This window comes from Micromonospora sp. NPDC050187 (assembly GCF_044459745.1).
GTDB lineage: Bacteria > Actinomycetota > Actinomycetes > Mycobacteriales > Micromonosporaceae > Micromonospora.
Genome location: NZ_JBITJH010000002.1, coordinates 458,706 through 573,672, shown reverse-complemented (window position 1 = coordinate 573,672; position 114,967 = coordinate 458,706). Strand labels below are relative to the sequence as shown.

Below are 114,967 nucleotides of genomic sequence, written 5' to 3'. Positions count from 1 at the left end.
GCTGTTGACCTGTGGCGTGCTCCTGCTCGCCACGCCCGCCCAGCGGGCGTTCTACGCGATCGTGTCGATCATCCTCGCCCTGGCCTCCTGGCTGACCTCGAACCTCGGCGGTTTCCTGATCGGCATGCTGCTCGCCCTGGTCGGCGGCTGTCTCGCGTTGGCCTGGACACCGCGACGTCAGCCCCCGGCCGGGGCGTCGTCCGACGCGGAGCACGCCGGCTGAGCCCGGTCCGTCCCCGTTCGGAACCCGATGGTCCGGCCCACCGGCAGACCGTGTGCCGACAGGCGCCGGGCGGCGCGGCGCAGCCGGTCGGACAGGTCGGGCGTGGCCGGGTCGAAGAGCAGTCCGGCCACGTTGCCGGTGTGCGCGACCTGGACGCCGACCGCGCCGGTCTGTGCCGCGACCCGTTCCAGGAGACCCAGCTCCGGCTTGGGCAGCAGGGACTGGTTGCGGCGGGCGCTCTCGCTGCTGACCCGGCCCAGTAGTCCGACGTCGGCGGTGGCGACCGCCTGTCGTACCGCGACCCGCAGTTCCTCGTACGCCGGCACCTCTGCGGCGGACGGCGCGGGCAGGGTGAGGGTGTCCACCGGGCGGCCCGCGCCGGTGGTGCAGGAGAGGACGACGGCGGCGGGCAGCGGGCGGCCGAAGTCCTCCAGCACCCGGGCTTCCCGGGAGGCGAACAGGGTTGCGCTGTCGCCCAGCATCAGCGGATCGGACGCCCGCTCGGCCCGGACGGCGATGCGGGCCACCGTCTCCGCCGGCAGCCGGACACCGAAGCTGGCCGCGACCGCGCGGACCGCGGCGATGACGTCGCTGGTGGACGAGCCCATCCCGATCCCGACCGGAACCTGCCCGTGCAGGCTGAGCCCCCCACCGCAGGGGCGTTCCCCGGTCCGGCGCGCGCACTCGGTCACCGTCAGCACGGCGGCGCGCCGGGCCTTGCCCCGGTCGGCGGGACGAACCGTCAGGTGGTCGGCGGAGCTTCCCGGCCGGCGGACGAAGGTGGCGGTGGTGCCCGTACCGGGAACGGGGAGGGTGACCAGACCCCGGCACGGGTGTCCGTCGGCGTCGAGGAAGACGCCCTGGAGGATCTCGCCGTGGTGGCACGGGGCGTGCCCGACCCCGACCGGCCCCCGGCGGTCGACGCCCTGGTGCGGAAGGCCGGCCGGCGGGGGCGCGGGCACGCGGGCGACAGCGGGGGCGTCCCGGACGACCTGGTCGACCGTGGGCGGGGTGGGGATCACGACGTCGAGTCTGACCCCTGCCGGGAAACCGCCGAACGGGCCGCCGCCCCGAGTGCGTCGGCCGCTCCGTATGACCGCTCTGACCAGGGCAAAGTCCGACTTGCCGCAATAGGCCGTTTGGCTGGTTACTTGTCGCACTGGTGCGGGTAGCGTGCGGTTCGTGGCGAAGAAACCATCAGCTCCCCCTATGGTGTTGGTTGACGCGGTCCGCGCGGTCGGCACCGCCCTGAGTGGCACGTCGCGCCGCCTCGTGCCGCCTCCCGCGAGCCTGCTCGACGCCGCGTCCGGCTTCTGGCGTACGCACGCGCTCGGTGCGGTGGCCCGGCTGGGCGTCGCCGACCAGCTCACCGACGGTCCCCGGGACGTGGCGGCGCTCGCCGCCGCCACCGACGCCGACGAGGACAGCCTGTTCCGGGTGCTGCGGGCGCTGGCCGCCGACGGCATCTTCCGTCGGACCGGGCCCCGCACCTTCGCGCTGAACGCGCTCGCCGAACCGCTGCGCAGCGACCATCCGCGCTCGGTCCGGCACACGTTGATCCAGATCAGCTCCGGCTGGAACCAGCGGATCTGGTCCGACCTGACCGCCACGGTCACCGAGGGAAGCCCGGCGTTCCCCCGGCAGTACGGCGGGTTCCTCTGGGACTACTTCGCCGAGCACCCCGACGAGGGGGAGCACTTCCATCGCTCGATGCGCGAGCTGAGCCGGCTCGACATGCCGCAGATCCTGGCCGCGCACGACTTCGGGCGGTACGAACGCATCGCCGACGTCGGCGGCGGCTCGGGGCAGTTGCTGGCCGGGATCCTGGACGCGCATCCGCACCTGCACGGGGTGCTCTACGACCTGCCGGCCGCCACCGCGGACGCGCCGGCGGTGCTCGGCGCGGCCGGGCTCACCGGCCGGGTGGAGGTGGTCAACGGCAGCTTCTACGACCACGTGCCGCCCGGGTGCGACGCCTACCTGATGCGCAACATCATGCACGGGCTCACCGACGAGCAGGCCCGCCCCGTCCTCGACCGGCTGCGGCCGGCGTTCACCCCGCGCACCCGGCTGCTGGTGCTGGACTGCCTGGTGCCCGAGGGGTCCGGTGGCAACCACCCCGGTTTCCTCGACCTGCAGATGATGGTCGGCAGCGGGGGCCGGGAGCGTAGCGCGTCGGAGATGGCGGCGCTGTTCGCCGCCAACGGGTTCCACCTGGTCGACGTGCGGCGCACTCCCGGGCCGACCGCGATCTTCGTCGGCCGCCTCGCCTGATCCCGCCGCCGGCGGAGCCGCGTCCGTGACGGGCTCGTGTCGGACCCGCCGGCTACCCTCGACACGTGGTGACGGAGACCGATGTCAGGCTGCCCGACGGCCGCACGTTGCACGTCTACGACACCGGCGGCCGTGGTCCCGCCGTCTTCTGGCACCACGGCACACCGAACATCGGCTCGCCGCCCGAGCCGTTGCGTCCCGCCGCCGCCCGCCTCGGCCTGCGTTGGGTCTCCTGCGACCGCCCCGGATACGGCGGCTCCACCCGTGCCCCCGGCCGGACCCTGACCTCCGTCGCGGTCGACGTCGGGCATGCCGCCGACGCACTCGGTCTCGACCGGTTCGCGGTCGTCGGTCACTCCGGCGGTGGGAGCTTCGCGCTGGCCTGCGCGGCGGTGCTGCCCGACCGGGTCCTCGGCGCGGTCGCGGTGGCCGCCCTGGCACCCTTCGCCGCCGAGGGGCTCGACTGGTTCGCCGGCATGTCCCCGGCCGGCACGGCCGCGCTGCGTGCCGCCCTGGCCGGGCGTGCGGCCAGAGAGGCGCACGAGGCGACGACGGCCGGCGACGATCCCGGGTTCGTCCCGGCGGACTGGGCTGCCCTGCGGGGCACATGGTCCTGGTTCGATCGGGTGGTGGGCCCCGCCCTGGCCGGTGACCCGGGGGGACCGGTCGACGACGACCTCGGTTACGTCGCCCCGTGGGGCGTGGATCCGGGACGCGTCACCGTTCCGGTTCTGATGGTGCACGGCGGCCGGGACCGGGTGGTGCCCGCTGCGCACGGCGAATGGCTGGCCCGCCGGTGCCCGTCGGCGGAACTGCGACGCCATCCCGACGACGGGCACATCTCGGTCCTGCACCACGCCGATGCCGCGCTGACCTGGTTGCGCAACCGCATCCCCTGAGTGGTGCGCCCGGATCAGCAGGGCGGCCGGTCGAGCAGCTCGCGGACCCGGGCGGCCAGGGACACCGACGCGTCGATCTCCAGCTTCCGGTTCGACACGCTCTCCACGTTGAACCCGAACGGCAGTCCGAGCCGCCGACAGAAGGTGATCAGCTCGCGGGCGGTGGCCAAGCACTGCTCGTACGACTCGGCGAGCGGGTCGTCGGCGTGCCGCAGCGCGTTCTCCAGCCAGCGCGGGACGCGCACACCGAGCCACTTCAGGAACGCGAGGGTCTTCAGCGAGCCGCAGACCGAGAGGGTGAACACCACCGGCTGTGGGGCGAGCCCCCGTTCCCGGCAGGCGTAGTGGTAGTCCGACACCATGCTCTTGGACGCGTCGACGTCGTAGATCACCTGGGAGACGAAGAACCCGCACCCCCGTTCCTGCTTGGCCAGCATCCGCAGGTGCTCGTCCGACCCCCGGGTGTGTCGTTCGGGGATGGCGACGCCGCCGACGGTCAGGTCGGGGCGGGTCTCCCGGCGCAGGGCGTGGGCCCGGGGCAGGGTGGTGTGCACCTGCTTGCTGCCCGAGGAGGCGCCCACGAAGACGCCGGCCATCCGGTCGGTGTCCGCCGTGCGCAGCCAGTCGCGCAACTGCGGCTCCGGGTACTTGCCGACGCAGCGGTAGACGATCGCCGGGCGACGCCAACCAACCAGATGCCTGGCGTGGAAGACCGCCGGATCCATCGTCGGCAGGTACGGGAAGGGGCGTTCGTCCGGGTTGCGGTCGCTCTCGTCGTCGATGTCGTAGAGCACCAGCGCGTCGACGTCGAGCGGGTCGAGCCGGGCCAGGGTCAGCCGGGCGATCTCGTCGGCCTGCTCGGCGGTGGCGCTGGCCCGGGGAGGGGTGATCCCGAACAGCAGCAGACCGCGCGTCGCCCCACCGAGCACGTGCCGCAGTGATGGCGCGGCGGCGGACCCACTGGCCGGGGCGGCCGGACCGTCCACAGGGGAGGGGGAGGGGAGGGCCGACATGCGTACCAGGCTAGCCAGGCCCGGGGCCCGGGGTGACCGCCCCCGGGCACCGGTCCGCGTACCGGGACGCCCAGGGTGGCGCACGGCCCGGTGCCACGCGGTCCGGTCGGGCCGCCCGACGTCCCCGCAGGCGGGCCGCCTGCGGTCGGGGTCCGGTCGGTGGGGCCCGGCGGTGTCGGTCACAATGCCGGGATGGATCAACGGGACCTGGTGCGGGTGAGCAAGCGGGTGTCCCTGGCGTTGCGGCACCGGCCCGACCGGTTCGGCCTGACCCCCGACGGGGGCGGGTGGGTGCCGGTCGGCGACGTCCTCACCGGGCTGGCAATCGACCGGGCGACGCTGGAGGCCGTGGTCGCCGACAACGACAAACAACGGTTCGCCGTCGAAAGGGGCGCCGACGGCGTGGAGCGGATCCGGGCCAGTCAGGGGCACTCGATCCCGGTCGACCTGGACCTGACCCCGGCGGTCCCGCCGGACCTGCTCTACCACGGCACGAGCCAGGGAGCGCTGGACTCCATCATGGCCACCGGGCTGCACCGGGGTGACCGGCACCACGTGCACCTCTCGGCGGACGTGCCGACCGCCCGCCGGGTCGGTGCCCGGCGGGGTGGCGCGGTCGTGGTCCTCACCGTGGACGCCGCCGCGATGACCGGCGACGGGCACCTCTTCTACCGCAGCGCCAACGGGGTGTGGCTGGTCGACGCCGTCCCGCCCGCCTACCTGACCGGGCCGTGACCGCACGTGGCGGTCACGGCCCGGCGGGCGGGTGCCCAAAGGGCTCAGGCGGCCTCGACGGGGGCCGGTGACAGCAGCAGCGTGTCCAGCGGTTGCCGGACCCGGGGTGCCTCCTCCCGGGCGGCCAGCGGGGCGGGCAGCCGGGTCGCCGCGTCCGGACGGCCGACGGCGAGCACCACCACCGGCTGGAGGTCCCCGTCGAGGCCGAAGGCCGTCCGGGCGGCGGCGGCGTCGAAACCGCCCATCTGATGGGTGGCCAGACCGTGCGCCTGGGCCTGGACGACCAGGTGGGCGACGGCCTGGCCGGTGTCGTAGAGCGCGAACTGCCGGTGCCGTCCGGTGTCGTCGACCGTCCGGGCGGCCACCAGCAGCAACGCGCTGGCCGCGTCGGCCCACACCTGGTTGCCGGGGTTGAGCGTCCCGTGCAGCCGGGCGAAGGCGTCCTCGCCCCGGCGGGTGACCAGGAAGCGCCAGGGTTGACTGTTGTTGGCCGACGGCGCCCACCGGGCCGCCTCCAGCAGCGGACGCAGCACCGTGTCGTCGAGATGGTGCGCGGGGTCGAAGCTGCGGGGGCTCCAGCGCTCGGCGAGCAGTGGGTGCAGCGGTGTGTGGGTGTCGGCGGCCTTGGCGTGCGTCATGGTTGCGTTTCCTCGCGGGGATGGAGCCTCGTCCGGGTCAGGCCGCGATGGTGGCGTGCATCTCCCAGACCAGGATCTCGGCGGGTTCGGTGGCGGTGACCCGGTGTCCGCCGCCGGCCGTGAAGCGTACGGCGTCACCGGTGCCGAGCCGGCCGGAGCCTTCCAGTTCCACCGCGCCCCGGGCCACGAACAGGTGCAGGAAGGGCGCGTCGGGCAGCGGCACGCTGCCGCCGGGCTCCAGCCGGGCCGCGTACAGGGCGGCGTACCGGTTGCGGATCCGGATGGCGGCCTCCCCGTCGTGCCGCTCCATCCCCGAAGCCACCGGGACGAGGCCGCCGCCGAGCAGTTCACCGTCGATCTCGAGCTGCTCGTAACCCGGGGTCAGACCGTTCTCGTCGGGCACCACCCACATCTGGACGAAGTGCACCGGCTCGGTGTGCCGCTCGCCCTGGAGGCGCCAGGAGTCGTTCTTCTCCGAGTGCAGGATGCCGCGCCCGGCGGTCATCCGCTGGGCCAGCCCCGGGTAGATCACCCCGGAGTGGCCGGTGGAGTCCTGGTGGACCAGAGAGCCCCGCAGCACCCAGGTGACGATCTCCATGTCCCGGTGCGGGTGGGTGTCGAAGCCGGTGCCCGGCGTGACGATGTCGTCGTTGTTGACCAGGAGCAGCCCGTGGTGGGTGTTCGCCGGGTCGCGGTGGTGGCCGAACGAGAACGAGTGCTTCGAGTCGAGCCAGCCGGTTTCGGTGACGAACCGCTCCTCGGCCCGGCGGATGTCGACGCGGGGGGTCAGCAGGGTGCTCACGGGAGGTCCTCTCCACTGGGAGTCGGTTGGTGGGGAAGCGGCGGCGCGCCGCCGGTGCGGCACGCCCCACGGCTCAGGACTGCTTGATCGCGGAGACCTCGAACTCGAGGACGATCTTCTCGCTGACCAGGACACCGCCGGTCTCCAGGGCGGCGTTCCAGGTCACCCCGTAGTCACGCCGGTTGATGCTCACCGAGCCCTCGAAGCCGACCCGCAGGTTGCCGAACGGGTCGGTGGCCGCGCCCTCGTAGGTGAAGGGGATGGTCACCGGGTGGGTGACGCCCCGGACGGTGAGGTCGCCGGTCAGGTCGAAGGTGTCCGGGCCGGTCTGCCGGAACGTGGTGGAGACGAAGGTGATCTCCGGGTGGGTCTCCATGGCGAGGAAGTCGTTGCTGCGCAGGTGCTCGTCGCGCTGTGCGTTGCGGGTGTCGATGCTGGTCGCCTGGATGGTGACGGTCACCGCGGTCGCGCTCGGGTCGTCGCCGTCGAAGACCACCCGGCCCTCGAAGTCGTTGAACGCGCCCCGGACCTTGGTCACCATCGCGTGGCGGGCGACGAAGCCGATCCGGCTGTGGCTCGGGTCGATCGCGTAGACGCCGGTGAGCTGGGCGAGTGCGGCGGTCGGAGTGGTCATGGCGTCCTCCTGAAGAGCTTGATGATGTGTCATTTACGTCTGCCTAAACCTACATGACCCGTCATCCATTCCCTTCATGATGTGTCATCGATCACTGGTAGGGTGGACTCATGACCCGATGGCTCGACGACGACGAACAACGCGCCTGGCGGGCCTACCTGCAGATGCAGAACCGACTCACCGCCCGCCTGGGACGGCAGTTGCAGCAGGACTCCGGCCTCTCCCTCGCCGACTACGAGGTCCTCGTGGCGCTCACCGACGCGGCCGAGGGGCGGCTGCGTCCGTTCGCGCTGCAGAGGCAGTTGGAGTGGGAGCAGAGCCGCCTGTCCCACCACCTCAGCCGGATGCAGCGCCGGGGTCTGGTGGACCGGGAGGGCTGCCCCGGCGACCGGCGGGGGGCGTTCGTGGTGCTCACCCCCGCCGGGCGGGAGGCCATCGAGGCCGCCGCCCCCGGTCACGTCGCGGCGGTCCGGGAGTTCTTCCTCGACCAGGTCGGCCAGGACGAGGTAGCCACCCTGGAGCGTCTCGCCACCCGGGTGCTGCGCCGGCTGGACGCCGACGAGCAGGGCTGACCCCTCGCGGAACGGCCCGGGTGGCCGGCGGTGGCGGGAGCCGAGCCGGTCGGACCGCCCTGGGGCCCTAGCCGGTGATCCGGTGGGTGAGCGCGGTGTGCCGGCGGCCGGTGCCCGCCGTCCGCACGGCGATCGCCAGGGCCCGGCGGGAGCCGGCCAGCACGACCAGCTTCCGGGCCCGGGTGACGGCGGTGTAGAGCAGGTTGCGCTGCAACATCATGTACGACCCCATGGTCACCGGCACCACCACCGCCGGGTACTCGCTGCCCTGTGACCGGTGCACGGTGATCGCGTACGCGTGCTGCAACTCGTCCAGCTCGTGGAAGTCGTACCCGACGTCCTCGTCCTCGTCGGTGCGGACGGTCAGCGTCTGCTCGTCCATGTCGATCGCGGTGACCATCCCGACCGTGCCGTTGAAGACGCCGGCCGCCCCCTTCTCGTAGTTGTTGCGGATCTGGATGACCTTGTCACCGACCCGGAACACCCGCGATCCGTGCCGACGCTCCGGCGCGCCCTCCCGGTGCGGCGCGAGCGCCTGTTGCAGCAGGGCGTTCAGGTTGCCCGCGCCGGCCGGACCCCGGTGCATCGGGGTGAGCACCTGGATGTCGCGGGAGTGCAGCCCGAACCGACGGGGGATACGTCGGGCCACGATCTCCACCACCTGCTCGGCGGTGACCTCCGGCTCGTCGCTGGGGAAGAGGAAGAAGTCCGGGTACCCGTCGAACGCCGGGGGCTGGCCCGCGTTGATCCGGTGCGCGTTGACCACCACGCCGGACTCCTGCGCCTGGCGGAAGATCCGGGTCAGCCGGACCCGGGGGACGGATTCCGCCGCCAGGACGTCCCGCAGCACCTCGCCCGCGCCGACCGAGGGCAACTGGTCGACGTCGCCCACCAGCAGCAGGTGCGCCCCCGGCGGCACCGCCTTGACCAGCTTGTTGGCCAGGATCAGGTCGAGCATCGACGCCTCGTCGACCACCACCAGGTCGGCGTCGAGCGGGTTGTCCCGGTCGTGGGCGGCGTCCCCGCCCGGCCGGAGCTGGAGCAGCCGGTGGACCGTGGTGGCCGCCTGCCCGGTCAGCTCGGTCAGTCGCTTCGCGGCCCGTCCGGTCGGCGCGGCCAGGACGATCTTCGCCTGCTTCGCGGTGGCCAGTTCGATCACCGACCGGACGGTGAAGGACTTGCCGCAGCCCGGACCGCCGGTGAGCACGGCGACCTTCGAGGTGAGCGCCAGCCGCACCGCCTGCTCCTGCTCCGGAGCCAGCTCCGCGCCGGTCCGCGCCCGCAGCCAGGCCAGCGCGCGGCCCCAGTCCACGCCCGCGAAGGCCGGCATCCGGTCGGCCGGCTCGCGCAGCAGCCGGAGCAGGCTCGCCGCGAGCGCCGACTCGGCCCGGTGGAACGGGACCAGGTACACCGCCGGGATGGTGCCGCCGTCGCTGCTCGGGTTCGGCACCGCCTCCCGGACCACGCCCTCCTCGGCCGCGAGCGCGGTCAGGGCCTCGCCGACCAGGGGCGCGGGCACCCCCAGGATCGCGGCGGCGTCGGCGAGCAGGTTCGGCTCCGGGAGGTAGCAGTGACCGTTGTCGGCGGCCTCGGAGAGGGTGTACCGGATGCCGGCCTGCACCCGCTGCGGGCTGTCGTGCGGGATGCCGACCGCCTGGGCGATGCTGTCGGCGGTCCTGAAGCCGATGCCCCACACGTCGGCGGCCAGCCGGTACGGCTCGTTGCGCACCACCGAGATCGCGTTGTCGGCGTACTCCTTGTAGATCCGCACGGCGTGCGAGGTGGAGACGCCGACGCCCTGGAGGAAGACCATCACCTCCTTGATGGCCTTCTGCTCCTGCCAGGCGGTGCCGATCGCCGCGGTGCGCTTGCGGCCGAGGCCGTGCACCTCGATCAGCCGGCCCGGTTCGTTCTCGATGACGTCCAGGGTCTGCGCGCCGAACGCGGCGACGATCCGGGCGGCCATCTTCGGCCCGATCCCCTTGATCAGCCCCGAGCCGAGGTAGCGCTCGATGCCCTGCACGGTGGCGGGCAGCACGCTGGTGCAGCTGTGTACCTCGAACTGGCGGCCGTACTTCGGGTGCGATCCCCAGCGGCCGACCATCCGCAGCCGCTCCCCGGGCTGCACGCCGGGCAGGGCTCCGATCACGGTGAGCAGGTCGGTGCCGGAGCGGTCGGTGGCGACCCGGGCGATCGTGTAGCCGGTCTCCTCGTTGACGTAGGTGATCCGCTCGAGCACCGCCTCCAACGTCGCGCCGCGCACGGGTGCGGTGGCCGGGGCGGGCGGTACGGCGGTCATCGCAGAAGATGATGGCAGACCCGTCCGACACCCCGGTGGTGGGAGCGTGTGTTCCGGGCCGGCGCGTCCGCCGGCCCGGTGCGGTCCGTCGACGGCCGGGTCAGCCGCCCGGGCAGCGCGTGTCGCCGCCGCTGTGCTCCTGACAGCCACCCGGCCCGGAGGGAACCGGCGGCGGTGGGACCAGGTCCCGGGCAGCAGCCGTCCCGAGCGGCAGCCCGAACACGCCGAGGACGAGCGCCAGGGACAGGTAGACCGCGCCGGTGCGCACCAGTCGCCCGGCGAACGCGACCACAGCGATCACGACCGGGCCACCGGCGGCGGTCAGGTAGAGCGACAGCAGCACCCAGCTGCCCCGTCGGCTGCTCTCCGCCGGGCCGGCGCCGCCGTTGCCGTGCTGGTCGGCCCAACCCTGGATGCCGATGGCGAAGGTCCAGCCCAGCAGCACCAGTGCCGCGAGCAGCCAGAGCATGGTCAGCAGTGCCACGGCACCGGCCCGGCGGTGGGGCGGGGGCGACGGTTCCATACCGGCCAGTACACCCGATGCGATCCGGCGGCGCGTGAGTACGAAAGCTCAGCGCCGCCGGCCGTCAGCGGCGGCTGAGCAGGGAGGTGACCCGCATCCGCTCGCTGTGGATCCACACGTCGGAGTACTCGATGGCGCGGCCGTCGTACAGGTAGGTGATCTGTTCGAGATAGAGCAGGGGAAATCCCTCCGGCACGCCGAGCGCGTCGGCGACGCGGCCGGTGGCGGCGGTGGCGCTGAACGTCCGCCGGCCGGTGGTGATCTTCAGGCCGTGGTCGTTCTCCAGCAGGCCGAACAGCGAACGGTCGGCCAGGTCCGCCCGGTCCAGACCGGGGGCGAGGTCGGTCCGGACGTAGTTGACCAGCCAGGCGACCGGACCGGTGGTGGTGGAGCGGAGCCGTTCCAGATGCAGCACCGACTGGCCGGGATCCAGGTCGAGCAGGGTGGCCAGCGGCGGCGGAGCGGTGATCACCCGTTGGGAGAGCACCTCGGTGGTGTACGAGACGCCCTGCCGGGCGAAGTCCTCGGAGAGGGTGTTCAGCTTCTGCGCGATGGACGGCTCGATGGCGGTGGACGTGACGAAGGTGCCCCGCCCGCGTACCTGCACCAGCAGGCCGTCCCGGATCAGGGTGGCGAGGGCCCGGCGGAGCGTGCCCCGGGAGATGCCCAGGTCGGCGGCGAGTTCCGGCTCGCTGCGGAGCCGGTAGTGCGGCGGCCAGTCGCCCGACACGATCCGGGTCCGGATCTGTTCCGACACCTGCGCGTGCAGCGGAGCCGGTGCGTCGCGGTCCAGTCGCTCGGTGGTCCCGTCGGGGAGTTCTCGGTCGGACATGGCACCTTCCACGGGGGTCGTCGCCCCCCGACCGCTGCCGGGCACCGGCCGGGCTCGGGTCGAGGGGCGACAGACGGTCAGTAGCTCGTCGTGTGCTCGTTCACGTCGTCCGTGACGATAGCCACCCCGGCGCTGGTGCCGAGCAGCACCGCCCCGGCCCGGAGCAGGGAGACGGCCTGCTCGAAGGACTTGATGCTGCCCGACGCCTTGACCTGCACGCCTTCCGGCGCGCGGGCCACCAGGTAGGCGACGCTGTCCGGGTTGGCCACCTCGACGGAGCCACTGCTGGCGTTCTTCAGGAACGCCGCACCGGCCTCGATGGACAGTGCCACGGCGGCCTCCCGTTCGGCAGGGGTGAGCAGCGGCAGTTCGAGCATCACCTTGACCGGTACGCCGGAGGCCTCGACCACGCCGGCGATGTCGTCGCGGAACGCGTCGTACCGGCCGCTCTTGAGCCAGCCGATCTGCACGCCGATGTCTATCTGGGTGGCACCGGCCCGGACCAGGCTCTCCGCCTCGGCGGCCTTGCCGGCGCTGGTGGTCACGCCGACGGTGGGGAAATCCAGGGCCGAGGCGACCCCGACGCCGGTGCCGCGCAGCACCTCGGCCACCTCGGCGACCCAGGAACCGGGAACCATGGCGGCGTCGAAACCGAACCGGACGGTCTCCTCGGCGTGAGCGACGATCCGGTCGCGGGTGATGCCGACGTCGATCAGCGTGTGCTGGATGTAGGGCGCCAACGTCGCGGGGGTCAGGTCGACGTCGGTCAGGAAGGCAGTGCTCACGTTTCTCTCCAAATCGGGGTACGTCGTGGTGCGGCGACGCCGCTACATCCGGTCCCGGTAGTAGTCGGGCACGATCACGCCGGGCTCGTCGAACCAGCGCGGCACGTCCACGCCGCAGACCAGCCCGACGTTGCCCCACGGGTTGAACGCGCCGGTCCGGACGATCGCCTTGGCCTGGTGGGCCAGCTCGCCGAGCATCTCGGCGTGCGGGCGGGTGGTCAGCGGTACGCCCGGGAAGCGCTGCCCCAACCACTGCGCCAGCGGCGTGTTGTGCGTGGTCACGTCCTCGGCGACCACCACGCCCTCGACGACGATCTCGTCGGCGACGAGCCCCAGCACGGTGGTCAGGTCGGGCAGGTCCTCCGCGACGGCCAGGTCGATCCGGTGGGCCGTACGCGGAACGGGGAAGCCGGCGTCGACGACGAGCAGCAGGTCGGTGTGGCCGAGGGTGGCGAGCACCCCGGACAGCTCGGCGTGGAGTAGACCTCGGCGTTTCATGCGTTCTCCTTCATCGTGTGTGCGCCGGTGGCCAGCGCCATCACGGTCTCCTCGGTGGCCTCGGCCGCGTCGAGCACACCGACCAGCCGGCCGGCGGCCATCACGGCGATCCGGTCGCTGACGGTGAGCAGCTCGGGCAGGTCCGACGAGGAGACGACGATGGACACACCGGCGTCGGTGAGGCTGCGGAACAGTCGGTAGATCTCCGCCTTGGCGCCGACGTCGACGCCGCGGGTGGGTTCGTCGAGCAGCATCAGCCGGGGCTCGATCGACAGCCAGCGGGCCAGCAGGGCCTTCTGCTGGTTGCCGCCGGAGAGCTGGGTGATGCCCTGGGCGGTGGTGGCGGTCTTCACCCGCAGCTCGCGGGCGCGGTCCTCGGCGTCGCGCCGCAGGGCCCGTCGCCGCAGCACCCCGAACCGCTGCCGCCGGCCCAGGGTGAGCACGGTGACGTTGTCGGCGACGCTCATCGTCGGCAGGATGCCCTGCTGCCGGCGTTCCCCCGGCAGGTAGGCGACCCGGGAGCGGATGGCGTCGCGCGGCGACCGGGCGGTGAACCGCTCCCCGTCGAGCGCCAGGTCGCCGCCGTGGACCGGGTCGGCACCGAAGACGCCCCGCAGCAGCTCGATCCGGCCGCTGTCGGGCAGTCCGGCCACGCCGACCACCTCGCCGGGGGCGACGTCGAGATCGACGTCGGTGAACCCGGTGCCGGAGACGCCGCGCAGCCGCAGCCGGGGGGTGGCCGTCGCGGCCGGCGGGGGAGTGTCGTGCCGGGCGAACTCGGCGGCGAGTTCCCGCCCGACCATCGCCGCGACCACCTGGTCCGGGGTGACCTGCGCGGTGGGCCAGTGCCCGACGTGCCGGCCGTCGCGCAGTACGTGGATGTGCTGGGACAGGGCGAAGACCTCGGGCATCCGGTGCGAGACGTAGAGGAGCGTGACGCCGTCGGCCTGCAACGAGCGGATCACCCCGAACAGTCGCTCGGACTCCGCCGGGGAGAGGATCGAGGTCGGCTCGTCGAGGATGACCACCCGGGCCCGGCGGGCCAGCGAGCGGGCGATGACCACCAGCTGCTGGGACGCCGCGTCGAGGTGGCGTACCGCGCGTCGCGGGTCGACCCGCAGGCCGAGCCGGTCCAGCAGCTGCGCGGCCTGCTCCTCCATCCGGCGGCGGTGCGGGAAGGGCCGGGAGCCGGGTTCCGCGCCGAGCAGGATGTTCTCGGCGACGCTGCGGTCCTGGGCGAGGGAGAGTTCCTGCGGCACCAGCGCGACCTGGTGCCGGCTGAGCAGGGTGGCCGGGTGGAAGCGGCGGACCTCCTCGCCGGCCACCCGTACGGTGCCGGTGGTGGGCGTGTCCAGCCCGGCCAGGATCTTCATCAGCGTCGACTTGCCGGCGCCGTTCTCCCCCATGACGGCGGTGAGACTGCCGGCGGGGACGCTCAGGGTCACGTCCTGCAACGCGCGGACGGCACCGAAGTGCTTCGACAGGCCGGACACCTCGACGGCGGCCGTGGCGGGGGCGAGGATCGTGGCCGGGCTGGTCATCGGCTCAGCCCTCCACCGGCACGGTGGCCACGTTGTCGCGGGTGACCACGAGCGCACCCGTGTCCACGTCCTTGATCTCGGTGCCGTTCTTCAGGTAGCCGGCGAGCAGCTTGACCGCCTGGTAGCCCTGCTCGGCCGGGCCCTGGCTGATGGTCAGGTCGACCACGCCGCCCTTGAGGTAGTCGACGGTCTGCGGCTGCACGTCGAAGCCCACCGAGTGGATCTTTCCGGCCTTGCCGGACTGCTGGAGCCACTTGGCCCCGGCGGTGAAGCTGCAGCAGTCGAGGGAGACCAGGGCGATCGCGTCGCGCTGCGCGGCCATCGTCGACTCGATCTTGTTGTACGCCGCGCTCGGCTCGTTGCCGGTGTTCACCGGGCCGACGACCTGGAGGCCGGAGTCCTTCAGCCCGGCCTGGAAGCCGGTGAAGCGGTCGTTGGACCAGCCGGCGCCGGAGTCGACCGACACCACGACGACCTTGCCCTTCTTGCCGTCCAGCACCCCGAGCAGTTCCTTGGCCAGCGACTCGCCGGAGGCGACGAGGTCCTGACCGACGAAGCCCATCTGCTTGGACTCCGGGTTGTTGGTGTTGAACGAGATGATCGGGATGCCCGCGTCGTACGCCTGGGCGATGACCGGCTTGAGCGCGTCGTTGCTGGCCGAGGAGACCGCCAGGCCGTGGATCTGCTTCTGGTTGATCAGCGTCTGCAACTCGGCCACCTGGTCGGCGGCGTTGCCGCCGGTCGGGCCGATCATCTGTGCCTCGACCCCGAGTTCCTTCGCACCGCGCTCCATGCCCTGCCGGATCGGGACGGCGAAGGCCAGCGACGGGTCGTGGTAACTGAGCCGGATCTTGAGCGGTTCGCCCTTCTCGACGGCGTCCTTGATGTAGTCGGCGAGCTGGAACCCGCCGTCGCCGCCGCCGGAGGCGGTGCTGGCCGGGGTGACCGCGCCGCAGGCGCTGCCGGCCAGCAGCGCGAGGCCGAGGGTGGCGGCGACCGCGAGCCGGCGCCGGAAGGTGAGCTTCATCGGGTTGCTCCTTGCGTGTGGGGGATGGGGGCGTGGTGGTGCGGGGCGGTCAGCGTCGCCCGGAGCGTCGGCGTAGCCAGGTGTCGGCGGCCACGGCGAGGATGATCACCGCGCCGGTCGCCACGGTCTGCCAGAACGAGGAGATGCCGCGCAGGTTCAGGATGTTCTGGAGGACGCCGATGAAGGCGACGCCGATGACGGTGCCGAGCATGGTGCCGGAGCCGCCGAAGAGCGCCGCGCCACCGATGATCACGGCGGAGATGGCGGTCAGCTCCATCCCGGTGCCCGTGACACCCTGCACATAGGACAGGAAGGAGAGGCCGAGCACGCCGGCCAGGCCGGCGAGCGTGCCGGAGAGGGTGAACGCGGCGACCTTGACCCGGCCGGTGTTGATCCCGCACAGGCGGGCGGCCTCGGCGCTGCCGCCGACGGCGTAGGTGTTGAAGCCGTAACGCGACCGGGACAGCACGACCATGCCGAGGGCGGCGACGAGCGTGAAGATGACCAACTGCATCGGCAGGAGGCCGAACAGCTTGCCCTGGCCGAGCAGGTTGAACTCGGCCACGTTGGGCTCGCTGGCCGACAGGGAGATCGGCGAGCCACCGCTGAGCAGCAGCGTGACTCCCCGGTAGACGCTCAGCGTGCCGAGGGTGACGATGAACGAGGGGATGCCGAAGCCCACCGTCATCAGGCCGTTGAGCAGGCCGGCGACCGCACCGGCGGCGATCCCGCCGAGGGCGGCGAGCGGCCAGGCGACGTCCGAGGTCATCAGCAGCCCGCAGACGACCGCGCCGAGGCCGTAGATCGAGCCGACCGAGAGGTCGATCTCGGCGTTGATGATGACGAAGGTGACGCCGACGGCCATGATGCCGATCTGGGCGATCTGCTGGCCGACGGTGAGGAAGTTGTCGGTGCCGACGAAGCCCGGAGCGATCAGCGTGCCCAGGCTGAAGAGCACGACGAGGGCGAGGAAGGTGCTGGCCTCGCGGGCGTGCAGGAAACGCTGGAACGGGGAGCGGGCGCGGGGGGCGGCGGTCTTCTGTACCGGCGGTGCCGCCGGGGCGGTGGTCATCTGGGCCATCGGTGTCATCTCCTCAGCAGGGCCGCGACGTCGTCCGGGTGGGGCAGGGCGGGGATCACCTCGGCGATGCCGACGGTGTGGGCGCCGGCCGCGGCGGCGAAGCGGACCGCGTCGGTGAGGGCATCGCCCCGGGCGAGGGCCACGGCGAGCGCGCCGGTGAAGGCGTCGCCGGCCCCGGTGGTGTCGACCACGCGCGGCACGGTGACCGGGTCGACCCGGATCCGCTGCCCGTCGTGGTCGACCAGGGCACCCTCGGCGCCGAGGGTGAGCACGACCGTGCCGGTGTGGCGGGCGCGGATCAGGTCGACCAGTTCGTCGCCGGTGGCCGGGTCCTCCGGGCCGAGGCCGGTGAGCACCCGGGCCTCGCTGGCGTTCGGCGTCACGACGTCGATCCAGCGCCACGCCTCGTCCGGCAGCCGGACGGCCGGCGCGGGGTTGAGCAGCGTCCGGACGCCGCGCTCGTGGGCGGCGCGCAGCGCCGCGACGGCGACCGGGAGGGGGATCTCCAGGGAGACCACCACCAGGTCGGCGGCGGCGATGCGGTCGGCGAAGCCGTCGACGTCGGCCGGCGTCAGGTCGTCCAGCGCGCCGGGGGCGATGACGATCCGGTTCTCGCCCTGCTCGTCGACGAGGATGACACCGACCATGGTGGCGGCTCCGGTCGTCCGGACCCCGGTGGCGTCGATCCCCTCCTCGGCCCAGAGCTGTCGGGCGGCGGTGCCGAACTGGTCTGCGCCGACGGCGGTCAGCAGGCTGACCTCGGCGCCGAGCCGGGCGGCGGCCACCGCCTGGTTCGAGCCCTTGCCGCCGTGTCCGGAGGCGAAACGACCCCCGGAGAGGGTTTCTCCGGCGACCGGCAACCGGGGCACCCGCATGGTGAGCCCGGCGCCGTAGCTGCCGATCACTGCAATCTTCATCCTGGCCTCATGTTCATGGACAACCATGTACAACTCAGGGGACCATAGGGAGCCTGTCTCGGCGGTGTCAATAGCGGTGGGGGTGGTCGCCGGAAACATTCCGGAAACCGTGTGGTCACCACCCCGTCACCCTGCGTGCCGGCGGGCGGTGGCACCGAGGTGGCCTCGGGCAGCCGGTGCCGCCGGACGCCGCAGGCGGGGATCGACGCAGGTCAGACGTGGGTGCTGGCGGGGAATCGACCCGGATCAGGCGTGGGTGCCGGGCGGGAATCGACGCGGTTCAGGCAGATCGTGTGTTCGGTAAACACAGTGGCCGGTCGGCGCGGGGGAGCCGGAGACGTTCGGTGGCAACGGCTCCCACCAACCGTCGACGCACTGTGGACGCCGGTGCCCGCCCGGCGATCCGGACGCGGTCACCGGCACCGGTGGTCGGAGTCGGGACGCGGACCCGGTCAGGCCACCCGGGCGGTCGCGCCGGCAGGGGCGGACGGTACGGCGTCCGGGTGCAGGATCGCGGCGATCGCCTCGACGCCGTCCACCAGCCGGGGTCCGGGGCGCACCACGAGGGCGTCGGCGTCGACGGCCCACACCGCCGCGCCGGGGAAGCGGGAGGCGACCTGCTCGGCCTGCCGGGTCGCGCCGGCCAGGCCGAAGCCGCACGGGGCGACCAGCACGACCTCCGGTGCGGCGTCGGCCAGCGTCGCCCAGGTCGTCGGTGCCGACCGGGCGCCCGGGTGGGCGGCAACCGGCGTACCGCCGGCGGCCGAGACCAGGTCGGGAATCCAGTGCCCGGCCGCGAACGGCGGGTCCACCCACTCCACCACCACGACCCGGGGGTGGTGCCGCCCGGCGACCGCCGCCGCCACCGCCGCGAGTCGGCCGCGCAGCGCGGCCACCAGGGCTTCCGCCCGTTCGGGTACGCCCGCCCGTCGTCCCACCGCGAGGATCGTGCCGAGCACCTCGTCCAGGGTGTACGGGTCCAGCGACAGCACGTCGGCGCGGCAGCCCAGATGGTCCAGCGCCTCGGTGAGCTGCCCCGCCGGGAGTGCGCAGACCCGGCACAGGTCCTGGGTGAGGAGGAGGTCCGGGTTCAGCCCGGCCAGCGCGTCGGCGTGCAGGGTGTACAGGTCGGCCCCGGCCGCCCGCTGCGACCGGACATACGCGTCGATCTCGCCCGGGCTCATCCCCCGGGTGTCCCGGCCGCCCACCACCACGAGCTTGCCGGCCCGGTCGGCCGGGGGCACGTCGCACTCGAAGGTCACGCCGACCAGGTCGTCGCCGAGGCCGAGGGCATAGACGATGTCCGTGGCCGAGGGGAGCAGGGAAACCAGGCGCATGACCGCCATCATGCCGGGTGCAGCGCCGCCGCCTCCAGACCCGTCATGTCCGCCGCTGGTGCGTCTGAGCCGGTAAGGTGCGCGTTCCCGCTGGTCAGACGGATTGTGAAGCCGTCCGGGCCCCGATGCATCGCCACGTGGTCGCAGGACTGGTGGGTGATCCAGAGACCGAGGCCGCCGTTCGCGCCGTCACCGGCGGGCAGCAGCCCGGCGAACGGGTCCTTCGGACCCTCACCGCAGTCGTGGACGCTGACCACGATGCGGTCCGGCCCGCTCCAGAGCCGCAGCGTCACCGGCTCCCGTCCGTGGCGCAGCGCGTTGGTCACCGTCTCGCTCACCGCCACGACCAGGTTCTCGACCTCGTCGGGCGACAGGTGGCCGGGGTCGGCGGCGCACACCGCCGCGCGGGCCCGCGCCGGGGTCGGGTCGACCAGTTCCACCAGCGGCGGGGCGTACTGGATCGGATCGGGCAACATCGGTCGGGGCTCGGTGAGGTAGACCAGTGGATCGGTGTACGTCTCGCTGGTCAGGCGCTGGCCGTCGGGCAGCGCGACCCGGGGGTGGGTCCGCAGCACGTCGGCCAGGACCGGCGGGGGCGTGACCCGGCGGTCGTAGACGCACATGCTCCACAGTGGGAACTCGTCGTAGGCGTGGTTGATCGCCGACTCGTAGCGGGCCCACCAGTCCCAGGTGGAGCCGAGGGCAGCGGTGGGCACCTCACCGACGATCCGGATCTGCCCGGCCCCGGCGGCGACGTGGTCGGCCAGCATCTGCCGGTACGAGCGGATCGCCGCCGCCGGTCGGGCGTAGACGTCCCCGCCGTCGAGGAATCGCACTCCCGAGTCCGCCGGCAACGCCGACCGGACCAACTCCGAGTGGCGCTCGTCCAGGGAGACCAGGGTCGGCTCGCCCGCCTCGATTCCGCCGATCAGGAAGGGCAGCACCACGGCGAGCAGACCCTCGTCGGAGTCGTAACAGGCGGCCTCGTGGAAGTAGCCGACGTGGCCGGCGGCGACGCCCGTCCTCACCGGGCCACCTCCACGTCGAGTCCGGCGAGATCGAGCAACTCGGCGACCCGGGCGGCGGCGGACCGGGAGGCACGCAGGACCGCCACCGCGCCGCGCGCGCGGGCGTGGTCCCGCAGGTGGATCAGGTTGCGGTGGTCGATGAAGCGCAGGTCGGCCGCCTCCAACACCAACCTGCCGTCGGCCGGTCGCGGGTCGGCACGGTCCAGCGCGGCCCGGAACAGCTCGTGGTTCGAGGCGTCCAGTTCGCCGACGAGCGCCGCCTGACCGTCGCCCGGCGTGTCGGCGTACAGCCGGAAGAGGACGTCGTCGACGTTGGTGCCCGGGTGCAGGCAGGCCAGTTCCGCGACGGCCTCGTCGCCCAGGAGCCGCCGGTCGTAGGCGCACATGGCCGACATCGGCCGGACGCGCATGTACCGGTCGATGAGGTGTTCGTACCGGGCGAAGGCGTCCCGTTGCGCGGGGGTGCGTACCAGCGCGGTGGCGTCGGCGGCCACCCGCAGTCCGGTGTGACCGGCGGCCAGGGCGTCCGCTGTCGCGGTGGCGTAGGCGCGTACCTGGTCGGCGGGGACGACGATGTGGTCGTGGTGGTAGGCCGAGTCCAACGGGACGATCCGGGCGGCTCCCCGGCGCAGGGCGTCCCGGATCAGGGGCTCCTCCCGAAGCCGGTCGGCGACCGGGTCCGGCTCCGCCGTGACGTACCAGATCCGCTCTCCGAGGGCGAGGCCCTCCAGGAGGAAGGCCCGGACCTGGTCGTGCAGGGCAACTCGGTCGTCGTACCGCCAGCACACGTGGCGGTACGCCGCCTGCCGCGGTCCGCCGCTCACCCCGGACACCCCATGGTGACAGTCTAGGCCGGTCGGGTGCTGGGTCATCCCGCCGGGCGGATGCCGCCGGAAGCATCTCGGCCGGACCGGGAGCGGGCCCGTCCGGACCGCCGATTGACCCCGCTAATCGACGGATGTCATTGTCTGGGCACATTCCCACCCAGGAGGCTCCATGAGAGGCAGAACGCTGACCGCGGCCGTGGCGCTCGCCGTCGCGACCGCGCTGACGGTGCCGCCCACCACGCCGTCGGCCTCCGCGTCCGCGCCGACGCGGACGGTCGCCCCGGCTCCCCTCGCCGCCCCGGACATCGCGGTGGCCAACGTCCAGGCCCACCTGACCCAGTTCCAGACCATCGCACAGCAGAACGGCGGCCACCGCCGGGCCGGGTCCGCCGGCTACACCGCCTCGGTCGCCTACGTCAAGGGCAAGCTCCAGGCGGCCGGCTACACGGTCACCGAGCAGGTCTGCACGAGCTGTGTGTACCGGTCGAACAACCTCGTCGCCGAGTGGCCGGCCGGCCCCACCGACCAGGTGGTCATGTTCGGCGCCCACCTCGACGGCGTGTCGGCCGGCCCCGGCATCAACGACAACGCCTCCGGCTCGGCGGTCCTGCTGGAGAACGCGCTGGTCCTGGCCCAGCAGCGACCGACCATGACCAAGCGGGTCCGGTTCGCCTGGTGGACCGACGAGGAGCAGGGCCTCAACGGCTCCGAGTTCTACGTCAACTCGCTCAGCGCCACCCAGCGCGGGTACATCAAGGGCTACTACAACTTCGACATGGTCGGCTCCACCAACGCCGGCTACTTCATCAACCGGATCACCTCCACCACGGCCGCGCCGCTGAAGGCGTACTGGGACTCGCTCGGGCTCCAGCCGGAGGAGAACCGCGAGGGGCAGGGCCGCTCCGACGACTACCCGTTCCAGCAGGCCGGCATCCCCACCTCCGGTTACGCCGCCGGCGCGAGCGCCCGCAAGACCAGCGCCCAGGCCGCCAAGTGGGGTGGCACGTCCGGCGCGTCGTACGACCCCTGCTACCACCGGTCCTGCGACACCACCAGCAACGTCAGCGCGACGGTGCTGAACCGCAACGCCGACGGGATCGCGTACGCCGTCTGGCAGCTCGCGGTGGGCGGCGGCACGCCCGGTCCCTGCACCGGTGGGGAGACGGTCGGCAACGGCTCGTTCGAGAGCGGCACCACGCCGTGGACCGGCTCCACCGGCGTGATCACCAACGCGACCCAGCAGCCGGCGCGAACCGGCGCGTACAAGGCGTGGCTCAACGGGGACGGCACCACCCGGACCGAGACGTTGTCCCAGTCGGTCACCCTGCCGGCCGGTTGTACGAGCTACGCCCTCACCTTCCACCTGCACGTCGACACCGCCGAGAGCACCGGCACCCGGGTCTACGACCGGCTCACCGTGCAGGTCGGCGGGACCACCCTGGCCACGTACTCCAACCTGAACGCCGCCGCCGGGTACGTCGCCCGCACCTTCGACCTCGCCGCGTACGCCGGGCAGACGGTGACGCTCACCTTCACCGGCACCGAGGACGCCAACCTCCAGACCAGCTTTGTCGTCGACGACGTGACCTTGCTGGCCAGCTGAGCGATGGTCTCCCGCCGTCATGACGGGAGACCACCCTCCCCGGTCACGGGCGGTGGTGCGGTCAGCGCTGCGCGGTCGCCGACGGTGGGGCGCTGCCGCCCTGCGGGACCTCCGCGGTCATCAACCGGACGATCTCCGCGCGGTCGGCCGCCGAGGGCAGCCCCCACTCCGGCCGGTAGCCGTGCACCTCGGCAAGTGGGGTGGAGGCGGTCCGGCCGTCGAGCATCTCCACCGCGTCGGTGGCGACCAGTCCCGGATGCTCGACCCCGCACGCCTCGGCCACCTTCGTCAGGTCGCGGCGCAGCGTCCGGACGTAGTTCGCCGCCCGGACCGACTTGAGCGCGGGATCCAGGCCCCGCGCCAACCACCGGTTCTGGGTGGCGACGCCGGTCGGGCAGGTGTCGGTGTGGCACTTCTGAGCCTGGATGCAGCCGATCGACAGCATCGCCTCCCGACCGACGTTGACCATGTCGCAGCCGAGCGCGAAGGCCACGATCGCGTTGTCGGGCAGTCCCAGCTTCCCCGCCCCGGCGAAGACGACCTGCTCGTGCAGGCCGCGCTCGGCGAACGTCCGGTAGACCCGGGCGAAGCCCTGCTGGAACGGGAGCGAGACCGAATCGGTGAAGATCAGAGGAGCGGCCCCGGTCCCGGCCTCACCACCGTCGATGGTGACGAAGTCGACGCCCCGTCCGGTGTCCCGCATCAGGTCGGCCAACTCCTCCCAGAACCCGAGGTCGCCGACGGCGGACTTGATCCCCACCGGCAGGCCGGTCTCGGCGGCGAGCAGCTCGACCCAGTCGAGCAGGCTGTCGCAGTCGGAGAACTCGGCGTGCCGGGACGGGCTGACACAGTCCCGGCCCTCGGGGATCCCCCGGGTCTCGGCGATCTCCGCCGACACCTTCGCACCCGGCAACAGTCCGCCGAGGCTCGGCTTCGCGCCCTGGCTGAGCTTGATCTCCAGCGCCCGTACCGGTGCGCCCGCCACCACGTCCCGGAGGCGGCCCAGGCTGAACCGCCCGTGCTCGTCACGGCAACCGAAGTAGGCGGTGCCGAGCTGGAAGACCAACTCCCCGCCTTGGCGGTGGTACGGCGACAGGCCCCCCTCGCCGGTGTTCTGGAGGCAGCCCGCGAGCGCCGCGCCCCGGTTCAGCGCCTCGACGGCGTTGCCGGAGAGCGAACCGAAGCTCATCCCGGAGATGTTCACCACCGAGTCGGGCCGGAACGCCTTCGGTCGCCCCCGGGCCGCGCCGAGCACCTTCGCGCACGGCAGCCACACGTCGTGTCCGGCCGCCGGGGACGACGGGGGCACGGCCCGGCCGAAGGTCCGGTGCTTGATGATCGGATATCCGGGGGTGTACTCGATGTCGTTGTCGGTGCCGAAACCGAAGTAGTTGTTCTGCTTCTTCGCCGACGCGTACACCCAGCGCCGCTGGTCGCGGGTGAAGGGCCGTTCCTCGTTGTTGCCCGCCACGATGTACTGGCGCAGTTCCGGCCCGATCGATTCGAGCAGGTACCGGGCGCGGCCCAGCACCGGGAAGTTGCGCAGCAGGGCGTGGTGGCGTTGGAGGAGGTCGTGTGCGGCGAGGGCCGCCACTGCTGCTGCGGCGGCGGGTACGACTCGACGTGCCCAGGTCATGCCGGTCAGTCTTTCCGCGATCGGTCGCGCTCAAACTGCGCGCGGATTCCCCATGGCCGTTCCGGCGTCGGAGGCAGTCATCGCGTTAAATGTCGTACCCCCGTTGCAGCATGTCCCCATGGCTGTTCCCGCTCTGGCACATGGCCACGACCGGCCCCGCTCACTGCCGCTGCGCGAGGTCCGTACCCGGCTGACCCAGCTGGTCGCGATGGCCGAACTGACCGACACGGTCACCCTGGTCACCCGGGACGGTGACCCCCGACCCATCGCCGCGATCGTGCCGGCGTCCGCCGCTCGGAGCGCAGCCCAGACCCGGGCCGACGCCGACCGGGTCGCCGCGGTCACCGCCGGCTGGGCCCGTCGCCTCGACGAGACGCATCGGCAGAGTGCCCGTCGGCACGCCGCCGAGTTGCGGGCCGTCACCGATGCGCTCGCCGAGGCCTGGGCCGAACTCGACCGTCGGGCCGCCCCGGGCGGCGACCCGGCGCTCGCCCGGCTGCGCGCCGCGCACGCCGATCTCCTGCGCGACTGACCGACGCGGAGGTCGTCGCGGAGCCGGTGGTGGCGGACGGCCCCGCCCGCGCCGCGGTCGTCAACACGCCGTGTCCCGTCGTGCGGTCCGGGCAGCGAGGTGGTGAGCGAGCCAGGTGGGCAGCCGTGACGCGCGCCGGCCCGTGTTGGGCAGCCGTGACGCGCGCCGGCCCGTGTTGGGCAGCCGTGACGCGCGCCGGCCCGTGTTGGTCGGTCGGAGCGTGCCGGTGGGTCCGGTCGCGTGTTTCGTCCGGTCCGCCCGTTTGGTCCGGTGGCCCGGTGGTCCGGTCGCCGGGTGGGTCCGGTGTGGCCGGGCGGGGGTGGGGTCGTCCCGATGCCTGTGGAGCTGCCCCGTCTGCGCTACCGCTCGGCGGCGGGGCGCGTGGACGTGTGGCGCGTGAGCGGATGGGCGCGTGGGCGGGGCAGCTCCACAGGGCCCCGCCAGCGAGATCGGCCCGCCGGGCAGATCGGTTCACCGGCGTCCCCGACGTGCATTGGGGTGAATCGCCGGGCGACCATGGGTGAAGTATTCATATCGGACTTAATGATCGACCAATCGATTGACGTTCTTGCGCGGGGATCTATTGCTCGGTAAGTTGTCTCGTCGTTGGTGCCCGGGGTTCCGTGCCGCGTTTTTCTCCGGTTCGCGGATGCCCCGGTCATCGACTTGGTCGGGACGTGTCCCCTGTCACAGAAAGTGGGATCTGTGAAGAGGAAACACTCGGTCCCTGTGCTGCCCGGCGACGCCCACCACAGCCGGGCGCGGCCGTGCCCGGATCTCCTGACCGGCAACGAATGCGGACGTCCGGCCGGGCCGTCCGTGCCGGGACCCGTGACGGGTCGGGGGGCAATTCCGCCCTATTGATCCGTGGCCGCTTCTCCGGTCGGTGATCGCGCCTCCGCCGATTCGTTGTCAGCCGCCAGTCCGGCCCGCCGAAAGTGACCCGGTCAGCCACGGCGGCCGGTACGGCGTGTCGTGCGACGCCCCGGTCGGGGGTGCCGGTCCCGCCGTCCGACTGTCCCTGTCGATTGCTGAGGTGACGTTCGTGCGCGACGTGGAATGCTGGTTGTCCGCCGGGGCCGATCCGGTCGACTTCCCCTATCCGACGGTTACCGCCGAATATCTGCGGGTCGGTAAACACTTCGTCGACCGGGACGTCCTGCTCTGCCTCGACCGCGCCCGCGGGGCGCTACCTCCCGATCCGCGCCCCGGCGCGACCCGGTTACGCCGCTTCCTCGACTGCGCACTCGACAAGTGGGACGGCCGGTACGACTACCACACCTACCTGGCCCTCCCCGTGCTGTCGATGGCGATCGAGGGGACCGGCGAGATCACCCCGGACCGGGCCCGGCGTCACCGCGACCGGCGGTACCTGCACCTGTTGGCGGACCTGCTCCGCTTCGAACTGGACGTCGAGGCGGGCCGCACCGACCTGCTGCCCGGGCAACGCCCTGACCGGGACCGGCTGACCAAACGGTTGCGGCTGACGGTCCGTGCCGCCCAGCCCGCCCTGACCCGGCTCAGCCCGCTCACCACCATCACCGCGGACGACCCACTGGCCGCCGCCGCCGAGTTCTGCGCCGCGGTGGAGGCCACCACCGCCGAGCGGCGGGACCTGCGGCTGTCCATGCTGCCGGTGTACGTGGTCCACGACGAGTACCTCTTCATCCGGGTGCTCCAGGCGTACGAGACCACCTTCGCCCTGCTCGTCGTGCTGCTGCGGGCCGCGCGGGACGCGCTCGTCCGGGGTGCCGCCGGGCCCGCCGCCGCGCACCTCGCCACGGCGACCGAGGCGCTGGCCGGATCGGCGCCGCTGTTCTCCCTGCTGGCCACCATGCAACCCGAGTCGTTCCGGACGTTCCGTGCGTACACCGAGGGCGCCAGTGCCATCCAGTCGCACAGCTACAAACTGGTCGAGTCGCTCTGCCGCACGCCGGACCAGGAACGGCTGGACAGCGCGGCCTACCGCTCCGCCCCGGAGGTCCGGCAGCGCGTCCTGGCCGGGCAGCCGACCATCGATCAGGCGTACCGGAGCGCGATGGAGCGGGGCCTGCTCGACCCGGCCGGACGCGCGCAGGTCGCCGACGGGATGCGGGCGTTCGCCGGGGCGCTGGTCACCTGGCGACGCACCCACCACCGGCTGGCGTTGCGGATGCTCGGCGAGCGGTCGGGCACCGGCTACACCGAGGGAACGCCCTACCTCGCCGCGGTCCGCACGGTGCCGGTCTTCCGGACGGTGGACGGCGGGCCGGTCGACGCGGCGGTCACCGCACCGGCCGTCCCGCCGTCCGGGTCACCGGTCGGCGAACCGCTCGGCGAAGGCCACCAGGTCACGACGTTCGATGGCGGCGGCCATCAGGTCGGGAAAGGCATCCGGCGTGCAGGCGAAGGCCGGCACCCCGAGGGCGGCGAGCGCGGCGGCGTTCGTCCGGTCGTAGGCCGGGGCACCCTCGTCGGAGAGCGCCAGCAGGACGACCACCTGGACCCCGGCGGCGGTCATCTCCGCCACCCGGCGCAGCATCTGCTCCCGTACCCCGCCCTCGTAGAGGTCGCTGATCAGGACGAAGATGCTGTCCCGGGGACGGGTGATCAGCTGCTGGCTGTAGCCGATCGCCCGGTTGATGTCGGTGCCGCCACCCAGCTGCGTGCCGAACAGCACCTCCACCGGGTCGCTGAGCTGGTCGGTGAGGTCCACGACCGCGGTGTCGAAGACCACCAGTGAGGTCCGCAGCGACCGCATCGAGGCGAGCACCGCGGCGAACACCCCGGAGTAGACCACCGAGGCGGCCATCGACCCGGACTGGTCGACGCAGAGCACCACGTCCCGCTGCACCGCCGTGGTGCGCCGCCCGTACCCCACCAGCCGCTCGGGGATCACCGTGCGGTGCTCCTGCTGGTAGTGCTTGAGGTTCGCCCGGATGGTGCGGTCCCAGTCGATGTCGGCGTGCCGGGGGCGGTTGATCCGGGTGGCCCGGTTCAGCGCCCCGGTCACCGCCGCCCTGGTCTGCTGCGCGATCCGCCGTTCCAACTCCTCGACCACCCGCCGGACCACCTGCCGGGCCGCCTCCTTGGTCTGGTCCGGCATGACCCGGTTCAGGGAGAGCAGCGTGCCGACCAGGTGCACGTCCGGCTCGACCGCGGCGAGCATCTCCGGTTCCAGCAGCAGGCGGGTGAGGTTGAGCCGCTCGATCGCGTCGGCCTGCATGACCTGCACGACGGTCGACGGGAAGTACTGGCGGATGTCGCCGAGCCAGCGGGCCACCCGGGGCGCGGAGCCGCCGAGCCCGGCCGAGCGCCGGGACGAGCCGCCGGTGCCGTCGCCGTCGCCGTCGTAGAGGGCGGCCAGCGCCCCGTCCATCGCGGCGTCACCGCCGGAGAGACGACCGCAGGCGTCCTCGGCGGGCCCGCCGAGGACCATCCGCCAGCGGCGCAGCCGTTCCCGGTCCGCGTCCCCGCCGGGCCGGGGGGACGTCGCGCCACCCTCCTGGCCGGCGTCGGTGGAGGTGGTCATGCGATCTCCCGTCCGAGCAGGATGCCGAGCGTGGGCAGGACCCCCGCCGCCCGGTCGTGGTCGAGGTCGGCCGCCGGAGCCCGGTGCACCGGCCGGCCACGGTGGGCCACCCGGTCGCTGATGGCCCGGCGTTCCCCGGCGGCGAAGCTGCCGAAGGTCCGGCGCAGCAGCGGCAGGACCTCGGTGAAGGAGTCGGCGGGAACACCGGCCAGCCACTCGTCCACCAGGGACAGCAAGGCGTCGTCGTGCACCAGCAGGAGCCCACCGCCGCCGAGGAACCCCTCCACCCAGGCGGCCCCGTCGGCCGGGGCGACCCCGGCGGTCAACGGCAGGCCCATCCGTCGGCGCACCTCGGCGCGTTCCAGCCGGCCCGCGTCGTGCAACAGCCGGACCAGCCGTCCCGCGAGCAGGCCGTGCAGGTCGTCCCGGTCGGCGAGCGAGGCGAGGGTGTCCAGCCACGGCTCCCGTGCCTCCTCGTCGAGGAGGTTGACCGCGGCGTGCACCTCGTCCAGGTGTCCGCGCAGGTCCCGGGCCGCCTGGTCGGCCAGGCCGACGACCGCGGCGGGCAGGCCGGCACGGACCCGGGCCAGCAGCCCGCTGGTCACCTCGGCCAGCCCGCCCAGTTCGCTGCGCCGGACGTCGCCGTAGCGCAGCGTGCGGACCAGCGGCGGGATGGCCGCCATCAGGTGCGCCACGTCGGCGTCCAGGGCCGCCCGGGTGTCCAACGCCCGCAGGACCGGGGGGTAGGCGTCGGCGAGGTCGGCGAGCAGGCATACCTCGACCAGCGCGGTGACCTCGGCGAGGCTCTCGGCGGCTCGGGCGGTGGCGGCCACGGCGGCGGTGGCGGCGGAGACGACGGTGGTGCCGTGCGCGCTCGCCTCGACCAGCCGGACCGCGAACTCCGGCTGCCAGCGCAGCCGCCACTGCTCCCGGAACGTGCCGCTGCCCCGCCGTCGCTGGTCCGACTCGCCCCACGGCACGCCGAGCACCCGCAGGCGGTGCAGCAGCCGGCTACGGGCCAGGTCGTTGTCGCGGCGCAGGTCGAGGTCCAACTCGCGTTCCAGCGCCTCCGGCTTGAGCCGCAGACTGCGCTGCTGGGTGGCGAGGTCGCGGGCCAGCGGCACCGCCGGCATGTCGTCGGGTACGCCGCCGAGCCGCTCGCCCACCACCAGCCGCCGGCCGATCAGCTCCAGCCGCAGCCGGTCGCCCTCGCAGAGCACCGCCGCGCTGGCGTCGGTCAGTTCGGTGAGTCCGGCCAGCGGCCGGCCGCGCAGCGTCGCCAGCGTCTCGGCCAGCCGGACCGCCTCGATGACGTGCGCGGAGGAGGCCGGCACCCCCTCGTCGCGGAGCACCCCGGCGGCGGCGACCAGCCACCGGGCGACCACCTCGTTCTCGGAGGTGAACAGGTGGTGGTACCAGCCGGGGGAGCGGACCCCCGCCGCGTAGCCCTGCCAGGACGCCAGCCGCCCGTACGTCCAGGGCACCCAGGTGAAGGTGACCTTCGCCTTCCGGCGCCCCTTGAGCAGGGCGGTGTCGGCGCTGGCCGGCACCTTCCGGGTCAGCGCGGGCACGTGCCAGGCGCCGCAGACCACGGCGATGTTGTCGTGGCTGCGCCGCACCTGCCGCAGCACGGTGCGCATGTGCGCCTCGCGGAGCAGGTCGTCGGGGTCGTCCGGCACGCCGTCGCGGATCGCGGCCATCGCCTCGGCGATCGCCGGGAACGCCGGGGCACCCCGGTGCTCGACCACGTCCTCCCACCAGCGTTCCGGGTCGTCGTACCCCGCCGCGGCGGCGAGTTCCCCGATCGGGTCGACCGGACGGCGGGGCGTCGGGTCGTCGGTGCCCGCCCCGGCCTCCGGTCCGGCCGCCGTCTCGGGACGTTCCTCGCTTCCCGCCCCGGCCTCCGGTGCGGCCGTCGCCTTGAGGCGTTCCTCGCTCCCGGCGTCCGGACGGTCCCCGTTCTCCGCCGACGGGTCGCCGTCGGGCTCGGCGAGGCGGTAGGCGTACGGCAGGTCGAAGAAGCGCACCGGCACGTCGTGCGCGACCGCCCACCGGATCGCCTGCCACTCCGGCGAGAAGACGGCGAACGGCCAGAACCCGGCCCGGCGCGGGTCGTCGGTGGCGTACCCGAGCAGGGCGACCGGCGGCTCCAGCCGCTCGTCGGTCATCCAGCGCAGCAGTTCGTCCGCCTCCGGTGGACCCTCTACCAGCAGGATGTCGGGGCGTTGCTCGGCCAGGGCCGCCACCACCGCCCGAGCCGACCCCGGACCGTGGTGGCGGATGCCGTAGAGCTGCTCAGGCATCGCGGGCGGCGCGGTAGAAGGGGCGCCAGTCCTCGCGCTCGCGGACCACGGTCTCCAGGTACTCCCGCCACACCACGGCGTCGGACACCGGGTCCTTGATCACCGCGCCGACGATGCCGGAGGCCACGTCGCCCGGCCGCAGCACACCGTCGCCGAAGTGCGCGGCCAGGGCCAGCCCGTTGGTGAGCACCGAGATCGCCTCGGCCGTGGAGAGGGTGCCGGTGGGGGACTTGAGCTTGGTGCGGCCGTCCTCGGTGAGCCCGGTCCGCAGCTCCCGGAAGATCGTCACGACCCGGCGGATCTCCTCGACGGCGGCCGGCACCTCCGGCAGGTCGAGCGAGCGGCCGAGCTGCGCGACCCGCCGGGTGACGATGTCGACCTCCTCCTCGGCGGAGGCGGGCACCGGCAGCACCACCGTGTTGAACCGGCGGCGCAGCGCGCTGGACAGCTCGTTGACGCCCCGGTCCCGGTCGTTGGCGGTCGCGATGATGTTGAACCCGCGCTGGGCCTGCACCTCGCTGGTCAGCTCCGGCACCGGCAGGGTCTTCTCGGACAGGATGGTGATGAGGGTGTCCTGCACGTCGGACGGGACCCGGGTCAGCTCCTCGACCCGGGCGATCGTGCCGGTCTCCATCGCCCGCATCACCGGGCTCGGCACCAGGGCCGCCGGGGACGGGCCCTCGGAGAGCAGCCGGGCATAGTTCCAGCCGTACCGGATGGCCTCCTCGGCGGTGCCCGCGGTGCCCTGCACCAGCAGCGTGGAGTCGCCGCTGATCGCCGCCGCCAGGTGCTCGGAGACCCAGGTCTTCGCGGTGCCGGGCACGCCGAGCAGCAGCAGCGCGCGGTCGGTGGCCAGGGTCGCCACTGCGATCTCCATCAGCCGACGCGGCCCGACGTACTTCGGGGTGATCTTGGCGCCGTCGCCGAGCAGGTAGGTCACCACCGCCTGGGGCGAGAGCCGCCAGCCCGGCGGGCGGGGCCGGTCGTCGGTGGCGGCCAGCTCGGCCAGCTCGTCGGCGTACTGCTGCTCGGCGTGCGGACGCAGCGCGGTCATGCGAACTCCTTGTGCATCTCGGAACGGAAGGCGAGGACAGCGGCCAGTTGCCCGACGGCGCGGATCCGGCTGGGGTCGACACCGTCCCGGGCGAGCTCGTCGGTGAGGCGGTGGAACCGGTCGGTCAGGCTGGGCGTCGCGGAGGTGCCGGCGATCCGGCAGACCTCGGCCAGGTACCAGCTGTTCCGGCCCTCGGTGCGGGCCCAGACCCCGATGGCGTCGGCCACCGCGTCAGAGAGCTCGGGGGACCAGTCCTGGGAGAGCATGCCCAGCAGGCGGTTGGCCCGGCCCGGATCGGTGCGCAGGGCGTCGGCGACCAGGTTGCCGAGCCGTTCGGCGGGCAGCACCTCATAGAGCTGCCACAGCAGGGTTTCCGGCAGCGCGTTCCGGCTCTGCCGCCCGGTGGGGCGGGCACCGGCGACCAGGGCGTCGGCCCAGTCGCCGGCCCGCTCCTCGACGGCGGCCCGGGCCCAGCCCCGGCGCAGCGCCGGACCCCAGTCGTCGGCGGCGGCCAGCGTCACCACCTCGGCCGGCGTCCGGGCGAACGCGGCGGTCCAGGTGGCCAGGGGCGTGCCGGCGAGCACCTCCTCCAGCAGCCACGCCGCCGCCCCCGTTCCCCGGGGCGGCTGCGGGTCCACCCCGTCCCGCCGCATCGCCGGGTCGCACTCGCGCGGCGGGTCGACCGTCAACGTCCGGCCGGAGGCGTCCAGGCGCACGCAGGCCGTCGCCCGTTCGGTCATCCGGCGGCGCAGCCCGGACTCGGGCACCTGGCGCAGCAACGCGACGGCAGCCTGTCGGACCTCCTTGCGCCGGTCGTCCAGCACACCCTCGAGGAAGGCGTCGTCGGCGGGGGAGAGCCCGACCTCGAGCGCCTCGACGAAGCGGGCCCGGTCGGGGGCGCTCTCGGCGGCGAAACCGCCCGCCAGCAACTCGCGGGCGGCGTGCGGGTCACGGGCGCGCAGCCGGGTCAGGTACGCCAGCCGTTCGCCGGTGGTGCCGGTCTCCCAGTCGTCCCCACCGCCCTGCCCGGCCGGGACGGTCAGGTCGATGGCCTCGTCGAACAGGTAACCCCACTCCGAGCGGAGACCCGCCAGCCACCGGCCCCGGCGACCGCCGAGCCGGCTCAGCAGGGGGCGCAGCGCCCGGTGACGTCGGCCGACGTCCAGCAGGGCCGGCAGCGTGTCGGTCGGGACCAGCCCGCCGTGCCGGTCGGCCAGGCGCAGCCACTCGGCGAGCAGTTCCTGCTGGACCTGGCTGCCGCCGGGCGCGCCGCCGTCGGTGAGCAGCGTGCGCAGCCGGACGGCGGGCGCGGCGGGCAGCGGCGGCGTCGACTCGGCGGGCGCGGCGGGCACCCGGCCGCGCCCGGTCGACGGGGTGATACCGGCCCGCCGGTAGGTCAGGGCCACCGCGGCGGCCTCCAGTACGCCGGCCGGGCCCTCCCCGCCCGCGTCGAGCGGCCGTCCGGCCACCGCCACGGCACCGTCCCACGGCCGGCGGGCCGTGCCGACCAACGCGGCGGAGAGCAGTTCGGTGGGGAGTTCGGCGGTGTGCCCGTCCGGGCCGACCGGCGAGCCCGCCGTGGCGGGCAGGTAGCACCCCTGTGACCAGGCGGCCAGCGGCCGCAGTCCGGCCGGGCCGAGTTCGGCGGCGAGGTCGACGGGCTGGCCACCGGCTCCGGCGAGCAGCCACCACGGCTGCTCGTGCCCGGCGGCCAGGGGCAGCGCCTCCCCGGCCTGGTCGACCAGGCGGCCCTCCCGGGTGGGGACGACCCCGGCGAGCAGCACCGGCACCGACTCCCGCCAGGGGTCGGCGGCGAGTCCGGCCGAGTACGCGGCCAGGGCGGTGCGGACGTCGACGGCACCGGTCGGGGCGGCCAGCGGCACCGGGGCGCCGTGCCGGGTGGCGACCAGCGCCCGCAACGGCGGGGAGCCCGGGTAGAAGCACAGATCCGCGTCGACCTCGGTGCCCGGCACCAGGTCGGCGGGAAAGGTCTGGCCGGGTGCGGCGAACGCCAGCACCAGCGCGAACCGGCCGGTCTCCGCCCCGCGCAGCCAGATCCGGCGGGTGGTGACCTTGTCGTCGGCGGAGTCGACCTGTCCGAGGACCTGCCACCGGTCCCGCACCGGCGGCGTGGCCAGCACGTCGTCCGTGGCGACCGGGTAACCGACCCGGGACCGGACGGTGGCCGCCAGGTCGTCCGGGAGCGTGTCGAGCCGGTCGTGGGCGGTCACCAGCAACCGGATCAGACCGAGTTCGCCGAGGAGACGGTCGGCCCAGTGCGCGCCGATGCCGGCCGTCCGGCCCACCCGGCGCAGCGTCCCGGCCACCGTCGGGGCCTGCGCGTCGACCAGCCGCGCGGCGACCGCCTCGAACGGACCCGCCCCGGCCTGTTCGGCCCCGGCGAGCCCCTGGTCCACCTGGTCGTCGAGCCACCGCCGCAGCTCGTCCAGGCCGGCGACCACCCGGGCGGCGCGCTGCTCGACCCGCTTGGCGGCGGCGGCCGGGTCCGCCGGGCCGGTGGTGGTCCGCGGTGTGTTCGCGCGGGCGGCGCGGTTCGCCCGTCCGTTCTGCCACTCGACGACCCAGTCCGGGGCCTCGGCGTCGCCGGCCCCGGACTCGGCCCAGAGCAGCAGCAGACCCAGGGCGTGTTTGCAGGGGAACTTGCGGCTCGGGCAGGAGCAGCGGTACGCCGGCCCGGACAGGTCGACGCAGACCTGGTACGGGTTCTTCCCGCTGCCCTTGCACAGCCCCCAGAGCACCTCGTCGATCAGGCCGGACGCCGACCACTTGGCGGCGCCGCCGACACTGCGGGCGGCGCGGGCGGCGGCGGGGTCGGGCGCGACGGCGAGGACCTGCGCGGTGGACCAACGTTCAACAGGCACCGGCGCACTGTAGGAGACCCGTACGACACGGACCCCGCCGGTACCCGTCGGCGTGGGTGTCCGTCGCGCAGGGCGACCGCACCATGACCCGCAGGTGAGGACCGGTTCGGCACGTCCGCCGGCTCCGGCGGCGGGGCCCGGTGGGGGCCGTGCCGTCCGGGACGCATCCTCTAGTCTCCTTAGGTCAGACCCGAGACCAGGGGAGGCGACCGTGTCGCGCAGTGACGCCGAAACGCGGACCGGATCCGCGCCGTCCGGAGTGGACACGTCGGTGCCGCACTCCGCCCGGATCTACGACTGGTGGCTCGGGGGCAAGGACAACTTCGCGGTCGACCGGGCCACCGGCGCGGCGATGCTGGAGGCGATCCCGACCCTGCGGATGATGGCCGCCGAGAATCGCCGATTCGTCCACCGGATGGCCCGTTACCTGGTCACCCACGCCGGCATCCGGCAGTTCCTCGACGTCGGCACCGGCATCCCCACCCGCCCCAACCTGCACGAGGTCGCCCAGGCCGTCGCCCCGGAGACCCGCGTGGTGTACGTCGACAACGACCCGATCGTGCTGGCGCACGCCCGGGCTCTGATGATCAGCAGTCCGGAGGGGCGCAGCGAGTACATCCACGCCGACCTGCGCCATCCGGAACGGATCCTCGACGGGGTCACCCGGGGTGACACGCTCGACCTGACGCGGCCGGTGGCGCTCACCCTGATCGCGATCCTGATGCTGCTCGGCGACGCCGACGAGCCGCTCGACCGGGTCCGTGCGCTCACCGACGCGCTGCCCTCGGGCAGCTACCTGGCGATCACCCACCCCACGCCGGACTTCAACCCGGAGGCGGTCGACGCGGCGGTGGCCGCCGCGACCGGGAACGGGATGACCCTGATGCCGCGTACCCGGGCCGAGGTCGCGCGGTTCTTCGACGGGTGGGAGCTGGTCGACCCGGGCATCGTGCCGGTGCCGGCGTGGCGGCCCGACGGGGAGGCACCGACCGACCCCGAGGCGGTCTACTACTGGGCCGGGGTCGCCCGCAAGCCCTGACCGGCCCGCCCCGGGGCGGGGTGGGACGTCGGTCACACGAAATTACGTTGCAGTCTCTGCAAGTTCGCTCGTACCGTCATGGCCGTGACCACCACGGGGGAGGGGCGTCGCGACCGTCGGAAACGGCAGACCCGCGCGACGTTGAGCATGACCGCGCTGCGCATGGTCGCCGAGCACGGGCTCGACCACGTCACCGTGGACGAGATCAGCGAGGCGGCCGGCGTCTCGCCGCGCACCTTCTTCAACTACTTCACCTGCAAGCACGAGGCCGTCATCGGCGACGCCGTGGTCGACGAGGAACGCCTCCTGGCGCGGCTGGCCGCCGTTCCCGCCGAGGTGCCGGCGGTGGCGACCCTGCGGACCGCCTTCGCCGAACTGGTCGAGGACGTCCAGGCCGACCGGGACCTGTGGTGCCTGCGCATGCGGGTCGTCGAACGGAACCCGGCGCTGCTGTCCCGCCTGGTCACCATCGGGGTGCAGAACGAGCGCACCATCACCGCGGCGGTCGCCGCCCGGCTGGGTCTCCCTGAGGGCCACGACTACCCGGCGCTCGTCGCCGCCGTCACCGGCGCCGCCCTGCGGACCTGTCTGGGTCAGTGGGCCCGCGGCGACGGCGCACGTCCCCTCACCGCCCTCGTCGACGAGGCGTTCGCCGCGCTCGCCGCCGGCCTCCCGGAACCCCCGCACCGCCCGTGACCCATCGCCGCCCCCGGCGTTGTCCGACCCGGGGAGACTCTCCCACAACCAGAGTGAGGAAAACTCCATGACCGCTTCCGCCCCGCCAGCCGGTGTCGCCGACGCCGTCGCCGGGCGTATGTCCCGTCGCGAGGTGCTCCAGGCCCTCTCCGGTCTGATGGTCGGCCTTTTCGTGTCGATCCTCGCCTCCACGGTCGTGGCAAACGCGCTGCCCCGGATCATCGCGGATCTCCACGGCAGCCAGACGGTCTACACCTGGATCGTCACCACCGAACTGCTCGCCATGACGGCCACCGTGCCGCTGTGGGGCAAGATGGCCGACCTGTACAGCCGTAAACTGCTGATCCAGCTCTCGCTGGGGCTGTTCGTGGCGGGCTCGCTGGTCGCCGGTCTCACCCCGAACGTGGAGCTCCTCCTGGTCAGCCGGGTCATCCAGGGCATCGGCGCCGGCGGTATGACCGCGCTGGCCACCATCGTCATGGCCGCGATGATCCCGCCCCGGGAGATGGGCCGCTACGCCGGCATCTTCGGCGCGGTCTTCGGCGTGGGCACCATCGCCGGTCCGCTGATCGGTGGCGTGCTGGTGGACACGTCCTGGCTGGGTTGGCGCTGGTGCTTCCTGATCGGCGTGCCGTTCAGCCTCCTGTCGATCGTCCTGCTCCAGCGGACGCTGCACCTGCCGGTCGTCCGGCGCGAGGTCCGCATCGACTGGGCCGGCGCGTTCCTGATCACCACGGGTGTCTCCACCCTGCTGGTCTGGTCCTCGCTCGCCGGGCAGAAGTTCGCCTGGGCGTCCGGCTGGAGCGCGCTGATGGTCATCGGCGGGCTCGCGCTGCTCGCGGCGGCGATCTTCGTGGAGTCCCGCGCCGCCGAGCCGATCATCCCGCTGGACCTCTTCCGTAACCGGACCGTCTCGCTCACCATCGTGGCGAGCATCCTGGTCGGTGTGGCCATGTTCGGCGGCACGGTGTTCCTGTCGCAGTACTTCCAGATCTCGCTGGGCAAGTCGCCCACGGTCGCCGGCCTGATGAGCCTGCCGATGATCTTCGGTCTGCTGGTGTCGTCGACGGTGGCCGGGCAGCTCATCACGAAGTACGGCCGGTGGAAGGGCTTCCTGGTCGGTGGCGGCGTCACGATGACCATCGGGATGCTGCTGCTCGGCACCATCGACGCGCACACCAACATCCTGTTGCTGTCGGTCTACATGGCGGTGCTCGGCGTCGGCGTCGGCATGCTCATGCAGAACCTGGTGCTGGCCGCCCAGAACGACGTACCCGCGCACGAACTCGGTGCCGCGACCTCCGCGCTGACCTTCTTCCGCAGCATGGGTGGGGCGATCGGGGTGAGCGCGCTCGGCGCCGTCCTGGCCAACCGGATCACCACGCTGATGGCCGAGAAGCTCGGCCCGCTGGCCGCCGGCGGCGCCACCGGCTCCACCCACGAGGTGCCGGACATGTCCGTCCTGCCCGGTCCGATCCGGCAGATCGTGCAGGAGGTCTACGGCACCGCGACCGCCGAGCTGTTCCTGATCGGCGCGCCGATCGCGCTGCTCGCGCTGGTCGCCGTGCTGTTCATCAAGGAGAAGCCGCTGCACAACCTCAGCGGCGACGAGCGCCGCGCCAAGGAGGAGGCGGCGGGCATCGCCCCGATGCACTGACCGGCAATCCGGCCCGGAGCGTGGTCAGCGTGCTGGTCGCGCTCCGGGCCGCCGTCCGTCTCGCAGCCGCCGGGACGGCCGGTCGCCGGCGTCCAGCACCGCCCGGTCGGCGGCGGCGGTGCCGGAGGACCAGCCCTCGGCGTCCCGGATGGTCAGCCGGCCCTGGGTGACGCCGGGGAAGAGCGTCTCCACCCGCTGCCGGACCGCGTCGGATCGGCTGGCCAGCACCGGCAGCAAGCGGTCGCCGCCCTCCGCCTCCGCCGCCTCCCGGCTGGTGCGTTCGGTGGCCGCCCGCAGCCGTTCACCGATGCGCAGCGCGTACGCGTGCAGGAACGAGTCGTCGTACTCGCGGGTGCGCCGGCTGCCCGTCGCCCGCCGCTCGGTGCGCCCGCGCAGCATCGCCGAGGTCGCCTGCACCAGCAGCGAGGTGTAGAGCACCTCCACCGCCTCGAGCTCGGCCGGGAACCCCAGCACGGTGCTGAAGCCGAGATCGTCGGACCAGACCGCCTCGCACCGGTTCGCCGCCGCGACCTCCTGCACCAGCAGTGCCTTCGCTCCCGCGTACGGCGGGTCCGTGCCGAGCCGGACGCCGCCCGGCCGGTCGGCCGGACCGGTGTCGAGCAGGACCCGGTCGATGCTGTGCCGGGCCATCAGCTCCTGGGCCTTCGCGGTCAGCGCCTCCGCCTCGGCCGGGTAGCCCGTCGACTCGGCCTTGGCCAGCAGGGCGCGTACCCGGTCGAGCATCCGGGACCCGCTGGGCCCCGGCGGGGCCGTGGCGCCGGGCGCGCCGGGCGGGGGCCGGAGCACCGCGACCGGCGGCAGTCCGTCGAGCACCGCCAGCACCTCGACCACCTCGCGCAGCGCGGTGACCCGGTCCAGTCGTTCCCGAGCGGTCCAGTCGGCCAGGTGACGGGCGTCGTCGTCCCACCACACCCGGGCGTCGAGGGTGGTGAGCTGCTCGTCCCACCAGGCCGGCACGTCCGCGTGGCCGCGCCGGTCGGCGGCGAGCACGTCGGCCAGCAGGCGGGCCGGTCGGGCACCCGCGCGCCGGGTCACGATGCGGGCCACGTCCACCGGCTGCCAGCCGCGTGACCAGAGCCGGCCCACGGCCCGCACCAACCGGGCGACGAGCGCCCCGTCCACCACGGCCGGGTCGCCCACCACCAGCCGGTCGAGCTGCCGCTCCGCGAGGCGTACGTCGGTGCCGCGCGCCGCCGCGAGCGCGTCGCTGATCAGCGCGTCGACGTCCGGCACCGCAGGCTCCCTCTGACCGGTCACGGCCATGTCTCGATCGGGTACGGCCGACCTCGACCGTCCCCCGACACGCTACTGCCGCCCGGCGGTGCCTCCGGTGCGCGGGTCGACGCCGCCGGTCGATCCCGCCGGGGTCTACGGGCACGCCTGGATCTCCGTCGATGCGGTTCGGGCCCGCCGCTTCCGTCACGGATTACATTAAGACCTGAAACAAGTACCCGCCTCCCATTGACACTCGTCTTTATTAAGTGTTTCCTTCCTGGTACCGAGGTCGTGGCGTCCGGGCAGCGTCCGACAGCGGACCGGAACATCGGCAGGCACGCAGCCGTCCCCGCGTGCCCGGACCCAGCCGAGGACGGTGGCCCTCCGGGCGCGACCGGGGTCTGAACGCCGCGCGTCGGCGGCCGGCGCCGTGTGCGCCGCCGGCAGGCGTGACCACCCCACGAGCAAGGGAGACGCCATGCCCCGAGCAGCCAGCCCACCACCGGCACGGTCCGGCCCCGACCCGGCGGGCCGACCCGTCGGTGTTCCCGGCGGTCGCCGGTCACGCGTCCGGCGTACCATCCTGACGGCCGGTGGCCTGACGGTCGCGATGGTCGCGGCCCTGGTCACCATCACCACCGCGCCGTCGGCGCTGGCCGCCGGAGAAACGGTCACCGTCCACCTGACCACCACGTCGGACTCCGGCGGCCGGACCGTGACCCGTGGTCTCCAGCAGCAGCCCTCGGTGGACTTCGCGCCGAGCAGCGCCCCCGCCACGCACACCATCTCGGTCAACGAGAACGCCCGTCACCAGCAGTTCGTCGGCGCGGGTGCGTCGATCACCGACACGACGGCGTACCTGTTCCGGGGTGGACCGATCAGCGCCGCCACCCGCGACGCGGTCATGCGGAAGCTGTTCCACCCGGTCGACGGCATCGGCCTGTCGTTCGTCCGCAACCCGATCGGGGCCTCGGACCTGTCCCGGCCGGGCCACGTGTCCCTCGACGACACCTGCTGCGACCTGAACGACTTCGGCGCCAACGGGTACGACACCAATGTGCGGCTGCTGACCCAACAGGCCAGACAGCTCAACCCGCAACTGCGGGTCAAGGGCGTGCCGTGGAGCGCACCCGGGTGGATGAAGGACAACGGCCGGATGGACCAGATGGGCTGGCTGAAGTGGGAGTACTACCCGCTGTACGCCCAGTACCTGGTCAAGTACGTCCAGTCGTATCAGGCGGCCGGTGTCCCGGTGGACTACCTCTCGGTGCAGAACGAGCCGAACTGCTGTCAGGCGGCCAACCCTCCGGCGATGAACTACCCCGGCATGTCGTGGAACCCGTCGGGCCTGGTGGAGTTCACCAAGAACCACCTGTACCCGGCGTTCCGGGCCGCCGGCATCACCACCAAGGTGATGCACTTCGACTGGAACTACGGCGACTACGGCAGCTTCGGCTCCCAGATCGTGGCCGACACCGCCCTGCGTAACGATCCGCTGTCGGCCGGCATCGCCTGGCACGACTACTTCGGCAGCCCGTCGGTGGGCACGCAGGTGCGTCAGCAGTACCCGTCGATGACGCAGTTCAACACCGAGCACTCCGGTGGCACCTGGGTCACCAACCAGCACAACGAGGACATGGGCGACATCATCGAGCACGCCCGCAACTGGTCGAGCGCGGAGGTGAAGTGGAGCCTGGCGCTCAACCAGCACATGGGCCCGCACAACGGTGGCTGCGGCACCTGCACCGGACTGGTCACCGTCCAGGAGGGCGGCAGCCGGGCCGGCCAGGTGGACTACACGATCGAGTACTACACGATGGGTCACCTGACCAAGTTCGTGAAGCCCGGCGCCCACCGCATCGACTCCACCGACAACGGCACGGTGCAGAACGTCGCGTACGTCAACCCCGACGGCTCGAAGGCCCTGATCGCCCACAACGGCGGCACCGGCAGCCAGTCGATCCGGGTGGTCTGGGGCGGGCAGTCCTTCACCTACACGCTGCCGGCCCGTACCTCCGCGACGTTCACCTGGTCGGGCGACCAGTCCGGCGGCCCGACGACGCCGCCCCCGACCGGCGGCACCGGCCAGATCACCGGCCTGGCCGGCAAGTGCGTCGACGTCGCGGGCGCGGGTACCGCGAACGGCACCGCGGTGCAGCTGTACACCTGCAACGGCACCACCGCCCAGCGGTGGACCCGCGCGACCGACGGCACCCTCCGTGCCCTCGGCAAGTGCCTGGACGTGGCCGGGCCCAGCACGGCCGACGGCGCGCAGACCCACCTGTGGGACTGCCACGGCGGCGCGTCCCAGAGGTGGACCTACACCGCCAACCGTGAGCTGGTCAACGCGTACGCGAACAAGTGCCTCGACGTGACCGACCGAAACCCCGCCGACGGCACCCGCCTCCAGCTCTGGACCTGTCAGGGCGACACCAACCAGAAGTGGACCGTGCCCGCGTAGCGGCACACCTCCCAGCGGGAGCGCCGCCGCTTCCTCGGTGGCGGACTCCCGGGCGGGCCGGAGCCGAACTCCGGTCCGCCCGCCGGGGGGCCGGCACTGCCCGGCCGGCTCCCCGGCCACCGTCGCCGGCCGTGCCGGCACACCGTCGGAGCCAGGGCGGCCCGCGCGCCGCCGGAGCAGGGAGCACGACAGGTGGACGCGAAGCGAGCGACCTCGCGGGACATCCGACGGCGCAACCGTGCGGTGCTGCTGTCCCGGATCTACTTCGACGGGCCACTGAGCCAACAGGAACTCGTCCGTGGCACGGGGCTCAGCGGAGGCACCGTCAGCAACCTCGTCGGCGAGATGAGCGAGGAGGGCCTGATCGAGGAGGCGGGCTCGGCCGACTCCGACGGTGGCCGACCGCGCACCCTGCTCCGGGTGCGGCCGACGTACGGCTACCTGGTGGGTGTGGACGTCGGTGAGACCCGGGTGCGGGTCGAACTCTTCGACCTGTCGATGGGGCCGCTGGCCGAGGCGGACTTCCCGCTCGATCCGCGGGACCGGCGCGGTCGCGACCCCGAACTGGTCGTGCGACACATCCTCGCCGGGCTGGACCAGGTGATCGAGGCGGCCGGGGTGAGCCGGCGTTCGCTGTTCGGCGTCGGCATCGGTGTGCCGGGGGTGGTGGAACAGGGCCGCGAGGCGGTAGTGCACGCGCAGACCTTCGGCTGGACAGCCGTACCGCTGGAGGCCATGCTGCGCGGCGGCGTCGACGCCGCGATCCACATCGACAACGGCGCCAAGACGCTGGGCCAGGCCGAACTGTGGTTCGGTGGCGACCGGACCGTCCGGCACGCGGTGGTCGCCCTGGTCGGGTCCGGAGTGGGCGCCGCCGTCATGACCAACGGCGTCAGCTATCGCGGGGCCAGCAGCAGCGCCGGGGAGTGGGGCCACACCACGATCGTCTACGGTGGCCGGGCCTGCCGGTGCGGTGCCCGAGGCTGCCTGGAGGCGTACGTGGGGGCCGAGGGCGTGCTGGACCGGTGGCGGCAGGCGGAGCGCGGGCACGGTTCTCCCGGCGTGGACGAGGAGGCGGAGCTCGCGGCCCTGCTCGCGGCGGCCGACACCTCGGAGGTCGCGGCGCGCGTGCTCCACGAGACCGCCGGTTACCTGGGGGCGGGCATCGCCAATCTGGTCAACCTGTTCAACCCGGAGCGGATCGTGCTCGGCGGCTGGGCGGGGCTGGCACTGGGGGGCCGCCTGCTGCCGGAGATCCGCGCCGCGGCGGCTGCCCACGCGCTGCGTCACCCGTACGCGCAGACCACGATCGACCTGTGCCGGTTGGGTCCGGACGCGGTGTCCGTCGGCGCCGCGACGCTTCCGGTCGCCCGACTGCTGGACAGCGGCGGCACCCGTCCCGCACCCCTCGCCACCCGGTGAGACTCGTACACCACGCCTGGTCGGCGTGGCTCAGCCCGCTTCCCGGACGTACGCCGCCGCGATCTCGGACCGCACCGTCCGACCGAGGGCGTGGTACCGGCGGCGACCGTCGTCGTTGGCGATCAGGATGCCGGACCTCAGCCCCGCGCGGGCGGCGTGGTCACCGAGCGCCCGCATGACGATCCGGCCCAGGCCACGGCGTCGGTGGGCCGGCGCGGTCTCCACGTGGTCGACCACCCCGCACTCGCCGGCGGCGGTCAACCGCCCGGAGGCTGCCGCACTGCCGTCGGCGTCGACGACCGTCGCCACGGCGACCCCACCCTCCGTCGTCACCACGGTCCGGTACGGCGCCGGGGGAGCGTCGGCACCCAGGGTGAACGGTGCGGTCATCAGGTAGCCGACGTCGTCCATGGTCCAGCGATGATGCCCTCGGGGCCACCGACGTGACAGAGCCGGTAGCGGTCCTCGTACCGCTCCAGCTCGCCGACGAGTTCGGCGCCGTGCGTGCGCAGGCGGGCAAGGAGGTCCTCGATCGGATCGTCTGGGGAGGGCTTCCGGTACCTGTCGGCGTGCGTCGCGGTGATAATCGAGATCAACAAGAGAAACCTCGGAAGGATGCAAGTGATACGTCGACTTGTGCACGTGATGGCGGCCCTGACCGTCGTTCTCGCCGGCTCGGCCGTGGTGGCGACGCCGGCCTCGGCGAGTGACCGGTTCGGCTTCGTGTGCAACCTGAAGGAGAACACCTGGCTGCGCACCGCGCCCCACGGCACGGTGCTACGTACCCTGACGGCCGGACGCGGGTTCCGTTGGCACGGGGAGGTCTGGGCCATCGACGACGACACCTGGATCTACGGCCACGGCGCGGAGTACCCGGAACTCGACGGCTGGGTTCCGGCGCGTAACACCACCTGCTGAGTCCCGACCCGAACCGGGGTGGCCGTCGTCGGACGGCCACCCCGGTTCGTTGTTGTCGTGGCTCGGAACGAGGCGCAGCGGCAACCCCCGGTCAACGACGACGGTGTCCCGGCGAGGTTCTGGGTGGTCGGCCCTGGGGAGGGCTTCCCGTACCGGTCGGCGCCCAGGTTGATCATAATTAAAGTTGCTACTGACCACAGTGGAAGGATTCGAGTGAAGCGCCGGATTCTGCACCTCATGACGGTCGCGACCGTCGTTCTCGCCGGCTCGGCCGTGGTGGCCGCACCGGCCTCGGCGAGCGACGCGCCCGGCGCCATCTGCAACCTGAAGGAGAACACCTGGCTGCGTGCCTCGCCGCACGGCACGGTGCTGCGGACCCTGACCGCCGGTCGCGGGTTCCGGTTCCACTGGCAGGGCTGGGCCGAGAACGACGACGAATGGATCTACGGCCACGGTGCCGAGTACCCGGACATCGACGGCTGGGTACCGCGGCGTAACACCACCTGCTGAGCGCAGGCTCCATCGGGGATGGCCGCGGTCGCCTGTGGTCATCCCCGAACCCCGGCGTTCCGGTCGCCGTCCCGCCCCGGGTCACGCAGCCCGGGGCGGAACGGCGACCGGCTCAGTCGCCGTCCTCCAGGTCGCCCTCGACCTCCAGGTACGCCTGACGCAGCGCGTCCATCAGCTCCGGATCGGGCTTGGCCCACAGTCCCCGGTCGGCGGCCTCGGTGAGCCGCTCCACGATGCCGCGCAGCGCCCACGGGTTCGACCGGCGCAGGAAGCGCTGGTTCTCCTCGTCCAGCACGTAGCTCTGGGCGAGCTGCTCGTACATCCAGTCGGTGACCACCCCGGCGGTCGCGTCGTAGCCGAAGAGGTAGTCGACGGTCGCGGCCATCTCGAACGCGCCCTTGTAGCCGTGCCGGCGCATCGCGGCCATCCAGCGGGGGTTGACCACCCGGGCCCGGAAGACCCGCGCGGTCTCCTCGGTCAGCGAGCGGGTGCGTACCGCGTCCGGCGTGGTGCTGTCGCCGATGTACGCCCGGGGCGCCTGCCCGGTCAGCGCCCGCACCGTGGCGATCATGCCGCCGTGGTACTGGAAGTAGTCGTCGGAGTCGGCGATGTCGTGCTCGCGGGTGTCGGTGTTCTTCGCCGCCACCGCGATCCGCCGGTACGCCGACTCCATGTCCTGCCGGGCCGGGCGACCCTCCAGGCCACGACCGTAGGCGAAGCCGCCCCAGACGGTGTACACCTCGGCCAGGTCGGCGTCGTCCCGCCAGTTCCCACTGTCGATCAGCGGCAGCAGGCCCGCCCCGTACGCGCCCGGCTGGGAGCCGAAGATGCGGGTGGTGGCCCGCCGCTCGTCGCCGTGCTCACCGAGGTCGGCGCGGGCGTGCGCGGCGAGGTAGTTCTCCTCGTCCGGCTCGTCGAGCGCTGCCACGGCCCGGATCGCGTCGTCGAGCAGGAGCACCACGTGCGGGAAGGCGTCCCGGAAGAACCCGCTGATCCGCACCGTCACGTCGATGCGCGGCCGGCCCAGGTCGGCGAGGGGGACGACCTCGAAGCCGGTGACCCGCCGGGACATCTCGTCCCAGGTCGGCTGCACGCCGATCAGGGCCAGCACCTCGGCGATGTCGTCGCCGGCGGTGCGCATCGCCGAGGTGCCCCAGACCGACAGCCCCACCGACCGGGGCCACTCGCCGGTGTCCCGGCGGTACCGCTCGGCCAGCGAGGTGGCCATCGCCTGCCCGGTCTCCCAGGCCAGCCGGCTCGGGATCGCCTTCGGGTCGACGGTGTAGAAGTTCCGGCCGGTCGGCAGCACGTTGACCAGGCCACGCAGCGGGGAGCCGCTCGGCCCGGCCGGGACGTACCCGCCGTCGAGGGCGTGCAGCACCGCCTCCACCTCGCCGGTGGTGCCCGCCAGGCGGGGCGCGACCTCGGTCGCGGCGAAGGTCAGCACCGTCCGGACGGCGTCGGCCTGCGGTGCGTCGTCGCCGAGCACCTCGGCGCAGACCCCGGCCACGGCCTCCGGGGCCCAGCCGTGCCGCTCCATCCCCTCGGCCAGCCGCCGGGCGACCCCCTCGACCCGGTCCACCTCGGCGGTCTGCTCCGCCGCCGCCTCGTCCAGGCCGAGCGCGGTGCGCAGGCCGGGCACCGCGCCGACCTGCCCGCCGAAGATCTGCCGGGCGCGCAGGATCGCCAGGATCAGGTTGACCCGCGCCTCACCGGTCGGCGCCTGCCCGAGCACGTGCAGGCCGTCGCGGATCTGCGCGTCCTTGATCTCGCAGAGCCAGCCGTCGACGTGCAGCAGGAACTCGTCGAACTCGGCGTCGTGCGGGCGCTGGTCCAGACCGAGGTCGTGGTCGAGGCGGGCGGCCTGGATGAGCGTCCAGATCTGCTGGCGGATCGCCGGCAGCTTCGCCGGGTCCATGGTGGAGATGTTGGCGTACTCGTCGAGCAGTTGCTCCAGGCGGGCGATGTCGCCGTAGCTCTCCGCGCGTGCCATCGGCGGGACCAGGTGGTCGACGATGGTGGCGTGCGCGCGGCGCTTGGCCTGCGCGCCCTCACCCGGGTCGTTGACCAGGAACGGGTAGATCAGCGGCAGCTCGCCGAGGACCGCGTCCGGACCGCAGGAGGCGGACAGGCCGATGTTCTTGCCGGGCAGCCACTCCAGCGAGCCGTGCTTGCCCAGGTGCACCACGGCGTGCGCGCCGAACTCCTCGTCCAGCCAGCGGTAGGCGGCCAGGTAGTGGTGCGTCGGCGGGAGGTCCGGGTCGTGGTAGATGGCCACCGGGTTCTCCCCGAACCCGCGCGGCGGCTGGATCATCAGCAGCACGTTTCCGGCGCGCAGACCGGCTAGCACGATGTCCCCGTCGGGGTTGGCCGACCGGTCGACGAACAGCTCACCCGGGGCCGCACCCCAGTGTTCGGTCATCGCCTCCCGCAGGTCCTCCGGCAGCGCGTCGAACCAGCGGCGGTAGGTGGCCGCCGGCACCCGCACCGGGTTGCCGGCGAGCTTCTCCTCGGTGAGCCACTCCGGGTCCTGCCCACCGGCGGCGATCAGGGCGTGGATGAAACGGTCGCCGTCGGCGTCGTCGCCGTCCCCACCGGGCACCAGACCGGGCAGCGCGTCCGGGCCGTCGACCGGGCCGACGTCGTACCCGCGGTCCCGCAGCTCCCGCAGCAGGCGGACCGCGCTGGCCGGGGTGTCCAGACCGACCGCGTTGCCGACCCGCGCGTGCTTGGTCGGGTACGCCGAGAGCACCACCGCGATGCGCCGCTGCGCCGGCGGGACGTGCCGCAGCCGGGCGTGCCGCACGGCGATGCCGGCCACCCGCCGGGCCCGCTCCGGATCGGCCACGTAGTGCGGCAGTCCGTCGGCGTCGGTCTCCTTGAACGAGAACGGCACGGTGATCAGCCGACCGTCGAACTCCGGCACCGCGACCTGGGTGGCGGCGTCCAGCGGGCTCAACCCGTCGTCGCTCTCCGACCAGGTGCGGCGGTCACTGGTCAGCGCCAGCGCCTGGAGGATCGGCACGTCCAGCGCGGCCAGCGCGCCCACGTCCCAGGCGTCGTCGTCACCGCCGGCGGACACCTCCGCCGGTCGGGTGCCGCCGGCCGCGAGCACGGTGACCAGCAGCGCGTCCGCCCGGCCGAGGGTGCTCAGCAGCTCGGCGTCGGCGGTACGCAGGCTCGCGCAGTACACCGGCAGCGGCACCCCACCGGCGTCCTCGATCGCCGCGCAGAGCCCCTCGACGAAGGCGGTGTTGCCGCTGAGCTGGTGCGCCCGGTAGTAGAGGACCGCCACGGTCGGCCCGTCGACCGGCCGGCCCGCCCGCTCCAGCAGACCCCAGGTGGGCTGCTCGGCCGGCGGCGCGAAGCCCTGCCCGGTCAGCAGCACCGTGTCGCTGAGGAAGGCGTGCAGCTCGCGGAGATTGTCCGGTCCGCCCTGGGCGAGGTAGGCGTGCGCCTCGGTGGCGATGCCCCGGGGCACGGTGGAGCGTGCCATCAGGTCCGCGTCGGGCAGCGCCTCGCCGCCGAGCGCCACCACCGGGACGTCCCCGGCGAGCAGGGTGTCCAGGCCCTGCTGCCACATCCGGTAACCGCCGAGGATCCGGACGACCACCAGGTCGACGCCGTCGAGCAGAGCGGTCAGCTCGGCCGGGTCGTCACCGAGCCGGGCCGGGTTGGCCAGGCGGTAGTCCACCGCGCTGGCCCGCGCGCTCAGCAGATCGGTGTCCGAGGTGGACAAGAGCAGGATCGAGACGTCGCGCCCAGACATGGCTGACTCCTCCCCGGGTCCGCGCCCGTGGTCGTCGGTCGCGGCCAGTCGAAGTGTCTGGCTCCCGGGCACGACTGGCGCCGACCCGGTGACAGTGGCGGGACCGCCCCGGACTCGCACCGGGTTCCTCCGCGCCGACCGCGTGATGCTGATCTCGGCGCGGATCCGCGCCGAGAGTCACGACTCTACGATGACGAGGTGCCCGATGTCTCCTCCCCGTCCCGTCGTCCCGCCGACGACCGGTGCCCGGGAGCGCTCCGCGCCCACCAGGCCGCTGACGGGGCACTGGTCCGTATCCGGATTCCGGGCGGCCGGATCGCCCCCGCCCAGCTGCGGTGTCTGGCCACGTCGGCACGCCGTGACGGCGACGGCACGCTGGAGCTCACCTCCCGGGGCAACGTGCAGGTGCGCGGCATCACCGACCCGGGCGGCGTCGACCGGATCGCCACCGCGCTGGCCGGGGTGGGCCTGCTGCCCAGCGCCACCCACGAGCGGGTCCGCAACATCGTCGCCTCACCGCTGAGCGGCCTGGACGCCGCCGGCCGGGCTGACGTACGCCCGCTGGTGGGCGCGGTGGACGCCGCGCTCTGCGCCGCCGGAGACCTCGCCGGACTCAGCGGCCGGTTCCTGGTCGCCCTCGACGACGGCCGGGGCGACGTCACCGGTCTGGGCGCGGACCTCTGCTGGACGGCTGGCACCGGCGCCCTGCTGCTCAGCGGCGCCGACGTCGGCCTGCGGGTCACCACCGAGGTGCCCGCCGCGCTGGTCACCGCCGCCCAGGTCTTCCTGCGGCTCTGCGCCGGGCGCACCGGACTGTGGCGGGTCGCCGACCTGCCGGCCGCGTCGGCCGCGATCACCGCCGCGCTGGGCGGCCCGCAGGCCACACCGGTGGAGCCACCCCGCAGCGCACCGCCCCCGGTCGGCGTCCACCCCGACGGCTTCACCGTCGTCGCGGCCCCGCTCGGCCGGCTCACCGCCGACCAGGCCGACACGCTCGCCACCGTCGCCACCGACGACTCCGCGCTGGTGGTCACCCCGTGGCGCACCGTGGTCGTCGGGTCCGCCGAGCCCACGGCGGTGTCCACGCTGGCCGCCGCCGGACTGGTCGTCGACCCGGCCTCACCGTGGGTCGGGGTGACCTCCTGCACCGGCCGGCCGGGCTGCGAGAAGTCCCTGGCCGACGTCCGGACCGACGCCACCGCCGCTCTCGCCGCCGCCGGTCCCCGTTCCCCGGGGGCGTTGCCGCTGCACTGGGCCGGCTGTGACCGGTGCTGCGGACGGCCGGCTGGCCCGGCGGCTCTGGCGGTGGCCACCGGCTCGGGATACCGTGTCGCGGGCCCGGCGGGGGAACACCACGGGCCGATCGGCGTCCGACTGGCACAGGCACGGGGAGCACAGTGAGCTACGACTACGTCCGCGAGGGCGCCGAGATCTACCGGCGCTCCTTCGCCACCATCCGGGCCGAGGCCGACCTGTCCCGGCTGCCCGGTGACGTCGCCCAGGTCGTCGTCCGGATGATCCACGCATGCGGTATGGTCGACCTCGTTGACGACGTGGAGGCCCACCCGGACGTGGTCTCCGCCGGCCGGGCCGCCCTCGCGGCCGGCGCGCCGATCCTCTGCGACGCGGCCATGGTCGCCGCCGGGATCACCCGGGCCCGGCTGCCCGTCGACAACGACGTGGTCTGCACCCTGCGTGACCCGGCGGTGCCGGACCTGGCCCGACGCCTCGACACCACCCGCAGCGCCGCCGCCATGGAGCTGTGGCGGGACCGGCTCGACGGCGCGGTCGTCGCCATCGGCAACGCCCCGACCGCGCTGTTCCGGCTGCTGGAGATGATCGACGAGGGCGCGCCCCGGCCCGCCGCGATCGTCGGGGTGCCGGTCGGCTTTATCGGCGCGGTCGAGTCCAAACAGGCCCTCGCGGCACACCCGGCGGGGATCCCGTACCTGGTCGTGCACGGTCGCAGGGGCGGCAGCGCGGTCACCGCCGCGGCTGTCAACGGCATCGCCAACGAGGTGGAGTGAACGTGTCCGCAACCGGCAAGCTCTACGGCGTCGGCGTCGGCCCCGGCGATCCCGAACTACTGACCGTCAAGGCGGCCCGGCTGATCGCCGAGGCCGACGTGGTCGCCTACTACTCGGCCCGGCACGGCCGCAGCATCGCCCGCTCGATCGCCGAGGGCCTGCTGCGTGAGCACCACGTGGAGGAACCGCTGGTCTACCCGGTGACCACCGAGGACACCGACGACCCGGGCGGCTACGAGGGCGTCATCCGGCAGTTCTACGACGACAGCGCCGAACGGCTCGCCGTCCACCTCGCCGCCGGGCGCACCGTCGTGGTCCTCTGCGCCGGTGACCCGATGTTCTACGGCTCCTACATGTACCTGCACGAGCGCCTCGCCCACCGGTTCCCGGCCGAGGTGGTGCCGGGCGTGACCTCGGTCAGCGCCGCGTCGGCCGTCCTCGGCCGGCCCCTGGTGGAACGGGACGAGGTGCTGACCATCCTGCCTGGCACCCTGCCCGCCGAGGAGCTGTCGCGCCGCCTGGCCGACACCGACGCCGCCGCCGTGCTCAAGCTCGGCCGCACCTTCGACAACGTCCGTGCCGCCCTCGACGACGCCGGCCGCCTGCCGGAGACCTGGTACGTCGAGCGGGCCACCTCGTCGCGGAGCCGGCACGCCCCGCTGGCGGACGTCCCCGCCGACGAGGTGCCGTACTTCTCGCTGGCGATGCTGCCCAGTCCCACCAGCGCGGCGGCCCGCGACGACCTGCCCGCCCCGTCCCCGGCCACCGCCCGGGGCGAGGTCACCGTGATCGGTCTTGGCCCGGCCGGACCCCGCTGGCTCACCCCGGAGGTGGCCCGGGCGCTGCGCGAGGCCGAACACCTCGTCGGCTACGGCCCGTACGTCGACCGGGTGCCGGTCCGCCCCGGACAGCAGCGGCACACCTCCGGCAACCAGGTGGAGACCGAACGGGCCGCCCACGCCCTCGAACTGGCGCTCGACGGAGCCCGGGTGGTGGTCGTCTCCTCCGGCGACCCGGGCGTGTTCGCGATGGCCAGTGCCGTCTACGAGGTGGCCACCGGTCAGCCCCGGTTCGCCGGGGTGCCGGTGCGGGTCCTGCCCGGACTCACCGCCGCCCAGGCCGCCGCGAGCCGGATCGGCGCGCCGCTCGGGCACGACTTCGCGGTGATGTCGCTCTCCGACCGGCTGAAGCCGTGGCCGGTCATCGAGTCCCGCCTCGCCGCCGCCTCGGCGGCGGACCTGGTGCTCGCCCTCTACAACCCGGCCTCGGCCAGCCGCCGCTGGCAGGTGGGTGCAGCCAAGGACGTCCTGCTGCGCCACCGCGACCCGAAGACCCCGGTGGTCGTCGCGCGGGACGTGGGCCGTCCGGGCGAGGCGATCACCGTGGTGTCACTGGGCGACCTCGACCCGGACACGGTCGACATGAAGTGCCTGCTGATCATCGGCTCGTCCACCACCCAGGTCAGCACCCGGGGCGACGACTCGGTGGTGGTCTGGACGCCCCGCACCTACCCGGCCTGAGGCGACGACCCGGCCCGGGTGGACGCGCCTCGGCGACCACGACCACTCGGGCCGCGCCGCGTGCGGGCCGCAGCCGGCCCCCGGCCCCGGCCGCGCTGGGAAGGTCCATCCGGCCCGGAGACAGGCCTGTCGTGCTTCGCTACCAGCGGTGTCGGGCTCCGATGACGCGTGCCGGGACACCGCGTCGCCCGGATACGGGTTGCCTGCTCGCCGCGTCTGCGGAACCCTCTCCGCATGGTCGATACCCGTGTGCTCGGCGTGGGCGATTGGCGGCTGTGGCGGGAGCTACGGCTCGCTGCGCTGGCGGAGGCCGGGTACGCCTTCGGCGCTCGACTGGCGGACTGGCAGGGCGACGGCGACCGTGCGGAACGCTGGCGCGGGCGACTGGCCATTCCCGGCTCGTACAACGTCGTGGCCGTGCTCGACGGGCGACCCGCCGGGATGGCCAGCGGGGTGCCGACCGGCCACGACGGGATCGTCGAGCTGATTTCGATGTACGTGGCACCTGCGGGACGTGGCCGAGGTGTGGGCGACCACCTCGTGCGGACGGTCGAGCAGTGGGCCCGGCTGGTGGGCGCGCGGACGCTGCGGCTGGCCGTGGTAGAGGGCAACGAGCACGCCTGGGCCCTCTACCAGCGGCACGGCTTCCGTGACACGGGTGATCTCGGTGACCTCATGCCCGACGGTGTGCGCCGCGAGCACGTCATGACCAAGAGCCTCGTGGGTTAGCGGTGGGCCACCGGTCGAGGGACTCCGACCGGAGGTCACACGGTCGGTAACCAGCGAACCGCTGTCGGGTCAGACGAGCCGGAGGATCTCTACGAGTTGGGAGAAGGTCGGGGCGACGGCCCGCCAGGAGCATTGCTTCGGGTCGGTCCAGAAGTCGCTGACGACGACCCGGGGGTCGGCGGGGTCGATGTTGGTGAGAAAGTCCAGCGGAGACTCGAACCAGGGCATGAGATCACGTAGAACGTCGTCACCGGGGTGCCGCCAGCGGCCAACGTGGAGCAGTTCGGTCAGCAAGGCGGGCAGCAGCAGGCCATTGACGTGCAGGGCTTTCTTCACGCGTCGGATCCCGTTTCCTCGGCGTCGCGCCGGCGGACGCACCGGTGACCGCATCCGAGCGACCAGCAGTACGGGACCCGTGCGGGTGCGGCCGGATCGCCTGGTGTGGCAGCTGCCACCGGGGCGCGTGGCGCCACTCGTCCCGGCGCACGCGGAACTCCGCCTTGGCCTGGTCCATGGCGTCCTCCAGCGAGTCGTGGAGAGTGTCGGTCATCTCCTCGGCGGTGGCATCGCAGGAGAAGAGGCACACCCGTGGCTCGTCGCCGGCGTACTGCACCAGGCGCAGCGACACCGGCGGAGGGACCTCGAGGTGACAGCGCCTGGGATCCGCCGTGCCCGGCATGCCGTGTTTGCCAACCGTGGCCGGGAACAACCGGCCGCTGTACCAGGTGGCGCGGTGACCGACGAGTATGTCGTAGCCGTCGGCCCGGATCCACTCGGCGGGGCAGTCCCCGATCACCCCGCCGGGAGGTGCCGGTCCAGCCAGCGCACCGCGTCGTCGACGGTGGTCACCGTCGCGGGCGGAGTGGCCGGCGCCGGCCGGTCGATCATCAGCACCGGCAGGTCGAGCCGGCGGGCGGCGGTCAGCTTCGCCTCGGTGAGCGCGCCGCCGCTGTCCTTGGTGACCACCACGTCGATGCGGTGCTCGCGGATCAGCGCGATCTCCCCGTCGACGGTGTAGGGGCCACGGCTGCGCAGCAGCCGCACGTGCGCCGGCACCGGATCGTCCGGGGCGTCCACCACCCGGGCGAGGAACCACAGGTCGGTCAGGGGCGAGAACGCGGCCAGGCTCTGCCGGCCGGTGGTCAACAGCACCCGCCGCCCCAGCGCCGGCAGCGCGGCCACCGCGCCGGCCAGGTCGGGCACCCGGTGCCAGCGGTCGCCCGGCTGTGCCGTCCAGCCCGGACGCTCCAGCCGCAGGTGTGGCACGCCCGCCGTGGCGGCGGCCTCGATGCCGGAGACCCGCATCCGCGCCGCGTACGGGTGCGTGGCGTCGACCACCGCGTCGATCCGGTGCGCGGTCAGCCAGTCGGCCAGGCCGGCCGCGCCGCCGAACCCGCCGATGCGTACCTCGCCGACCGGCAGCCGGGGATCGGCCACCCGCCCGGCCAGCGAGGAGACGACCGCGACGTCCGGCCGGGTGGTGGCCGTCGCCGCCAGGGCGCGGGCCTCGGCCGTCCCGCCGAGGATGAGCAGCCGCCACCTCGGCCCGGAGGCCGTTGGTCCGGGATCGTGGTCGAGGGTCATGCGGTCCCTTCCTCGGTGGTCGCCAGCAGGGCCGCCAGTTCGGCGGCGGAACGGGGACGGGCCCCGGACAGGTGGGGCAACCGGTCGATCAGCCGGTGCACCAGGGGAGCCCAGGCGGGCGTCAGCCGCGCCGCCGCGAGCAGTTCCGGGTCGGCCAGCGCCTCGGTGGTGGGCACCCGGCGCACCCCGCCGCCGGCCACGACCACCACCTCGTCCGCCCACCGGAACGCCAGGTCGACGTCGTGGGTGGAGACCAGGATGGTGGTCCCGGCGGCGTGCAGGTCGTCGAGGGTACGCAGCAGCGCCTCCACGCCCGCCGGGTCGAGTCCGGCGGTCGGCTCGTCGAGGATCAGCAGCTCCGGACGCAAGGCCACCGCCCCGGCGATGGCGACCCGTTTGCGCTGGCCGTACGAGAGCAGGTGGGTGGGGCGGTCCGCCAGCGTGGTGATCTGCAACGCGGCCAGCGCCTCGTCGCAGCGCTGCCGCACCTGCTCGGGACGGAGTCCGAGGTTCACCGGTCCGAACGAGACGTCCTGGCGGACGCTGGCGGAGAACAGCTGGTCGTCGGGATCCTGGAGCACCAGCTGCACCCGCTGCCGCAGCTCCAGCAGGCCCGACCGGGTTCGCCGCACCGGTGTCCCGGCCACCTCGATCCGCCCGGCGTCCGGGGCGAGCGCGCCGACCGCCAGCCGGAACAGGGTGGTCTTCCCGCCGCCGTTGGGCCCCACCACGGCCAGCCGCTGACCGGGCAGGACGGTCAGGTCGACCCCGGTGAGCACGGGCTGGCGGGGCTGGTAGGCGAAGTCCACCCCGGACATCCGCAGCAGCGGACCGGTCACCGCCACGGTTCACCGGTGACGACGGTCAGCGCCACGATCGACGCCAGCAGCGCGACGGACGCGACCACGAAGGCCGGGGAGAGCCGCCGGGGCTCCACCTGCACCGCCAGTGAACCGGTGTAGCCCCGCATCGCCAGTCCCTCCTCAAGCCGGCGGGCCCGGGTGAAGGCCCGGACGAAGATCGCCCCCGCCTGCCCGGCCAGCGACCGGTGCGCCGTGCGCCAGGTCCGGTAGCCCAACCGCGCCGCCTGCGCCTCCCGTACCGCGCGCACGCTGTCGACCAGCAGGAACAGCATCCGGTACGTCAGCGCGGCGACCTCGGTCACCGCCGCCGGCACCCCGAGCCGGACCAGCCTCGGCAGGACGTCGGACAGGGGAGTGGTGGCGCTGAACAGCAGCAGGCACAGCAGGGCCGCCGCCGCCCGGCCGGTCGTCGTGGCCGCCACCCCGACGCCGGCCGGGTCCCAGCCCAGCCGGGTCGGGGAGTGCACGGAGACGAGCAGCGGCAGCGCGGAGGTGGCGATGAACAGTGCCGGCACCCGGGCCGCCCGCAGCAGCACCGGCACGGGGACCCGGGCCGGACCGACCAGCAGCAGCGCGGCGGCGGTGCCCGCCAACGCGGCCCCCGGCCACGTGGGCAGGGCCACCGCGCACACCAGCAGGCCCAGCGCCAGCAGTGCCTTCTCGCCCGGGTGCCGTAGCCGCCAGGGACCGGTGTGCGCGGCGACGTCGAGGGCGAACACTAGCCGGCGGAGGCGTCGGCGTCGCGCAGCCGCTGTCGGGTGCGGGCGACCCCGAAGTAGTAGCCGAGGAAGCCGGCGCCCACCGCCGCCTGGAGGGCGAACAGGCCCGACTCGATCTCACCCGAGGGCGGCTCGTAGATGGAGGAGAACCACGGCTCGTAGTCCGGGTGGTCGGCGACGATCGTCTCCTCGGCCTGGGCGTCCGCCCCGGCGAACGGCTCCTCCGCCGAACCGCCGAGCCCGAGCACCAGCGGGGCCACCGCCAGCGCGACCACCGCCAGCAGCAGGAGCAGGTTGACCCGTCCGAAGCGCTTCACGCCGACACCTCCTGGGGCTTGCGCAGCACGCCGAGGCGCCGCAGTTCGTCGCCGCTGACCCGGGTGAGCAGCCGCACCACCAGCACCGACAGCAGGCCCTCGCTGATCGCCAGGGGGATCTGGGTGACGGCGAAGATGCTGCCGAACTTCGCCACCGCGCCGAGGAAGCCGGACGCCGGGTCGGGGAACGCGAGGGCGAGCTGCACGCTGGTGACGCAGTAGGTCGCCAGGCCGCCCAACGCGGCGGCCAGGAACACCGCCACGTCCAGACTGCCGCCGAGGCGGCGGGCCAGCAGGTAGACGCCGTAGGCCACCCAGGGGCCGACGATCGCCATCGAGAAGATGTTGGCGCCCAGCGTGCTCAGCCCGCCGTGGGCCAGCAGGACCGCCTGGAACAGCAGCACGATGCCGCCGAGGACGCTCATCACCGGCGGTCGGAACAGCACCGCGCCGAGGCCGGTGCCGGTGGGGTGGGAACAGGACCCGGTCACCGACGGGATCTTCAGGGCCGAGAGCGCGAAGGTGAAGGCGCCCGCCGCTCCCAGCAACAACTTCGACTCAGGGTCCTCGCGGACCTGCCGGACCAAAGCCCGGCTGCCGTGGACGACGAAGGGTGCGGACACCGCGAACCATGCGGCTGCCTGCACCGGGGGTAGGTACCCCTCGGCGATGTGCACAGAAGACCTTCCTCTCCAGCACCTCGTGGACGAGATCACACCGTCAAGGCCGGTCTCCTGGCTCCCGGATCGATGCTTCCTCCGGCCTTCCCAGGCCGTCGGCCTAGTGGCGCAAGTCGGAGGTCACTCCCCGGTCACAGTGGCGAGGGCCGCGCCGGTCTTCCACCGGCTTCCCGAGCACCTTGACGGCGAGAGGCTATCGACCGGCGACCGGCGGGGCAAGAGTGGTGATCCATCCCCGGCGGACAGCCGGCGGTCGCCGGCGTCGCCGCTCGCCGTCGGTGGTGTCCGAGGAGCAGGTCAGCTGAGGGTCGACGGTGTGACGACCACTCCTTGGGCTGCTGTTGCCAATCGTTGGCAACTACGCCAGGATTGCCCCGCGGCGTGCATGCGACCGCCACGTCGTCGACCAGGAAAGAGGAGCCCCTTGCGGTCTGCGCGGATGGTGGCGCTGTTCGCCGCCGGTCTTCTCGCCCTCTCCGCCTGCTCGTCCCCGACGGACACCGCCACCGGCGACGGCGGTGCCCCGCTCGTGGTGGCGACGGCGGGCGAGCCGGACACGCTCAACCCGGTGCTGAACTACGGCGTCGACGGCGGCTCGCTGATCTTCGACGGCCTGGTCGCCCGCGACGAGCGCAACCAGCTCGTGCCGGCCCTGGCCCGCGAGCTGCCGACCGTGTCGGCCGACGGGCGGACCGTCACGGCGAAGCTGCGCGACGGGGTGGTCTTCCACGACGGCACCCCGCTGACCGCACAGGACGTGGTCTTCACCTACCAGGCGGTGCTGGACCCGAAGGTCGACTCGACGCTCCGCTCCGACCTGGACATGCTCGCCTCCGTCGCCGCACCCGACCCGTCGACCGTGGTCTTCACCCTCGAGTACGCTTACGCGCCGTTCCTCCAGCGCCTCGCGCTGGGCATCGTGCCGGCGAAGGCCCTCGCCGGGCAGGACGTCAACAAGGCCGCCTTCAACCGCAAGCCGGTGGGCACCGGCCCGTACCGGGTGACCTCCTGGACCCCGGGCGACCGGCTGGTGCTCGCCGCCAACGAGCGGTACTGGGGCGGCAAGCCGGCGAACTCCGGCGTGGTGGTGGCGTTCGTCCCCGACGACAACGTCCGCGCCCAGCGGATGCGGGCCGGCGAGTTCGACGCCGCCGAGCTGGCTCCGAAGCTCGCCTCCGGGTTCGAGGGGCGGTCCGGCTACCGGGTGCAGCGGGTCCCCACCGCCGACTACCGGGGCGTGATGCTGCCCATGGGCGGGCCGGTCACCGGGGATCCGGCCGTGCGGAAGGCGTTGAACGCGGCGGTGGACCGTTCGGCGATGGTGGCCGGTGTGCTCGGCGGGGCGGGGGAGCCGGCGTTCGGGCCGATTCCGCCGACGTCGGAGTTCGCCGATCCGTCCATCGCCGGCAAGCCGTCCGCCGACCCCGCCGCCGCCACCGCGGCGCTGGACGCGGCCGGCTGGAAGCCGGGGCCGGACGGCGTCCGGGTCAGGGACGGCCGCCCGGCCGCGTTCTCCCTCATGTATCCGGCGACCGACAGCCTGCGTAAGGAACTCGCCCTCGCGGTCACCGCGGACGCGCGGAAGGTCGGTATCAAGATCACCCCCGAGGGGCTGACCTGGGACGCGATCACTCCCCGGATGAAGAGCGACGCCCTGGTCATGGGCTTCGGCACGCCGTACGACCCGGACTTCGTCTCCTTCAAGCTGTTCACGTCGACCTTCGCCGGCCAGGGCTTCTTCAACCCCGGCTCCTACCGTTCGGCCCTGGTCGACCAGGCCCTGCGGGACGCCCGGGCCAACGCCGACCCGGCCGCCCGCAAGGCCGCGTACGCCACCTTCCAGAAGCAGCTCGCCACCGACCTGCCCTGGGTGTTCCTGACCTACCTCCAGCACACCTACGTGGTCTCCGACGCCGTCGAGGGCGTCGCCCCCCGGGTCGAGCCGCACGAGCACGACGTGGCGAACAGCCTCTGGTGGAACATCCACACCTGGACGAAGACATCGTGATCCCGCCCGCTCCGGTGCCGGCTCCCACTGGTCGGCGTACCCGCCGGCTGGCCGGGGCCGGCGCGGTCGTCCGCCGCCGGCTGCTGGTCGCCGTGCCGATCCTCGCGGCCACCAGCGTCGGCATGTTCGCCCTCGGCGCGGCCTCACCGATCGACCCCGCCCAGCAGTACGCCGGGGCCGCCGCGTTCACCACCAGCGAGGAGAACCTCGCCCAGATCCGGGCCAACTGGGGCGTCGACGACCCGCTGCCGGTGCAGTACGCCCGCTGGGTGGGCAACCTGCTCCAGGGCGACCTCGGCTGGTCGACCAGCCGGCACGAGCCGGTCGCCTCGGTGCTCGCGGCCCGCGCCGGATGGACCCTGCTGCTGGTCGGCCTCGCCCTCGCCCTGGTCCTCGTGGCGAGCCTGCTGCTGGGCACCCTCGCCGCCTACCGGCGTGGCGGATGGTTCGACCGTGCCCTGCGCGCCACCGCCTTCGCCGTGCAGTCGATGCCGGTGTTCTGGATCGGGCTGGCCGCGATCGCCGTGTTCGCGCTCGCCCTCGGCTGGCTGCCCGCCGGTGGCCTCACCGACATCGCCGCCACCGGCACCGACCCCGCCGACGTGGCCCACCACCTGGTTCTGCCGGTGACGGTGCTGGCCCTGTCGCAGGCCCCGTGGTTCGTGCTGTTCATCCGGGACGCGGTCGCCGAGAGCCTCCGCGACGACCACGTGCTGGCCGCCAAGGCGCGGGGACTGCCCGGCCGGACGGTGCTCTTCGGCCACGCGCTGCGCACCGCGCTGCTGCCGTTCCTCACCCTGGTCGGCACCCACCTGCCGGAGATCGTCGGCGGGGCCGTCCTGGTGGAGACGGTGTTCTCCCTGCCCGGCCTGGGCGCGGTCACCGTGCAGGGCGCCCTGGGCAGCGACTTCCCCCTGCTGGCCGCGATCACCCTGACCACCACCGTCGTGGTGCTGACCGCGAACCTGGCCACCGACCTCGCCTACGCCGCCGCCGACCCCCGGGTACGCCTCGATGACTGACCTCGCCACGCGGATCCGCGCCGTCCGTGTCCGGCGACCGGGCCGCACCGGACGCGGCGCGCTCGTCGCCGCCGCCATCCTGACCGTCGCGGTCGTCGCCTGCCTGCTCGCCCCCGTCCTCTGGCCGCTCGACGAGAGCGCGGTGGACCTGTCCCGCACCCGGCTCGCCCCCTCGCCCGCCCACCCGGCCGGCACCGACGACCTGGGCCGGGACGTGCTCCACCGCAGTCTCTACGGCCTGCGCGTCTCGCTGCTCGTCGGCGCGGTCGCCGCGCTGGTCGCCGCCGTCATCGGCGGTCTCGTCGGCGCGGTCGCCGGCAGCCTCGGCGGCTGGGTCGACCGGGTGCTGATGCGGACCGTCGACACCATCGCCGCGCTGCCGCACCTGCTGCTGGGCATCTTCATCGTGGCGATGCTGCGTCCCAGCCTCGGCGCGGTGATCCTCTCCATCGGGCTGACGCACTGGCTCTCAACCGCCCGCATCGTCCGCTCCGAACTGCTCAGCCTGCGGAACCGGCCGTTCGTCGACGCCGCCGTCGCCGGCGGGGCCAGCCGCACCCGGGTGCTCACCCGGCACCTGCTCCCGCACGTGCTGCCCCGTCTGGCGTTGGCGACCACGCTGATGGTGCCGCACGCCGTCTGGCACGAGACCGCCCTGTCCTTCCTCGGGCTCGGCCTGCCGCCGCACCTGGCCTCCCTCGGCAACATGATCAACGACGGGCAGCGGTCCCTGCTCACCGGCGCCTGGTGGGCCAGTCTCGTCCCCGGGCTGCTCCTGGTCGTCGTCACCCTGGCCCTGGCCAGCCTCACCGGCCGCTGGCGGGACCGCCTCGACCCCCGGGTACGAGCGGAGCTCAGTCTGTGACCGCCACCCGCGACACCGCGGCTCCCGACCTCCCCACCCGCGACACCGCCGCTCCCGACCTCCCCACCCGCGACACCGCCGCCTCCGCCGGCCGGCGCGCCGACGGTGCCGCCCTGCTGGAGGTCGACGGGCTGACCGTCCGCTTCCGGCTCCACGACGCCGTGGTGCACGCCGTCACCGACCTGCGCCTGACCGTCCACCCGGGCGAACTGCTCGCCGTGGTGGGGGAGTCCGGGTGCGGCAAGTCCGTGCTCGCCCACGCCCTGCTGGGCCTGCTGCCGGGCAACGCGACGGTCACCGGGCGGGCCCTGCTGCGTCCGTCCGGCGGAGAGCCGGTCGACCTGGTCGGCTGCGCCGAGCGCCGCCTCGCCCGGACCGTGCGCGGCCGGATCGTCGGTCTCGTGCCGCAGAGCCCCGCCACCGCGCTCACCCCGGTCCGCACCGGGCGGCACCTGCTGGAGGAGACCCTGCGCGCCCACGGCCACACCCGGCGCGACGCGCCGGCCGCCGCCGACCGGGTCGCCGCCGACGTCGGCCTGCTCCCCGACGACCTCGACCGCTACCCGCACGAGCTCTCCGGCGGCATGGCGCAACGCCTGGCCACCGCACTCGCGCTCGCCCCCGACCCGCCGCTGCTGCTGGCCGACGAACCCACCACCGGCCTCGACCGCCCCCTGGTCGACCACACCCTCGACCTGCTGCGCCGCCGCTGTGACACCGGCGCGGCGGTGCTGCTCATCACCCACGACCTCGCCGCGGCCCGCCGGGTCGCCGACACCGTGGCGGTCATGTACGCCAGCCGCATCGTCGAGCACCGGCCCACCGAGGCGCTCTTCGCCGCCCCTGCCCACCCCTACACCGCCGGTCTCCTCGACGCCCTGCCCGACCGCGCGTTCCGCCCCGTGCCGGGCCACCCGCCGATGCTCACCGACCTTCCCCCCGGCTGCGCGTTCGCGCCGCGCTGCGGCCGGGCCACCGACACCTGCGCCACCCCACCCGCCGTCGGCGCGGTGCCCGGCTCCGGTCGGGTCGCCTGCCACCACCCGCTGCCCGCCGGAGCCACCGCATGACCCCCACCGGGCTCGCCGCCCACCAGGTCACCGTCTCCTACGGCCGCCAGCGCGTCCTCGACCGGGTCGATCTGCACGTCGCCCCGGGGGAGACGGTCGGCCTGCGCGGGCCCTCCGGCAGCGGCAAGTCCACCCTCGCCCGGATCCTCGCCCTGCTGCACGCCCCCGACGCCGGGCACGTGACCCTCGACGGGCACGTGATCGTCGGGGCCCGCCACCGGTTGCCCGCCGCCGTGCGTACCCGGGTGGCGGTCCTCTTCCAGAGCCCCCGCGCCGCGACGGACCCCCGGCTGAGTCTCACCGACATCATCGCCGAGCCGCTGCGCGCCACCGGCACCCCGCCCGAGCGGGCCCGGGCCCGGGCGGTCGAACTGGCCGACCTGGTCGGGCTCACGCCGGACCTGCTCACCCGCCGCCCGCACGCGGTCAGCGACGGGCAGCTGCAACGCGCCTGCCTCGCCCGTGCCCTGGTGCACCAGCCGGCCTACCTGCTCTGCGACGAGGCCACCGCCATGCTCGACGCCTCCACCCAGGCCCACCTCGCCGCCGTCATCACCGACCACCAGCGGCAGCACGGCACCGGCGTCCTGGTCATCACCCACGACCCGGCCCTGATGGCCCGCTGGGCCACCCGCGTGGTCGACCTGCCGGTCTCCGACGGCGTCTCTCCGACGACCGGCCCAGCGCGCTGACCAGGTAGGGGCCACCGGCTAAAGTGGATCTGATCCCGAGGTGCCGCTGACCACCGTCGAGGCCTGGTCGCGTCGCCGGGGCTGCGGTCGGGGAAGGACGGTGATGGCGATCCTTCGGGCCCTGGCGATGCTCGACGTCGCAGCGGCCCTGCTGGCCCTGATGATGTGGGTGGCGGAACTGGGCGGCTGGCTGGTCCAGCTGCCGTCGCTGCGTCGGCTGGAACGCCACTGGCACGCCATCCCGCAGGAGCGGTGGATCACCTTGGCGGCGATTCCCCTGGTCACCGTGTTCGGCGGGATCCTGCTCTCGTACGGGGTCAACCTGCTCAGCGACGCCGACGGCGGACGGGACCTGCCCGGGGCGTTCGCGGTGCTCCTCGGGTTCGGCCTCACCGCCTGGTACTACGCCCGCCAGGCGGCCGGCGCCTTCCGACGTCCCACCCCGAAGGCCCGCAACCGGGCGCTGGTCGCCGACGCCGCCGCGGCGCTCGCCCGCCGCCCGCCGCCGGACCTGCGCTCGCGCGAAGCGCTGCGCCTCGCCCTGCGGCGGGTCAACCGGCTCGGTGAGCGCCTCGCCGTCGCCGATGACGGCGGCTGGCGCGACGCGTGCCGGCGCGAACGCCGGTGGCTGGTCGTCCTGGTCGCCGTGGTGGTTGGGGCCCCGGTCCTCACGCTGGTCCTGTTCGCCTGGCGTCTGGTGGGCGGCTCCCCGACCAGGGGGCTGCCCGGGGTCGTCGCCATGCTGACCGGGATCGCCGTGGCCGGGCTGCTCGCGATGGGCAGCCGTCGCTACCGCATCCGACGGGAACGGCGTCTGTTCGGCCGGGAGCTGCAGCAGGGGAGCGCCGACCTGCTGGGCCGCATGTTCGACCCGACCAGGGGTGAGCGGGTGCCGGCATCCGTGCTCGCCGAGGTGGCGGTCACGCTGCGCCGGGAGTACGGATCCCCGGCCGGTGCCGGCCACCGGCCGGATCCCGCTGACGGACCGTGACCGGACGCGGCGGCATCGCGGGTCAGTCCCGCAGCGCAGGGTCCGTCGCCGCCCGCGCCAGGTCGGCGAAGGCCGGTGTGGCAGGCACCCCGTGTGCGGCAGCCAGGGCGTCGGCCCGGCGGGACCGGACGCCCCTGAGGACCGTCTCCGGACCGGCCGCGAGCATGGGCGCGTGCATCCGGGCCGTCCACGTCCCGACGCCGCCGAGCCCGACCCGCACCGGCGTCACCGGTGGCTCCCCGGGGCAGCAGCCCCGTCGAGCTGACGGTTGACGGCGTCCGGGGCGTACACGCTGTCGATCACCATGGCGTGCGCGCCGACGATGCCGGCCCGCTCGCCGAGCCGGCTGGTGGTCACCGTGAGGTGCTGCGTGGCCCGGGGCAGGGCCCGCTGGTAGAGCAGCTCGCGCACGCCGGTGACGAAGTGCGTCTCGGCGAGGTCCCCGGCGATCACCAGCACCCCCGGGTTCAGCAGACACACCACGGTTGCCAGGACCTCGCCCACCCGCTGGCCGGCCGTGCGGGCCAGCCGCCGGGCGTCGGGGTCACCGGCGGTGACCCGGGCGAGGAACTCCCGGCTGGACGCGGTGGGCGTGCCCGCCGCGCTCAGCTGCTGAGCCAGCGCGCCGCCGCTGGCGACGGCGGCGAGGCAGCCGTACGAGCCGCACATGCACCGGAACGTGTCGTACCCGTGCAGCCGGATGTGGCCGAGGTCGCCCACCCCGCCGTCGATGCCCCGGTAGACCGTGCCGTCGACCACGACCCCGGCGCCGATTCCGGTCGCCACCTTGACCAGCACCACCGCCGGGCAGTCCGGGTGGACCGCCGCCTGCTCGCCGAGCGCCATCAGGTTGGCGTCGTTGTCCACCAGGACCGGCACCGGGTAGCGGCGACGCTGGTGCTCGACGATCGGGTAGTCGTCCCAGCCGGGCATGATCGGCGGCTGGCGTACCCGGCCGGTCGCGAAGTCCACCGGCCCGGGTACGCCGATGCCGATGCCGCGCACCTCGTCGGCGCGGCGTCCGGCGATGGTCAGCAGCTTCTCGTGCCGGTCGCCGATCCAGTCCAGGACGGCCTCCGGCCCGTCGGCGATGCGCGGGTTGGCCCGCTCCTCGGCCAGTGGCCGCCCGGCGAGGTCGAGCACGGCGAGGTGGGCGTAGGTGGCCCCGAGGTCGGCGACCAGGACCACGCCGTGCTGGTCGTTGAACTCCAGCCGGATCGACGGCCGGCCGCCGCTGGACTCGTTGACCCCGGTCTCGCGCAGGTACCCGCCGTGGATGAGCCGGTCGAGCCGCTGGCCCACCGTCGACCGGGAGAGGCCGGTCACCCGTTGCAGTTCACCCCGGGTGTGCGCCTGCCCGGACCGGACCAGGGCGAGCAGGTCGCCGGCGGACGTGCCTGGCATCTCCGACCGCGCCTCCTAACCCTTGTCCGCGCCGCTGGTGAGCCCCTCGGTGAGCATCCGCTCGGCCGCGAAGAACAGTGCCACGATCGGCAGGGTCAGGACCACGGACCCGGCCATCAGGACGGTCTTGGACACCTCGATGCCGCCGGAGAGCTGGGCGAGACCCAGCGAGACCGTCCAGCTCTCCCGCTTCTCGGCGAGGAAGAGCAGGGCGAAGAGGAACTCGTTCCAGGCGATCATGAAAATGTACAGGGCGTTGGCCATGATGGCCGGGGCGGCCAGCGGCAGTACCACCCTTCGGATGGTCTGGAAGCGGCTCGCGCCGTCCATCGCGGCGGCCTCCTCCAGACTGTCCGGGATCGTGCTGAAGTAGCTGCGCAGCATGTAGATCGAGACGGGGATCGTCTGCGCGATGTACACCAGCACCAGCCCGCCGAGCGAGCCGCGCAGCCCGAGCCGGGTGAAGAGCACGAAGAGCGGGATGGCCAGCAGGATGCTGGGGAAGAGGTACACCGACAGGAAGAGCGCGCTGACCTGCCGTCGGCCGAAGAAACGCAGCCGGCTCACCGCGTACGAGCCGGGGATGGCCACCAGCAGGGTCACCGCGACGGTCGCCAGGGAGACCAGCGCGGAGTTGCCGAGCAGGGCGAGGAAGCCCTGCCCGCCGTCGGCGACCGACCGCAGCACGGCGCGGTAGGTGTCGACGGTCAGTTCCTGCCCCGACACCCACAGCCTGCCGGGGTCGAGGATGACCCGGTCGATCGGGCGCAGGGAGAGCAGCACCATGTAGTAGAAGGGGAAGACGGTCACCAGCACCAGGCCGACGATGACCACCCGGCGCAGGATGCCGAAGATCCGGGTCTCCAGGGCGTCGCGGTTCACCGTTCCCCCTCCTCGATGCGCGGCGCGAAGAACTTCAGGTACACCGCGAGCAGCACGACCAGGACGGCCGCGATGACCAGGGCCTGGGCCGCCGCGGCGCCGATGTCGAAGCGGGCGGTCAGGAACTCGTAGACCCGCACGCTGACCACGTCGGTGCCGGCCCCGCCCCCGGTGAGCAGGTAGACGTCGTCGAACTTGGTGAACGTCATGATGAAGCGCAGCACGCAGAGCAGCGCGATGACCGGGCCGAGTTGCGGCAGCAGCACGTACCGGAAACGCTGGCTGGGCGTCGCGCCGTCGATCCGCGCCGCCTCCTCCAGCTCGGGCGGCACCGCCTGCAACCGGGCGAGCAGGAAGAGGAAGGCGAACGGGAAGTAGCGCCAGCCCTCGAACACGATCACGGTCAGCAGCGCGGTCGGGACGGGCACGCCGAACAGTTCCGACTCCCGCTGGCTGAGGAAGGCCACCGGCTGGTCCCAGCCGAGGAAACGGGTGCCCCACTCGTTGACGATGCCGAACTGCGGGCTGAGCATGACCTCCCAGACGAAGGTCACCGCGACGACCGGCGCGACGTAGGGCAGCAGCATCGCGGCCCGGGCCACCGTGCGGCCCCGTGACGGCCGGCGCAGGGCGAGCGCCGCCACCAGCCCCAGCAGGATGGAGAGGCCGGTCGCGCCGACGGTGAACGTCAGCGTGGTGCCCAGCGACCGCCAGAATCCCGGCGACTCCAGCACCGTGGCGAAGTTGCGCAGACTGTATTCGCCGAAGAGGCCCGCCCGCCGGATGTTGATCAGGCGGATCTCCTGGAACGCCAGCATGACGGTCCAGAGGATGGGCACCACCACGACGACCAGGACCACGACCAGGGTGGGCGTCAGGAACGCCAGGCCGGTCCGGTTCTCCCGCTGCTTCAGGGTCGGACCGGGCCGGCGACGCCGCTCGCGCGGCGTCGCCGGCCCGGCGGACTTGAGGGTCGTCATCGTCTACTTCAGCGACGTCTTGATCGACTCCACCGCGTCGGCCGCCTGCTTGCAGGCCCCGGCGGCGTCGACCTGGCCGGTGGCGAGGGCGTTGATCGCCTTCGGTACGGGCAGCTCGCCGAGGGTCGCGCCGACCAGCTTGCCCTGCCCCTGGGTGATGCCCCACCGGCGGATGGTGTCCGGGCTGGTCCGCAGCGCCTCCATGACCTCGGCCGGGTAGATCTCGCCGAGCGGCTTCTTGGTGTCCACCCCGGCGGTGAGGCCGTTCCACGCCTCGGTGAACTTCTGCGGGCTCTCCTTCGTCCCGGTACGGGCCGGCATCTTGCCCTCCGGCGCGACGCCCAGCCAGTCGGCGTAGCCCTCGTCCATCATGAACTTGACGAAGTCCCTCGCGGACCCCTGCGCACCGTCCATGATCGACCAGGAGGTGATCTCGCCGAAGCCGGCCGGCTCGGTGCCGCTGGGTCCCCTGACCGCGGTGACGAATCCGCTGTTCCTGGCGAGGAAGGCCGGATCCGCCTGGCACTGCGGGCAGTTGGGCTTGGCGTCGTTGCGCAGGCCGGCCATCTCGTCGAGGATGAACGACGACCAGACGACCATCGCCGCCTTGCCGGCGAAGTACGTGGCCCGGGTGGAGTCGACGTCCTGCGCCCCCTGCACGGAGTACTTCCGGGCCAGGTCGCCGTAGAGGCCGAACGTCTCGGTGCAGGGCTTCGAGTCCAGCGTCACCGCGCCCTTGTCGTCCACCAGCTCGCAGCCGTTGCCGAGCCCGAGGAACTCCACCGACTGGGCGGTGAAGGCGTCGTTGGCGACGGTGGCCAGGGTGATGCCGGCCGTCCCGCCCGTGTGGAGCCGCTGCGCGGCGCGGGCGATGGCGTCGTACGAGTCCGGTGCCGGCAGGCCGGCGGCGGCGAAGAGGTCCTTGCGATAGACCAGCAGTTGCGCCCAGGCGTCCGACGGGACGGCGAGCTGCCTGCCGTCGTCGCGGGTCAGCTCGAGGGCCCGGCCGGAGAAGGTGTCCGCCCCGAGGTCCTTGACCACGCTCTCGGCGGCGGCGGTGTCCAGGATCTCGTTCGCCGACAGCTGCCACACCGCGGACAGCGGCAGCGCGCCGACCACGTCGGGCAGGTCGCCCGCGGCGGCGGCGGAGGTGATCAGCTGGGTGAACTGGTTCTCGTCCGTCGCCACGATCTTGACCTTGACGCCGCTCGTGGCGGTGAACCGGTCGGCGACGGCCTGCGCGGCCTGGACCCGGTCGGTCTGGTTCTCCAGGCTCCACACGGTCAGCGTGCCGTCGTCGGCCGGGTCCTCCGAGCCGCAGGCGGCCAGCGAGAACGTGCCGACCACGACCGTCGCCAGCAGGGCGCTGGCGACGGCGGAACGCCGTACGGGTGGTGGGGTTCTTCTTCGCATCGATGCTCCCTTGCACGAGCGAGACGGTCGGTGGCATCACAGCAAGACTTCTGACCAAACACAAGACAAAACCCGTCTACACACCGGACGAAAGTTCCACTATGGTCTCCGCACCACCGGCAAAATGGAGGCGTCAGTGGAAGTCGTCGTGCAGTTCTCCGCGCCGCGACGGGTCGAGGTGATCTCCCGTGAGGTGACACCGCTGCCGCCCGGACACGTCCGGGTCCGCACCCGCTACTCGGGCATCTCGGCCGGCACCGAGCTGACCGCCTACCGTGGCACCAACCCCTACCTGACCCGCGTCTGGGACCCGCAGCGTCGGCTGTTCGCCGAGGGCACCGGGGGGCTGGAGTACCCGGTCGCCGGCTGGGGCTACTCCGAGGTCGGCCAGGTCGTCGAGATCGCCGCCGACGCGCCCTGCGGAACGCCCGGGATCGGAACGTACGTCTGGGGCATCTGGGGTCACCGCAGCGAGGCGGTGCTGCCCGCCGAGCGGATCGTCGGGCACGAGGTGCCGGCCGGGGTGGACCCGATCGCGGCCTCCTTCACCCGGGTCGGTGCCATCGCCCTCAACGCGGTGCTCGCCGCCGACGTCCACCTGGGCGAGACCGTCGCCGTCTTCGGGCAGGGCGTGCTCGGCCTGCTCACCACCCGGCTCGCCGCCCTCAACGGCGCCACCGTCGTCGCCGTGGACGCGCTGCCGGCGCGTCGCGAGTCGGCGCTGGCCTTCGGCGCGGACGTCGCGTTGGCCCCCGACGGCGCCGCGGAGGAGATCCGGAACCGGACCGGTGGGCTCGGCGCCGACACGGCGGTCGACATCAGCGGCTCCTACCGCGCGCTGCACGAGGCGATCAGGTCCGTCGCCGTCGGCGGACGGGTCGTCGCCTCCGGCTTCTACCAGGGGGAGGGCCTCGGGCTGCGCCTCGGCGAGGAGTTCCACCACAACCGGGTGCAGCTCGTCTGCTCGCAGATCGGCGGCGTGCCCCCACACCTCGCGCCCCGGTGGAGCCAGGACCGCCTGCAACACGTCTTCCTGGCCCAGCTCGCCGCCAAGACCGTCGACGTGGGCCCGCTGGTCAGCCACGTCATCCCGGCGGAGCACGCCGCCGAAGCCTACGACCTGCTCGACCAGCGTCCGGCCGAGGCGCTGCAAGTGATGTTGGAGTTCACCTGATGTCCCAGCCCGCCACCTCCGCCCCCCGCCCCGATCCGGTGGCGGCGAACGGTCCGACCGCACTCCGCATCGCCTGCCAGGAGCAGCTGCTCCCCGGCGACACCCTCGAACGGAAGTGGGAGTTCGCCCTGGCCGCCGGCTACGACGCGATCGAGCTGCGCGGCAAGGCCGGGTTCGCGTTCCGGGACCGGCTGCCGGAGCTGCGCCGGGCCGCCGCCAACGGGATCGTCATGCCGACCGTCTGCGTCGACATGCCGCACTTCTTCGGCGCGTTCGACCCCGACCTGCGCCGTGACGCCATCGACCAGATGAAGTCCCAGCTGTCCGTGATCGCCGAGATCGGCGGCCGGGGGGCGATGACGCCCGCGTCGTACGGCATGTTCTCCCGGCGGCTGCCCCCGTTCGAGCCGCCCCGCGCCGAGGCCGCCGACCGCGAGGTGCTCCTCGACGGGCTGACCGAACTCGGCACGCACGCCGCGGCCGAGGGCGTCGAACTGTATCTCGAACCGCTCAACCGGTACGAGGACCACATGGTCAACCGGCTCGACCAGGCGGTCGACCTGGTGAAGACGGCCGGCATCGACGCGCTCCGGGTGGTCGCCGACACGTACCACATGAACATCGAGGAGGACGACCCCGCCGCTGCGGTGCGGGCCGCTGCCGGCTACCTCGGGCACGTGCAGGTCAGCGACTCCAACCGGTTCCAACCGGGTGCCGGCCACCTCGACTGGCCGGCCGTGCTGGGTGCCCTGGACGCCGGCGGTTACCAGGGCTACCTGGCGGTCGAGTGCCGCCTGCGGGGGGAGCCGGACGTGGCCGTCGCCTCCATCCCGCCCTTCCTGCGCAGGCAGCGGTGAACACCGCCCTCGACCGGGCCGCGGTGGACGTGCTCCTGGCCAACTGGACGGGTGCCTACACGGTGCCCTCGCGGGCCCTCTACCCGCACCAGTGGAGCTGGGACTCGGCGTTCGTCGCGATCGGACTCCGGCACGTGTCGACCCGCCGCGCCCAGCGGGAACTGGAGAGCCTCTTCGGTGCCCAGTGGGCCGACGGCCGGGTGCCGCACATCGTCTTCGACCGCGCCGCCCCACCGGAGGGCTACTTCCCCGGGCCGGACTTCTGGCGCTCCACCGCCCACCCGGCGAGCCCGGCGGTCGCCACCTCCGGGCTCGTCCAACCACCGGTGCACGCCCTCGCGGCGTGGCTGACCTTCCGCGCGGACCCGGCGCAGGCCCGGCGTCGCGGCTTCCTGCCCCGCCTGTACCCGAGGCTGGCGGCCTGGCACCGCTATCTCGCGACCCGCCGGGGGGTGGACGACCTCGTCGCGATCGTCCATCCGTGGGAGTCCGGCATGGACAACAGCCCGGCCTGGGACGACGCGCTGCGCCGGGTGGAACCGACCCCGACCGACGCGTTCCGCCGCCGCGACCTGCACCACGTGCAGGCCGCCGAACGCCCGACCGACACCGACTACGGCCGTTACGTCCGGCTGGCCCGCGACTACCGGGACTCCGGCTACGCCGACCGCCTCGCCGACGCGCGGTTCGTGCTGCTCGACCCCATGGTCAACGCCCTGTACGCCGCGTCGGAGTCCGCGCTCGCCGACATCGCCGCCGAGATCGGCGCGGACCCGCGACCGCATCGCGAGGCGGCGGCCCGCACCGGCGCGGCCCTCGTCGCCCGGCTCTTCGCCGACGAGTTCTGCCACGCCTACGATGTGCACGACCACCGGCTCGACCGGCAGCGCACGGTCGCCGGCCTCACCCCGCTGGTCGTGGCGGATCTGCCGGTGGCTCCGGCACTGGTGAAGTCCGCGCTGGGCGACCACTTCCGGCTCGGGCGGACCGCCCTGCCGCCCAGCTACGACCTGACCGGCCCGGCCTTCGACCCGGACCGGTACTGGCGCGGCCCCGGCTGGTTCAACACCACCTGGCTGGTCTGGCACGGACTGACCCTGCACGGCGAACTCGACCACGCCGAACGGCTGCGCGACGCCACGCTCACCGCCGCCCGGCGGGCGGGCTTCCGCGAGTACCTGCATCCGATCAGCGGCGAGGGGCGGGGGGCGACCGACTTCAGTTGGACCGCGGCCGTCGTCCTGGACCTGCTGCGGACGGCGTCGTGACCTTCCGGGAACTGCTCGGCGAGGGGCACCCTGCTGCGGACCGACACCTCCGGCGACGTCCCCGACACCGACACCTACCGGCTCTTCCATGCTGGGGGTCGATCTCCGGGGCGTACCTCGTCGTCCGACGGGCCGCGCGGGTCAGGCGGGCACATCGACCACCACGGCCTTGGGCTCGGTGAAGAAGTCCCGACTGAACAGACCGCCCTCCCGGCCCACCCCGGAGGCGCCGACCCCGCCGAAGGGCGCCCGCAGGTCCCGGACGAAGAAGCAGTTGACCCAGACGGTGCCGGCGCGCAGCCGTGCGGCGACCCGGTGGGCGCGGGACAGGTCGGTGGTGCACACCGTGGCGCTGAGGCCGAAGGGCGTGTCGTTGGCGAGTTGGACGGCCTCGTCCTCGTGGTCGAACGGCGTCACCGTGGCCACCGGCCCGAAGACCTCCCGGGTCTGCACCGGAGCGGCCCGGGGCACGTCGGTGAGCACGGCGGGCCGGACGAGCCAGCCGGAACCGTCCCCGCCGTACACCCGGCACCCGTCCGCGCGGGCCCGGGTCAGGTGGTCGCTGACCTTCCGGTGGTGTTCGGCGGAGGCGAGTGGTCCGATCTCGGTGGCCGGATCGCCGGGGTCGCCGGCGGTCATCGCCCGGCCGGCGGCGTGCAGCCGCTCGACGAACTCCCCGTACACCGCGCGTGCCACGAAGATCCGGCTACCGGAGAGGCACATCTGGCCGGCGTTGCCGAAGGCCCCCTCGGCGGCCGTCCGTACGGCGAGGTCCAGGTCGGCGTCCGCGAAGACCAGCGCGGGGTTCTTGCCCCCCAGTTCCAGGCTGACCGGGACGAGGCCACGGGCGGCGGCGGCGGAGACCGCCCGTCCGGTGGCCGACTCGCCGGTGAAGGTGATCCGGTCGATGCCCGGATGCTCGGTGAGGGCCTGGCCGGCGCCGTCGGTCCCGTAGCCGTGCACGACGTTGAGCACCCCGGGCGGTATCCCGGCCTCCAGGGCCAGCCGGGCGAGGATCGTCGCCGACGCCGGGCTCTGCTCGGCGGGCTTGAGCACCACCGTGTTGCCCCAGGCCAGGGCGGGCGCGATCTTCCAGGAGGCGAGCATCAACGGGAGGTTCCACGGTGCGATCGCGGCGACCACGCCGGCCGGCTCGTGGCGGGTGTAGGCGTGGTGACCGTGGTCGGAGGGGAGCGCCTCGGCCGGGGTGAGCCGGGCGTGGTCGGCGAAGAACCGGAAGTTCGCCGCCGCCCGGGGAACGTCCCGGGCGAGGGCCTGACTGACCGGTCGCCCCATGTCGGTGCTGTCGGTGCGCGCGAGCAGGTCGTCGTTGGCGACGATCAGGTCGGCCAGGCGGTGCAGCAGCCGACCGCGCTCGGTGTGCCCCATCCGTGGCCAGGGCCCCCGGTCGGCCGCGACGCGGGCCGCCCGTACGGCCCGGTCGACGTCGGCGTGGCCGCCGAGGGCGACCTCGGTCCACGGGGTTCGGGTCCACGGGTCCACCGACTCGAAGCGGTCGCTCCGGACGGACTCGACCAGTTCCCCGTCGATGACGTGCGCGACGAACGCGTCTGCCACGATGTCTCCTTCCGTCGGTGTACGCGGTGGTCGTCGGTGTTCAGCTCCCGGCCCTCCGGCCGGTCCTCGCGCCGTCCGCCCCGGCGTCGCCCCGGAGGGCCGGGGGCCGGCCCGCGCCAGCGGCAACGGGCCGGTCGATCGCCGTGAGCAGCACGGACTCCTCCGCCGCGTCGAGGAAGTGCCCGCCGGGCAGCGCGGTCAGGTCGAACGTCGAGTCGGTGTGCGCCTGCCACCGGGCCGCCGCCCCCTCCGTCACCAGCGGGTCGCGTCGGCCGTGAAAGGCGTGGATCGGCACCGGCAGGGCGGGCCGGGCGGTCCACCGGTAGGTCTCGGCGACCTCCAGGTCGGCGCGGAGGGTGGGCAGCAGCAGCCGCAGGAGGTCCCGGTTGGCCAGCAGGGCCGGCGGGGTGCCGCCGAGTTCGGCGGCCCGGTCGATCAGCGCGTCGTCGGGCAGGTGGTGCAGGAGGTGACCGGCTCGGCGGCCGACGTCCGGCGCCTCGGCCCCGGAGACGACCAGGCGGTCCGGCAGCCGTTCGCCCGACTCGCGGAGGTGCTGGAGCAGTTCGTAGCCGACCAGCGCGCCGAGGCTGTGCCCGTAGAGCACGTACCGGCCGTCGAGCAGGGGGCGCAGCGCCGTGGCGAGGTCGGTCACGAGCGGCCCGATCCGCGTGTACGGGGGCTCGGCGTAGCGGGCCTCCCGGCCCGGAGGCCGGACCAGCGTGACCTCCATCCCGGTGATCCGTCCCGCCCAGTGCGCGTAGCCGGCCGGTCCGCCACCGGCGTGCGGCAGGCAGATCAGCCGGACCGGCGCGTCGGGCCGGGCCACCGGGATCTGCCACCAGCGGTTCCCGGTCATGACGTCCGGTCGGCGAGGATGACGCCACCGGCGATGACCTCGCCCGGGTCGACCTCGACGATCCACGCGCGCACCGCCTCGCGGGGGGTGCCGAGGCTGGCGGTGACCGCGTCGGCCAGGGCGGCGAGCAGGTCCCGCTTCTGCTGGGCGGTCCGGCCGGTGGCCATGGTGACCTGGATGAACGGCATCGGTGACCTCCGGTCAGGGTTCGATCGCGACGGTGAGGGTGCGGCCGCCGCCGTGCACCACCAGCGAGCCCGCACGGGCCGGCACCGAGGCGGCGGGTGAACCGAGCAGCACCCGGCTGCCGGCGGGCAGGCCACCGACCTGCCCGGCCAGCCAGGCGAGCTGCGGCGCGGGCGGGGCCAGGTCGGCCAGGTCGCCCTCGGCCAGCGTGGTGCCGTCCAGGGTGAGTCGCAGGGACCCGGTCCGCTCGTCGACGGGATCGGCGGCCAGGACCGCCGCGCCACCGGAGGAGTTGTCGGCGACCACCTCGGCGGCGCAGAACCGGTAGTCCCGCCAGGCGCTGTCCAGGACGTCGAGGGCCAGCACCAGGTGGCTGACCGCGTCCTCGGCCTGTGCCGGTGACGCTCCCGCCGGGATGTCCGCGCCGAGCACGGCGGCCAGTTCCGGTTCGACCCGGGGCTGGAGGAACTCGGCCAGCCGGATCGGGCCGGTGCGCAGCCGGGGCCCGGGAACCCGTCCGTAGATGGGTTCGGTCAGCCCCATCTGCCGCTGCTTGGCGGGACTGAGCAGGCCGAGTTTCCAGGCCGCAGGTGCGCCGAACAGGTCGGCCTGGATCCGGTAGGCGTCGGCCAGCGGCACCGTACCGAACCGGTTGCCGACCGTGGGACGGTGGTCGGCGCGGGCGGCGCGGACCGCCTCGCGCAGGGCGGTGACGTCCCCGGTGACCACCTCAGGCTCCCTTCCGGGCCAGCATGAGCAGGCTGCCGGGCATCCGGGGGTGGACCGCGCGCACCAGGTCGAAACCGCCGGCGGCGAAGGTCTCCCGCCAGCCGGACTCGTCCATCAGCCGTTGCCGCATCATCGCGTGCACCAGCGTGAACTCGGGGTTGAACAGGTGGCCGCCGGTAGGCCGGGCCGGGTCGGGTGAGACCTCGGCGACCAGCAGGTGCGCGCCGTTGGGCAACCGGCCGGCCAGGTCCCGCAGGTAGTCGACCAGTGCCGGACGCCCGTCGGCGAGGATCTCGTGCAGCAGGAAGAACGCGATGACCAGGTCGGTGCGGGCCAGCTCCGGGATGCCGTCGAGGGCCCCGGCGTCGGCGCACCGGACCGCGACCCGGTCGCCGACGCCGGCCGCGTCGATCTCGCGTCGGGCCTCGGCGCAGGCGTCGGCGTTCACGTCGAGGCCGAGTCCGCCGGCATCCGCCGCCCGGCAGACCGCCAGCAGGAACCGCGCGTTGCCGCAGCCGAGGTCGACGACGTGGTCGACGCCGACCCCGGCCAGCAACTCCCGGGCCGGCGGGACGAGGTCCCGCGCGCCGACGATCGCCGAGCCCACGGCGACCCCGCGCCCGTCCCGCCCGATGTCACCGCCGTAGCGGAGAGCGCCGGTGAGAAGGTCCCCCACGGACCGCAGCGGGACGCCGTAGCCTCCGCAGAGCCAGACCAGGTAGCCGATGTCCGCCCGGATGGCCTCGGCGAGCGGAGTCAGCTCGTACCGGCCGTCGCGGTGGTGCAGCATGCCCCGTTCGGTGAGATAGCGCAGCAGTTCGGTGGAGAGCAGTTCCTCGCCGTGGGCGGCCAGACCGTCCCAGCTGCCGTCACGGACGATAACGTCCAGCGCGCCCGTGGTCTCCAGCGACGACAGGACGGCGCACAACGCGAAACCCTGGAACACGTCGAACGCGGGACGGGCATGCGGGGTTGACGTGGGTGTCAGGTTGCTCAGGACCATTATCGGCCTCCGGAAAATCGGTTGCGGCCTGTCGGCGCGGTGTGAGTCGTCGCCGTTGCGGGCAAGGCCCGAAGCTATCACCGTCATCGATCGATCGACAATATCGTGCCACTGAACGCCGCGTCGCACACCAGTAAACCCGGCCGTCGTCGACCGCAGGTTGTTCGGGGTTTTGTGCAGGGGTGGGGAAGTGGCGGTGGGGCGCATTCCGTCCGCCGGGCACCCGGGTCGTCCGATACCGCGCGAACCCCCACCGCAGGCTGTGGCGGTGGGGGTTATGCGCTGGTCATTCGAGGTGGAAGTGGGTGGGTCCGGATGGTCGGGGGCGCTTGCCGTCCGGATTGCCGGCGGCTGGCGAAGTGACTTAACGAAATTTCAACAAGCCATTCAGTAAAGGTGAATATCAATGTTACGGAATCGTACCAGTGGGATAGGTGAAAGTCAATGCTGTTTTCGTGTCGAATCTGCGTGTACCAATGGAGGGGGTCATCCTTAATTGTTGCCTCGCGTGTTTGGGGACTACCTTGTCACTCGAATTGGACGAGCAAGTCGCCGGTCAGCACGACCCGGAGCCGGTCATCCGTGACTACCTCGAAACGGAATTCGGCGACCGGAGTCTCGGTCGCACGGACGACATCTTCACCCTGGGCTACGTGAACTCCCTGTTCGCCCTCGAACTGGTGACGTTCATCGAACGCACCTTTGCTGTCGTCCTCGAAATCGAGGACCTGGACCTGGCCAACTTTCGCAGTATCGCCAGCATGACCGACCTGGTCGACGCCAAGCGGCGCAGCCGCACCGACGCCCCGGAGCCCCGCCCGTGACCGGCGGCGTCCGGACCGCCCCCGCCCGCACGGAACCCGTGCCGGGGCTGGCCGAGTTCAGCCAGCGGTACCGGCCGGACGCGGGGGAGTGGGACCGGGCCGGTCGGCTGCCCACCGAGGTCCTCGACGCGGTACGCCGCAACGGATGGCTCGGTGCCGCCGTCCCGGCCGCCCACGGCGGCGCCGAACTGGACGCGTTGACCTTCGGCCGGCTCTGTGCCGGGATCGGCGCGGTGTGCAGTTCGGTGCGCAGCCTCGTCACCGTGCAGTCCATGGTGGCCGACGTGGTCGCCCGGCGCGGCGACGCGTCCCAACGCGACACCTGGCTGCCCCGGCTCGCCGACGGCACGGTCCTCGCCGCGCTCGCCGCCACCGAGGACACCTCGGGCAGTGACCTGGCGGGCGTCCGCACCCGGATCGACCACACCCCGGCCGGCCTGCGGATCAGCGGCCGGAAGCGCTGGGTGACCTTCGGTGAGCTGGCGGGGGTCTTCCTCGTGCTGGGCGTCTCCGACGCCGGTCCCACCGCCGTGCTCGTGCCCCGGGACACCCCGGGCCTGACCGTCCACCCGGTCCGGGGACAGCTCGGCCTGCGCGCCGCCATGCTGGCCGACGTCACGCTGGACGGGGTCGTGGTGCCGGCCGGTAACCAGCTGGCCCGGGCCGGGAGCGGGCTGACCCACGTGGTGGCCGCCGCGCTGGACCACGGCCGCTTCAGCGTCGCCTGGGGCTGCGTGGGCATGGCCGAGGCATGCCTGGAGCTCAGCGCCCGGCACGCGGTCTCCCGGCGTACCGGCACCGGCGTGCTCGCCGACCGGCAGCTGGTCCGCCGCCTGGTCACCGACATGGTCGCCGCGGTCACCTCCGCCCGCCTGGTCTGCGAGGACGCCGCGCGGTGGCGGCAGACCCGGCCCCGCCCGGACCGGACCATGCTGGCGAAGTACGTCGCGGCCGGCGCGGCGGCGCGGGTCACCCGGGACGCGGTGCAGGTGCTCGGCGCGGGCGGCTGCGCGCCGGGCCACCCCGCCGAGCGGTTCTTCCGGGACGCCAAGATCATGCAGATCATCGAGGGCTCCGACGAGGTCTGCCAGGACCACGTCTGCGACGCCGAGTTCCGCCGCTGGGCGGGCACCGCGACGGCCGGGCAGGGGGCCGGGTGATGCCGCTGCACATCCGCCGGGTCGCCACCTTCCTGCCCGAACGCGTGTGCCCCGTCGCCGGGCTCCCCGAACTCGCCGCCGCCGATGCCGCGCAGCGGACCGCCGTGCTCCGGTTGGGCGTCGAGCGGGTCCGTGACGCCGGTGACCTCGGCGAGGTGGCGCTCGCCGCCGGGGCCGCCACCGCCGCGCTCGCCGAGACCGGCACCGACCCGGCCGAGGTCGACGTGCTGCTGCTGGTGCAGGGTCGCGCTCCCGAACACCTGCTCTCCAGCGAGGCAACCCGGGTGCAACGGCTGGTCGGGGCCACCCACGCCGTCACCCTCGGCGTCGGCGAACTGGGCTGCGTCTCCTCCTCGGCCGCCCTGGCGGTCTGCTCCGGACTCTTCGCCGCCAACCCCGGCTGGCGCACCGGGCTGGTCGCCATGGGCGCCCGCACGGCCACCCCGGCCCGGTACCGCCCACCGATGACCGTGCTCGGCGACGGTGGACTGGCCGCGCTGGTCACGTCGTACCCGAGTGGTGGTTTCCGGCTGGTCGACCAGATCCTGACCAGCAACGGCGAGTACGCCGACCTGTTCCGGATCCGCTACCGCGACCGCCCCGCGTCCCGCTGGCAGGAGGAGTGCGCCGACCCGCACACCTACTCCTTCCGGCTGGCGCTGGAGAGCCGCCGCCGGCTGGCCGACCTCAACGCCGGGCTGCTGGCCCGCAACGGGCTGCGGGCCGACGAGGTGCGCTACGTGATGCAGAACCTCTCGGCCGGCGCGTTCGCCTTCTGGCAGGAGGCCCTGGACGTCGAGCTGCTCCCGGTCTGCGCCCGCAACCTGCGCGAGTACGGCCACCTCGGCTCCGCCGACGTGCTGCTCAACCTGGCCGGGGCGACGTCCTCGCTGCGCGCCGGGGACCGGGTGCTGGTGATGAACAGCAGCCCGGTGGCCGCCTGGAGTTCGGCCCTGTTCGAGTACCTGCCCGACGACGACCGGAAGGAAGGAGCACCACGGTGAGCGGAGCGACCGAGCCCGTCGGAGTCAAGTGCGTGGTCTGGGACCTCGACGACACACTCTGGGACGGCGTGCTGCTCGAAGGGGACGTCCCCCGGCCCCGGGCAGAGGTGGTCGACACGCTGCGCACGCTGGACGGACGGGGCATCCTGCACGCCGTCGCCAGTCGCGGCGACCACGACCGCGCCGTCGCGCACCTGCGGGAGCTGGGGCTGCTCGACTACTTCGTCCACATCGAGGTCGGCTGGGACGCGAAATCCGTCGCGGTGACCCGGACCGCCGCCGCGCTCAACCTGAACCCGGACTCCTTCGCCTTCGTGGACAACGACCCGTCCGAACGCGACGAGGTGGCCGACGCCCTGCCCATGGTCCGTTGCTACCCGGACAGCGCCGCCGCCGACCTGCCGGACCGGCCGGAGTTCACACCCGAGCGGCTCACCGGGGAGTCGCGGCGGCGGCGGGCGATGTACCAGGCCGAACAGCGCCGTCGCGGCGACGAGGAGCGGGCCGGCGCGCACCGGACCGAGTTCCTCGCCGGGCTCGACCTGGTGATGACCGTGCGCCGGGCCCGCGAGGAGGACCTGGACCGGGCCCGGGAGCTGACCGTCCGCACCCACCAGCTCAACACCACCGGGCGCACCTACTCGATGGACGAGTTGCGGGCGCTGTGCGTCGACCCCCGGCACGAGGTCCTGGTGGCCTCGCTGACCGACCGGTACGGCTCGTACGGCACGATCGGTCTGGCGGTCAGTGAGCTGACCGGCGAGGACCACGTCCTGACCCTGCTGCTGATGTCCTGCCGGGTGGTCTCCCGGGGAGCCGGCAGCGCCCTGCTGCACCACGTCGTCGCCCGGGCCCGGGCCGCCGGGCGTCGGCCGTGCGCGGAGTTCATCCCGTCCAGCGTCAACCGGATCATGCTGGTGAACCTGCGCTTCGCCGGTCTCGCCCCGGCCGGTGAGCGCGACGGCGTCCTGCTGCTCGCCGTCGACCCCGCCGCCACGCCCGCCCCGGCTCCGGCCCACGTCCGCATCGTCGACGGCGACGCCGCGGAGCGGGCCCCGGCCGTGGTTCCCGCCGACCCGACACCGACGGCGGTCCAAGCCGACCCGACACCACCGGCGGGCCGCCGATGAGCCCCCTGGACCCGACCGAACTGGCCACCCGGGTGCGCGCGGCCGTGGCGGCGGTGCTGCGGACGGACGCCGGGCAGCTCCCCGCCGACCGTTCGCTGCGCGACCTCGGGATCAACTCCATGCGCGCGATGCGGGTGGCGGCGCGGCTGGAGACCGGTCTCGGCGTCCCGGTGCGGCCCTGGCTGCTGCTCGAACACGACCGGATCGACACCCTGGTCGCCGCCCTCGCCGCCGAACTGTCCGGCGGGGACACCGCCCCGGCCGATCCGCCCGGCACCGCGCCGTCCGTCGAGGTGGGCCCCGTGCCGCCGGCCGACGACGCCCCCGCCGAGTCGTCGTCGGCGGCCCCGGCCCGTCCGCTGTCGCACGCCGAGCAGACCCAGTGGTACCTGGCCTGGTCCCAGCCGCACTCCACGCGGTACGTCTTCTCCGGCGGGGTACGGCTGCGCGGTGATCTCTCCGTCGACGCCCTCCGCGCGGCGTTCCAGGCCGTCGTCGAGCGCCACGAGCCCCTGCGGACCAGCTACCGGCTCGACGCCGACGGCGTGCCCCGCGCGGTGCCGGTCGCCCCGTGGCGCTTCTCGCTGCCGGTGACCGACCTGTCCGTCGCCGCCGACCCGGACGCCGAGATCGAGGCGGCGGTACGCGACGAACGGGACACCCCGTTCGACCTCACCGCCGGCCGGCTGCTGCGGGCCCGGCTGCTGCGCACCGCCGCCGACGAGCACGTCCTGCTGCTGGCCGCCCACCACATCGCCTTCGACGGCTGGTCCCTCGGTCTGCTCTTCCGGGCGCTCGGCACCGGCTACCGCGCGGCGGCCGGCGTGCCCGCCCCCGGGTCCGGCGGCACCGAGCCCGGCTACCGGGAGTACGTCGAGTTCCAGGCGAGCACCTGGCGACGGGACCAGCGGGTTCGCCTGGACTGGTGGCGTGACCAGCTCGCCGACGCCCGGACGGTGCTCGACGTGCCGGGCGACCTGCCGGGCGACCCCGGGCCGGACGGCCCGGGGGAACTCCTGCGGTTCACCGTGGAACCCGGCCTGGCCGCCGGGATGCGGGAGCTCTGCCGCACCACCGGCGTCACCCTCTTCGTCGCCCTGGCCACCGCCTACGCGACCGTCCTGCACCACCGCACCGGCCAGGACGACCTGCTGCTCGGCACCCCGCTGACCCACCGACCCCGCCCGGCGTTCCACCAGTTGATCGGCATGTTCGTCAACACCGTCGTGCTGCGCGCCCGGCTCGGGCCCGACACGACCTTCCGCGACCTGCTCGCGCAGGGGCGCCGCCGGGTGCTCGGCGCGCTGGAGCACCAGGACGTCCCGCTCAACGCGGTCATCGAGGCCGCTGGCGCGGTCCGCGACCCCGACCGCAACCCGCTGTTCCAGGTGATGTTCGACCTGCACTCGTTCCCCCCGGACGAACTGTCGCTGCCCGGCGTCGAGGTCCGGGCCCTCGACGGCGGCCCGGTGGGCCTGCACCGCTTCGAGACCCCCGGACGGGAGGCCAAGTTCGACCTCACCCTGACCGTGGAGGACAGCGGCGAGGCGTTGCTGGGTGCGCTGGAGTACCGCACCGACCGGTACTCGGCGACCTGGGCGCGGCGCTTCGCCGACGACCTGACCACCCTGCTCGCCCAGGTGGTGGCCGACCCCGCCCGACCGGTCCGTGACCTCGCCGCCTCCCGCGCCGGGGAGTCGGTCGCCCACGGGCCGGTCCTGACCGTGCCGGCGCGCACCGTGCACGAACTCGTCGAGGAACACGCCCGAAGCCGACCGGACGCGGTCGCGGTGGTCGACCAGGGCCGCCGGACGACCTACGCCGAGCTGGACCGGGCGGCCGGGGAACTGGCCGGACGGCTGCGCGCCGCCGGGGTCGGCCCGGAGACCACCGTGGGGGTGCTCGCCGAACGCTCCGCCGACCTGGTCGTCGACCTGCTGGCCGTCCTCAGGGCCGGCGGAGCGTACCTGCTCCTGGAGCCCCGGCACCCGCGACAGCGGTGGCGGACCATGCTGCGCGACGGTGACGCGCGACTGCTGCTGACCCGGACCCACCTGGCCGCCCGGCTCGCCGACGACGACGGCGCGGAACCGCTGGAGGACGTCCCCGGCGGGACGCCGGACACCGACCGCCGACTGCTGCGCCTGATTCCGGACCGGCCACCGGCCTCGCAAGGGCGCCCGGCCCCGGACCGGTCCGCGAGCCGCGACCGGCCACCGGAGCTGACCGGCCTGGCCGGCCCGGACAACACCGCCTACCTGCTGTTCACCTCCGGCTCCACCGGCACCCCGAAGGGCACCGCGGTCAGCCACCGGGCAGTGGTCAACGCCCACCTGGCCTGGCGCCGCCGCTACCGCCTCGGGCCCGACGCGGCGGTCGCCCAGCTCGCCGGCCCCGCCTTCGACGTGTTCAGCGGGGAGCTGGTCCGCGCGCTCTGCTCCGGTGCCCGGCTTGTGATCGTCCCCGACGAGGACGTCGTCGACCCGGTGCGCCTGCACGAACTGCTGTGCCGGGAACGGGTCACCACCGCCGAGTTCGTCCCGTCGGTGCTGCGTCCGCTGCTCGACCACGGCGCGCCCCTGCCCAGCATGCGGCTGGTCGCCCTCGGGGTGGAGCCGTGGACCGCAGCCGACCACCACCTGCTGCTGCGGCTGCTGTCGCCCGGGACCGAGGTGGTCAACACCTACGGCGTCACCGAGGCGACCGTGGACTCCACCATCGGCGCGCTGCCGACCACCGGTCCCGAGCTGACCGGACGCGCGGGGGCGTACCGGTGGCCGGTCGGCCCCCCGATGCCCAACACGTCCGTCTACGTGCTCGACCACCGGCTGCGGCCGGTTCCGGTCGGCCAGCCCGGCGAGGTGTGGATCGGCGGGGCGGGGGTCGCCCAGGGCTACCGGGGCCGGCCCGGCCACACCGCCGACCGGTTCCGACCCGACCCGTACGCGCCCGCGCCGGGCCGCCGGATGTACCGCACCGGGGACCGGGGCCGGCTGCTGCCCGACGGCCAACTGGTGCTGCTCGGGCGGGTCGACCGACAGGTCAAGATACGCGGCATCCGGGTGGACCCGGAGGAGGTCGAGGCGGTGCTCGGCGCCGCCCCCGGGGTGCGTCGGGCCGTGGTCACGGTGGCCGCCGACGGCCCGGGCGCGGGGCTCACCGCCTACCTGGTCCGGGAACCCGGGACCAGCCCGGACCTGCGGGCCGTCGCGACCCACGCCGCCCGTGCCCTGCCGCAGGCGGTCTGCCCGGTGCGGTACGCGGTCCTGGACCACCCTCCGCTCACCCCCAACGGCAAGATCGACTTTGCCGCGCTGGTGGCCGTCCCCACCCGGCCGGTCGGCCGGGACCGACCCGTCGACCGTCCGGCGACCGCCACCGAGCGACAGGTCGCCGCCCTCTGCGCCGATCTCCTCGGCGTCGACGAGGTCGGCACCCGCGTCGACTTCTTCGAGCTGGGCGGCCACTCGCTGCTGCTGGCCCGGCTCGTCGGCATGGTCCGCGACCGGTTCGCCGTCGAGCTGCCGGCCCGGGAGGTGCTGCTCGACCCCACGGTCGCCACGATCGCCGCCCTGGTCGACGCCGGGGAACCGGCCGCCCCGGACCGTGCCGGCACGGCCACCCCCACCGCGGCGCCGACCGCCCGACGGGTCCGCGTCCGGGCCGTCGTCGGCGCCGACTCCACCCTGCGAGTACGACGAGGTGGTACCGATGTCCGAAGCTGACCGGCTCACCGAGCTGGACGCCAGCCTGCTCCCGGCGACCGCCGCGCAGGAGCGGCTCTGGCTGGCCGAACGGTTCGCCGACGATCACGCCGTCTATCCGGTGCCGGTCCGGGTCGACCTGCGCGGCCCGCTGCACGTGCCCACCCTGCGCAACGCCCTCGGCCGCTGCGTGGCCCGGCACGAGGCGCTGCGCACCGGGTTCGACACCGTGGACGGCCGGCCGCACCAGGTGATCGTCGACCCACCCGGCCCGACCGTCCCCGTCCCCGTCACCGACCTGCGCCAGCTGCCACCGCACCGGCGCGCGGAGCGGGCCCGGGAACTGGCCGACGCACAGCACCGCCGGCCCTTCGCCCCCACCGAACTGCCCCTCCTGCGGGCCCGGCTGCTGAGACTGGACACCCGGCACCACGAACTCTGCCTCACCGTCCACCACACCGTCTGCGACGGTTCCTCCGTCGAGCAGCTCGTCGACGAACTGCTTACCGGATACGCCGCCGCCGTCGCCGGCACCCCGGACCCGGTGCCGGAACCCCGGGTCGGGCTGGCCGAGTGGACCGAACGTCGGCTCGCCCTGGCCGGCTCACCCGCCGCCCGCGCCGACCTGGACCACTGGCGGCGTCGCCTGGCCGGGGTGCCGCCCGTTCTGGAACTGCCCACCGACCGACCCCGGCCCCGCACCGCGCCCGGTCTGGCGGCGGTGCACCGCTTCGCCGTCGGGTCGCCGCTGCTGCCCCGACTGCGCGAGCTGAGCCGGGCGTGCGGCGTGAGCCTGTTCGGCACGCTGCTCGGCGGGCTGGCGGCGCTGCTGCACCGCTACACCCGGCAACCGGACCTCTGCGTCGGCGTGCCGGTCACCCTGCGCGACAGCCCGGACCTGCACCGCACGCTCGGGCCACTGCTCAACACCGTCGCCGTACGGCTGACCGCCACCGGATCCACCACCACCCGCGAACTGCTCATCGCCACCGGCCGCGCGGTCCGCGAGGCGATGGCCCACGGGGCCGTCCCCTTCGAGCACGTGGTCGACGCCCTGGACCTGCCCGGCGTACCCGGGGTCACCCCGCTGTTCCAGGTGATGTTCTCCCACGAACGGGTCGGCACCCGTCGTTGGCGGTTCGGCGACCTGACCGCCACCGCCGAGATCCTGGCGTACCCGTTCGCCCGCACCGACCTGGTCGTCGCGGTGGAGGAGTCCGACACCCGGCTGGACGGCCGGCTGGAGTACCGCGCGGACATCTTCGACGCCGAGCGGATGGCCCGGCTCGCCGGCCACTACACCACCCTGCTCGCCGCCGCCGCCCGGGAACCGGACCGGCCGGTCGCCACCCTGCCGCTGCTGACCGCCGGGGAACGCGCGCTGGTCCTGGACGCCTGGAACGACACCGCCGTGCCGTTTCCCGACTCGGCCACCGTCGCCGGACTCTTCGCCGAGCAGGTCCGCCGTGCCCCCGACGCCCCGGCGATCCACACCGGTGGCGTGGCGACCAGCTACCGGGAGCTGAACCGGCGGGCCAACCGGATCGCCGCCGCCCTGACCGACCTCGGCGTCGGCCCGGAGGTGGTGGTCGGCGTCTGCCTGCCCCGCTCGGTGGACGCGGTCGCCGCGCTGCTCGGCGTGCTCAAGGCCGGCGGCGGCTACCTGCCGCTGGACCCCGGCCACCCACCCCGGCGGCTGGCCGCGCTCGTCGACGACGTGGCCGCGCCGGTGGTGCTCACCGACCTCGCGCACGCCGACCGGGTCACCGGCGGTGGCGCACGGCTGCTCCTGCTCGACGACCCGGCCGCCGGGCTCGACCGGCTCCCGGCCGACGACCCGCCCCGCCGTGGCGGCCCGGAGAGCCTGGCCTACGTCATCCACACGTCCGGCTCCACCGGCACCCCCAACGGGGTCGCCGTCGCCCAGCGTGCCCTCGTCGCCCGGGTCCGCGAGGTGACCTACGGCCACTTCGGCCCCGGTCAGACGGTGCTGCACCTCGCCTCCCTGGCGTTCGACGCCTCCGTCACGGAGGTGTGGGCACCGCTGCTCAACGGCGGGGCGCTCGCCGTCCCCGCCCCCGACCAACCCTTCCTCGACCAGGTGCGGGAGGGGATCACCCGCAATCCGGTGACCGTCGTGCAACTGGTCTCGCCGCAGCTGCCGTTGGTCCTCGACGGGGCACCGGAACTCCTCGACGGTGTCGAGCGGGTCCTCGTCGGCGGCGACCTCATGTCGCCCCGGCACGCCGCCGCGCTGCTCGCCCGGCGCGATCCCGAGCGGTTCACCTTCGTCCACCTCTACGGCCCGACCGAGTGCACGCTGATGGCGACGTGCGAGCGGGTCACCCACGTCGACCCGGACGCGCCCTCGGTGCCGGTCGGCCGGCCGCTGCCCAACACCCGGGTGTACGTGCTCTCACCCGAGCTGGTTCCGGTCCCGGTGGGGGTGCCCGGCGAGGTGGTCATCGCCGGTGCCGGCCTGGCCCGTGGCTACCGGGGCCGCCCGGCCGCGACCGCGCGGCGGTTCCGGCCGGACCCGTTCGGCCCGCCGGGCAGCCGGATGTACCGCACCGGGGACCTGGGCCGTTTCCTGCCCGACGGGCGGATCGAGTTCCTCGGCCGGATCGACCGGCAGGTCAAGATCCGGGGGTTCCGGATCGAGACCGGCGAGGTCGAGGCGGCACTGGCCGGCCACCCGGCGGTCGCCGCAGCGGTCGTCACCGTCCGCGACGACCTGCCCGGCGGCCGTGGGCTCGCCGGCTACCTGGTGCCGGCCGACCCGGACGCGCCACCGGACCCCGACGCGGTCCGCGAGCACCTGCGCGCGATCCTGCCCGGCCACATGGTGCCGGCCGGTTTCGTGGTGCTGCCCCGGCTGCCGCTGACCGGCAACGGGAAGGTCGACCGGGCCGCACTGCCACCGGTCGGGCTGACCGTCGAACCGGTGGACCGGGCCGCGCGGACCCCGGTGGAACGGCAGCTCGCCCGGCTGTGGGCCGAGGCGCTGGAGGTGCCCGACGTGCCCACCGGCGCCGACTTCTTCGACATCGGCGGCAACTCGCTGCGGGTCACCCGGCTCTTCGACCTGATCGAGAAGACCTGGCCCGGCCGGCTCCGGCTGGCCGAACTGCTCGAACTGGGCACCGTGCGGCGTCAGGCGCGGGTGCTCCGGGACCGGATCGGCCCGGCCGTCGCCCCGGCGGCCGCGGCGTCGGACGTGAGAGGAGACCGCTCGTGACCGGGGAGGACATCGCGATCATCGGAGCCGCCGTGCGGTTTCCCGACGCGCCGGACCTGGCCGGGTTCCGGTCGGTCCTGGCCAAGGGACGCGACTGCGTCCGACCGTTGCCGCCTCCACGCGTCACCGCCTGCGGGCTCGACCCCTCGGCGGGCTACCCGCAGGCGGCGTACCTGGACCGGATCGACCTGTTCGACCACCGGTTCTTCGGCCTGTCCCGCCGCGAGGCCGAGGCGATGGACCCGCACCACCGGCTGACCCTGCAACTGGCCTGGCACGCCGTCGAGGACGCCGGATACCGGCCGGAGCCGCTGCGGGAGGTGCCCACCGCGGTCTTCCTCAGTGCGCCCAGCACGGACTGGGCCCACCTGGTGGCCGACCCGGACACCCTCGACCTGCTCGGCGGCAACCCGGCGGCGGTCGCCGGCCGGATCTCCTACCTGCTCGGCCTCACCGGGACCTCGGTCACCGTGAACTCCGGCTGCAACGGCTCGCTCGTCGCCGTCCACCAGGCGTGCCAGGAACTGCGGACCGGCGCGGCCCGGTACGCGCTGGCCGGCGGTCTCAGCGTGAAGACCGCCCACCCGACCGACGGGTTCCTGGAACGCTACCCGGAGATCATGTCGCCGGGCGCCCGGTCCCGGGCCTTCGACCGGGACGCCGACGGCACCGGCGACGGCGAGGGCGGTGCGGTCCTGCTGTTGACCACCCTGTCCCGGGCCCGTGCCGCCGGTGACCACGTGTACGCGGTGATCCGGGGCAGCGCGGTGCGGCACAACGGCACCCGGTCGGCCACGTTGACCGCCCCGAGCGCCCGCGCCCAGGCCGAGACCATCCGCGCCGCGTGGCAGGAGGCCGGCCTCGACCCGGCCGACGCGGGATACCTGGAGGCGCACGGCTCCGGCACCCGCCTCGGCGACGCGGTGGAGATCGAGGGGATCGCCCTGGCCCGGCCGGATGCCACCGCCCCGGTCCCGATCGGTTCGGTCAAGACCAACATCGGGCACGTCGACCATGCCGCCGGCATCGCCGGGCTGGTCAAGGTGATGCTCGGCCTGCACCACCGCGAGCTGTACCCCTCGCTGCACTTCACCGCGCCGCCGCCGGGGGTGGACCATGCCGCCGCCCGGGTCGAGGTGGTCACCACCGCCCGCCCCTGGCCCGCCCCGGCCGGCGGTGCCCGGGCCGGTGGGGTCAGCTCGGTCAGTCTGGTCGGGGTCAACGCGCACTGCGTGCTCGCCGAGGCGGCGCAGGCGGACCCGTCGCCCCCCGGCACCGACGACGCCCCACACCGGGTGGACACCCCACACCGGGTGGACACCCCGCGCCTGGTGACGGTCAGCGCCGCCAGCCCGGTCGCGCTCGCCGCCTACTGCCACCGTCTCGGCGCCGCCGTCGCCGAACTCGACGCGCCCCTGCCCGACGTGGCCCGCGTCCTCAACGAGGGTCGGGTCGACCTGGCGTACCGCACCGCGTTCCTCGCCACCGACCGGGCCGGCCTGGCCGCCCAGCTCACCGAGCGGGCGTCGGTGCTGCGCACCCTGCCGGCCGCGCCGGCCCTGGCCGCGCCCACCGTCGTCGGCGTCCACCACGGTCCACCGGGGACGGCCCTGACGTCGCTGGGCGTGCGTCCGGACCGGACGGTGGACACCGCGAGCGCGGTCGAGTTGGCCCGACTGGTCGAGGAGTTGACCGCCGACGGACCGGTGGTCTTCGTCGACGTCGGCTCCGGCGAGCAGCTGCTCGGCACGCTCCGGGAACTGACCCGGGGACGCGACGACGTGGTCACCGTGTCGGTGTCACCCGGCCCCGACGGGGCGCTGCGCGCGGTGGCCGACCTCTACCAGCACGGTGTCGCGGTCGACTGGGCCGTGCACCACCGCACCTGCGGCCCGGACGCGTCGTTCCGGCGGCTCAGCCTGCCCGGATACCCGTTCGACGAGGAACCCTGCTGGCTGCCCGCCGCCCGGCTGCGCCGTGCCGAGTCCGTCCCGGCCGGTGCGGCCCCCGGCGAGGAGCCGACCCCCGCCGGGCTGGAGGACGTGGCGACGGTCGTCCGGGAGGTCTGGGCGGAGGTGCTGCGCACCGACGTCCCCGCCGACGCCAACTACTTCGGCCTCGGCGGCAACTCCATCACCGCCCTGGAGATCATCGACGGGATCGACCGGCGCACCGGCGTCCGACTCAAGCTGCTCGACCTCTACGAGTGCCCCCGTCCCGAGGATCTCGCCGAGCTGATCGGCCGACGGTCCCGGCCGGCGGTGGAGTCCGGCGACGTCATCACCCCGAGCGGGGAGCTGGTGCTGTCGTACGGGCAGGAACGGCTCTGGTTCCACCACCAGCTCGCCCCGGACAGTCCGCTCTACAACATCCCGACCACCTTCGAACTGCTCGGGCCGCTCGACGTGCCCGCGCTCCGGGCCGCCCTGGACGACTTCGTCGAGCGGCACGAGACCCTCCGGTCCCGGATGCCCACCCGGGACGGCCGGCCGTACCTGGTCGTCGACGCGCGGATCCCCGGCCTGCTCCGGGAGGTCGACCTCACCGACCGTCCGGACCCGCACGCCGTCGCGGCGGCGCTGGTGGCCGACGAGGCCCTGGTGCCGTTCGACCTGGCGGCCGGGCCGCTGTTCCGGGCCCTGCTGGTGCGCGTCGCCGCCGAGGAGCACCTGCTCGTCATGAACGTGCACCACGCCGTCGACGACGGGTGGAGCCCGGCCATCCTCGACACCGAACTCTCCGCCATGTACACCGCCCGCCGGCAGGGGCGGGTCGCCCGGCTGGAACCGCTGCCGATCCGCTACCGCGACTACGCGGCGTGGCAGCGCCGCCGGATGACCGGGACGGTGCTCGCCGCCGAACTCGACTACTGGCGAGGACGGCTGGCCGACCCGCCGGTGCTGGACCTGCCCACCGACCGACCCCGACCGGCCAACCGGAGCTTCACCGGCGACCTGATCCGGTTCACCATCCCGGCCGACCTGGCCGATCGGCTGCGCACGGTGGGACAGGACACCTCCACCACCACGTTCACCGTGGTGCTCAGCGCGATCCAGGCGCTGCTGGCCCGGTACAGCGGGCAGCGGGACGTCGTCGTCGGCACCCCCACCGCCGGCCGGTCCCGCCCGGAGACCCGGGGTGTCGTCGGCTTCTTCAACAACTCGGTGGCGCTGCGCGGCGACCTCTCCGGCGATCCGACCTTCGTCGAGCTGCTGCACCGCAACCGGCAGGTGGTGGTGGAGGCGCTGGAACACGACGACGTGCCGTTCGAGAAGGTCGTGGAGGCCCTCGCGCCGGCCCGCGACGGCGGCCGCAACCCGCTGTTCGACGTGATGTACGTGCACCAGACCCTGCCCACCCTCGGCACCCGCCTGCCCGACCTGCGGATGCGGATGTACGACGACGTGCCCGGCACCACCGCCACGAACGGCCTCGCCCCGGGGATGGCCAAGTTCGACCTGACCTTCTTCGTCTGGGACCGCGAGGGCTTCACCGACCTGCCCGCCGGCATCGAGTACAGCGCCGAGCTGTTCGACCGGAGCACCGTCGAGCAGATGGCCCGGCACCTGCTGCGGATCCTCGACGAGCTGACCCGGGACCCGCGGGCACCGGTCCGGGCGGCGCTGGTCGACCGGCTCGGGGCCGACGACCTGCGCGGACCGGCCCTGCCCGAGGTCGCCGACCCGGCGCGGACCCTGCACGGGCTGGTCGCCCGGCAGGCCCGGACGACACCGGACGATCCCGCCGTGGAGTCGGCCGACGGCACGCTGACCTACCGGGAACTGCACCAGCGGTTCGCCGCGACCGCCGTCGAGCTGCGCCGACGTGGCGTGGGCCGGGGTGACCTGGTCGCCGTCGCGCTGCCCCGCTCGGTCACCCTGGTCACCACGATGCTCGGGGTGCTGGCCGCCGGTGCGGCGTTCCTGCCCCTGGACCCGGACCACCCCGCCGACCGGCTCGCCTTCCAGCTCACCGACTCCGGCGCCGCCGCCCTGGTCGCCGCCGACCCGGTGCCGGTGCCGCCGGCCTGGCGTGGGACGCGGATCCGCCCGGAGGACCTCGCCGCGCCGCCGGTCGCCGACGGGCACCCGAGTGTCCCCGAGGGACCGGAACACCCCACCGATGCCGCCTACGCGATCTACACCTCCGGCTCGACCGGACGGCCCAAGGCCGTCCTGGTGGCCCACGCGGGCGCGGTGACCTTCGTCCGGGGCACCGTCGCGGCGCTCGGCCTGGACCGGGACACCCGGATGCTCCAGTTCGCCTCCAGCACCTTCGACGCGGCCGTCTACGAGCTGTTCACCGCCCTGGCCGCGGGCGGCACCGTCGTGCTCGCCCCGCCCGGTCGGCTGCTGGTCGGCCGGGACCTGGCCGACTTCCTGGTCACCCACCGGGTCGGCGCGACCCTGCTGCCCCCGTCGGTGCTGGCGTCCCTGCCCGACGGTCCGCTGCCCGACCTGCGGCTGCTCGTCGCGGGAGCCGAGCCGCTCAGCGCCGACCTGGTGGCCCGGTTCGCCCCGGGACGACGCATGGTCAACGCGTACGGCCCCACCGAGGGTTCGGTCTCGGTCACCCTGGCCGAGTGCGTCGCCGACGGCCGCCGGCCCACCATCGGCCGGCCGCTGCCCGGGACCCGACTGCGGGTGCTCGACGACGCCGGCCGCCCGGTGCCCCCGGGCGTCCCCGGCGAGCTGTACGTCTGCGGCGCGAACGTCGCCCACGGCTACCTCGGCCGGCCCGCGCTGACCGCGCAGCGGTTCGTCGTCGACCCGACCGGTCAGGGCGAGCGGATGTACCGCACCGGCGACCGGGTCCGGCTGCTGCCCGAGGGCCGGCTGGACTTCCTCGGCCGCGCCGACGACCAGGTCAAGCACCGGGGATACCGGATCGAGCTGGGGGAGATCGAGGCGGCCCTGCGGGAACATCCCGCCGTGCCGGAGGCCGCCGTCGCCCTGCGCCGCGACGACGCCGGTGAACGACTCGTCGCCTACCTGGTCGACCCCGGTGCGGCCTGGCCGGAGATCCGGGCCTGGCTGGCCGACCGGCTTCCCGGCCACCTGGTGCCGGCCACCGCCGTGCCGGTTTCCCGGCTGCCGCTGCTGGCCAGCGGCAAGGTCGACCGGCGGGCCCTGCCGGCGCCGCCCCGTGCCGCCGCTCCGGCCGCCGTCCACGACGATCTGACGGCGACCCTGGTCGGTCTCTTCGCGGAGGTGCTCGGGGTCGACGACGTCGGCGTCGACGACAACTTCTTCGACCGGGGCGGCCACTCGCTGCTCGCCGCCCACCTGGTCGGCCGGCTGGAGGCGGTCACCGGCAGCCGGCTGCCCCTGGCGGTGCTCTTCGAGCGGGCCACCCCGGCCGGGCTAGCCGACGCGCTGCGCCACGCCGACCGGTACGTGCACCGCAGCCTGGTGGCGATTCGGCCCGAGGGCAACCGGACCCCGCTGTTCCTGGTGCACCCCTCCGGCGGCAACGTGCTCTGCTACCAGCCGCTGACCCGGCACCTCGACGCCGAGCAACCGCTGTACGGCTTCCAGGCGCACGGCCTCGGGCCGGGGCACGAGCCCGACCGGACCGTCCCCGAGATGGCCGCCCGGTATCTGGCGCAGCTGCGCGCCCTGGTGCCGCACGGCCCGTACCGGATCGGCGGCTGGTCGTTCGGCGGACTGGTCGCCTTCGAGATGGCGACGCAGCTCACCCGGCAGGGGGAGCGGGTGGACCTGCTCGCGCTCATCGACGCCGACCTCACCGAGGAGGCCCCGGCCGCCCCGGACGACGACGCCGAGCTGCTCTTCCTCGGGGTGCGCCCGTTCGCGACGGACGACGAACTGGCCGGCCTCTCCGATCCGGTCCGCCCACCCGTCGCCGAGTCGTTGCGGATCGCCGCCCGGGTCGGCCTGCTGCCGGCCGGGATGGGACCGGCCGAGTTGGGCCGTTTCCTGCGGCTGCTGCGGGTCAACGCCGAGGCCGTCCGCCGGTGGCGGCCGCAACCGGTCCGGGGTGACGTGCTGCTGCTCCGGGCCCGGCAGGGCCGGCTGGACCCCTCCGGCGTGGCGGAGCTGACCGCCCTGGTGGACGGCCGGACCAGCGTCGCCGACGTGCCCGGCAACCACCACACCGTGCTCACCGGCCACCCGGAAGCGGTGGCCGCCGCGCTGGCCGGACGGTTGTCCGGCCCCGACACCGGAAGGCAGGAACGGTCGTGACCCCACCGACAGCCGTGCAGAGGACCGCGGGGATCGTGGGCGCCGGCACCATGGGAGCCGGCGTCGCCCAGTGTCTCGTCGAGGCGGGCTACCGGGTGGTGGTGTACGACCCGATGCCCGGCGCCCTCGACGACGGCCGGTCGCGGCTGGCGGCCGGACTGCGTACCCGCGCGCTGCTGCGACCCGGTCCGCCCGTCGAGCCGGCGGGGACCGCCGAGCGGATGTGCTGGACCGCGGACCCGGAACCGCTGGCCGACGCGGAGTTCGTCATCGAGTGCGGCCCGGAACGGGTTCCGGTGAAGCGGGACATCCTGGGCATCCTGGACGCCACCTGCCCGGTCACCACGGTGATCGCGTCGAACACCTCGGCCATCCCGATCACCCGGATCGCCGGCTGGATCCGCCATCCGGAACGGGTGCTCGGCATGCACTTCATGAACCCGGCACCGCTGAAGGACACCGTCGAGGTGATCCGGGCCCTGCACACCAGCGACGAGACCATCGCCGCGGCCCGGGAACTGCTGGCCGCCATGGGCAAGAACGGCGTGCTGGTGGCCGACGCCGCCGGGTTCGTCTCCAACCGGGTGCTGATGCTCACCGTCAACGAGGCCGCGTTCCTCGTGCACGAACGCACCGCGCCGGCCCGCGAGGTCGACGAGGTCTTCCGCCGCTGCTTCGGTCACCCGATGGGCCCGCTGGAGACCGCCGACCTGATCGGGCTGGACGTCATCCTGGACTCCCTCGACGTGCTCTACGAGCACTACCGCGACCCGAAGTTCCGACCCTGCCCGCTGCTGGCGCAGCTCGTCTACGCCGGCCACCACGGTCGTAAGTCCGGCCGGGGCTTCCACACCTACCGGGCCGCTGCGGGCAGCCGCCCGGGATGAGCGTCACACCCGGCGGCGGTCACCGGTGCGGTCGCGTCGGTGGCCGCCGCCCCGATCCGTCCACCCACCACCAGCGAGAGGAGAACGAGGCCATGCGGGAGTTTCTGGTCGTGGTCAACGACGAGGAACAGTATTCGATCTGGGCGGCCGACTCCGAGCCGCCGGCCGGCTGGCAGCCCACCGGCCACCGGGGCACCGAACAGGAGTGCCTCGACCACATCGACCGGGTGTGGACCGACATCCGCCCGAGATCGGCCCGCTGAGTCGCGGGACGCAGTACGTCCGGCACGGTCACACGGGGGAGACACCGAGGTGTGGAACAGAGAGCTGTACATCAGCGGGGTCGGCAGCTACCTGCCGGCCCCGGTCCGGGCGGCGGACGCGGTCCGGGAGGGCCGCTACGCCGCCGCCGACCACGACGACGACGAACTGGACCTCGTCCTGGTCGAGACGTCGGCCTCGCCGGCGGAGATGGCGGTCCACGCCGGCCGGCAGGCGCTGGCCGACACCGACAGCCCCGACGAGATCGCCCTGCTGCTGCACGGCGCCAGCTACTACCAGGGCCAGGACTTCTGGACCCCGGCCACCTACGTCCTGCGGGAGCTGATCGGCAGCCGGGTGCCGGCGTACGAGGTGCGGGCCGCCTCCAACAGCGCCATGGCCGCCCTGGAACTGGCGGCGGCGTACCTGCTGGCCGACCCGGACCGGGCGGCGGCCCTGATCACCGTCGCCGACCGGTTCACCCTGCCCGGGTTCGACCGATGGGCCACCGACGCCGGGGTGGTCTACTCCGACGGCGCCGCCGCCGCAGTGCTGTCCGCCCGGGGCGGCTTCGCCCGGCTGCACGCCGTCACCTCGCGCACCGATCCCGAGCTGGAGGAGCTGGGCCGGGACGTCGAGCGTTTCCACGACGCCCCGGTCCCCGGTGGACGTCCGCTGGACCTGCGCGCGTTCAAGCGCCGGTACCTGAAGCGGGCCGGCTTCGCGGAGCTCTCCCACCGGTTGACCACCGGGCTGCGGGAGAACGTGACCGCCACCCTCACCGCCGCCGGCGGCGACCTGTCCTCGGTGGACCTCTTCGTCCTGCCCAACCTGGGCCGTGACCTCGTGCAGTGGGAGTTCCTCGAGCCGCTCGGCATCCCCGTCGAGCGGACCTCCTGGGACAACGCCCGCCGGATCGGTCATCTCGGCGCGGGCGACCAGTTCGCCAACCTCGCCCACCTGCGCCGGACCGGTCGCCTGTCGGCCGGAAACCGGGTCTTGCTGGTGGGCGTCGGTCTCGGCTTCAGCTGGACCAGCGCACTGCTGGAGATCACCACCACCGGACCGGGAGCACCGGTCGGTACGTCCACCGACCGGTCCTGACCATCCCCGTCCCCTCTGCCCCGGCGATCGGAGGCCACCACCATGAACTTCGTGCGGCTCACTGTGTTCAAGGAGGTCGTACGGCAGGGCTCGCTCACCCGGGCGGCCAAGCACCTGACCTACACCACCTCGGCGGTGTCCCAGCACATCTCCGCCCTCGAACGGGAACTGGGCGCGGTGCTGCTGGAGCGGTTACCCCGGGGCGTCCGCCTCACCGAACCCGGCCGGGCCCTGCTCGACCACGTCGAGCGGATCCTGGACGAGTACCACGCCGCCAAGGGCACCCTGGAGGCGATCGCCGCGGCCACTGGCGGCCGGCTCCGGCTCGGTTCCTTCCCCACCGCCGACGCGACCCTGGTCGCCCGGGCGGTGGCGCGGTTCCGGCGCAGCTTCCCCGCGGTCGACCTCACCCTGCACCGGGTGGACCTGGCCGAGGCCGCCCACCGGCTGGTCACCGGCGAGCTCGACATCTCACTCGTGTACGTCTTCGACGGGCAGGACCACAAGCAGCTCACCGGCCTGGAACTGGGTCACCTGCTCGACGACCCGCTGCACGTCATCCTCCCGGTGGGCCACCGGCTCGCGGGCGCGGGCCCGATCTCCCTGGCCGACCTGGCCGAGGAGAACTGGATCCAGGGCACCCGGCAGAACCCCGTCGACGAGGTGCTGCCCGAGGTCTGCGCGCAGGCCGGTTTCCTGCCCCGCGTCGTGCTGCGCACCGACGACCAGATGTCGGTGCAGGGGCTGGTCGCGGCCGGGGTCGGCGTCGGGCTGGTCTCCTCGCTGGCGGTGCCGGTGCTCCGCGCGGACCTGGTGGCCCGCCCGGTCGCGGAGCCCGGCCTGACCGGGCGGATCCACACCGCCCAGCCGCTCGGCCTGACCCAGCTGCGCTCGGCGAACATCATGCGGGAACTGCTGGTCGAGGCGGCCCGTTCGGCGATCCGCCCGGAGGTCCCGCCCCGGGTGCCGCTTCCGGCCCGCCGCTCCTGACCACCCCCGCCACCCCACCTCCCTGCCCGACCTTTCCGCCTTCCGCCTGGGTGGTTGCCGGGGTCCCCTCCTCGGCAGAAAACGGTAGGAGGGGACCCCGGCAACCACCTCACCCCCGGCAACCACCGCAGCCTGGCGACCGCCTCAGCCGGGTGTGGGTGTGGGCGTGCGGTCCAGGTGGCGTCGTACCCGGGCCTGGAGGTCGGCGGGGTAGGCCTCGCGCAGGGAACTCTGCGCGAGACGCCCCGCGCCCACCGGCGGCAGCAGGCAGTCGTGCACCACCCGGGGGCCGGTCCGGGCCTGGCGTTCGGCGTCCGAGTAGCAGGCGAGGATCGGCAGGATCTCGCCGACGCTGACCGCGCTCCGGTCCACCGGATGCTGCCGGGTGCCGAGCGCCCAGAGCAGCTCCCCGGTGTCGGCCGGGTCCACGTCGTCGTCGAGCACGAACAGCTTCGGCACGGTGAAGCCGAACTTGCTCGCCCAGACGACCTCGCCGATCCGGTCGCACAGCTCGGCGGTGCCGGTGTGCGGCAGCCGTTCGTGCCAGTCGGCGGCCACCGTCACCACCAGCCAGTGGTTGGCGGTCTCGAACGGTGACCAGACGGTGGTCACCGGCAGGCCGGCCGCGTGCAGCAGGCCCAGCGCCTCGGCCGAGAAGCAGAGCCCGGCGGCGGTGTGGTACTCGTCCACCGGGCGGCCCTCGGCGACCAGCGGCCACACCGCGTCGTGCCGGTGGGTGACCGCGGTGACGGTGTAGACCGGCTGCCGGCTGGTCTCGGTGACCAGGTAGCCGGGGTACTCGCCGAACGGGCCCTCGTCGGCGTCCCGGTCCGTCGAGACGGTTCCCTCGATCACCAGCTCGGCGTCGGCGGGCACCGCCAGGTCCACGCTGACACACCGGACGAGGTCCAGCGGCCGGCCGTAGTGGGCGCCGAGGTAGCCGACCTCGTCGACGTGGTCGGGCAGCGGCATGCTGGACACGAACGGGATGGCCGGGGCACCGCCCTGGAACAGCGCGAACGGCATCGGCTGGCCCCGTTCGGCCCACATCTGCCAGATCATGGTCAGGTGCTGCCCCGGCACGAACAGACCGGTCATCCGCCGGTCGTCGAGCTGCTGCACGCGGGAGATCGACCAGTTGGTCCAGGACCCGTCCGGCGTGCGGGCCACGATCGTGCCCCAGGTGTTGACGTACGGGCCGCCGTCGCCGAGGTGCAGGGTCGGCACCGGCAGTCGGTCCAGGCCGGCGTCCGCGCCGAGGCGTACCACCTCCTGGCACGGTCCGGCCGCCACCAGCCGTGGTGGCACCGGCTGCCGCTCGCGGACCCGGGCCAGCCGCCGCACCAGGTCGGCGGCGGTGCTCTCCGGCGGCATGCCGAGCGACAGCGCCACCCGGGCGAGCGGCCGGTGCGGGTCGCGGCTGAGGGCGGCCTGCCCGGCCAGCAGCCGGATGCCCTGCCCGCCCCGGGGACGGTCGAACAGCAGGGCGGGTGATCGGGTCTCGTAGCTGTGCCGGGCGAAGGCGGCGACCTCCAGGTCCGGGTCGACCTCCTCGCTCACGACGCGCAGCTCACCCAACCGGTCCAGCGCGGCCAGGTGGTTGCGCAGGTCGGGGAGTTCGGTCACGGGACACCTCCGTTCGGTCCGGGCCACCGCCGCGACGGGCCGTCGTCGGCGGGCACTCCCTGCGGGGTACGGGCGGGCACCCGGCCCGCCGACGTGTCGAGGCCGGTGAAACCGCCCCGGTAGAAGACCAGCGGTTCACCGCTGCCCGGCCCGATGTCGACCACCCGACCGAGGTGCAGGACGTGGTCGCCGCCGTCGCTGCGGGCCCAGGGCACGCAGTCGACGTAGCCGAGGCAGTCGGCCAACCGGGGGGAGGGGCGGTTCCGGCACCATTCGACCAGCGGACGGCGGAGCTGCCCGGAGAAGTGCAGGGCCAGGTCGCGCTGCCCGGCGGCGAGGATGTTCACGGTGAACGGCACCGTCGGCAGGTGCCGGTTCGCCCGACTGGTCCGGTGCACCGAGACCAGCACCAGGGGTGGGTCCAGGGACACCGAGGTGAAGGCGTTCACCGTGATGCCGCCGGCCCCACCGTCGGGCAGGGGGTAGGTGACGACGGTGACGCCGCTGGCGAACGACCCCAGCAGCCTTCTGAGGTCGCGGGGCGCGACGGCCATGCGGGCACCTCCCACGATCAGCCGGACTCCTCGGCGGCCAGCACGAAGTCGTACTCGGCCACCAGGTCCCGGTCCTCCGGACGGGGTTTGAGGACCAGCTCGTCCTTTACCGCCTCGGCGACGTCGCTGTCCAACCAGGGGTCGTCGGCGAAGTAGAGCTGGGTGGTCAGCGGCCGGTGATCGGGCGCGGAGACCTTGAAGTGCAGGTGTGCCGGCCGCCACGGATGCTTGCCGAGCAGGGCGAACAGCCGGCCGGACGGGCCGGCCGCCGGGACCTGGTACGCGCCGGGCCGGACGGTCCGGATGTCGAACCGTCCGGCCGGGTCCGTCACCACCCGGGCCCGCAGCAGGTACGCCGGCAGCTCCGGCGCGAAGTGCGAGTACCCGCCGGTGGCGTCGGCCTGCCAGGTGTCGAGCACCGCGCCGGGCAACGGTGTGCCGTCCGGCCTGCGGACCACGCCGGACAGCCGGAGCACCCGGCCGGGTTCGTCGGGACGCTGCGGCAGCGCGCACGGCGACTGCCGCAGCGGGGCATCCGGTACGTAGAACGGCCCCTCCACGGCGCCCGCGCCGGCCCCGTCGACCGCGTTGAACGTCTCGACCGTCTGCTCGAAGAGGATGTCCAGCAGCAGCGGCCACTCGCCCGCCTCGCCGACATCGATCAGGAAACTCTTGATCGTCTGGTAGTCCGCGTAGCTGATCCCTTGACGGACCAGGGACTTCCGGACGTGTGCGACGAGTTCGCCGGCGAAGGCGGCGACCCGGTCCTCGGGCATCTCGTGTCCTCCTCGGTGGGGGGCCGGCCGGTGGCGGAGCACCGGCTCAGGCGATCAGGTCGGGGGCGGTCCAGCCGTCGAGGTCGTACTCGGCGAGGCAGCGGTCGACCAGGGCGCGGAACTCGTCGAGCCGGCCGTTGGTCTCCGCCTGGCGGACCAGGTCGAGCCGGACGCCTTCGTGGTTGCCGGCGTAGTTGCGCTCGTAGAGTTCGTGCCGGCCGGCGAACTCGGTTCCCACGCAGTCCCAGAGCAGCTTCATCACCTTCACCCGGTCCTGCGCCTCGTAGCCGTTGCTGCCCCGCAGGTAGCGGTCGAGGTAGGGACGGACCTCCGGGTTGGCGAAGTCCCGGGTGCTGGAGTTGACGTAGATCAGGCCGCTGCCCACGTCCTGCTCGATGATCTCCTTGACCCTGGGGTAGCCGACGGTCATGAACCAGCGGTACGCCATCCCGTACTCCGGGTTCGGCAGGACCGACCCGCCCGCCCAGGGCAGCGGGTTGCGGGCCATCGCGTCGCTGATGCCGGCGAACAGGTTGCGCCAGGCCAGCACCTCGCCGAAGCGGCTGCGCACGCCCCGGTAGTCGGCCGTGCCGGTGATCTCCAGGGCCTTGGCCAGCAGCCCGGCCAGGAATTCCAGCTTCACGGTCAGCCGGATGCAGCCGTGGAAGGTGAACCGGGGCACGAAGCCGGAGCCCGGGAAGAAGTCGTTCGCCCGCTCGACGTCGTGGTAGACGAAGACGTTCTCCCACGGCACCAGCACCTTGTCGAGGACGAAGATGGTGTCGTTCTCGTCCAGCCGGCTGGAGAGCGGGTAGTCGAACGGGCTGCGCGCCGCCGCCGCGGCGGTGTACGACGGACGGCAGATCAGCTTGACGCCGGGCGCGCCCACCGGGATGGTGCACACCAGCGCGAACTCCTTGCGCCGGATCGGCAGGCCGTGGTGGGCCACGAAGTTGTAGTGGGTGATCGCCGATCCGGTCGCCACCACCTTCGCGCCGCTGACCACCACCCCGGCGTCGGTCTCCCGTTCCACGTGGACGAACGTGTCGGCCACCTCGTCCGGCGGCAGGTTGCGGTCCACCGGCGGGTGGATGATGGCGTGGTTCCAGTACAGGACCCGTTCCTGGGACTCCCGGTACCAGCGCAGCGCGTTGTCCCGGAACGGCTGGTAGAAGTCGGCGTTGGCGCCCAGGGTGCCCAGGAAGCTGGCCTTGTAGTCGGGGCTGCGCCCCATCCAGCCGTAGGTCATCCGGGCCCACTCGGTGATCGCGGCCCGGTCGGCCAGCAGGTCCTCGGCGTTGCGCGGGGCCCGGAAGAAGGAGTGCGTCCGGCCGCCGCTGCCGGTGTCGGTGGGCACGGTGAGCCGGCCGGCGGTGTCCGGGTCGTGCAGCGCGTCGTAGAGGCGGGCGGTCATCCGTACCGGGTTGCGGAAGGCCGGGTGGGTGGTGACGTCCCGGACCCGTTCCCCGTCGAGCCAGACCTCCCGGCCGTCGCGCAGGCTTTCCACGTACTCCGCCCCGGTCAGCGGACGCCGGGGCGGCGTCGGCCCGGTCACGCGACCGGGACCGGGTCGGACGGCGTGGTCACCCCGGCGGCCCGGCGCAGCGCCCCGGTGCGGATCAGCCCGGCGACCGCCTCGACGTCGAGATCCAACCGCCGGTCGCCGTCGACGAACGGGGACACCTCGCGGATCGCCGCGTGCACCCGCTGGACGGCGGGGGAGGCGTTCGTCGCGCCCCGCAGGTCGATCGCCTGGGCCAGCGCGATCAGGTGGATGGCGGCGACGCTGCGGGTCAGCTCGACGATGGTCCGCGCGTCCCGGGCGGCGATGGTGCCCATGCTGACCTTGTCCTGGTTGTGCGCCTCGGTCGAGCGGGAGAAGACGGTCGCCGGAGCGGCCGTCTTCAACGCCTCGGCGGTGACGGCCGAACAGGCGATCTGCATGCCCTTGAAACCGTGGTTCAGGCCGGCGCGCGCGTCGTCCGGCGCGGTCGGGCTGACCAGGTTCGGGGTCAGCCCGTTGTTGAACTTCTCGTCGACGATCAGCTCCAACTGGCGGTCCAGCAGGTCGGCGATGTTGGCCACGGCCACCTTGAGGCTGTCCATGGCCTGCCCGAGGTGCCCGGCGTAGAAGTTCCCGCCGTGGTGCAGCGCGCCGAGCTCGCCGTCGAAGAGCGGGTTGTCGGTCGCGGAGTTGATCTCTGTGGTCACCCAGGGCCGGACCCAGGACAGCGTGTCCCGCAGCACGCCGGTGACGTGCGGCGCGCACCGGATCGAGTACTTGTCCTGGATCCGGTGGTCGAGCCGGACGTAGCCGCGCTCGCGCAGCGGTTCCCGGCGCAGCAGGATCTCCTCGTACGAGGTGGTCAGCGCGGAGCCGGCGAGCAACTCCCGGATCAGGCCGGCGCTGTGGCCCTGCCCGGGGTGCGGCTTGCTGTCGTGGACGAAGGGGTGGAAGTGCGACGCGTTGCCGAGCAGCGCCTCGCACGACATCGCCGTCGCCAGGTCGGCCACGAAGGCCAGTTCCTCGGCGTCGGCGGTGGCGAGCGCGGCGAAGGCCGCGGTGAACGAGGTGCCGTTGATCAGGGACAGGCCCTCCTTCGGCTCCAGCCGTACCGGTTCCAGTCCCTCCTCGGCGAGCGCGTCGGCGATCGGGCGGACCGTGCCCCGGTGCGCGACGTCCCCCTCACCGATCAGCGCGGCGGCGACGTAGCAGAGCGGCACCAGGTCCCCGCTGGCCCCGAGCGATCCCCGTTCCGGGATCAGCGGCAGGACGTCGCGTTCGACCAGGCGCAGCAGCAGCTCCACGGTCCCGGGTCGGATCGCCGAGACCCCACGGGCCAGGGAGTTCGCCCGGATCAGCATCGACGCCCGCGCGACCTCCGGCGTGGCCGTCGGGCCCACGCCGTTGAGGTGGTAGAGGACCAGGTTGCGTTGCAGGTCCCAGGCCTTCTCGGGCGCGATCTGCCGCACGCAGCTGTCCCCGAAGCCGGTGGTGACCCCGTAGATCGGGATGCGCTGCGCCAACAGTTCGTGCTTGAGGTCGAGAGAGGACTTCATCGCGTCGGCCGCCCCGTCGCCCAGGCGCAGGGCGACCTGCCCGGCCGGCCGGGCGACGGACACCACCTCCTCGATGGTCAGCGAACGGCCGTCGAGCACCAGATCGGCGCTCGGCATGGATCGGTTCATCGGGTGCTCCTCGCAGGGTGGACCGGACGGGGAATCAGAATCGTGCTCGGAGATCGCCGGTAATGGGAGGCGCCGGGAGGTGGGAAGTGATCAGGTGATCGACACCCTTCGTAGTCTGCGCACTCCGGTGGCGTCCTGTCTTCCGACCCAGGTCCGGTTTCCGGCCCCGTCCCCGGTCCGGCCCACCCGCTGGTGGCCGGACCGCGGTCGAGGTCGTCGCGGTGTCGCAGGCTCGGTGGAGGAATTCAGAAACGCTGATACCGGGCGGTGGTAACTCTTAATTTCCTTCGTTGGATTGATTCCCGTCGCCTGTGTAGGCTCATCGGTGTCCACAGATACGCCGCAGTTAGCCGGAACGGAGGGTCTGGTGGGCGCTGGTCTCGCAGAATCCGTGGCGCCGGTCGGTGGCGCGACGGGCCGCATCCGCATACTCGTCGGCGGCAACCATCCGATATTCCGGTCCGGTCTCGGCCTGATGCTCGGGGAACTGTCCCCGGCGTTCACGATCGTGGGCGAGGCGGCCGAGGCCGAGGTGGTCGCCGACGCCGCCCGGCGGTGGGCGGCCGACGTCGTCGTCTACGACGAGGACAGCCTGGGGTCCGCGTCGGTGTTGGCGTCCGTCGCGCAGCTCGCCCCGCAGCGGTCCGCCCGGGCGGTCGTGCTGCTCGGTCTCGACGCCGGGGACTCCTGTCGGGAACATCTGCGGGTCGGGGCCCGGGGACTGCTGTTCCGCGACGGCGGCGCCGACGAGCTGGGGTTCGCCGTCCGGTCGGTGGCCGAGGGCGGTGTCTACCTCACGCCCCGGCTCGCCGGGGTGATCGTGCGGCCGCTGGTCCGCTCGGGGCGCCCCGGCGGGTCGGCAGGGCGACCGCTCGGCCGGGGTGACCCGCTCACCCTCCGGCAGGCGGAGATCCTCGACCTGATGCTCACCGGAGTGTCCAACGCGGAGATCGCCGCCGAGTTGTCGCTCAGCGAGAAGACCGTCAAGTTCCACGTGTCGAACATTCTGGGAAAGCTGAACCTGAAGAACCGGACCCAGGTGTTGGCCCACCTGATGGGTGGGCAGCGGATCATCGCCGGCGGCGGTCCGGAGAAGAGGTGACGCCGGCCGCAGGCGATCCGGACCGCAGGATCGTGGCACGCGGTGGGTGTTGCGGGCTGGAACGGTCGCATCCGGCCGGACGCGGCCGACGACAACTGCGGGAGAACAACAGTAATCCATCCATCGACTCCGATAGCATATCCGTCTCCGTCCGGCCCGAAATGGCGTTCGCTCTCGGCGTATGGCCGAGGTTGACCCTCTCCCGCAATGTCGACTACGGTCGGTCGTGATCTGATAAACGTACGGTCGGCCGGTGCTATCTCCGGCGACTCCGTGGCCTGCGACGACGGGCCGGTTGACCTCCCCGAACGCGAAGGGTTCTGCGCGTGGATCATTCGACGACCCCCGGCGATTCCGCGACCGAGATCGGATCGGCGGGCACGGTCCAGGAGCGTCCCGCCGCCGATGCCGTACCGCCGGATCCGACCCTCCCGGACGACGACCGCGCACCCACCCGTATGCCGGCGGCGTTCCATCGCCTGTGGACCGCGGCGGTCGTCAGCGGCCTCGGGGACGGCCTCCGCTACACCGCCCTGCCGCTGCTGGCCGCGAGCGTGTCCCGCGCTCCCGGCGACGTCGCCGCGGTGACCGTCGCGGGCACGCTGCCCTGGCTGCTCTTCGGCCTGTTCGTCGGGGTGCTGGCCGACCGCGTCGACCGGCGCACCCTGATGTGGACCACGGACCTGGTGCGCGGCATCGTGGTCGCCGCCTTCGCGGTGCTGCTCGTGGTCGGCGAGCCGTCCATTCCGCTCATCGTGGCCTTCGCGTTCGCCGTGGGCAGCGCACAGGTGGTCTTCGACACCGCCGCCGGGGCCTTCCTGCCCGCCGTCGTCGGCCCGGCGCAGCTCGGGGCGGCCAACGGTCGCCTCATGGCGGCGCAGGTGCTCACCTCGCAGTTCATCGGTCCGCCGATCGCCGGCCTGGTGTTCGCCTTCAGCGTCAGCTGGTTGTTCGCCGTGGACGCGTTCACCTTCGTGCTCGCCGCGGTGCTCGTGCTCACCATCCGGGTGCCCCGCCGTGAGCCGGGGGCGGACGGTGCCGGCGTCGGCCGGGACGTGATCGAGGGCCTGCGGTGGCTCAACCGGCACCGGGTGCTGCGCGACCAGTCGGTCATCTACGGGGCGATGGCCCTGGTCAGCGGGGCACTGCTCGGCATCTTCGTCCTCTACGTCAACGACCACCTGGGCCTCGGCAGCCTCGGCTACGGCCTGCTGATGGCGTGCTTCGCCCTCGGCAACGTGGCCGTCGCGCCGCTGGTGCCCCGGCTGCGCGCCCGGTGGGGCGACCGGTCGGCGCTGACCGCCGCGGTCCTGGTGGTGACCCTCACCCTCACTTCGCTGGCCCTGCTGCCGACGCCGGTCGTCGCCGGTCTGTCCCTGTTCTTCTTCGGGGCCGCCGCGATGACCTGGATGGTGGTCACCGTGACCGTCCGCCAGGAACTGGTCCCCGACGCCCTGCTCGGTCGGGTCACCAGCACCTACCGGATGATCGGGTTCGGGGCCAACCCGCTCGGCGCGCTGGTGGCCGGGGTGACCGCCACCCTGATCGGCATCCGACCGATGCTGGCCACCGGCGCGGCCCTGGTGGTGGTGGTAGCGGTGGCGTTCCGGGCCGGCCTGGGCAGCCAGACGGCCGTCGACGAGCACGTCGGAAAGGACCCGGGCGAAGCCTGACCGTCCACCGTCCACCGTCCACCGTCGACCCGCCCGGCGGTGGCCCGACCCGCGTCGGGGCGGGTCGCCCGCGACGACGAGGAGCCGCGATGACCGTCCCCTCCCGGGCGTCCGCCCGCGCCGAACCGGGCTACCGGCCCACCCTGGTCGAGCCGGGGCTGGTCCAACTGGCCAACAACGAGGTGCCCGACGGGCCACTGCCCGGGGCGGCCCGCGCGCTGGCCACGGCCACCACGGGCGTCAACCGCTACCCGGATCCGTCCGCCGCCTGGCTGGTCGCCCGGCTCGCCGACCACCTCGCGGTCGACGCCGGGCGGGTCGTCGTCGGCGACGGGTCGGTCAGCCTGTGCCAGCAGGTCCTCCAGGCGCTCTGCGGACCGGGCGACGAGGTCGTGGCCGGCGCTCCGTCGTTCGAGCTGTACCCGGTGCTGAGCCGGGCCGCCGGTGCCGTGCCGAGGCCGATTGCGCTGACCGGCGAGCACGTCCTCGACCTCGACGCGATGGCCGCCGCCGTCACCCCGGCCACCCGGGTGGTCTTCCTGTGCAACCCGAACAACCCGACGGGCACCACCGTCGACCGGGAGCGCCTGGACCGGTTCCTCGACCGGGTGCCGGACCGCGTCCTGGTGGTGCTCGACGAGGCGTACCGCGACTTCGTCGACGACCCCCGGGTGCCCGACGGCGTCGTCCCGGCCCGCGCGCGGGCGAACGTCGCGGTCCTGCGCACGTTCTCCAAGGGGTACGGGCTGGCCGGGCTCCGGGTCGGCTACGGCGTGTTCCCGCCGCCGGTCGCCGACGCGGTACGCCGGCTCGCGTTGCCGTACGCGGTGAACGCGCTCGCGCAGACCGCCGCCCTCGCCTCGCTCGACGCCGGGGACGAGTTGCGCGACCGGTGCCGCCGGATCCGGCGGGAACGGGACCGGGTGCGGACGGAACTGGTCCGGGCCGGGTTCGCCGTCCCGCTGAGCCAGGCCAACTTCCTGTGGCTGCCGGTCGGCGACCGGGCCGAGGCGCTGGCCGCGCACTGTCGGCGGCACGGGGTGCTGGTCCGCGCGTTCCCGGGACTGGGCGTGCGGGTCAGCGTCGGGAAGCCGGCCGAGAACGACGCCTTCCTCCGGCTGGTCCGCACACCGAGCGCGCCCGATCCGGCGAAAGCCGGCTGAGCACGCCCGGGACGCGTGACGGCCAACCCCGGCGCGGGCCGCCGGACGGACCCGGAGCCGGGTCGCTCAGCCGGTCCTGACGGCCTGGAGGGTGTACGTGAGGGGCAGTCGCTCCGGTCGCTCGGTGAGCCGCCACTCGTCGTCGTCGCCGAGCGTCATCCGGCCGGGCAGGGCCTCCCAGGGCGCGCTGTCGTGTTCGACGAACCCGGTGACCTGGAGACCGGCGGCGAACACCGCGCTGATCACCTCGCCGATGCCGTGGTTCCACTCGTGGGTCACGTTGTGGGTGAACGTCGCGTCGGTCGCCACGTAGGTGCCGCCCTCGTCCCAGACGGACGGCTCGGGCATCTCGAAGTACGGGAGTTCCAGGGCGAGGATCCCGTCGGTGCGGCGGTCGTCGACGGCCCACAGCATCGGGTGTCCCTCCCGGAGAAAGAGCCGCCCACCCGGCTTGAGCAGGCGCCCGATCACCTCGGCCCACCGCTCGACGCTGGGCAGCCAGCACAGCGCGCCGACCCCGGTGAAGACCAGGTCGTAGCCGCCCGCGTCGAGCACGTCCGCCGCGTCGTAGACGTCGGCCTCGACGAAGTCGACGTCGACGCCCGCGCTGCCGGCGAGTCGGCGGGCCTGGGCGAGCGAGGCCCCGGAGAAGTCGAGCCCGGTCATCCTCGCCCCGAGCCGGGCCAGCGAGACGGTGTCGGTGCCGATGTGGCACTGCAGGTGCACGCCCCGCAGTCCGGCGACGTCGCCGAGGCGGGGCAGGTCGAACCGGACCACCGAGCTGAGGAAGTCGGGGTCGGCGGCGAACCGGTCGACGGCGTAGTCCGGGGAGGCGGCGTGGGCGGCGGCACGCTCGTCCCAGTTGGCCCGGTTGACGGTGCGGTAGTCGAGCATGGCGTGGACGCTGACACAACCCGGCCCCACCGCGCCACCGACTTCCCTACCGCCCGCTCGGCGACGATCCCACCCCAATATATGGACAAGCCTGAATGTGATCGGTACCGTCCCCTCATCCTGATCCAGTTCGTCGATGTCGAACGATGGGGGTTCCTGTGTCCTGGAGAAACATCCGAGGTCCGGTCCGGGTGGCCATGCTGTCCGCCGCCGTCCTCCTCGCCGCCACCCCGGCCGCCGCGACGGCCGCCCCCGCCGGTGACGTCACCACGGCGGTGGCCGCCCGGCTGCTCGGCCAGAAGAGCGTCACCGCCGACCCGCACCTGCGCACCGCCGACGCTGACGACACCCGGATCACCGTGACCCGGCGCGACGGCCGGAACTGGGCCTTCGGCACCGCCGTCGTGGTCGCCCCGCAGGTCGAGGACGCGTACCCGAAGGGCTCGGTCTTCGTCGCCCACCGGGACCGCTCCGGCTGGCAGGTGGCCTTCGACGGTGAGGCCGGCTTCGCCGAACTCGCCGAGGACGCCCCGTCCACCGTCGTGTCGGCCCGGGAGAAGGAGGTGTTCGGCGCGCCGTCGCCGGGGACGATGCTCGCCAACGGTGACATGCGCACGGGCATGCGCCTGCCGTACGCCGTCGGCCAGACCTGGTCGTACACCGGTGGACCGCACGGGTGGGGTGGCAGCGAACTGCCGTACAGCTCCATCGACCTGGCCGGCGGCGACCAGCGGGTGCTCGCCGCGCGCGGCGGCACCGCCTACACCATGTGCCGGGGCTGGATCCGGGTCATCCACGACCGGGGCTACTCCACCGACTACTACCACCTGTGGAACAGCATCAACGTCAACGGCGCGAGCGTCGGCGAGGGCGCCTACCTGGGCGACACCGGCACCGACGTCACCTGCGGCGGCGCCGCCTACGGCCGGCACGTGCACTTCGGCCTGCGGCAGAACAGCGCGTACGTGCAGATCCACGACCACAGCCTCGGCAAGTGGGTGTTCATGAAGGGTGGCGCCGCCTACCAGGGGTACGCCCTGCACGGTTCGACGCGGGTCAACACCGGCGGCGGGCTGTACAACTACGGCGCGCTCGGCTTCAACCAGGCCATCGTCGACGCCAACGGCGGCGGCTCGGTGAACAAGCGCCGTGGCCCCGGCACCGGCTACGCGGTGGCCGGTTCGGTGGGCGACGGCGCGACGGTGACCATCTCCTGCTCGGCCAACGGCACCACGCACACCGGCCGGTACGGCGCCACCGCCCTGTGGAACCGGCTCAGCGACGGCACCTGGGTCAGCGACGCCTTCGTGTGGAGCGGCCTGAACGGCCCGGTCAACGGCTGGTGCTGACGCCACCGGAGGCCCCTGCCATGACCGCCGGTGGGCCAGGAAGCCAGGTGACTCCTGCCCGGCCACCCGGTTTGCGGTGATCCGACGTCCGCTGGCGGGTGGACATGAGCACCCCTACTCATCCGCCCGCCAGCGGTGTTCGGCAAGCTCGACGCATGACCGACCCCACGTCACCCCTCGACCGGCCCCTGGGACGGGTGGGCATCACCGCGGTCGGTGCCAGCCTGCCGGACCAGGTCGTTTCCACCGCCGAACTCCAGCGCCGGATCGCCGAGGCCAGCGGCCTGCCCCTGCCGGCCGGGCTGCTCACCCGGATGACCGGGATCACCTCCCGCCGGATCGCCGCCGACGACGAGTACGCCTCCACTCTCGCCGTCCGCGCCGCCCGGGCGGCGCTCGCCGCCGCCGGACGCGAGCCGGAGGAGGTGGACCTGCTGCTCTTCGCCTCGGCCACCCGGGACATGGTCGAGCCGGCCACCGCCCACATCGTGCAGGCCGAACTGGGCGGCCACGCGCACGCCCTGGACGTCACCAACGCCTGCAACAGCTTTCTCAACGGCATCGACCTGGCCCGTTCCAGCATCCTCGCCGGTCGCGCCCGTCGGGCCCTGGTGGTGACCGGGGAGACCCCGACCCGGGCGATGCGCACCCGGATCACCGACCTCGACGAGGCCCGTCGCGCCTTCGCCGGCTACACCTTCGGGGACGCGGGCGCGGCCGTGCTGGTGGAGCCGGTGGACCGGGGCGGAATCCTCGACGTCGACACCGAGACGTGGTCCGAGCACTGGACGGTGGGCGGCATCCCCGGCGGCGGCTCCCGGCATCCGCGCGGCGACGAGCACACCTACTTCGCCGGCGACGGGCGGACCCTGCGGGACGTCTTCGAGAAGATCGGACCGGACATCCTGCACCGGGTCCGGCACCGCACCGGCCTCGACTGGTCCGACTACGCGCGGGTGCTGGTGCACCAGGTGACCCTGCCGTACCTCGACCGGTTCGTCGAGGTGACCGGCGTGCCGAAGGACAAGCTGGAGGTCACCGTCGCCGAGCTGGGCAACCTGGCCAGCGCCACGCTCGGCGTCCAGCTCGCCCGGGTCGAGGCCGCGCTGCGCCCCGGGGAACGGGTGCTGTTCATCGGCCTCGGCGGCGGGGTCAGCCTGATGACCATGGTCTGGGAGAAGTCGTGACCGCGCTCTGGGTGGTGGTGCCCGCGTACAACGAGGTCACCCGGATCGGTGCCACGCTCGACGCGCTGGCCGTGCAGAGCGACAGGGAGTTCACCCTGCTCGTGGTGGACAACGCCTCCACCGACGGCACCGCCGACGTGGTCCGCCGGTTCGCGGCCCGGTCGCCGGTGCCGACCCTGCTGATCGAGGAGCGGCAGAAGGGCGTCGGCGCGGCCGTGGACACCGGCTTCCGGTACGCCATCGCGCACGGGGCGACCCTGATCGCCCGGACCGACGCCGACTGCCTGCCCCGACCCGGATGGGTGGCCGCCGCCCGCCGCGCGCTCACCGCCGGGGCGGCCATGGCGTGCGGGCGGATCGAGGCCCGCCGCGACGAGCACGGCCCGCTCGGCCGGGCCGGGTTCCGCTGCGTGGTCACCGTCGCGGCCACCTTCGGGCGGCTGCGTCCCGCCCACCGGGGCTCCGGCTACCGGGCCCCGTACCGGATGCACGCGGGCAACAACATGGCCATCACCGCGCGGGCCTACCTCGCCGCCGGCGGGATGCCCCGCCGGCCGTCCCCGACCGACCGGGAGTTCCTCAACCGGGTCCGTCGGGTCACCGACGCGATCGTCCAGGAGCGGACGATGGTGGTGGAGAACTCGACCCGGCGGCTGCGCGCGTACGGACTGCTGCGCAGCGCGGCCTGGTACCTGGACCGGGGCAGCGGCCAACTCTCCCCGGACCCGCGCTGACCCCCTCACCCTGCCCCACCGGGAGACATCCGTGCTCGACGAACTGGCCGCCACCCTCCGCCGCCGTCCGGACGCCCCGGCGGTGCTCACCGCCACCGCCTCCGGCCGACCCCGGGTCCGTGCCACCCGGGGCGACCTGGCCGACCTCGCCGACGGTTACGCCGCCGCCCTGCACCACCACGGGCTGGTCGCCGGGGACACCCTCGGGGTGGCGGTGCGCCCCGGTCCCCGGTCGCTGGCGGTCCTGCTCGCCGCGCACCGGCTCGGACTGCGGGTGGCGGTGCTCGACCCCTCTGCCGGCCCCGAGGTGCTCACCGCGCGGCTGGCCCTGGCCCGTCCCGCCCTGGTCGTCGCGGACGCCGCCGCCCAGGCGGTCGCCGGCTGGGCCCGACCGCTGGCCGGCCGCGCCCGGTTGGCGCTGCCCCGGCTGGCCGACCTCGGACCGGTCCGCACCGTCGGTCGCCGGCTGCCCGGCTGCGCCCCGGCGCTGCGACCCCGCCCGGGACCGGCCCCCACGCCCGTCGACGACGACGGCGACGCGGTGATCATCTTCACCTCCGGCACCACCAGCCGACCCCGGGCGGTGGTCCACCGCCGCTCCGGTCTGGACGCCGGCATGCGGGCCGTCGCCGACCTGGTCCGGCCGCGACCGGACCAGCCGGTGCTCGGCGGCACCTTCTTCGTGCTGATACCCGCCCTGGCCAGCGGCGCCCCGGTCGCGCTGCCGGCCCGGTCACCCCGGCGGCTCGCCGGTCAGCTGGACCGGTTGCGTCCCCAGGCCAGTTACCTCACCCCGCCGCAGGTGCGGGCCCTGCTGGCCGAGGGGCCCCGGCTCAGCGGCCGGTTCTACAGCGGCTCCGCCCCGGTGAGCGCCACCCTGCTCGACCGGGTCCGGCAGGCCGGCGCGGACGAGGCCTGGGGGGTGTACGCGCTGACCGAACTCTTCCCGGCCGCCGCTGTCGAGTCGGCCGAGAAGTCCGCCTTCACCGGTGCCGGCGACCTCGTCGGGTCGCCGCTGCCGGGCGTACGGACCCGGATCGGGACGGACGGTCGACTGCTGCTCGCCGGGCCGGGCCAGGCGCACCGCTACCTCGGCGAGCCACCGGCCGAGTGGGTGGACACCGGGGACGTGGCCCGCTACGACGGCGAACGCCTCGTCCTGGCCGGCCGGAGCAAGGACATGGTCCTGCGCCGTGCCGTCAACATCTATCCCGGACTGTACGAGCCGGGGCTGCACGTGCCCGGGGTCAACCTGGCGGTGCTGGTCGGAGTGCCGGCCGGCGACGGGGACGAGCGGCTGGTCGCCGTGGTCGAACCCGAACCGGGGGTCGACCCGGACCGGTTGCGCCGCTGCCTCGACCCGGTGCTGACCCGGATGGGGGCGGCCCGCCCCGACGCGCTGGTCGTCGCGACGGTGCCGACCTCCGGCCGGTCCCGGAAACCGGACCGGGCCGCCGCGGCGGCCCTGGCCGCCGCCCGTACGGGGCATGCCGAACCGACCGGCCGGCGGTACCGTCGTGACTGACCCGAGCGTCTCCGCCGACCGGCGGCACCCGGGGCCGGGCCGGGGGCGACGCCGGGACCGCCGGGTCTACCTGCGCCGCTATCCGGTGCTGTTCACCCTGCTCACCGCCACCCGCCGCTGGCCGGCGCTGCGGATCGGCCGGACCGTGCTGGTGCACGACACGGACGCCTACCTCGCGGCGCTGACCCGGATTCCGCTGGACCGGCTCGCCGCCGGCACCGTGGGCGGCACCGCCCGCCGGCTCGGCACCGACGGTCTCCTCTTCGACCAGGAGGGCGCCGGGCACCGGCACGCCCGCCGGACGCTCGCCGACGGGCTCGGCCCGGCCGGGGTCGCCGAACTCCGTCCGGTCTGGACGGGGGTGCTGCGCGAGCGCCTGGCCCCGCTGGACGACGGCGCGGCGGTGGACCTGGTGCCGGTGGTGGCCGAGCTGGCCGGGGCGACCACGGCGGCGCTGCTCGGGGTGGACGTCGATCCGCTCGCCCTGGCCGACGCCGCGCGCCGCGCGGCCGCCACGGCCGCCGCCGAGCATCTGCCCGGCCCGCGCCGGCCCGGTAGCGCCCGCGCCGCCCGCCGCGCCGTCGCCGACCTGGCCGACCTGCTCGGCCTGCCCCCGCAGCGGGCCGCGCTGGCCGGCATGCTCGCCGTCGCGGCGGTGAACACCACGGTGGCCGGCGTCCCCCGGGCGGTGGCCTGGTGTGCCGACGACCGGCTCTGGGATGCCGCGGCCGACGCCGACACCCGGGACGTGCTCGTCGACGAACTGCTGCGGGTCACCGCGCCGACTCCGCTGCTGCCCCGGGTGGCCGCCGGTGCCGGCACGGCGGCCGGCTGTCCGGTCCGGTCCGGGGACCGGCTGCTGCTGGTCGCCCGGCACGCCGCCGGGGCGCACCGGTCCGGACCGGACTGTGCCGCGCCCGCGCCCACCCGGACCGCACGGCTGGTCTTCGGGGCGGGGGCGCACTCCTGCCCCGGCGCCCGGCTGGCCCGGGCACAGCTCGCCGACGTCCTCGCCGCCCTGGCGCCGTACCGGCCGGTGGTGGTGTCGGCCCGTGCCGACGGGCGGGCCGCGCTGCCCGGCTGGGCACGCCTGGTGGTCCGGGCTCCCGGGTGAACCTGACCGGCGTGCGGGTCGCGGTCACCGGGGCGAGCGGGTTCTGCGGCTCCGTTGTGGCGCGGGCCGCCGAGGCGGCGGGAGCCCGGGTGTGGTGCCTCGGCCGACGCCCGGGACCGGTCGGCCGGCACGTGCCGTGGGACGCCTCCCGGCAGGTCCCCGACCTCGCCGGGGCGGACGTGGTGGTCCACCTCGCGGCGGCGGTCGGCGACCCGGTGCCGGGTCCGGCGGCCGAACGCGCCTACCGGGCGGTCAACGTGGACGGTACGGCCCGGCTGCTCGACGCCGTCGGCGACCGTCTGCTGGTCTGGGTGAGCAGCGCCAGCGTCTACCGGCCCGGGGGAGCGGGGCCGGTCGACGAGGACCATCCGGTCGACGGTCAGTTCACCGCGTACGGGCGCACCAAGGCCGCCGGGGAACGGCTCGCCCTGGCGGCCGGTGCGGTGGTGCTGCGTCCCCGGGCGGTCTACGGGCCGGGCGACCCGCACCTGCTGCCCCGGCTCCTCGCCGCCCGCCGGGGGCGGTGGCTGCCGGTGCCCGGTCCGGACGTGTGGTTGAGCCTCACCGCGGTGGAGAACCTGGCCGACGCCTGCCTGGCGGCGTCCGCCTGGCCGGGCGGGGCGTACAACGTCGCCGACGATCGGCCGTACTCGCGTGACGCGGTCCTGCGCGGGGTGCTCGCGGCGACCGGCAGTCCGGCGCGCCTGGCCCACCTGCCGGTGGGTGTGGCGAACGCCGCGGCGACCGTGGCGACCACCGTGGCCCGGCTGACCCGCCGGCCGCCGCTGCTGACCCGGTACGCGGTCGACCAGCTCGCCCGGGGGATGGTCCTCGACATCGGCCGGGCCCGCGCCCGGGGGTACCGGCCGGACCGGACCTTCGACGACTACCTGGGCCACCTCGGCGGGTGACGGCGGCACCGCCGAGGGCGGTGTCCGGCAGAAAATTCGACTTTTTTTGGGAGCGCTCCGACGGACAGCTCGCCGATGTTACCGACGGGTTCCATCGCAACCGTGCTGACCTGCGCAGATAGCTTTAATCGCCACTAAACATCCGACAGGCCACTGTCGGCACTGAAGCAGCGAAGAGCCGCTAGTCCGGCCAACCGGCACGCTTGCGACGGATGTCAGACGTGTGAATACTTCGACGCACCCCGATCGGCTGAGCCTCACCAGCCGAAAGGTTGCCCGGGGCTGCCTGTTCGGCGGCCCGCCCTCGTACATGGAGGTAAGCACATGCGACTCTCCGGGTCCCCGCTGCGCCACGTCACCGCCACCGCGGTGGCCGGTGTGCTGGTCATCGGCTCCTTGACCGGCGCACCCGCTCAGGCCGCCCCCGAGACAGCCGCTTCCCCCGACCAGGCCGCCAAGCTGGCGGCCACCCTCGGCGACCGCTCCGCCGGGACGTACGCCCAGGCTGACGGCTCGATGGTCGTCACCGTCACCGACGAGGCCGCCGCGAAGAAGGTCCGCGCGGCCGGCGCCACCCCCAAGCTGGTGACCCGGGGGGCCGACGACCTGAAGCGGGCCACCACCGAACTCGACCGCTCGGCCCGGATCCCCGGCACCGCGTGGTGGACCGACCCGGCGACCAACCAGGTGGTCGTCTCCGTCGACAGCACGGTCACCGGCGCGAAGCTCAAGCGCGTCGAGGCGGTCGCCGAACGGCTCGGTGGCACGGTCCGCGTCGAGCGCGAGTCCGGGGTGCTGAGCACCCGGGCCGCCGGTGGCGAGGCCATCTACGCCGAGGGCGGCGGACGCTGCTCGCTCGGCTTCAACGTCCGCAGTGGTGACACCCACTACTTCCTCACCGCCGGCCACTGCACCGACATCACCGGCAACTGGTACGCCGACTCCGGGCAGAGCGCCCTGCTCGGCACCGGCGGGACCGGCAGCTTCCCCGGCGACGACTACGGCATCGTGCAGCACACCGCCGCGTCCGCCGCCGACGGCAGCGTCTACCTCTACGACGGCACCACCCGGGACATCACCGGCGCCGCGGACGCCTACGTCGGTCAGTCCGTGGAGCGCTCCGGCAGCACCACCGGCCTGCACAACGGGACGGTCCAGGCGCTCGACGCCACGGTGAACTACGCCGAGGGCACGGTCACCGGCCTGGTCCGCACCACCGTCTGCGCCGAGCCGGGCGACAGCGGCGGCGCGTTGGTCAGCGGCTCCACCGCGCTCGGCCTGACCTCGGGCGGCAGCGGCAACTGCTCCACCGGCGGGACCACCTACTTCCAGCCGGTCACCGAGGCGCTGAGCGTCTACGGCGTCGAGATCATCTGATCGTCCGACCCCCGCAGCGGGGGGGGGGCCCCCCCCGGGGGGGCCCCCCGGGGGGGGGGCCGGGCGGCCCCCCCCCCCCCCCCCCCCCCGGGGGGCCCCCCCCCCCGGGGCGGGCCGCCCCCCCCCCCCCCCCCCCCCCGGGGGCGGCCCCCCC

The 114,967-nt window shown here is 73.8% G+C and carries 96 protein-coding genes, 1 pseudogene and 2 riboswitches (1 of these 99 running past the window's edge); of the genes and pseudogenes, 49 read left to right on the top strand and 48 right to left on the bottom strand.

Features of this window, described 5'->3' with window-relative positions; translation table 11 throughout:
• A protein-coding gene (locus ACIBJE_RS05695) for a DUF6114 domain-containing protein (protein WP_396743367.1) crosses the window boundary here: on the top strand, window positions 1-223 show its 3' portion. 206 nt of this gene lie to the left of the window's left edge; only the last 223 of its 429 coding nucleotides appear in the window; its start codon lies beyond the left edge, outside the window; its stop codon occupies window positions 221-223.
• On the opposite strand, the gene ACIBJE_RS05690 is transcribed toward ACIBJE_RS05695, so the two are convergent.
• Window positions 178-1,245, bottom strand: a complete 1,068-nt coding sequence (locus tag ACIBJE_RS05690) for a hypothetical protein (RefSeq protein WP_396743364.1) — start codon at window positions 1,243-1,245, stop codon at window positions 178-180. The two genes, ACIBJE_RS05695 and ACIBJE_RS05690, sit on opposite strands and share 46 nt — an antisense overlap.
• A gap of 187 nt (window positions 1,246-1,432) precedes the next feature.
• On the opposite strand from ACIBJE_RS05690, the gene ACIBJE_RS05685 reads away from it, so the two are divergent.
• On the top strand, window positions 1,433-2,497 hold the full coding sequence (locus ACIBJE_RS05685) for a methyltransferase (RefSeq protein ID WP_396743361.1): 1,065 nt from the start codon (window positions 1,433-1,435) through the stop codon (window positions 2,495-2,497).
• Window positions 2,498-2,562: 65 nt separating this feature from the next.
• Window positions 2,563-3,396 (top strand): alpha/beta fold hydrolase, encoded by an 834-nt coding sequence (locus ACIBJE_RS05680; RefSeq protein ID WP_396743358.1) that lies wholly within the window; start codon window positions 2,563-2,565, stop codon window positions 3,394-3,396.
• Between the two features lie 14 nt (window positions 3,397-3,410).
• On the opposite strand, the gene ACIBJE_RS05675 is transcribed toward ACIBJE_RS05680, so the two are convergent.
• Window positions 3,411-4,409 (bottom strand): methylenetetrahydrofolate reductase, encoded by a 999-nt coding sequence (locus tag ACIBJE_RS05675; RefSeq protein ID WP_396743355.1) that lies wholly within the window; start codon window positions 4,407-4,409, stop codon window positions 3,411-3,413.
• 192 nt (window positions 4,410-4,601) lie between these two features.
• Here ACIBJE_RS05675 and ACIBJE_RS05670 point away from each other — a divergent pair, with 192 nt between their 5' ends.
• Window positions 4,602-5,144, top strand: coding sequence for an RNA 2'-phosphotransferase (locus tag ACIBJE_RS05670; protein WP_396743352.1), 543 nt, complete (start codon window positions 4,602-4,604; stop codon window positions 5,142-5,144).
• A gap of 44 nt (window positions 5,145-5,188) precedes the next feature.
• On the opposite strand, the gene ACIBJE_RS05665 is transcribed toward ACIBJE_RS05670, so the two are convergent.
• The 3 genes from ACIBJE_RS05665 to ACIBJE_RS05655 all read right to left on the bottom strand — a co-directional run bounded on the left by ACIBJE_RS05665 (window position 5,189) and on the right by ACIBJE_RS05655 (window position 7,218).
• A complete protein-coding gene (locus ACIBJE_RS05665; RefSeq protein ID WP_396743349.1) occupies window positions 5,189-5,782 on the bottom strand; it encodes a nitroreductase family protein in 594 nt (197 codons plus the stop codon).
• A 37-nt stretch (window positions 5,783-5,819) separates the two neighbouring features.
• On the bottom strand, window positions 5,820-6,584 hold the full coding sequence (locus ACIBJE_RS05660; RefSeq protein WP_396743346.1) for a pirin family protein: 765 nt from the start codon (window positions 6,582-6,584) through the stop codon (window positions 5,820-5,822).
• A gap of 73 nt (window positions 6,585-6,657) precedes the next feature.
• Window positions 6,658-7,218 (bottom strand): YceI family protein, encoded by a 561-nt coding sequence (locus ACIBJE_RS05655; RefSeq protein WP_396743343.1) that lies wholly within the window; start codon window positions 7,216-7,218, stop codon window positions 6,658-6,660.
• Window positions 7,219-7,328: 110 nt separating this feature from the next.
• Between ACIBJE_RS05655 and ACIBJE_RS05650 the strand changes: the two genes are divergently transcribed.
• Window positions 7,329-7,790 (top strand): MarR family winged helix-turn-helix transcriptional regulator, encoded by a 462-nt coding sequence (locus ACIBJE_RS05650; protein ID WP_088984421.1) that lies wholly within the window; start codon window positions 7,329-7,331, stop codon window positions 7,788-7,790.
• A gap of 67 nt (window positions 7,791-7,857) precedes the next feature.
• Here the strand turns inward: ACIBJE_RS05650 and ACIBJE_RS05645 are convergent, their stop codons facing one another.
• The 12 genes from ACIBJE_RS05645 to ACIBJE_RS05590 form a co-directional block, all read right to left on the bottom strand.
• Window positions 7,858-10,089 (bottom strand): ATP-dependent RecD-like DNA helicase, encoded by a 2,232-nt coding sequence (locus ACIBJE_RS05645; protein ID WP_396743341.1) that lies wholly within the window; start codon window positions 10,087-10,089, stop codon window positions 7,858-7,860.
• 100 nt (window positions 10,090-10,189) lie between these two features.
• A complete protein-coding gene (locus tag ACIBJE_RS05640; RefSeq protein WP_396743339.1) occupies window positions 10,190-10,612 on the bottom strand; it encodes a hypothetical protein in 423 nt (140 codons plus the stop codon).
• Between the two features lie 64 nt (window positions 10,613-10,676).
• On the bottom strand, window positions 10,677-11,444 hold the full coding sequence (locus ACIBJE_RS05635) for a GntR family transcriptional regulator (protein ID WP_396743337.1): 768 nt from the start codon (window positions 11,442-11,444) through the stop codon (window positions 10,677-10,679).
• Between the two features lie 77 nt (window positions 11,445-11,521).
• Entirely contained in the window at window positions 11,522-12,229 is a 708-nt protein-coding gene (gene deoC / locus ACIBJE_RS05630; protein ID WP_396743334.1) for a deoxyribose-phosphate aldolase, read from the bottom strand.
• Window positions 12,230-12,271: 42 nt separating this feature from the next.
• Window positions 12,272-12,727 carry a D-ribose pyranase gene (gene rbsD, locus ACIBJE_RS05625; protein ID WP_396743331.1) on the bottom strand — a complete coding sequence of 152 codons (456 nt, stop codon included), beginning with the start codon at window positions 12,725-12,727 and terminating at the stop codon, window positions 12,272-12,274.
• Window positions 12,724-14,268: a sugar ABC transporter ATP-binding protein gene (locus ACIBJE_RS05620; protein WP_396743328.1), complete on the bottom strand. Its 1,545-nt coding sequence runs from the start codon at window positions 14,266-14,268 to the stop codon at window positions 12,724-12,726. The genes rbsD and ACIBJE_RS05620 overlap by 4 nt, the downstream gene beginning before the upstream one ends.
• Before the next feature lie 4 nt (window positions 14,269-14,272).
• Window positions 14,273-15,295: a substrate-binding domain-containing protein gene (locus ACIBJE_RS05615; protein ID WP_396743325.1), complete on the bottom strand. Its 1,023-nt coding sequence runs from the start codon at window positions 15,293-15,295 to the stop codon at window positions 14,273-14,275.
• A 49-nt stretch (window positions 15,296-15,344) separates the two neighbouring features.
• Window positions 15,345-16,376, bottom strand: a complete 1,032-nt coding sequence (locus tag ACIBJE_RS05610; protein WP_396743322.1) for an ABC transporter permease — start codon at window positions 16,374-16,376, stop codon at window positions 15,345-15,347.
• A gap of 5 nt (window positions 16,377-16,381) precedes the next feature.
• On the bottom strand, window positions 16,382-17,293 hold the full coding sequence (locus ACIBJE_RS05605; protein WP_396743319.1) for a ribokinase: 912 nt from the start codon (window positions 17,291-17,293) through the stop codon (window positions 16,382-16,384).
• Between the two features lie 452 nt (window positions 17,294-17,745).
• Window positions 17,746-18,630: an ABC transporter substrate-binding protein gene (locus tag ACIBJE_RS05600; RefSeq protein ID WP_396743316.1), complete on the bottom strand. Its 885-nt coding sequence runs from the start codon at window positions 18,628-18,630 to the stop codon at window positions 17,746-17,748.
• 8 nt (window positions 18,631-18,638) lie between these two features.
• Complete coding sequence (locus ACIBJE_RS05595) at window positions 18,639-19,658, bottom strand: anti-sigma factor RsbA family regulatory protein (RefSeq protein ID WP_396743313.1); 1,020 nt, start codon at window positions 19,656-19,658, stop codon at window positions 18,639-18,641.
• On the bottom strand, window positions 19,655-20,482 hold the full coding sequence (locus tag ACIBJE_RS05590; RefSeq protein WP_396743310.1) for an MEDS domain-containing protein: 828 nt from the start codon (window positions 20,480-20,482) through the stop codon (window positions 19,655-19,657). Before ACIBJE_RS05590 ends, ACIBJE_RS05595 begins: the two co-directional genes overlap by 4 nt.
• 172 nt (window positions 20,483-20,654) lie before the next feature.
• On the opposite strand from ACIBJE_RS05590, the gene ACIBJE_RS05585 reads away from it, so the two are divergent.
• Entirely contained in the window at window positions 20,655-22,088 is a 1,434-nt protein-coding gene (locus ACIBJE_RS05585; RefSeq protein WP_396743307.1) for a M28 family peptidase, read from the top strand.
• 61 nt (window positions 22,089-22,149) lie between these two features.
• Here ACIBJE_RS05585 and ACIBJE_RS05580 read toward each other — a convergent pair whose 3' ends face one another.
• The gene (locus tag ACIBJE_RS05580) at window positions 22,150-23,724 is read right to left on the bottom strand and encodes an FMN-binding glutamate synthase family protein (protein WP_396743304.1); all 1,575 of its coding nucleotides are present in this window, start codon (window positions 23,722-23,724) and stop codon (window positions 22,150-22,152) included.
• 118 nt (window positions 23,725-23,842) lie between these two features.
• On the opposite strand from ACIBJE_RS05580, the gene ACIBJE_RS05575 reads away from it, so the two are divergent.
• The gene (locus ACIBJE_RS05575) at window positions 23,843-24,256 is read left to right on the top strand and encodes a type II toxin-antitoxin system Phd/YefM family antitoxin (protein WP_396743301.1); all 414 of its coding nucleotides are present in this window, start codon (window positions 23,843-23,845) and stop codon (window positions 24,254-24,256) included.
• Window positions 24,257-25,292: 1,036 nt separating this feature from the next.
• Window positions 25,293-26,495, top strand: a pseudogene (locus ACIBJE_RS05570) (tryptophan 2,3-dioxygenase family protein); the annotation flags it as partial.
• Window positions 26,496-26,549: 54 nt separating this feature from the next.
• Here ACIBJE_RS05570 and ACIBJE_RS05565 read toward each other — a convergent pair.
• Genes ACIBJE_RS05565 through ACIBJE_RS05550 form a run of 4 tightly spaced genes read right to left on the bottom strand, consistent with a single transcriptional unit; the run spans window position 26,550 to window position 34,006 of the window.
• Window positions 26,550-27,767 carry a VWA domain-containing protein gene (locus ACIBJE_RS05565; protein ID WP_396743298.1) on the bottom strand — a complete coding sequence of 406 codons (1,218 nt, stop codon included), beginning with the start codon at window positions 27,765-27,767 and terminating at the stop codon, window positions 26,550-26,552.
• On the bottom strand, window positions 27,764-30,070 hold the full coding sequence (locus ACIBJE_RS05560; RefSeq protein ID WP_396743295.1) for a DUF5682 family protein: 2,307 nt from the start codon (window positions 30,068-30,070) through the stop codon (window positions 27,764-27,766). The genes ACIBJE_RS05565 and ACIBJE_RS05560 overlap by 4 nt, the downstream gene beginning before the upstream one ends.
• Complete coding sequence (locus ACIBJE_RS05555) at window positions 30,063-31,124, bottom strand: AAA family ATPase (protein WP_396743292.1); 1,062 nt, start codon at window positions 31,122-31,124, stop codon at window positions 30,063-30,065. Before ACIBJE_RS05555 ends, ACIBJE_RS05560 begins: the two co-directional genes overlap by 8 nt.
• Entirely contained in the window at window positions 31,121-34,006 is a 2,886-nt protein-coding gene (locus ACIBJE_RS05550; protein WP_396743289.1) for a DUF5691 domain-containing protein, read from the bottom strand. The genes ACIBJE_RS05555 and ACIBJE_RS05550 overlap by 4 nt, the downstream gene beginning before the upstream one ends.
• A 211-nt stretch (window positions 34,007-34,217) precedes the next feature.
• On the opposite strand from ACIBJE_RS05550, the gene ACIBJE_RS05545 reads away from it, so the two are divergent.
• The 3 genes from ACIBJE_RS05545 to ACIBJE_RS05535 all read left to right on the top strand — a co-directional run bounded on the left by ACIBJE_RS05545 (window position 34,218) and on the right by ACIBJE_RS05535 (window position 37,398).
• Entirely contained in the window at window positions 34,218-35,045 is an 828-nt protein-coding gene (locus ACIBJE_RS05545; RefSeq protein WP_396743286.1) for an SAM-dependent methyltransferase, read from the top strand.
• Between the two features lie 84 nt (window positions 35,046-35,129).
• Window positions 35,130-35,741 carry a TetR family transcriptional regulator gene (locus tag ACIBJE_RS05540; RefSeq protein WP_396743284.1) on the top strand — a complete coding sequence of 204 codons (612 nt, stop codon included), beginning with the start codon at window positions 35,130-35,132 and terminating at the stop codon, window positions 35,739-35,741.
• Window positions 35,742-35,808: 67 nt separating this feature from the next.
• Window positions 35,809-37,398 (top strand): MDR family MFS transporter, encoded by a 1,590-nt coding sequence (locus ACIBJE_RS05535; RefSeq protein ID WP_396743281.1) that lies wholly within the window; start codon window positions 35,809-35,811, stop codon window positions 37,396-37,398.
• Window positions 37,399-37,422: 24 nt separating this feature from the next.
• Here the strand turns inward: ACIBJE_RS05535 and ACIBJE_RS05530 are convergent, their stop codons facing one another.
• Entirely contained in the window at window positions 37,423-38,652 is a 1,230-nt protein-coding gene (locus ACIBJE_RS05530) for a DUF2786 domain-containing protein (RefSeq protein ID WP_396743278.1), read from the bottom strand.
• Window positions 38,653-39,112: 460 nt separating this feature from the next.
• On the opposite strand from ACIBJE_RS05530, the gene ACIBJE_RS05525 reads away from it, so the two are divergent.
• Together ACIBJE_RS05525 and ACIBJE_RS05520 are read left to right on the top strand one after the other, a co-directional pair.
• The gene (locus ACIBJE_RS05525) at window positions 39,113-41,095 is read left to right on the top strand and encodes a ricin-type beta-trefoil lectin domain protein (RefSeq protein WP_396743275.1); all 1,983 of its coding nucleotides are present in this window, start codon (window positions 39,113-39,115) and stop codon (window positions 41,093-41,095) included.
• Window positions 41,096-41,287: 192 nt separating this feature from the next.
• Window positions 41,288-42,517, top strand: coding sequence for an ROK family protein (locus tag ACIBJE_RS05520; RefSeq protein WP_396743272.1), 1,230 nt, complete (start codon window positions 41,288-41,290; stop codon window positions 42,515-42,517).
• A gap of 30 nt (window positions 42,518-42,547) precedes the next feature.
• Here the strand turns inward: ACIBJE_RS05520 and ACIBJE_RS05515 are convergent, their stop codons facing one another.
• Together ACIBJE_RS05515 and ACIBJE_RS05510 are read right to left on the bottom strand one after the other, a co-directional pair.
• On the bottom strand, window positions 42,548-42,928 hold the full coding sequence (locus ACIBJE_RS05515; protein WP_396743269.1) for a GNAT family N-acetyltransferase: 381 nt from the start codon (window positions 42,926-42,928) through the stop codon (window positions 42,548-42,550).
• The gene (locus ACIBJE_RS05510) at window positions 42,907-43,113 is read right to left on the bottom strand and encodes a hypothetical protein (protein ID WP_396743266.1); all 207 of its coding nucleotides are present in this window, start codon (window positions 43,111-43,113) and stop codon (window positions 42,907-42,909) included. Before ACIBJE_RS05510 ends, ACIBJE_RS05515 begins: the two co-directional genes overlap by 22 nt.
• Before the next feature lie 25 nt (window positions 43,114-43,138).
• Between ACIBJE_RS05510 and ACIBJE_RS05505 the strand changes: the two genes are divergently transcribed.
• Both ACIBJE_RS05505 and ACIBJE_RS05500 read left to right on the top strand, forming a co-directional pair.
• On the top strand, window positions 43,139-43,435 hold the full coding sequence (locus ACIBJE_RS05505; protein WP_396743264.1) for a hypothetical protein: 297 nt from the start codon (window positions 43,139-43,141) through the stop codon (window positions 43,433-43,435).
• 237 nt (window positions 43,436-43,672) lie between these two features.
• Entirely contained in the window at window positions 43,673-43,945 is a 273-nt protein-coding gene (locus ACIBJE_RS05500; protein ID WP_396743261.1) for a hypothetical protein, read from the top strand.
• Window positions 43,946-44,057: 112 nt separating this feature from the next.
• Here the strand turns inward: ACIBJE_RS05500 and cobN are convergent, their stop codons facing one another.
• Window positions 44,058-47,714, bottom strand: coding sequence for a cobaltochelatase subunit CobN (gene cobN / locus ACIBJE_RS05495; RefSeq protein WP_396743258.1), 3,657 nt, complete (start codon window positions 47,712-47,714; stop codon window positions 44,058-44,060).
• A gap of 52 nt (window positions 47,715-47,766) precedes the next feature.
• Window positions 47,767-47,843: riboswitch (cobalamin riboswitch) on the bottom strand.
• 69 nt (window positions 47,844-47,912) lie between these two features.
• On the opposite strand from cobN, the gene ACIBJE_RS05490 reads away from it, so the two are divergent.
• From ACIBJE_RS05490 to ACIBJE_RS05475, 4 genes are all read left to right on the top strand, one after another.
• Complete coding sequence (locus tag ACIBJE_RS05490) at window positions 47,913-49,115, top strand: precorrin-3B synthase (protein WP_396743255.1); 1,203 nt, start codon at window positions 47,913-47,915, stop codon at window positions 49,113-49,115.
• A complete protein-coding gene (locus ACIBJE_RS05485) occupies window positions 49,112-49,741 on the top strand; it encodes a precorrin-8X methylmutase (protein ID WP_396743252.1) in 630 nt (209 codons plus the stop codon). Before ACIBJE_RS05490 ends, ACIBJE_RS05485 begins: the two co-directional genes overlap by 4 nt.
• Window positions 49,738-51,261, top strand: coding sequence for a precorrin-2 C(20)-methyltransferase (locus ACIBJE_RS05480; protein WP_396743249.1), 1,524 nt, complete (start codon window positions 49,738-49,740; stop codon window positions 51,259-51,261). Before ACIBJE_RS05485 ends, ACIBJE_RS05480 begins: the two co-directional genes overlap by 4 nt.
• Window positions 51,262-51,495: 234 nt before the next feature.
• Entirely contained in the window at window positions 51,496-51,990 is a 495-nt protein-coding gene (locus ACIBJE_RS05475; RefSeq protein WP_396743246.1) for a GNAT family N-acetyltransferase, read from the top strand.
• A gap of 69 nt (window positions 51,991-52,059) precedes the next feature.
• On the opposite strand, the gene ACIBJE_RS05470 is transcribed toward ACIBJE_RS05475, so the two are convergent.
• The 6 genes from ACIBJE_RS05470 to ACIBJE_RS05445 form a co-directional block, all read right to left on the bottom strand.
• The gene (locus ACIBJE_RS05470) at window positions 52,060-52,326 is read right to left on the bottom strand and encodes a hypothetical protein (RefSeq protein ID WP_396743243.1); all 267 of its coding nucleotides are present in this window, start codon (window positions 52,324-52,326) and stop codon (window positions 52,060-52,062) included.
• A gap of 456 nt (window positions 52,327-52,782) precedes the next feature.
• Window positions 52,783-53,574 (bottom strand): cobalt-precorrin-6A reductase, encoded by a 792-nt coding sequence (locus ACIBJE_RS05465; RefSeq protein WP_396743240.1) that lies wholly within the window; start codon window positions 53,572-53,574, stop codon window positions 52,783-52,785.
• The gene (locus tag ACIBJE_RS05460) at window positions 53,571-54,392 is read right to left on the bottom strand and encodes an energy-coupling factor ABC transporter ATP-binding protein (protein ID WP_396743509.1); all 822 of its coding nucleotides are present in this window, start codon (window positions 54,390-54,392) and stop codon (window positions 53,571-53,573) included. The genes ACIBJE_RS05465 and ACIBJE_RS05460 overlap by 4 nt, the downstream gene beginning before the upstream one ends.
• A 17-nt stretch (window positions 54,393-54,409) precedes the next feature.
• On the bottom strand, window positions 54,410-55,156 hold the full coding sequence (gene cbiQ / locus ACIBJE_RS05455; RefSeq protein ID WP_396743237.1) for a cobalt ECF transporter T component CbiQ: 747 nt from the start codon (window positions 55,154-55,156) through the stop codon (window positions 54,410-54,412).
• Window positions 55,156-55,473, bottom strand: coding sequence for an energy-coupling factor ABC transporter substrate-binding protein (locus tag ACIBJE_RS05450; protein ID WP_396743234.1), 318 nt, complete (start codon window positions 55,471-55,473; stop codon window positions 55,156-55,158). Before ACIBJE_RS05450 ends, cbiQ begins: the two co-directional genes overlap by 1 nt.
• The gene (locus tag ACIBJE_RS05445) at window positions 55,470-56,150 is read right to left on the bottom strand and encodes an energy-coupling factor ABC transporter permease (protein WP_396743231.1); all 681 of its coding nucleotides are present in this window, start codon (window positions 56,148-56,150) and stop codon (window positions 55,470-55,472) included. The genes ACIBJE_RS05450 and ACIBJE_RS05445 overlap by 4 nt, the downstream gene beginning before the upstream one ends.
• 29 nt (window positions 56,151-56,179) lie before the next feature.
• A riboswitch (cobalamin riboswitch) is annotated at window positions 56,180-56,350 on the bottom strand.
• Between the two features lie 227 nt (window positions 56,351-56,577).
• On the opposite strand from ACIBJE_RS05445, the gene ACIBJE_RS05440 reads away from it, so the two are divergent.
• The 6 genes from ACIBJE_RS05440 (at window position 56,578) to ACIBJE_RS05415 (ending at window position 62,801) form a co-directional block, all read left to right on the top strand.
• Window positions 56,578-58,161, top strand: a complete 1,584-nt coding sequence (locus ACIBJE_RS05440) for an ABC transporter substrate-binding protein (protein WP_396743228.1) — start codon at window positions 56,578-56,580, stop codon at window positions 58,159-58,161.
• Window positions 58,128-59,183 carry an ABC transporter permease gene (locus ACIBJE_RS05435; RefSeq protein ID WP_396743225.1) on the top strand — a complete coding sequence of 352 codons (1,056 nt, stop codon included), beginning with the start codon at window positions 58,128-58,130 and terminating at the stop codon, window positions 59,181-59,183. Before ACIBJE_RS05440 ends, ACIBJE_RS05435 begins: the two co-directional genes overlap by 34 nt.
• Complete coding sequence (locus ACIBJE_RS05430) at window positions 59,176-60,048, top strand: ABC transporter permease (protein WP_396743222.1); 873 nt, start codon at window positions 59,176-59,178, stop codon at window positions 60,046-60,048. The genes ACIBJE_RS05435 and ACIBJE_RS05430 overlap by 8 nt, the downstream gene beginning before the upstream one ends.
• Window positions 60,045-61,118: an ABC transporter ATP-binding protein gene (locus tag ACIBJE_RS05425; protein WP_396743219.1), complete on the top strand. Its 1,074-nt coding sequence runs from the start codon at window positions 60,045-60,047 to the stop codon at window positions 61,116-61,118. Before ACIBJE_RS05430 ends, ACIBJE_RS05425 begins: the two co-directional genes overlap by 4 nt.
• Window positions 61,115-61,810 (top strand): ABC transporter ATP-binding protein, encoded by a 696-nt coding sequence (locus tag ACIBJE_RS05420; protein WP_396743216.1) that lies wholly within the window; start codon window positions 61,115-61,117, stop codon window positions 61,808-61,810. The genes ACIBJE_RS05425 and ACIBJE_RS05420 overlap by 4 nt, the downstream gene beginning before the upstream one ends.
• 103 nt (window positions 61,811-61,913) lie before the next feature.
• A complete protein-coding gene (locus ACIBJE_RS05415; RefSeq protein WP_396743213.1) occupies window positions 61,914-62,801 on the top strand; it encodes a hypothetical protein in 888 nt (295 codons plus the stop codon).
• Between the two features lie 22 nt (window positions 62,802-62,823).
• On the opposite strand, the gene ACIBJE_RS05410 is transcribed toward ACIBJE_RS05415, so the two are convergent.
• The 5 genes from ACIBJE_RS05410 to ACIBJE_RS05390 are packed head-to-tail and all read right to left on the bottom strand — an operon-like array spanning window position 62,824 to window position 67,480.
• On the bottom strand, window positions 62,824-63,030 hold the full coding sequence (locus tag ACIBJE_RS05410; protein ID WP_396743210.1) for a hypothetical protein: 207 nt from the start codon (window positions 63,028-63,030) through the stop codon (window positions 62,824-62,826).
• Window positions 63,027-64,205 carry an ROK family protein gene (locus ACIBJE_RS05405; RefSeq protein ID WP_396743207.1) on the bottom strand — a complete coding sequence of 393 codons (1,179 nt, stop codon included), beginning with the start codon at window positions 64,203-64,205 and terminating at the stop codon, window positions 63,027-63,029. The genes ACIBJE_RS05410 and ACIBJE_RS05405 overlap by 4 nt, the downstream gene beginning before the upstream one ends.
• A gap of 15 nt (window positions 64,206-64,220) precedes the next feature.
• Complete coding sequence (locus ACIBJE_RS05400) at window positions 64,221-65,087, bottom strand: carbohydrate ABC transporter permease (protein WP_396743204.1); 867 nt, start codon at window positions 65,085-65,087, stop codon at window positions 64,221-64,223.
• Entirely contained in the window at window positions 65,084-66,067 is a 984-nt protein-coding gene (locus tag ACIBJE_RS05395) for a carbohydrate ABC transporter permease (RefSeq protein WP_396743200.1), read from the bottom strand. Before ACIBJE_RS05395 ends, ACIBJE_RS05400 begins: the two co-directional genes overlap by 4 nt.
• A 3-nt stretch (window positions 66,068-66,070) precedes the next feature.
• On the bottom strand, window positions 66,071-67,480 hold the full coding sequence (locus ACIBJE_RS05390; RefSeq protein ID WP_396743197.1) for an ABC transporter substrate-binding protein: 1,410 nt from the start codon (window positions 67,478-67,480) through the stop codon (window positions 66,071-66,073).
• Between the two features lie 136 nt (window positions 67,481-67,616).
• On the opposite strand from ACIBJE_RS05390, the gene ACIBJE_RS05385 reads away from it, so the two are divergent.
• From ACIBJE_RS05385 to ACIBJE_RS05375, 3 genes are read left to right on the top strand one after another with little or no spacing between them, the layout of a single operon-like run.
• Complete coding sequence (locus ACIBJE_RS05385) at window positions 67,617-68,654, top strand: zinc-binding alcohol dehydrogenase (RefSeq protein WP_396743194.1); 1,038 nt, start codon at window positions 67,617-67,619, stop codon at window positions 68,652-68,654.
• A complete protein-coding gene (locus ACIBJE_RS05380; RefSeq protein WP_396743191.1) occupies window positions 68,654-69,511 on the top strand; it encodes a sugar phosphate isomerase/epimerase family protein in 858 nt (285 codons plus the stop codon). The genes ACIBJE_RS05385 and ACIBJE_RS05380 overlap by 1 nt, the downstream gene beginning before the upstream one ends.
• On the top strand, window positions 69,508-70,779 hold the full coding sequence (locus tag ACIBJE_RS05375) for an MGH1-like glycoside hydrolase domain-containing protein (protein WP_396743189.1): 1,272 nt from the start codon (window positions 69,508-69,510) through the stop codon (window positions 70,777-70,779). Before ACIBJE_RS05380 ends, ACIBJE_RS05375 begins: the two co-directional genes overlap by 4 nt.
• Before the next feature lie 141 nt (window positions 70,780-70,920).
• Here ACIBJE_RS05375 and ACIBJE_RS05370 read toward each other — a convergent pair whose 3' ends face one another.
• Genes ACIBJE_RS05370 through ACIBJE_RS05350 form a run of 5 tightly spaced genes read right to left on the bottom strand, consistent with a single transcriptional unit; the run spans window position 70,921 to window position 75,131 of the window.
• Window positions 70,921-72,357 carry an aldehyde dehydrogenase gene (locus ACIBJE_RS05370; RefSeq protein ID WP_396743186.1) on the bottom strand — a complete coding sequence of 479 codons (1,437 nt, stop codon included), beginning with the start codon at window positions 72,355-72,357 and terminating at the stop codon, window positions 70,921-70,923.
• 40 nt (window positions 72,358-72,397) lie between these two features.
• A complete protein-coding gene (locus ACIBJE_RS05365; protein ID WP_396743183.1) occupies window positions 72,398-73,213 on the bottom strand; it encodes a thioesterase II family protein in 816 nt (271 codons plus the stop codon).
• Window positions 73,210-73,476 (bottom strand): 4-oxalocrotonate tautomerase family protein, encoded by a 267-nt coding sequence (locus tag ACIBJE_RS05360; protein ID WP_396743180.1) that lies wholly within the window; start codon window positions 73,474-73,476, stop codon window positions 73,210-73,212. Before ACIBJE_RS05360 ends, ACIBJE_RS05365 begins: the two co-directional genes overlap by 4 nt.
• Complete coding sequence (locus ACIBJE_RS05355; RefSeq protein ID WP_396743177.1) at window positions 73,415-74,128, bottom strand: 2-keto-4-pentenoate hydratase; 714 nt, start codon at window positions 74,126-74,128, stop codon at window positions 73,415-73,417. Before ACIBJE_RS05355 ends, ACIBJE_RS05360 begins: the two co-directional genes overlap by 62 nt.
• A gap of 1 nt (window position 74,129) precedes the next feature.
• Window positions 74,130-75,131, bottom strand: coding sequence for a class I SAM-dependent methyltransferase (locus tag ACIBJE_RS05350; protein ID WP_396743174.1), 1,002 nt, complete (start codon window positions 75,129-75,131; stop codon window positions 74,130-74,132).
• A gap of 536 nt (window positions 75,132-75,667) precedes the next feature.
• Here ACIBJE_RS05350 and ACIBJE_RS05345 point away from each other — a divergent pair.
• The 11 genes from ACIBJE_RS05345 to ACIBJE_RS05295 all read left to right on the top strand — a co-directional run bounded on the left by ACIBJE_RS05345 (window position 75,668) and on the right by ACIBJE_RS05295 (window position 95,639).
• Window positions 75,668-75,955, top strand: coding sequence for an acyl carrier protein (locus ACIBJE_RS05345; protein WP_396743171.1), 288 nt, complete (start codon window positions 75,668-75,670; stop codon window positions 75,953-75,955).
• Window positions 75,952-77,115, top strand: coding sequence for an acyl-CoA dehydrogenase family protein (locus ACIBJE_RS05340; protein WP_396743168.1), 1,164 nt, complete (start codon window positions 75,952-75,954; stop codon window positions 77,113-77,115). Before ACIBJE_RS05345 ends, ACIBJE_RS05340 begins: the two co-directional genes overlap by 4 nt.
• Window positions 77,115-78,119 carry a hypothetical protein gene (locus ACIBJE_RS05335; protein ID WP_396743165.1) on the top strand — a complete coding sequence of 335 codons (1,005 nt, stop codon included), beginning with the start codon at window positions 77,115-77,117 and terminating at the stop codon, window positions 78,117-78,119. Before ACIBJE_RS05340 ends, ACIBJE_RS05335 begins: the two co-directional genes overlap by 1 nt.
• Window positions 78,116-79,249, top strand: a complete 1,134-nt coding sequence (locus ACIBJE_RS05330; protein ID WP_396743162.1) for an HAD-IIIC family phosphatase — start codon at window positions 78,116-78,118, stop codon at window positions 79,247-79,249. Before ACIBJE_RS05335 ends, ACIBJE_RS05330 begins: the two co-directional genes overlap by 4 nt.
• Window positions 79,246-82,974: an amino acid adenylation domain-containing protein gene (locus ACIBJE_RS05325; protein ID WP_396743159.1), complete on the top strand. Its 3,729-nt coding sequence runs from the start codon at window positions 79,246-79,248 to the stop codon at window positions 82,972-82,974. Before ACIBJE_RS05330 ends, ACIBJE_RS05325 begins: the two co-directional genes overlap by 4 nt.
• A complete protein-coding gene (locus ACIBJE_RS05320) occupies window positions 82,961-86,191 on the top strand; it encodes an amino acid adenylation domain-containing protein (RefSeq protein ID WP_396743156.1) in 3,231 nt (1,076 codons plus the stop codon). Before ACIBJE_RS05325 ends, ACIBJE_RS05320 begins: the two co-directional genes overlap by 14 nt.
• Window positions 86,188-92,397, top strand: a complete 6,210-nt coding sequence (locus tag ACIBJE_RS05315; protein WP_396743153.1) for an amino acid adenylation domain-containing protein — start codon at window positions 86,188-86,190, stop codon at window positions 92,395-92,397. The genes ACIBJE_RS05320 and ACIBJE_RS05315 overlap by 4 nt, the downstream gene beginning before the upstream one ends.
• A complete protein-coding gene (locus ACIBJE_RS05310) occupies window positions 92,394-93,284 on the top strand; it encodes a 3-hydroxyacyl-CoA dehydrogenase family protein (RefSeq protein ID WP_396743150.1) in 891 nt (296 codons plus the stop codon). Before ACIBJE_RS05315 ends, ACIBJE_RS05310 begins: the two co-directional genes overlap by 4 nt.
• A 92-nt stretch (window positions 93,285-93,376) precedes the next feature.
• On the top strand, window positions 93,377-93,547 hold the full coding sequence (locus tag ACIBJE_RS05305) for an MbtH family protein (RefSeq protein WP_396743147.1): 171 nt from the start codon (window positions 93,377-93,379) through the stop codon (window positions 93,545-93,547).
• Between the two features lie 49 nt (window positions 93,548-93,596).
• A complete protein-coding gene (locus tag ACIBJE_RS05300) occupies window positions 93,597-94,649 on the top strand; it encodes a ketoacyl-ACP synthase III family protein (RefSeq protein WP_396743144.1) in 1,053 nt (350 codons plus the stop codon).
• A gap of 51 nt (window positions 94,650-94,700) precedes the next feature.
• Entirely contained in the window at window positions 94,701-95,639 is a 939-nt protein-coding gene (locus ACIBJE_RS05295; protein ID WP_396743141.1) for a LysR substrate-binding domain-containing protein, read from the top strand.
• A gap of 144 nt (window positions 95,640-95,783) precedes the next feature.
• Here the strand turns inward: ACIBJE_RS05295 and ACIBJE_RS05290 are convergent, their stop codons facing one another.
• Genes ACIBJE_RS05290 through hutH form a run of 5 tightly spaced genes read right to left on the bottom strand, consistent with a single transcriptional unit; the run spans window position 95,784 to window position 101,784 of the window.
• Window positions 95,784-97,265 carry a UbiD family decarboxylase gene (locus ACIBJE_RS05290; RefSeq protein ID WP_396743138.1) on the bottom strand — a complete coding sequence of 494 codons (1,482 nt, stop codon included), beginning with the start codon at window positions 97,263-97,265 and terminating at the stop codon, window positions 95,784-95,786.
• Window positions 97,262-97,819 carry a flavin reductase family protein gene (locus ACIBJE_RS05285; protein WP_396743135.1) on the bottom strand — a complete coding sequence of 186 codons (558 nt, stop codon included), beginning with the start codon at window positions 97,817-97,819 and terminating at the stop codon, window positions 97,262-97,264. Before ACIBJE_RS05285 ends, ACIBJE_RS05290 begins: the two co-directional genes overlap by 4 nt.
• A gap of 17 nt (window positions 97,820-97,836) precedes the next feature.
• A complete protein-coding gene (locus tag ACIBJE_RS05280) occupies window positions 97,837-98,595 on the bottom strand; it encodes a dioxygenase (RefSeq protein ID WP_396743132.1) in 759 nt (252 codons plus the stop codon).
• A 46-nt stretch (window positions 98,596-98,641) separates the two neighbouring features.
• Window positions 98,642-100,150 carry a 4-hydroxyphenylacetate 3-hydroxylase family protein gene (locus tag ACIBJE_RS05275; RefSeq protein WP_396743129.1) on the bottom strand — a complete coding sequence of 503 codons (1,509 nt, stop codon included), beginning with the start codon at window positions 100,148-100,150 and terminating at the stop codon, window positions 98,642-98,644.
• A complete protein-coding gene (hutH, locus tag ACIBJE_RS05270; protein WP_396743126.1) occupies window positions 100,147-101,784 on the bottom strand; it encodes a histidine ammonia-lyase in 1,638 nt (545 codons plus the stop codon). Before hutH ends, ACIBJE_RS05275 begins: the two co-directional genes overlap by 4 nt.
• A 367-nt stretch (window positions 101,785-102,151) precedes the next feature.
• On the opposite strand from hutH, the gene ACIBJE_RS05265 reads away from it, so the two are divergent.
• The 3 genes from ACIBJE_RS05265 to ACIBJE_RS05255 all read left to right on the top strand — a co-directional run bounded on the left by ACIBJE_RS05265 (window position 102,152) and on the right by ACIBJE_RS05255 (window position 105,722).
• Window positions 102,152-102,886: a LuxR C-terminal-related transcriptional regulator gene (locus ACIBJE_RS05265; protein ID WP_396743123.1), complete on the top strand. Its 735-nt coding sequence runs from the start codon at window positions 102,152-102,154 to the stop codon at window positions 102,884-102,886.
• Window positions 102,887-103,212: 326 nt separating this feature from the next.
• Complete coding sequence (locus ACIBJE_RS05260) at window positions 103,213-104,559, top strand: MFS transporter (protein WP_396743120.1); 1,347 nt, start codon at window positions 103,213-103,215, stop codon at window positions 104,557-104,559.
• A gap of 89 nt (window positions 104,560-104,648) precedes the next feature.
• Entirely contained in the window at window positions 104,649-105,722 is a 1,074-nt protein-coding gene (locus ACIBJE_RS05255; RefSeq protein ID WP_396743117.1) for a histidinol-phosphate transaminase, read from the top strand.
• 66 nt (window positions 105,723-105,788) lie between these two features.
• Here ACIBJE_RS05255 and ACIBJE_RS05250 read toward each other — a convergent pair whose 3' ends face one another.
• The gene (locus tag ACIBJE_RS05250) at window positions 105,789-106,616 is read right to left on the bottom strand and encodes a class I SAM-dependent methyltransferase (protein ID WP_396743114.1); all 828 of its coding nucleotides are present in this window, start codon (window positions 106,614-106,616) and stop codon (window positions 105,789-105,791) included.
• Window positions 106,617-106,813: 197 nt separating this feature from the next.
• On the opposite strand from ACIBJE_RS05250, the gene ACIBJE_RS05245 reads away from it, so the two are divergent.
• The 7 genes from ACIBJE_RS05245 (at window position 106,814) to ACIBJE_RS05215 (ending at window position 114,813) form a co-directional block, all read left to right on the top strand.
• Complete coding sequence (locus tag ACIBJE_RS05245; protein ID WP_396743506.1) at window positions 106,814-107,965, top strand: peptidase M23; 1,152 nt, start codon at window positions 106,814-106,816, stop codon at window positions 107,963-107,965.
• A gap of 155 nt (window positions 107,966-108,120) precedes the next feature.
• A complete protein-coding gene (locus ACIBJE_RS05240) occupies window positions 108,121-109,152 on the top strand; it encodes a 3-oxoacyl-ACP synthase III family protein (protein ID WP_396743111.1) in 1,032 nt (343 codons plus the stop codon).
• The gene (locus ACIBJE_RS05235) at window positions 109,149-109,886 is read left to right on the top strand and encodes a glycosyltransferase family 2 protein (RefSeq protein ID WP_396743108.1); all 738 of its coding nucleotides are present in this window, start codon (window positions 109,149-109,151) and stop codon (window positions 109,884-109,886) included. The genes ACIBJE_RS05240 and ACIBJE_RS05235 overlap by 4 nt, the downstream gene beginning before the upstream one ends.
• 31 nt (window positions 109,887-109,917) lie before the next feature.
• Window positions 109,918-111,411 (top strand): class I adenylate-forming enzyme family protein, encoded by a 1,494-nt coding sequence (locus ACIBJE_RS05230; protein WP_396743105.1) that lies wholly within the window; start codon window positions 109,918-109,920, stop codon window positions 111,409-111,411.
• Entirely contained in the window at window positions 111,404-112,525 is a 1,122-nt protein-coding gene (locus ACIBJE_RS05225) for a cytochrome P450 (RefSeq protein WP_396743102.1), read from the top strand. The genes ACIBJE_RS05230 and ACIBJE_RS05225 overlap by 8 nt, the downstream gene beginning before the upstream one ends.
• Before the next feature lie 11 nt (window positions 112,526-112,536).
• Window positions 112,537-113,436 carry an NAD-dependent epimerase/dehydratase family protein gene (locus ACIBJE_RS05220; protein WP_396743099.1) on the top strand — a complete coding sequence of 300 codons (900 nt, stop codon included), beginning with the start codon at window positions 112,537-112,539 and terminating at the stop codon, window positions 113,434-113,436.
• Window positions 113,437-113,760: 324 nt separating this feature from the next.
• Window positions 113,761-114,813: a S1 family peptidase gene (locus ACIBJE_RS05215; RefSeq protein WP_088984338.1), complete on the top strand. Its 1,053-nt coding sequence runs from the start codon at window positions 113,761-113,763 to the stop codon at window positions 114,811-114,813.
• Window positions 114,814-114,967: the final 154 nt, after the last annotated feature.

Excerpts from the sequence above, each read along its gene's own strand:
- ACIBJE_RS05685 (WP_396743361.1), top strand. The coding sequence starts at position 1,433 with ATGGTGTTGGTTGACGCGGTCCGCGCGGTCGGCACCGCCCTGAGTGGC.
- ACIBJE_RS05675 (WP_396743355.1), bottom strand. The coding sequence starts at position 4,409 with ATGTCGGCCCTCCCCTCCCCCTCCCCTGTGGACGGTCCGGCCGCCCCG.
- ACIBJE_RS05670 (WP_396743352.1), top strand. The coding sequence starts at position 4,602 with ATGGATCAACGGGACCTGGTGCGGGTGAGCAAGCGGGTGTCCCTGGCG.
- ACIBJE_RS05665 (WP_396743349.1), bottom strand. The coding sequence starts at position 5,782 with ATGACGCACGCCAAGGCCGCCGACACCCACACACCGCTGCACCCACTG.
- ACIBJE_RS05655 (WP_396743343.1), bottom strand. The coding sequence starts at position 7,218 with ATGACCACTCCGACCGCCGCACTCGCCCAGCTCACCGGCGTCTACGCG.
- ACIBJE_RS05650 (WP_088984421.1), top strand. The coding sequence starts at position 7,329 with ATGACCCGATGGCTCGACGACGACGAACAACGCGCCTGGCGGGCCTAC.
- ACIBJE_RS05645 (WP_396743341.1), bottom strand. The coding sequence starts at position 10,089 with ATGACCGCCGTACCGCCCGCCCCGGCCACCGCACCCGTGCGCGGCGCG.
- ACIBJE_RS05640 (WP_396743339.1), bottom strand. The coding sequence starts at position 10,612 with ATGGAACCGTCGCCCCCGCCCCACCGCCGGGCCGGTGCCGTGGCACTG.
- ACIBJE_RS05635 (WP_396743337.1), bottom strand. The coding sequence starts at position 11,444 with ATGTCCGACCGAGAACTCCCCGACGGGACCACCGAGCGACTGGACCGC.
- rbsD (WP_396743331.1), bottom strand. The coding sequence starts at position 12,727 with ATGAAACGCCGAGGTCTACTCCACGCCGAGCTGTCCGGGGTGCTCGCC.
- ACIBJE_RS05620 (WP_396743328.1), bottom strand. The coding sequence starts at position 14,268 with ATGACCAGCCCGGCCACGATCCTCGCCCCCGCCACGGCCGCCGTCGAG.
- ACIBJE_RS05615 (WP_396743325.1), bottom strand. The coding sequence starts at position 15,295 with ATGAAGCTCACCTTCCGGCGCCGGCTCGCGGTCGCCGCCACCCTCGGC.
- ACIBJE_RS05610 (WP_396743322.1), bottom strand. The coding sequence starts at position 16,376 with ATGGCCCAGATGACCACCGCCCCGGCGGCACCGCCGGTACAGAAGACC.
- ACIBJE_RS05605 (WP_396743319.1), bottom strand. The coding sequence starts at position 17,293 with ATGAAGATTGCAGTGATCGGCAGCTACGGCGCCGGGCTCACCATGCGG.
- ACIBJE_RS05600 (WP_396743316.1), bottom strand. The coding sequence starts at position 18,630 with ATGCGCCTGGTTTCCCTGCTCCCCTCGGCCACGGACATCGTCTATGCC.
- ACIBJE_RS05585 (WP_396743307.1), top strand. The coding sequence starts at position 20,655 with ATGAGAGGCAGAACGCTGACCGCGGCCGTGGCGCTCGCCGTCGCGACC.
- ACIBJE_RS05580 (WP_396743304.1), bottom strand. The coding sequence starts at position 23,724 with ATGACCTGGGCACGTCGAGTCGTACCCGCCGCCGCAGCAGCAGTGGCG.
- ACIBJE_RS05575 (WP_396743301.1), top strand. The coding sequence starts at position 23,843 with ATGGCTGTTCCCGCTCTGGCACATGGCCACGACCGGCCCCGCTCACTG.
- ACIBJE_RS05565 (WP_396743298.1), bottom strand. The coding sequence starts at position 27,767 with ATGACCACCTCCACCGACGCCGGCCAGGAGGGTGGCGCGACGTCCCCC.
- ACIBJE_RS05560 (WP_396743295.1), bottom strand. The coding sequence starts at position 30,070 with ATGCCTGAGCAGCTCTACGGCATCCGCCACCACGGTCCGGGGTCGGCT.
- ACIBJE_RS05555 (WP_396743292.1), bottom strand. The coding sequence starts at position 31,124 with ATGACCGCGCTGCGTCCGCACGCCGAGCAGCAGTACGCCGACGAGCTG.
- ACIBJE_RS05535 (WP_396743281.1), top strand. The coding sequence starts at position 35,809 with ATGACCGCTTCCGCCCCGCCAGCCGGTGTCGCCGACGCCGTCGCCGGG.
- ACIBJE_RS05525 (WP_396743275.1), top strand. The coding sequence starts at position 39,113 with ATGCCCCGAGCAGCCAGCCCACCACCGGCACGGTCCGGCCCCGACCCG.
- ACIBJE_RS05515 (WP_396743269.1), bottom strand. The coding sequence starts at position 42,928 with ATGGACGACGTCGGCTACCTGATGACCGCACCGTTCACCCTGGGTGCC.
- ACIBJE_RS05500 (WP_396743261.1), top strand. The coding sequence starts at position 43,673 with ATGACGGTCGCGACCGTCGTTCTCGCCGGCTCGGCCGTGGTGGCCGCA.
- cobN (WP_396743258.1), bottom strand. The coding sequence starts at position 47,714 with ATGTCTGGGCGCGACGTCTCGATCCTGCTCTTGTCCACCTCGGACACC.
- ACIBJE_RS05475 (WP_396743246.1), top strand. The coding sequence starts at position 51,496 with ATGGTCGATACCCGTGTGCTCGGCGTGGGCGATTGGCGGCTGTGGCGG.
- ACIBJE_RS05465 (WP_396743240.1), bottom strand. The coding sequence starts at position 53,574 with ATGACCCTCGACCACGATCCCGGACCAACGGCCTCCGGGCCGAGGTGG.
- ACIBJE_RS05460 (WP_396743509.1), bottom strand. The coding sequence starts at position 54,392 with ATGTCCGGGGTGGACTTCGCCTACCAGCCCCGCCAGCCCGTGCTCACC.
- ACIBJE_RS05430 (WP_396743222.1), top strand. The coding sequence starts at position 59,176 with ATGACTGACCTCGCCACGCGGATCCGCGCCGTCCGTGTCCGGCGACCG.
- ACIBJE_RS05420 (WP_396743216.1), top strand. The coding sequence starts at position 61,115 with ATGACCCCCACCGGGCTCGCCGCCCACCAGGTCACCGTCTCCTACGGC.
- ACIBJE_RS05415 (WP_396743213.1), top strand. The coding sequence starts at position 61,914 with ATGGCGATCCTTCGGGCCCTGGCGATGCTCGACGTCGCAGCGGCCCTG.
- ACIBJE_RS05405 (WP_396743207.1), bottom strand. The coding sequence starts at position 64,205 with ATGCCAGGCACGTCCGCCGGCGACCTGCTCGCCCTGGTCCGGTCCGGG.
- ACIBJE_RS05395 (WP_396743200.1), bottom strand. The coding sequence starts at position 66,067 with ATGACGACCCTCAAGTCCGCCGGGCCGGCGACGCCGCGCGAGCGGCGT.
- ACIBJE_RS05390 (WP_396743197.1), bottom strand. The coding sequence starts at position 67,480 with ATGCGAAGAAGAACCCCACCACCCGTACGGCGTTCCGCCGTCGCCAGC.
- ACIBJE_RS05380 (WP_396743191.1), top strand. The coding sequence starts at position 68,654 with ATGTCCCAGCCCGCCACCTCCGCCCCCCGCCCCGATCCGGTGGCGGCG.
- ACIBJE_RS05365 (WP_396743183.1), bottom strand. The coding sequence starts at position 73,213 with ATGACCGGGAACCGCTGGTGGCAGATCCCGGTGGCCCGGCCCGACGCG.
- ACIBJE_RS05350 (WP_396743174.1), bottom strand. The coding sequence starts at position 75,131 with ATGGTCCTGAGCAACCTGACACCCACGTCAACCCCGCATGCCCGTCCC.
- ACIBJE_RS05335 (WP_396743165.1), top strand. The coding sequence starts at position 77,115 with ATGCCGCTGCACATCCGCCGGGTCGCCACCTTCCTGCCCGAACGCGTG.
- ACIBJE_RS05325 (WP_396743159.1), top strand. The coding sequence starts at position 79,246 with ATGAGCCCCCTGGACCCGACCGAACTGGCCACCCGGGTGCGCGCGGCC.
- ACIBJE_RS05320 (WP_396743156.1), top strand. The coding sequence starts at position 82,961 with ATGTCCGAAGCTGACCGGCTCACCGAGCTGGACGCCAGCCTGCTCCCG.
- ACIBJE_RS05305 (WP_396743147.1), top strand. The coding sequence starts at position 93,377 with ATGCGGGAGTTTCTGGTCGTGGTCAACGACGAGGAACAGTATTCGATC.
- ACIBJE_RS05285 (WP_396743135.1), bottom strand. The coding sequence starts at position 97,819 with ATGGCCGTCGCGCCCCGCGACCTCAGAAGGCTGCTGGGGTCGTTCGCC.
- ACIBJE_RS05280 (WP_396743132.1), bottom strand. The coding sequence starts at position 98,595 with ATGCCCGAGGACCGGGTCGCCGCCTTCGCCGGCGAACTCGTCGCACAC.
- hutH (WP_396743126.1), bottom strand. The coding sequence starts at position 101,784 with ATGAACCGATCCATGCCGAGCGCCGATCTGGTGCTCGACGGCCGTTCG.
- ACIBJE_RS05255 (WP_396743117.1), top strand. The coding sequence starts at position 104,649 with ATGACCGTCCCCTCCCGGGCGTCCGCCCGCGCCGAACCGGGCTACCGG.
- ACIBJE_RS05250 (WP_396743114.1), bottom strand. The coding sequence starts at position 106,616 with ATGCTCGACTACCGCACCGTCAACCGGGCCAACTGGGACGAGCGTGCC.
- ACIBJE_RS05245 (WP_396743506.1), top strand. The coding sequence starts at position 106,814 with ATGCTGTCCGCCGCCGTCCTCCTCGCCGCCACCCCGGCCGCCGCGACG.
- ACIBJE_RS05240 (WP_396743111.1), top strand. The coding sequence starts at position 108,121 with ATGACCGACCCCACGTCACCCCTCGACCGGCCCCTGGGACGGGTGGGC.
- ACIBJE_RS05215 (WP_088984338.1), top strand. The coding sequence starts at position 113,761 with ATGCGACTCTCCGGGTCCCCGCTGCGCCACGTCACCGCCACCGCGGTG.